Below are 115,343 nucleotides of genomic sequence, written 5' to 3'. Positions count from 1 at the left end.
TTGCGTGAGGTACCTGAAGTTGAATCCGTATCTGCGGAAGTAACACCAGATGCGATCACAGCCGAAGAGATGATTGCTCAAGCTGACGAACTGATCAAAATCAATAACAACGACAAAAACATCACAATCAAGCTGCCAATGACACTTGCAGGACTGGAAGCTTGCCGTTACCTGACCAAAAAAGGTGTAAAAACTAACGTAACGTTGATCTTCACAGTGAACCAGGCGCTGCTTGCTGCTCGTGCCGGTGCAACATATGTATCCCCGTTCCTGGGACGTCTCGACGACATCTCCGAAGATGGCGTGCAATTGGTTGCCAAAGTTGCTGAGCTGTTCCGTACACATAACCTGGATGCACAGATTATTGCGGCTTCTGTAAGACATCCGGACCACGTTACACGTGTAGCAATGGCTGGAGCACATATTGCTACTGTGCCATTCTCCGTCATTGAACAAATTTCCAAACACCCGCTGACAGATCAAGGTATGGATAAGTTTGCAGCTGACTGGAAAAAAACGGTTCAGTAATAAGGATTGTTGATCTCGAATTTTAACCTACTATATATAAAGAGTATTGGGAGGACATAATGAGTAAACAACAGATCGGTGTCATCGGACTTGCAGTAATGGGTAAGAACCTTGCTCTCAATATTGAAAGCAAAGGATTCTCGGTAGCGGTTTTTAACCGTTCCCCTGAGAAAACGAACGATCTCTTAAAAGAAGCTGAGGGCAAAAACCTGACAGGTGCGTTCACCATTGAAGAGTTCGTAGCTTCTCTGGAATCCCCACGCAAAATCTTGATTATGGTTCAAGCGGGTAAAGCAACGGACGCTACGATTGAACAACTGCTGCCACACTTGGACGAGGGAGACATCATCATTGATGGAGGGAACGCATACTTCCCTGACACCCAACGTCGCAGCAAAGATCTGGAAGCCAAAGGTTTCCGCTTCATCGGTGCGGGTGTATCCGGTGGGGAAGAAGGCGCATTGAAAGGCCCAGCAATCATGCCGGGCGGACAACAGAGTGCATATGAGCTTGTTGAACCAATCCTGACAGCCATTTCGGCTAAAGTGGGCGACGATGCTTGCAGCACATATATCGGACCAGATGGTGCTGGACACTATGTTAAAATGGTGCACAACGGTATTGAATACGGGGATATGCAGTTGATCGGTGAAGCGTATCACTTGCTCAAAGACGTGCTGAATGTTTCTGTTGAAGAACTGCATGAGATCTTCTCCGAATGGAATCAGGGTGAGCTGGACAGCTACCTGATCGAAATCACCGCAGACATCTTCTCCAAATACGATCCGGAAACGGGTAAACCAATGGTTGATGTCATTCTGGATGCAGCCGGACAAAAAGGAACAGGAAAATGGACTAGTCAAAGCGCGCTGGATCTGGGCGTACCTTTGTCCATGATTACGGAATCCGTATTCTCCCGCTTCCTGTCTGCGATGAAAGACGAGCGTGTGGCAGCGAGCAAAATCCTGAATGGACCTGCAACTGAAGCATTCTCCGGTGACAAAAAAGCATTCATTGAGAATGTGCGCAAAGCGCTGTTTGCAAGTAAAATCGTATCCTACGCACAAGGCTTTGCCCAAATGCGCGCTGCTTCGGACGAGTACGGCTGGGATTTGAAATATGGCAACATCGCGATGATCTTCCGTGGTGGCTGCATCATCCGTTCGCAGTTCCTGCAAAACATCAAGGAAGCATATGACAAAGACGCAGAACTGAAAAACCTGCTTCTGGATCCATACTTCCAAAACATTGTTGAATCCTACCAAGGCGCATGGCGTGAAGTCGTTGCTGCTGCGGTAACTCAAGGAATTCCGGTTCCTGGATTCTCCAGCGCGTTGTCCTACTATGACAGCTACCGTACAGAGCGTTTGCCTGCGAACTTGTTGCAAGCACAACGTGACTACTTCGGGGCTCACACCTTCAAACGTGTGGACAAAGAAGGTTCATTCCACTTCCAGTGGATGGATACCAACGAATAATTCGTAATGTATGAACAGCCGACCCTGTGTCCGTTCATGAGTTCAACTCATGTTTGGATACAGGGTCGGCTTTTTTGTGCTGCATGTGATTAATGTATTCCTATTAATGTCCGTTTATGAATGCTTGGAATTTAAGTATCAACAAATTGTAATAAAATGTACGTATCTATGATTCTAAACAGATGTTTTGACCCCCTTAACTACGTTATACTTGTTCAAACGGATAGGAAGCTTTCTAACTGAATTCAGCAATCAACTTATTGACGTGGAGGTTAACCGGGGCATGTTTGTACTTACAGGCATATTGTTTTTGATTGTATATGGTTTATTAGTGTTTTACATAGGGCGGAGCGGCTGGAGCTGGATGAAGCCTGTCGTCTCAGCGAGATTCCGTTGGTTTTACATCGTTGTGCTTGTCTTCTTTGCAGTATCCTTCATCCTGGCACGGTTGTTTGGAAGTTTCTCCTTCCTGAGCATAATCGGCTCATACTGGCTGGCTATCTTCTCATTGCTGTTAATGATCTTGCCGGTTGTTCATTTGACGTTATGGATTCTTAGACTGACAAGAATTCCAAGACATCATGCCCACAAATGGGCGGGTGTGGTTACACTTGTATTGTTGCTGTCTACACTGGGTTACGGTATCTATAACGCCTATAGTCCAGTTGTCAGGCAATATAATATTCAGATTGATAAAAAAGTGGAAGGTGTCGACAGCCTCAACATAGTTATGGCTGCAGATATGCACTTCGGACTGCTGTCTGGTCCTGCACACGCCAAACGTATGGTGGAGGAAATTAACGCACTGAAGCCAGATCTAGTGCTATATCCTGGTGATATTATCGATGACAACTTGGATATGTACCTCAAGAGTGGGATTGCGGATATTATCAGTGGCATTCAGGCTCCTTATGGAGTATATGCCTCACTGGGTAATCACGATAAATTCAATGGTCCGATCGAGGATTTAATTGCCGCACTGGAGAAGAGTAATATGCAGGTCCTGTATGATGAAAAGATTACCCTGGACGATAAGATTACTCTGATTGGGCGTAAAGACCGGACCGAGAAGGATCGGGCAGAAGTAGCAGCGTTGATGCAGGATACAGACCTGAGCAAGCCTGTGCTAATGATGGATCACCAGCCTTATGATTTGGATATTGCGGAGCAGAATCATGTGGATTTGGTTGTGTCCGGTCATACCCATCGAGGTCAGATCGCACCCGCTCAGTTTATTACTAAGGCCATATACGAGAATGATTGGGGTTATCTGCAAAAAGGGTCTATGCACTCTATCGTGACCTCTGGATATGGCTTCTGGGGTCCTCCGATTCGCACGAGCAGTCGATCCGAGATTGTACAGATTAACGTAACCTTCCAACAGAAATAAGGTTGTTGGCCTGAGCGAGTGGTGTAAATAGGCTACAATTTTTCTGCTTAAATCGCTGTATCTGACTCACTTCGCGCATTGCTAGAGGGAAGTGAGTTAGCGAAGCAGCCCGAAAATCTTATCCACATGTGGACAGGTTTCTGGGCTGCTTTGTTGTTGATCTCCCCAACAACGGTAGCAGCAGCTTTTTTTTGTAAAAGATGGCTTCATAACATCGATGATGATATACTGTGATCCTATTGGAGGGGATAAAGATGAAGAAACCTATTATTGCTGTAGATATGGATGATACGATATGTCATCTGGTCAAGCGAGCCATATACCACAATAACATCAACTTTCCAACTCATCCGCTGCGATACGAGGATATGGTGCACTGGGATACATCCCATATTCGCCATCCGGAATGTACACATGATGTATTTTACGGTCGGCCAGGACTGTTTGAGGAACTGGAGATTTATGACGAATATGTGGTGGAAGAGGTGGAAAAGCTCCATCTAGCCTATGATCTGCTTATACTAACGGCGGCTGAACCCAAGACAGTTGTTGAGAAGTGGAATTGGCTCCAGAAGCATATGACATACATATCTCCAGAACAGTTTATAACCTGTAAACGGAAGAATCTGATTAATTTCGATTTGTTAATTGATGATGGAGCGCATAACCTGATACCTGCGATGAATGACGGAAAAAAAGTCATTTGCATCCCTCATCCATGGAATGTAAACGAGCGGGAGCAACATCAGTTTCCGTTAATGACCTCATGGAAAGGTGCAAAGGCATATGTGGATCGTCTGCTTGAAACAGAACATGAGCAGAGCAAGCTAGAATCGGTAAAGAGATGAACCCAGGGAATGGAGCAGAAGGCAGGAACACTTAATTCGATGGTTTAGCTCTGAAGTTCCTGCGATAACCCTGCGGGGTTTCTCCCGTAATGCGTTTGAAGACGGCGTAAAATGAATCTACATCCCGGTAGCCTACAAGTTCAGCAATTAAACTGACTTTATGTTGTGAATTCTTCAGCAATTCACAGCTTTTTTGTATGCGCAAATGTTGCAGATAGGCACCAAACGTCCGCCCGGTGTGGGTCACGAACATACGTCCAATATGTCTTTGACTCCAACCGGAGATATTCACGAGTTCGCTTAGACGGATTCGTTCGTTAACATGTTGGTCCAGGTAATGAAGGATGTGTTCCATATCAGTTGTATTTTCCTTCTCATTGCAGGTGATTTGATGAATGTGTCTGTAGGTCGTTACGACGAGTTGACTAACGAGCGTATAAAGGATCGTGGATGAGCCGATTCCCGGAACGGCAGATTCGCGGTACAGCTTTACCATTAATTCTTCCATCCGTTGACTGTAATCAGTGATAGATACATAAGGAACCCGATTCTTTTCCAGATCTGTCAGATGGTTTCGAATCTCTGCCTCCTGAATAATGATGGACAGGGTGTGGATCAGTTCAGAATTGAACAGACAGTTATAGATAATCAGTGGATGCTCTGATACATTCGCTGTAGCCGGACGGAATACATGAGGAACGCCAACCGGAATGACAAACAGCATACCTTTGTGTACCGGAATAATATCTTCACCGATGTGATGAAAGCCCTTTCCTTCTGCCACGTAACTGTATTCAACAAATTCATGTGCGTGAAAGGGAACCACAAAATCCTCGGAACACCGGTTCACGAACAGCTTCAGATTATTCTGGAAAAAGGATTCGCTCTTGAACAGCTGGACGGTAGAATTCATAAGATAGCCTCCTCCGTTGAGAATGACCAGATAACCGGGTTAAACAGTCCTCTTCGCCAGGTATTTCCGAATACAGAATCGATATAATTATATCGTAACCTTGAATTGGAAACCACGATGGAAAGGGATGTTTCTCTGATGTTGATTGTAAATCATCTGCGTTGTGAGTATAAAATAAATCCGATTGGACTAGATATCACGTCTCCCAGAATAAGCTGGCATTTGCAATCCGATCGCAGAAATTGTGTACAGTCAGCTTATCAAATTCAGTTGTCACGAACAGAAGATTTGGACCAGATTGAATGGGATTCCGGCAAAATGAGCTCTGACCAGTCCATTCATGTTGAACTGGATCATTGGGTACCCGAAGCACGAACCCGCTACTATTATCGCATTCGTGCCTGGGATCATGCAGGAGATGAATCGAACTGGTCGGAGACAGCGTATTTCGAGACGGGATTCATGGGTAGTAAAGATGCCTGGCAGGCGGATTGGATTACAGTAGATCCATCCTCTCAGCAGGAGGAGTCTTGCCCACGACTGCGTACCTTGTTTGAACTGAAAAAACCTGTTGCAGCGGCAAGAATATATGTAACTGCACTTGGATTGTATGAACTTCATCTGAATAATCAGAGAGTTGGCGAAGCATACTTCACCCCGGGCTGGACCAGTTATGGGAAGCGGTTGCAATATCAGGTTTATGATGTAACTGATCAGCTTCAGAATGGACAGAACCTACTCGGTGCTTATCTGGGTGATGGTTGGTATAAAGGACATTTGGGATGGGATAAGAGGCAGAAGATCTACGGAGCAGACCATGCTTTACTGCTGGAACTTCATGTTCATTATGGGGATGGTTCGGAGGAACGCATTGTATCGGATCAAGACTGGGAGAGCGCGCCCAGTGCCATCCGCATGTCGGATATCTATATGGGTGAAACGTACGATGCTCGCCTGGAGTCCGAGTGGACAGATTCATCCTCAACGCCATGGTCACCCGTACGTGTGCTGGATTATACGAAAGAGATCATTGTTGCTCAGGAGAATGTGGCGGTAATGCAAGTACAGGAGTTGAAGCCGATCGCTTTGCTGACAACACCTCAAGGAGAGCGTGTGCTGGACATGGGACAGAACATGGTCGGCTGGATGAGATTCAGCATTCAGGGTGAGTCGGGTCATACGGTTGAATTACGACATGCCGAGATTTTGGATCATGCAGGTAATTTCTATACAGAAAATCTCCGTAGTGCCACTCAGTGCATCCGCTATACGCTAAAAGGAAACGGTGTGGAGACGTATGAGCCGCATTTTACGTTTCAGGGATTCCGTTATGTGAAGCTCATCGGGTTCCCGGATCACGTTAACCTGGAGGATTTCACAGGAGTTGTGCTGCATTCCAATATGGAGTGTACAGGTCACTTCAAGAGCTCTAGTCCTTTGGTGAATCAGCTTCATCACAATATATTGTGGGGGCAAAAAGGAAACTTTCTCGACGTTCCGACAGACTGTCCACAGCGGGATGAGCGACTAGGCTGGACAGGAGATGCACAGATGTTTATACGCACGGCCTCCTATCTGATGAACACAGCACCTTTCTTTACCAAATGGCTGCGGGACCTGGAAGCCGATCAGGGAGAAGATGGAGGTATTCCCTTCTTTGTTCCTGATCTGAGGAGTCCGATGTCTGAGGGATGGGGAGACACCAATCATTCTTCTGCCGCCTGGGGAGATGCTGCTGTCATCTGTCCATGGACGATCTACGAGATGTATGGGGATGTTAGGCTGTTGGCTGAGCAATATGACAGCATGAAACGCTGGATTAATTACATTCATGCTCAAGGGGAGAATCCTTACTTGTGGAATACAGGTTTCCACTTTGGCGATTGGCTCGGGCTGGATTCCAAGCCGGATAGCTATATCGGGGCCACAGACAAGGATTTCATAGCGACAGCATTTTATGCCTACTCTGTTTCTCTTACACGGAAAGCGGCAGAGGTGTTGGGGAAGAAGGAAGATGCAGTGTATTATGATAATCTTCATGACAACATTGTTGCTGCATTTCAGGATGAATTCGTGACACCTGCGGGCAAACTTGCCGTCCCCACACAGACAGCGGATGTACTTGCTTTGCATTTTGACCTCTTGGATGCTACAGCTCGGAAACGTACCATTGATCAATTGGGGAAACTGGTTGCGGACGCAGGGAACCATCTGACCACCGGTTTTGTGGGAACACCTTATCTGAATCCGGTACTGAGTGATACGGGACATCATGATCTGGCCTATACGCTACTCTTTCAGGAGGATTATCCATCTTGGTTATACCAAGTGACACAAGGTGCGACTACAGTGTGGGAGCATTGGGACGGAATCCGGGAGGACGGAAGTCTGTGGAGTGCTGATATGAACTCATTCAACCATTATGCATATGGAGCCATAGGAGAGTGGTTATATCGTTACGTTGCAGGGATTAATACGGATGAACATCAGCCTGGATTCCGGATTGTGCACATCAAGCCCAAACCAGGACCTGGACTGGAGTGGGTGGAAGCAAGTTTCGAGACGATGTACGGTTGTGTGACATCAAACTGGTATCGTCTTGAACATAACGAGATGGAAGTTCATGTGACGTTTCCTGCCAATACAACGGGTACAATCCTTCTTCCTGGAGCAGATGTACAGACCGTTCGGGAGAAAGGGAAAGCTTTGGACCAAGTAGCGGGTATTCATGATTTTCAAGCGCAGGGAACCGATGTACGAATTGCGCTGGGATCAGGAAGCTATCAATTCACTTACAAGATGCTTGGAGCGGATCAGGAAGTCTATGCACAACAGACGGAATCAGTATAACGGGTATGATTAGAGGAATCCGCCAACAGGATCGTGAACTAATATAGTAGCGAAAGCTGGACCTGAGTAGAGGATCTGCATACGCAGGTTCTCTTTTTATACTTGGATAAAGATACTGTTCTTCAGAAGAAACCGTTCTTCAGATCGATAAGAGGATCATAAGTTATTAATGCAATGAAGGGAGATTAATCAATTTGACGAGTGGAAAAATACTGGGCATTGCATACAATGTCATTCCTGTGACAAATGTAGAGCAGTCAGCAGCATGGTTTGTGAACCATTTTGGATTCAATATCAGGCAGCCTAGAGAAGGCTATATTAGCCTATTTAGAGACAATAGACCGATTCTCGATTTGATTGAAAGTGATCATGATTCCAGAGCCGTATTTCAAGTGAGGCAGAAAAAGAGATGGGTAATCACTTTTTTTACTGACGATATCATCAAACTCCATACTGAACTCACTGCTGGTCATGTCCGTGTTGGCAAAGTTAGTGATGAGGGTGTATACGGGAAGTTTTTTACTTTCGAGGATTTGGACGGTAATCTGTTCGACGTCTGGGAGCATCATGACTGTGAATTAGTATATTAGGTTGAAATAGCTGGGCAATCAATATGAGTGAGGAGGACGTGCGTAAAATGAGCAAAGAAAAAGTTAGACTAATCAAACCTTCAGCAGAATATAAAGAAACGTATATGGCATTTTATGAAGACTGGGTTGCAAGCGGAGAATCGATGGTACCGTGGGTCATTTCGAAAGAGCCCTACCCTTTTGAAGGGATGTTAGCTTTTTTGGAACGTAGTGAACAAGGCATTAATATACCGGAAGGCTGGGTTAGGGACAGTACATATTGGCTCGTGACGGAAAGTGATCGAGTGGTTGGAGCCGTGAATATACGACATGAGCTGAATGAGAAGCTGTTTCATAGCGGAGGACATATTGGTTACGGGATTCGTCCAGGCGAGCGGCAAAATGGATACGGTGCCGAAATCCTCAAGCTGTCCTTGGAAATCACGAAAGATCTCGGGATCACGAAAGTGCTGGTTGTATGTGACGCGCACAATGAGGCATCCAGAAGAGTTATTCTTCGTAACGGAGGGATTCAGGATCAAGACTATGTTGAGCCTGATGGGAATATCGTAGAGCGGTTCTGGATAGGTGATGTCGAATAATGTTGAGAAATGTTGTGATTTAACGAAAATAATATGGATTATGATTGTAATACCCACGTCTGCTGATTTAAAATAAAGGGTAGAATCTGGATTGCGGCCGGAAACTACCATTCTATCAGGCATAAGTGAGGTTTTATTATGAATCATCCGGTTAATCGGCCCCGGCGTATTGAGTATCTGGATCTCTATCGTGCTTTTGCAATCATGGCTGTGGTTGCTATTCATGCGACTTCAACGGCAGTTGCCCATTATCCCAAGCACACGCTGGATCATGACTTTTATTATTTTTGGAACAGCTTTCTGCAATTCGCCGTACCCGCATTTCTGTTCCTCTCCTCGCTGGTGTTGTTCTACAATTACAGCTCCAAGATGAAGGAAAAGGGCTGGATGCCCACTTTTTATAAAAAGCGATTATTTTATGTTTTTGTGCCTTATCTGGCTTGGTCACTCATTTATTTTATCGTCAAGCAGTGGCTAGCAAACAAAGAGCCTTTGGCACATGTGAAGCAGTTCTCGGAGCAATTGTTAACCGGTACTGCACACACGCATCTATATTTTTTTCTAATTATTTTGCAATTTTATGTGGTATTTCCACTGCTTCTTTCGTTAACACGTTATCGTTTATTTAATCAATATTTACCGTTGTTCTTTATTGCGGCACAGGCAGTTTTTTACGCCCTGCATCTGCAGTTTCATTTCTCACGGATGGGGAGTTTGCTGCCAAGTTACTTGATTGTTATTGGATTCGGTGCCTGGATTGGGTTGAACTTCGATGCAGCAATGAAGAAACTGTTCTCCTACCGTTATGTGTTGATCGCTGCATTGTTGAGCGGAGGGGCCGTCTTTATTTATGGCAACACATATGTAAAAACGACTTTCGCCGCATCTCCGGCGCTAACCTATACGCTGCTATTTCTTTTCCGTAATCTGTTTACTCTTTCGGCCTGCTTGCTCTTGTTAATGACATGTGAACGAATGGGCGCTTGGAAACAGAGCAGATCTAATCGGGCAACTCGCATTTTGAACTCTTTGGGCACGGTGGCGTTTGGTGTATTCTTAATACACCCATTAGTACTGTTGTTCTGGAGAAGAGAACTCACCGTGGAGCTCGCTCCACATTTTAGCCTTGGCATTATGCTTTCTTATGTTGTAGCAATACTGCTCTCATGGATTATTGCCATGGGACTCCGACGTATGAAGTGGGGATGGGTTCTGATTGGACGTTAATGTGGGCACACTGTGAAACGATGAATATAAAGTAAAACCGAAAAGAGAGATTTCAAGCCCTGAACTTTCAGTGGATGGCTTGAAATCTCTTTTTTATTTGTCCACGAGGCGTTATTATGGATTAATGTCCATAAAATTCAAGTAATGGAATACATGTAACTGAAGTCAGGAGTGGTGGAATGAAGTTTATCATTATTTTTGGTCCACAGGCTGTAGGGAAAATGACGGTTGGTCAGGAATTGGAGAAGATCACTGATCTGAAATTGTTTCACAATCATATGACGATTGAACTGGTGTCGCCCTATTTCAGTTATGGTACGCCTCAAGGAAAGAGGCTTGTTAACCTGTTCCGTCAGGAGATTTTTGAAGAAGTGGCGAGGAGCGAGCTGCCCGGTTTGATTTTTACATTTGTATGGGCTTTCGATATGAAAGAGGATTGGGATTACATTCGAAAAATCAGTGCGTTGTTCGAGTCCGGAGGTGCTGAGGTATGCTATGTTGAACTGGAAGCTGATTCGACGGAACGTCTGGTTCGTAATAAAAGCCCACATCGGCTGCTGCACAAAGCAACGAAGCGGAATGTCGAATGGTCCGAGCAGGATCTGATTTCGAGCATGGAGAAATATCGATTGAATTCAGAGCCCGGAGAAATTACGCACGAGCATTATTTTCGAATCAATAACACGCATAAGAGTGCGACAGAGGTTGCTCAACTCATCCAAGAACGATTCAAACTGTAATTGAAAGAGGAGGCGAAAAAGGCATGTACTTTATTTTGGCTTTAGTAGTAGGAGTTGTTCTCTGTCTTCTGTTCCCATATGGTACGATTCTGGCAGGTGCTATTATATTTGCACTTGTTGCAGACAATTATCGTCAGACCATGAGTATGCGCGAGGATATTCGATCCATCAAGCATCATCTGGGACTGATGAACAAGGGTGAAGCGGAAGAATACAAGATAGATGAACAGTTGACTAATGTCGAACACTTGGATTCGGATCAGTTGAAAGTAATTAATCGCAGGATTGAAGCAGAGTTGGAGAAGGAAAGCCGCAACAATAAATCATGATGAAACGATTACACGAAAAGGGGGACATGAATGACTATTCATATAGATAATACTGAAGAATACGATAACCCTGCGTTATACGATCAGGAGAATAATGCATACCTTGAAGATGTGAAATTCCTTTCCCAATGGGCTGCATATACGGAGGGCGTGATTATTGATATCGCATGTGGTACAGGAAGAGCGACTATTCCATTAGCAATGGAAGGTCACCGTCTGGTTGGTATAGATATCCATCAAGGTATGTTAGAGGAAGCCAGAAACAAGACAGCTGATCTCCAGGTAGCTATTGAGTGGGTGGAACAGGATTGTACCAAACTGCAATTAAATGTGGTAAGCAGGCTGATCTACTCCATTGGCAATTCGTTTCAACATTTCCTGACCAATGAAGCCCAGGATGGATTGTTATCCTCAGTGAACAAGCATTTGGAGATGGGAGGTCTCTTTATTTTTGGTACACGCTTCCCGAGCACAGAGGAATTGTTGCAACCTCCGATTGAAGAATACTGGAGAAGCTATGTCGATAGTGAAACCTATAATGCTGTCGATGTATATACCGTCAGCCGATATGATTCAGTCCAGCAGATCCAGCACTATACTACAACAAGGAAGACGAAGGATGGAAATGGAAATATCATTAGTGAAAAAGGGACCAATATCCGTTTAAGATATACATATCCCCAAGAGATGGAGCGTCTATTACGTACAAATGGATTCAAAATACTACATCTCTACAAGGATTGGCATGGTACACCGCTAACTGAAGAATGTTATGAAATGATATATGTCTGTCAAAAATGTGAGCAAAGCGTGACGAAATAAAAATAATTAATTTTTTGTATGAAATTTTTCATTATTCGGACACATGAAGCCCTCTAAAATAAAGGGCTTTTTTTGTATATTTTTGATCCGAATTCAACTTGATTTTAAGAAGCATATAAATAAAAAAAAGGTAAATAAGTGCAAGCGTTTTCTGTCTGAAATGAAGCGGAATTATTTATGAACGTATCTATCAATTTTGGCTTCTATGCACAAAGTCAAGGGCCAGTAAAAAGGTGTCTAATACAGACAGGTATTGAAATTAAGGAATTGGCGTTCCGGGTGTCAAGTATAATTCTCTGGATAAGGCGTCATGCTAAGGGAGTGGTCTTGATGGAAAGGCAGGAAAATACAGCTTGATTATACGCAAACAGAAAAAAATACAAAGCAGCTGAACAGATTCATTTAGACGTTCAACATGTGGTTTGTTAGCGATAAGGCATCATCGATTTTTTTGTTGCACATTGTAGAAAAATGTAATACCATGAACGCACATTAGTTAATATTGAAGTGAAAAGGCAAGGCCAGTGACCTCGTTGAAGGTACGGTTTGCCTTTTTCTGTATATTGGAGTGGATAAAGTGAAGATCGAGAAGGTGTTAAACAATAATGCTGTAGTTGCGATTAAAGACGAACGTGAGGTTATTGTCATTGGACGGGGCATTGCTTTTCAGAAGCGAGCTGGCGATGATGTGTCCGAGCAGCATATTGATAAGATATTTACTTTACAGAATGAAGATATCCAGGAAAATTTCAAGGCATTAATCGCGAGCATACCACTGGAATACATGAAAGTGTCTGAGGAGATTATTGCCTATGCCAAGCTGAAGCTGGGGAAAAAGCTCAACGAGAGCATCTATCTGCATCTGACAGATCATATTCATTTTGCCATTGAACGTTATCGTAACCATCTGCCTATCCGTAATGGATTGCTTTGGGAGACCAAGCAGCTTTACAAGGATGAATATGAGGTAGGGCTGGAAGCGCTGAATATGATTTGTGATCAGTTTGGTGTGCTTTTGCCGGAAGATGAGGCGGGTTTCATGGCACTTCATTTTGTAAATGCGGCACTAAACGAAGAGATGCCTAACATCCGAAGCATGACTCAAGTGATGCAGGAGATTTTGACGATTATTAAATATCATTTCAAAATGGACTTTGACGAGAACTCACTGAATTATTATCGATTTGTGACCCATCTGAAGTTTTTCGCCCAACGGCTGGTGAAAGGCAAGCATTACAAGAGCAACAACGACGATGAGTTATTTGAGATGATTCAGAAGAAGTATCCTGAAGCGCACAAGTGCTCGGAGAAAATTCGAAAATTCATTGAAAATAACTACACGTATCAACTGACTAACGAAGAAATGATGTACTTAACCATTCATATCGAACGCGTGGTACATGCCACATCAGAGTAACGATATTACAAAATAAAGATTCTTAAAAAAACGCTTGCAAAAGTTCAGAAGTTATTATATTATGAATTCATAAAGTAAGCGCATACATCAATCGGATTGTAACTGTTCAATCAGGCAATTCCGATACTTCCGACCACTCTGGGTCCGTAAAGATGGGTTGCAACTTACTTTAAGATGAAGTTGTTAGTGTAACAACTGAATATCGCTGTGTACAGCCTTACAGGGTTGCAACCGTTAAGGGCAAAACCTGAATTGCTGAATAACATGACTTATTTCCGAATTATCGGGAACGTTATGTATGTTCAGTAGTTCAGGTTTTCTTTGTTTCACAAGCATCGGGAGTCTACTTAGAGAGGGAGAATTACTATGAACTACGATCAACTGGCCAAAGACATCTTGTCTGGTGTAGGGGGAGCCAAAAACGTAAACAGTGTATTCCATTGCGTAACCAGATTGCGTTTCAAACTCAAAGATGAAAGCGTTGCTAAAACGGAGGAACTTAAAAATCTGCCAGGTGTTATTACCGTTATGCAGAGTGGTGGACAGTATCAGGTCGTTATCGGCAATGAAGTGCCGGATGTATATAAAGCAGTTGTTAAGGCAGGTAATCTGCCTGCTGAAGGACAGGTTGCAGAGGAACAGGAAGATTCGGGTAACAAGGGGAGTTTGTTCAGTCGTTTTATCGACATGATCTCTGGTGTATTCACACCTCTGCTCGGACTACTCGCTGCGACAGGGATGATCAAAGGTTTTACAGCGATGTTTATATCCTTTGGATGGATAACGAATACATCAGGAACGTACCATCTGTTGAATGCAACGGGTGACTGTCTGTTCTACTTCTTCCCGGTATTCCTTGGTTATACTGCGATTAAGAAATTTGGCGGATCACCGTTCCTGGGTATGGCGATTGGAGCTACGCTGGTTTATCCAACGCTATCCGGGTTATCTACGGGAGATCCACTGTACACCCTGTTCGCAGGTACATTGTTTGAATCACCCATTCACATTACGTTCCTGGGCATTCCTGTTATTCTGATGAACTATTCATCATCGGTTATTCCGATTATTATCGCTACATTCTTTGCTGTAAAAATAGAGAGATTCTTCAAAAACGTCATTCCTAAAGTGGTTAGTACGTTCCTGGTTCCATTCTTTACATTACTTGTTATTGTTCCAGCAACATTCCTTGTAATTGGTCCAATCTCTACTTGGGCAGGTCAATTGATCGGTGCAGGAGCAACAGGCATCTATGAATTAAGCCCGCTCGTTACAGGTTTGGTCATCGGTGGTTTGTGGCAAGTGTTTGTACTGTTCGGTCTCCACTGGGGATTGGTGCCGGTTATGCTTCTAAACCTGAGCACGTCTGGATCCGATCCGGTGGTAGCGATGTCGTTTGCCGCTTCCTTTGCTCAAATTGGTGCAGTATTGGCTGTCATGTTAAAAACGAAAAATGCCAAATTGAAATCGTTAAGTATTCCAGCCTTCATTTCAGGTATTTTCGGAGTCACCGAGCCAGCCATTTACGGCGTGACGCTTCCGCTGAAAAAACCGTTTATCATGAGCTGTATTGCAGGTGGTATTGGTGGAGCCATCTTAGGGTTCTTCGGGTCTAAAATGTACATGTTTGGTGGACTTGGCGTATTCGGGTATCCAACCTTTATCAACTCAGCCACTGGCGTTGATTCCGGATTCTACATGGCACTTGTGGCAACAGCGGTTGCGTTCATACTTGGTTTTGTTCTTACCTACATCGTTGGATTCAAGGACAAAGTAGAAGCAACGCCAGTGTCTGCTCCAGCACCTGTGCTTGATCCAAATCCGAACAACAGATTCGAAATTTTCAGCCCAATGGCTGGTGAAGTGGTTGAACTGAAAGAAATCAACGACGTTACATTTGCTGGCGAGCATATGGGTAAAGGGATCGCCATCCGCCCAACCAGCGGCAGAGTGGTATCCCCGATTAATGGAGTTGTGCAAACCGTGTATCGTACGAAACATGCCATTGGATTGGTCACGGATGATGGTGTTGAGATGCTGATTCATATCGGACAGGATACGGTACAACTGAAAGGCCAACATTTCAATGCTCATGTGAAAGACGGCGACCGTGTAAATGTAGGGGATCTGATTATGGAATTCGATCTGCAAGCCATCAAGGATGCCGGATATGAGACGGTTACACCCATTATTATTACGAATACGTCGAATTATCTGGATGTCGTGGGAACCAAAGATGCCGTTGTGAATGAAAAAGACAAATTGCTTACAGTGCTCAGTTAATTGAATGTTTTCAATACGAATAGGAGGAATAGCCGATGTTTGAAAAATTAACAGCCTTCCCGGAGAATTTTCTCTGGGGAGGAGCAACGGCAGCGAATCAGCTTGAGGGAGCATATCTTGAGGGTGGCAAAGGATTGACTACCGTTGACCTGATTCCAACAGGTGCCAATCGATTCCCTATTGCGATGGGAAAGCTGGATTCTTATGACCCGAAAGCGGGGGAGTTCTACCCTTCCCATGAAGCAATTGATTTTTACCATCGGTATAAAGAAGACATTGCCTTATTCGCGGAAATGGGATTTAAGTGTTTCAGAATGTCCATTGCCTGGGCACGGATATTCCCAAATGGTGATGATGTTGAGCCGAATGAGGCAGGATTGCAATTTTACGATGATGTCTTCGACGAATTATTAAAATACAATATTGAACCCGTGGTCACCATCTGTCATTTTGATGTTCCAGTGCATCTGGTCGAGACTTACGGCGGATGGAAAAACCGCAAGATGATTGGATTTTTCGAGACTTATGCAAAGACGCTGTTCAATCGTTACAAGGACAAAGTGAAGTATTGGATGACGTTTAATGAGATCAACATGCTGCTGCATCTACCATATATCGGCGCGGGTATTGTACTTCAGGAAGGCGAGAACAAAGACCAGGTTCTCTATCAGGCAGCCCATCATGAACTTGTGGCAAGTGCCCTTGTCGTTAAGGCTTGTCATGAAATAATCCCCGGTGCTCAGATCGGTTGTATGCTTGCTGCTGGGATGGTCTACCCTTACACATCCAACCCAGATGACGTATGGAAAGCGATGGAGCAGGATCGGGAGTCCTTCTTCTTCATCGATGTTCAGTCCAAGGGAGCTTATCCAGGTTATACCAAGCGTTTCTTCAGAGAACATGAGATCCTGATTGATATGCAGCCAGAAGATGAACATATTCTCTTGCAAAATACGGTCGACTACATCGGTTTCAGTTATTATGCCAGTCGCTGCACAAGCGCGGATCCAGAGATTTTAAAGGATTCGACGGAAGGCAATGTATTTGGCTCGGTGAAGAACCCTTATCTTCAAGCATCGGAGTGGGGATGGACGATTGATCCCAAAGGACTTCGGATTACATGTAACCAGCTGTATGATCGCTACGGTAAACCGTTGTTTATTGTGGAAAACGGACTTGGTGCTACGGATGTATTGCTGGACAATGACACCGTTGAAGATGACTACCGCATTGAATATCTGAATCGTCATTTTGCCGAGATGGCTGAAGCCATTCAGGATGGAGTTGAGCTTCTGGGCTACACCAGTTGGGGACCCATTGATCTGGTCAGCGCAGGTACCGGGGAGATGAAGAAACGGTACGGCTACATTTATGTAGACCGAAACAATGATGGGACGGGCACACTTCGCAGAGTGAAAAAGAAAAGTTTCCATTGGTACAAAGAGGTTATCGCCAATAATGGCGCGCAATATTTCTGATTTGAGGTGTTGCTGCTTTTGAATAGACAAAGAGCAGTCTCGTTGACACGGGATTGCTCTTTGCTTTTCAGGATGAATTTGACCCATGATGTGTGTGGTTTTTTAATTTTTTTGTTCGTGAACATAGAAGAGGCTTTGCTTAATCCAAACATCAACGGATGTAGATGCATTAGGGGACTTGCAGACTTTGATAGGCATTCAGTCGCCCATATGTCCAGTAGATCCCGGAGCCTGATACAGGTTCCGAAGCGAAGCATAATGCATCCCGAATCTGAGCATTCGTTTTGCCCTGTGCAGCCAGCAGAGCCGCTACTCCCGCTACATGGGGAGCAGCCATGGACGTTCCACTAAGATAAGCATAAGAGCCACCCAGGTATGTGGACAAGATGGAATCCCCTGGCGCAGCCATATCTACCCAGGATCCATAATTGGAGAAATTGGATTTGAGGTCGGAAGGATTGGTTGAAGCTACTGCAATGACGTTGGGATAAGACGCGGGCACGATCGGATACGAAGTATTATCATTACCTGCTGCTGCGATGATGACAGCGCCTCGATCCCATGCATACTGCACAGCAGCCTGAAGAAAGGCTTCTCCCGTAGGCCCGCCGAGACTCAGGTTAACGACTTGAATACCATTGTTGGCGGCGTAAACAAGTCCGTTTCCGACGTTGCCCGTTGTACCTTGTCCATTGTTATCGAGTACACGGAGCGGAACAATGGAAGCAAGCGGTGCAGCACCTGCAATGCCCACTCCATTGTTGGTAATGGAAGCGGCGATTCCGGCAACATGCGTGCCGTGCCCGTTACCATCTTCAGGGATATTGTCGTAATCAACATAATCATAACCAGGCAGGATCTTGCCAGCGAGCTCGGGGTGATTCAGTTGTACGCCTGTATCAATAATCGCGATTTTGACCGAACGGTTACTCTGGGAAATATCCCAGGCAGCGGGAGCATTGATTTTTTGCAGGTTATATTGGTATGGGAAAAAGGGGTCATTTGGCGAAAACGATGACTGAAGATAATAGTTGGGTTCAGCGTGTTCGATCAGCACATGATTCTTGTAATGCTTTAACATACGGTGCATTTTCTTTCTTGATTCGATGCGATACCATCCCAGACCTTCATACGTTTCGGCTACGCTGCATTTTGCTTTTTTATGCAAGGTGTTTATCTCGTCGGCTGTCGTACCTTCCTTGAACTTAATTAACAACTGCTTTGGCGCATGGGGATGAAACTTCTTGGTTGCGCGTTTATCTTCCACATAGCGATAGACAAACCCCAACGCAAGCAGGACTGCAGCAGAGATCCCTAGCGATAACCACATATGTTCTTCCCCCTCGAATTTGATTGATGACACGCCTTATAGTATGCGAACCCTATCAGATCGCGCGGGCTTTCTTCTATTTTGGTTAGTAGCTTAGATAGATTGATAGGGAAGGTTAAATTCGGTAAGATGAGAAGCAGAGGGCGAACATGCGTCTAAATGGGTTCGTAGATGGAGTTGTCATCAGACTCGAATATAACGAATAAGGAATGTGGTTTTTTTGGCACAGTTTCAGATAAAACCGAGAGTTATCGCTATTCAGGAGCACCTGATGAATGATGCAATTGATTTTGCCATGCGTGTACGCAGAGAAGTGTTTCCAATGATAGATCATGAGAGAATACCTACTGACTTGGAGCAATTCAGAGAACATTATCTGGATTCAGCCGATACGATCTTTCTTGTTGCCGTCATGGAAGACAATCGGATTGTGGGTTCCATTGGTATCCTGCCGTATGATGGGCGCATCGAAGCAATGGCAGGACGATACCCTTCGCAGTCTACGGCGGAAATTGTGAAATGCTATGTGGATTCAGAGTATCGCAGATATGGCATCGGTTCACTTCTCGTGAGAGAACTGGAGAAGGTGGTGGCAGAACTGCACTATACAACGTTGTATTTACATACGCATCGCTTCTTGCCTGGGGCCGTCGATTTCTGGAAACGTCAAGGGTATACGGTTATTGCTGAGCAGGACGATGACTGGCAAACCGTACACATGGACAAGTCAGTAGGCCAGTTATTTCAACTAATATAAGCCTCAGCAAGAGACTGCAAGATGGAATGACTTGAAGTGTATGCGGATTCCTTTGTGGGCTGACACAGAAACAATGCCTGTCGGCACTCGCGGAAATTATAATGAAGTAGAATAGCTGGATTTTAAATGGTTTGATATAACATAGACAAGCTACATGATGGGGGCAAACGCAGATGAGCACAACGAATCGAAAGATTGTTTTTATAGATATTGATGGCACACTGGTAGATGATGACGGCAACATTCCGGTGTCTGCACAACAGGCGTGCAAACAGGCGCGTGAAAATGGACATCTGCTCTATTTATGTACAGGACGATCGAAGGCCGAAATCTATGATTCTATTTGGGACGTAGGATTTGACGGTCTGATCGGTGCCGGTGGAGGATATGTTGAGTTTGGTCAGGATGTGTTATATCACAAAAGGGTAACAGCTGAAGACGTTCGGCATATGGTCGATTTTTTCAATGAACATCAGATCGACTTCTACCTGGAATCCAATTCGGCCTTGTACGCCAGCGCCAATCTTCAATCTCATCTGGAACGTCGCATCTATGGTGATGTGCATAATGATCCCCATGCCAGAGAGAAAAAAGAACAAAAGCCACATCCGTTTATTGCCGGGTTGACGTATGGCGAAGCGGATTTATACAAGGATGACGTAAACAAGGTTTGTTTTCTGGAAAGCTCTACGATTCCATTCGACCGGATCAAGCAGGAATTCGAAGGCAAATTCGAAGTCATTCAGTGCACCGTGCCCATCTTCGGTGAAGGCAGTGGCGAACTGATGATCCCGGGCATTCATAAAGCCATTGCTATTGCGGATTTGTTGGAGCATCTGGGTATGTCCCGTAAAGATACCCTCGCCATCGGGGATGGCATGAATGATGCCGAGATGCTGGAGTTTTGCAACGTAGGGATTGCGATGGGAAATGCCAAGCCAGGTCTCAAAGCCATTGCAGATGATATAACCGGAACAATTGAAGAGGATGGTTTGTACCACAGTTTTGTGAAATATGGATTGATTGAGTTCTGATTAACCTTAAACAGAGTGGAAGAGGTGGCATAGATGTCGGAAGGAATAAAAGTTGAGCTGGAAGTTAGTGCATTCGGTCAGGAAACCGTTCCATCGTACGACGATTCGTTTCGTAAGCATGAGATTGCAAGAACTCGTATTTTACCTAGAGAAACAACATTGGCACAGCTTGAAGAAATGGTAAAGGAAATGATGGCGGAGATTAAAGTGGACTTTCAACAACCAGAACAGTTGTTAGCCAAAGTAACCCTGAGAGCCAATGAAACAGACGGGATACTGAAATATTTGGGTTAAGGCAGCATCTGTTTCATGAACAATGTTTTAGGCTCAGGATCGTTCATAAACAACCCTTCTCCATGAGTTAAACATATGAGCATTTTGCATAAATCCAAAGAGCGTCTTTTAATCAACAATACCTAAATCGAATGATGCAAAATGCTGGAATAAGAACGTAACAGGCATCTCCACGACAGGAGATGTCTGTTTTCGTTAACCCTCCAATTTTTTTATCATTGCATAACTTAAAATGAAAGTTTATTATATTTTTGAAAACAAGGGATTATATGGCTGGAAAAGAAACTTGAATAAACGAAATATAAAGTTGAACAAATGGGGGATGCTGGATGAGTAATTTAGCTTTACTGTTTCCTGGACAAGGTTCTCAGATTGTTGGGATGGGTAAGAGTTTTTGGAACCATTTTGATGTAGCTAAGAATCGATTTGAAGAAGCCAGCGACGCTATTTCTTTCGATTTAAGAAAGTTGTGTTTTGAAGGCAGCATGAATGATTTGACACTGACTACGAATGCTCAACCTGCCCTCTTAACTGTTAGTGTTATTGCTTTTCAAGTTTATATGCAAGAAATAGGCGTGGAACCCACTTTGTTGGCAGGTCATAGTTTAGGAGAATACTCGGCTCTTGTATGTGCTGGTGTTCTTTCTTTTCATGACGCCATTAAGCTTGTGAGACAAAGAGGCATCATTATGAACAATGCAGATCCGCATCAGCAGGGTACTATGGTAGCTATTTCTCAGATTAAATTAGAATCACTTCAAAAAATATGTGAAGAAGTTTCAACACAAGAACACCCTGCATGTGTGGCTTGTATGAACTCTGACCAGCAATTTGTCATTTCAGGACATCGTCAATCCATACAACAAATAATAAAAATGACGGAATCCATGGGCACTAAACATTCTTATTTGAACGTAAGTGGTCCTTATCATTCTCCTATGATGCAAATTGCAGGGGATCAATTTAAAGCAGAATTAGATCAAAAACAATATAAACAAGCTAAATATCCTGTTATTTCCAATGTTACAGCAGCACCGTATCAGCCTGATCTACCCGTCGTTGATTACTTAAATAGGCAAATGACTATGCCTGTAAGATGGTTAGAGTCTATGCTGTATTTGCTTGAACATGGGATTACAGAAGTGATCGAATTGGGGTCTAAAAATGTATTAGCAAGTCTGATGAATAAAATAACTAACAGGATAGTTCCATATTCATTAAATCAACCTTCTGATCTAATCATGCTTACGAATACAAATGAAAGAAAAAATAAGTTGTTAAATATACGTAAACATATATTATCTGAATTGATGGTGACCTCACTCATTTCACGGAACTATAACAAAGATTCCATAGCTTATACCCAAACGGTAGAACCCTTATTTCTAAAATTACAAAGGGTAAAAGAACAAGTAGACAACCATGAATATGAACTTAGTGAAGAAGAAATAAATCATTCCATGCAGATCTGTCATTCAATTCTCTCTGCGAAACAAATTACAAAGAATAAAACTTCATTGATTAATGCAATCTAATGTAAATAATACCAATGCTGTTATTTTGAAAAGTTTGTAAAACGTTCCAGGCTACCTCTTAAAAAGGTAGCCTTTTTGTCGTTTAGACAGATTAGTTTATAGTTTGAATTTGATGGGTATCCTCATTTTTTGTCATAAATATGTAAAAAATGTATTATTTAATTGCTAAATATTTTGTATTTTTTACATTACTATACTTGTTATTACATATATTACTATGGTAAAATTTCCTTGGAAATATGTGTAATTAAAATAGGTAAGCGTGAATGAGATGATAGATTTGGAGGAGACATATGTATACAAATCAATTTCTAACGTTAGTAGATGTCATACAGGACAGAAGTAAGATTACGGACCACGGTATACTTTTTATTGATGCGGATAAAATCGAAACCTTTATATCGTACAGTCAATTATTTAATGAAGCACTAGGATATTTGGGTTATTTACAAGAAATAGGGATTAAACCAAAGCAAGAGATTATTTTTCAGATCCAAGAGAATAAACGATTTTTAGTGGCATTCTGGGCTTGTATTCTTGGTGGAATGATACCTGTACCTGTAAGTATTGGTGAAGATGAAGAACAAAACTTGAAAGTGTGCCGTATTTGGGATTTGCTAAACAACCCCGTCATGATTGCATCTGAGAAGGTGTTGGATAAAATGAAAAAGTTTGCTTTAGAACATGAATTACTGGATTTTCATCATCAATTAGAAGCTAAAACGGAAATTATACAAGATACAGTCTATGATTATACAGATGTAACCTGTTATGAGCCTAAACCAGAAGAGCTGGCATTTATTCAATTTTCCTCTGGATCAACAGGTGACCCGAAAGGGGTTATGCTCACGCATCGAAATTTAATTCACAACGCTAGTGCTGCTATAAATGGTACAAAAATCAGTTTAAGCGATAGCTTTCTCTCCTGGATGCCCCTTACCCACGATATGGGGTTAATTGGATTTCACCTCGTCCCCCTCGTGGCAGGTATTCATCAGTACCTGATTCCAACTGAATTATTTATTCGAAAACCGATTCTATGGATGAAAAAAGTAAATGAACACCAAGCAACCATACTCTCCTCTCCTAATTTTGGATATAAGTATTTTTTGAATTTCTTTCGCGAAGAAAAAGCTGAGGGGTGGAACCTGTCATGTGTAAGAGTCATCTATAATGGGGCCGAGCCTATATTACCCGAAGTGTGTCATGAGTTTTTAAATGTATTGTCAAAATACCAATTGAAGAACACGGCCATGTTTACTGTATATGGATTGGCTGAGGCCTCTGTTGCTGTTGCTTTTCCCCCTGAAGAAGAAGAATTTACTGCGGTGTACCTGCACCGGGATCATCTGAATTTCGGAGAGCATGTGATTGAATTAGACAAAAAAGATGAACACGTGGCGTCATTTGTCGCAGTTGGCAAGGCTGTGGATTATTGCCAGCTTAGAATCTGCGATGAGGAAAGGAACCTTCTTCCCGATTTTGTTATCGGCAAGATTCAAATCAAGGGGGATAACGTCACCCAAGGTTATTATAATAATCCACAAGAAACGAAGAAGTTATTGACGCATGATGGATGGGTGAACACAGGGGATCTCGGTTTTATCATGCAGGGCAATCTCGTTGTAACAGGGCGGGAAAAAGACATTATTTTCATCAATGGTAAAAATGTATACCCCCATGACATTGAACGTGTAGCGATTCAGCTGGATGACATCGAACTCGGAAGAGTTGCTGCTTGTGGTGTCTATGATCCGAATAGTGAAAGTGAAGAAATTGTTGTATTTGTAGTTTATAAAAAAAAGATTGAACACTTTCTGCCTCTCATTAAAGAAATAAAAAAACACTTATATGTACACGGAGGATGGAGTATCAAACAGGTACTGCCCATCAAAAAATTACCCAAAACAACAAGTGGCAAAATACAGCGATATCAGCTAGCCAAGCAATATGAAGCAGGTAAATTCTTAACAGAGTCCACATTTATTCATGAACGGATCATGAATGATAAAGCCAAAGAAACGGCTCCTGTCTCTGTTCGAGTTTTAGAAACAGAATTAATTTCATTATTTTCTGAAGTGCTGCTGGGGAAGAAGGTTGAACTTGAAGATAGTTACTTTGATATGGGGGCAACTTCATTAGAACTGGCTCAAATCGCTGAACGTATAGAACAAAAATATGGAGAAGAGCTTGCTGTTACTGACCTCTTTACATATCCCTCTATAACTGAATTAGCAAGATATTTGGCTAGAAGCCACGGCGAAACCATGCGCGAAAACCATATTATGAAAGAGGAGACATCAACAAAAGATGTTGCTGTTATCGGCATATCTTTGAACGTTCCGGGAGCATCGAATACGAATGAGTTTTGGAGCATTTTAGAAAAGGGCACGTATAACATTCATGATTATCCCGAAAGTCGGGTGAAAGACGCAGCTGATTATTTACAATCCATCCGAAGTAAGATGGATGAAACTCAATTTATCAAGGGTGGTTATTTTGATCAAATTGATCAATTCGATTATTCATTCTTTGGTCTAACACCGAAAACAGCACAATTTATGGACCCGAATCAAAGGCTATTCTTGCAAACCGCTTGGCATACGATTGAAGATGCAGGATATGCAGGCGAGGGCATCAATGGACGAAATGTAGGCGTATATGTGGGTTATTCGAAAGTTGGATATGACTATGAACGGCTTGTAACGGCTAATTACCCCGAAGAGCTCAAAAATTATATCATTGGAAATTTACCCTCTGTACTGTCGAGCAGAATCGCTTATTTTCTAAACCTGAAAGGTCCAGCGCTTACGATCGATACGGCTTGTTCTTCTTCACTCGTTGCTGTTCATATGGCATGTAAAGGGTTGCTCGCTGGAGATTGTGAAATGGCACTAGCCGGAGGCATCCGAACGGCATTATTACCGATAAGTATTGGATTGGATATGGAATCTCCTGACGGGCTAACAAAAACGTTTAGTGGAAATTCCGACGGTACCGGGTTTGGTGAAGGTGTTGGAGCTGTCCTGTTGAAACCATTGCAGCAAGCCATTAACGATGGCGATCATATCTATGGTGTGATTAAAGGGAGTGCGATTAATCAAGATGGCAGGACTGTGGGAATCACTGCACCTAATCCTGAGTCACAGACCAATGTGATTGAACAGGCATGGAAAGACGCAGGGATTTCTCCTGAAACGCTGCATTTTATTGAAGCACATGGCACAGGGACGAAATTAGGTGATCCCGTTGAGTTCAATGCGCTCCGTAAAGCTTTTGAGAAATATACAGATCGGAAGCAATTTTGTGCAATCGGTTCTGCCAAAACAAACATTGGGCATTGTTTCGAAGCAGCGGGAATAGCTGGATTAATCAAATCGCTCCTCATGTTTCAACATAAGAAAATCCCACCATTGGTGCACTTTGACAAACCTAATCCGTTGGTTAAATTTGAAGCTTCACCTTTTTATGTCAATCAAGAAGCAATGGCTTTTGGTGAAGAAGACAAGCCTTTACGCTGCGGGGTTAGTTCTTTCGGTTTCAGCGGGACGAATGCGCATGTGGTGCTCGAAGAATTTGTCCCTTTGCAGATCGAACATCCAAAAACTGCTCAAGAGCCTAATCTATTTGTCCTATCTGCTGTCAATGAACGAGCACTTGATGACCTGATTAAAAGTTATCATCAATATATAGACGATCACCGTGATGTTTCCATTCAACAAATTTGTTATACAGCGAGTACAGGAAGAGCTAATTTGGATTATCGGTTGGCCATCATTATAACCAGTACACAAGAACTAAGCCAAAAATTAAAACAAATCGCACGTGGAGAGGGTAAGCTGACCGATGTTTATTTTGGCTATGGAAAAAAAGACAAAACGCTTATCTCCGATCGTCTATATGATCAGGTAAAGGTAGAATCATTAAATCAATTCGGTGAGTTGTTTACCCAAGGGGCAGTGATTGATTGGGAGAAATTTTATGGACATGAGTTTATACCAAAAATTCCATTGCCGTTATACCCGTTTGAACAGAAGAGGTGTTGGATTGAAGTCAAGCATCCGATACCAACTGGGTACATTTCAGAGAGGAATGAGGTTCATATGGAGAGGTATACAAATGATATTGAATTAAAAATTAAAACAAGCATAAGTCGTGCTTCTGGATTGAAATTGGATGAGTTAGATATGCATGCTCATTTTCTCCAAATGGGGTTGGATTCCATCATTCTTGTGCAAATTCAGAAAGAAATTTTGGACATGTTCAGTTTGAATATCCCTATGGAGATGTTTTTTGATAACCTTACGAATATTAATCATCTGGTCCAATACGTGTCTGAGAATACGAAGGACAGCGTCGTGATTGAAAATATAATTGATAAACCTGATCAGGAACACAATGGAAATCATGCATTTGCAAGCAATACGGGCACGTTACAATCTTCCGCCAATATTTCAGAGCAAATCAAGATTTCGGCCATTCAGCTGATGGAATCACAATTAAAGAGCCTTAATTTACTGTTAGGTGAATCAATTGATACCGTTCCACCATCTCAAATCGAAGGTAAACATGATGAACTCAAAGAGTTCAAAGTAGTCAAAGAACTTAAAGCAATCAAACCAGTGACGGAATCAAAGGATGCCAAACCATTCATACCGTATCAATCATTGAAAATTCATGAAGAGAGTGGATTTACACATCTTCAGAACCAGTATTTGGAACAATTTATTGCAAAGTACACAGCAAGAACCAAAGGCTCGAAGTTAAAAACAGATCAAACTCGTTTGGTTCATGCGAATAATCGTAATGTATCCGGATTCCGTTCTTATTGGAAAGAACTTGTGTATCCCATTATTTCGGTACGTGCGGATGGCACCAAGTTATGGGATATGGATGGGAACGAGTATATGGATCTGACTATGGGATTTGGTGTAAATCTATTCGGTCATCATCCACCGTTTATCCAAAATGTAATGGCAGACAGCATTCAGGAACAGCTACCTCCACTAGGTCCGATGTCAGATCTGGCAGGCGACGTCGCAGAAAAAATCTGTGAGCTGACAGGAGTAGAGCGTGTCGCATTTTATAATTCAGGAACAGAGGCAGTCATGGTCGCGCTGCGCTTGGCGAGAGCGGTTACGGGCCGTTCCAAAGTCGTATTGTTTTCAGGATCATACCACGGAACGCATGACGGTGTGCTGGGTGTAGCGAACCCTGAGAATGCCTTATCGTCTGCTCTTCCCATGGCTCCAGGTATTGTAAATAGCTATATGGATGATTTGATTATTCTTAATTATAACCATCCACAAACACTCGATATCATTCAAAGTCTCGGTGATGAGTTGGCGGCTGTGCTCGTAGAACCAGTGCAAAGTCGAAGACCGGATATGCAGCCAAGACAATTTTTACAGGAGCTACGAGAGATTACGAAACGATTTGGAACTGCTCTTATTTTCGATGAGGTCATCACTGGATTCAGAATTGGTTTGGGTGGGGCGCAAGAATGGTTTGGCGTTCAAGCAGATCTGGTTACGTATGGGAAAGTGATCGGCGGCGGGATGCCGCTTGGCATCGTCGCAGGCCAAGCGGAATTCATGAATGCAGTGGATGGGGGAATCTGGAATTATGGCGATCAGTCCTATCCGGAGGCTGCGGATAAGAAAACATTTGTCGGCGGAACATTTTGTACACACCCGCTTACGATGAGGGTAACGTTAACGGTTCTGGATTATCTTCAATCCCAGGGAGAAGGCTTATATAAGGAATTAAACGAAAAAACAGATTATCTGGTAAACGAGTTAAATGAGTTTTTCAAAACCTCCAATGTGCCAATACAAATGGTAAACTACGGATCGTTGTTTAGATTTATTTCTTTTGGCGATTTGGAGTTGTTTTTCTACCATTTAATTCATAAAGGTTTATATATTTGGGAAGGTCGAAACTGTTTTATATCGACCGTTCATACCCTGGATGACATGAATACCATTGTTAGAATCGCGAAGGAAACGGTGCATGAACTTCGCGAATTTGGATTTATTCCGGGTGACTTGCCTGTTCGGGAATATCAACTTTCGTTGGATCAAAAGCATCTGTTATTAACTTCACTGCATGGTGAAGTTGCGAATGCTGCATTAAATCAAAGCGTTATTTTAAACATGACAGGCTACGTAGAACCCTCAGTACTGAATGAGGCCGTGAATCAGATCGCTCAGAGACATGATGCTTTGAGAACGGTTATTCATGTAGATCGTGAAACACAACAAATTAGACCTGCAATCGAATTTCAATGCACATGTGTTGATCTCTCAGAGCATATTCACGAGAATCAAGAACTGGAAGTCTCCAATTGGTTATCTAATGATGCGAGTGAAGCATTCGATCTAAAATCTGGGGAGCCTTTATTTAGAATCACTTTGCTTAAAAAGGCAACGAATCAATATCTTATGGTGCTTACATTCCATCATATTATTGCAGACGGTTGGTCGATTGCTGTATTCATTCAAGAGTTGGAACAAACCTATTCCGCTCTTGTTCGAGGAGGACAAGTTTCATTACCTGAGGCTACTCCATTTCATGAATATTTAACATGGCAAGAGCTTGAATATCAAAAAGGTTCATTTACCCAAGGAATTCAGTTTTGGAAAGAGCAATTTTCCTTATCATTTCCCACAATAATGTTACCAACGGCGCAGTCCGGGGACACTCAGAAAGGATATTCAGGTGCAAGATATTCCATGAAGCTGGACCGTTCATTAGCAGAATCACTGCGAACGCTGAGTATGAATAATAAGAGTAGCTTGTTTGTAACCATGTTTGCAGCATTTCATGTATATCTGCATCAACTCACGGGTCAGTCTCAACTTGTGATCGGCGTCCCTACGGCGGGCCAGTCCCATATGAATAAACATGCACTGATTGGAAATTGCGTTAATATTGTACCTGTTTACAATACCTTGCACATGGAGCAATCCATTATAGACAATATGCTTCATATCAAAGAAACGTTAGCTCGGGTAATGAAATACCAGCATGTTCCCTTGTCAATTGTATCAGAGCACCTTTCCAACATGACAGCGCCGGATACCCGCATTTTATTTAATATGGATAGAACGATCCATCATCTTCAATTTGAACATATCGAGACTGAATTTATGTCGTATCCCATTAAACATATTCCTTATGATTTATTCCTTAATATTACCGATGTTAGCCGTGAATTGTACCTGGATTTTGATTATAATACTGACCTCATTGGACATGAGATGATGAAATTATGGTCAGAAGGGTTTATGGGTCTGCTGCAACATATGACTAGTCATCCAGAGACTGAAATTGCGTCTTTGACATTATTTTCATCGGAACAACAAGATCAATTACATGGAATGTACAGTCGTCTGGCCTATGAGCGCGTTCTTGGCGGTAAACATTCAGCCGTGTTCGAAGATCCGGCCAATGATACGGAGAGACAGCTGGCGTTGATCTGGAAGGAAGTATTATCCGTGGATCAGGTGGGGAGAAATGATCATTTCTTTGATCTCGGGGGGAACTCGCTAAAGGCGACGTTGATGCTTTCAAAGGTGCATGAGCAGTTCCAACATAGAATTTCGATTGTTCAATTTTTTGAGAATCAACATCTGAAGGAGCTTTCCAGTCTGATTTCAGGCGAGCAAGAGGATACGTTCATGCCGATTCCAGCTTTGGAAATTAAAGAATTCTATGAAACATCCGCTGCACAACAGCGAATCTATTTTCTGGATCAATTTGAGCCGAATAGCGTTTTTCAAAACATGTGCGGCCACATCACGGTCACGGGAAATATAGATGAAACTCAAATGATGTCATCATTGGAAAAAATGGTGCAACGTCATGAAGCATTTCGCACCAGTTTTCATCTCATTGAAGGAGAATTGTACCAAAAGATTGCCCCTTCGGTTGATTTTGAAGTGAAAAAGTCTCAAAAAAGTTCGGCTCAATTTGAACAAGATGTGAAGACGTTTGCCAAACCCTTTGACTTATCCATGGCACCATTAATCCGGGCTGAATTCATTCAAGTCGATCATGATCATGCAGAAATACTCATCGAGATGCATCATATTGTATCCGATGGTTACTCTGTCGGTATCCTTGCCAATCAACTTCTGGATGATTATGACGGAAAAAATACGCCGACGATTGAAGTTGAATACAAAGACTTTGCAGCTTGGCAGAAAGAATGGATGGCGGGAGAAGCCTATAAACAGCAAGAAAAGTATTGGCTGGAGCAATTCCAAGGGGAGCTACCAAACCTTAATCTGCCTACTGATTTTGTTCGAACCCCTCATTTAACTTCGGCAGGGTCAAGAGTGTCATTCGTTCTGGATCAACATTTGAAGCATTCGCTGGAACAGTTGGCTAAACAAACTGAAACCACTTTGTTTATGTTACTATTGGCCGCTTATAATGTGCTGCTTCATCATTATTCGGGTCAAGAAGATCTGATTGTAGGTACGCCAACTTCAGGAAGAAACCATCCTGATGTCGAAAACATGATAGGTGTCTTTATTCAGACGGTAGCCATTAGATCACAGCCGGCAGGCAATAAATCGTTTCGATCCTATCTCGAAGAAATTAAAAAACTATCCCTGGATGCATTGGATCATCAGGACTATCTTTTTGACAATCTCGTAGAGAAGTTAAACATGCATCGGCATACAACAGGGACAGCGCTATTCAATACGATGTTTATCTTTTTGAATACAGAATTGAATGCAAGACAAAAAACGGATTACACGTTTAAAGTGAGAGAATTAAATGTGGGCATATCGTTGTACGATCTTATGTTTATTGTTGAAGATGACAGCGAATGCCTGGAAATGCACTTTAATTATAAAACGGAACTATTCGAATGGGACACCATCGACAGGATGAAAACGCATTTGCTCCACATTCTCAGAGACATTGTGAACGAACCGGATGTTCACTTGTCAGACATTCAGATGATGTCTGAACGTGAGCAGAATCTTGTTTTACATGAATTTAACGACACAACGATAGATTATTCACGCGATAAGACCATCCATGAATTATTTGAAGCGCAGGCGGAACGAATACCAGATCAATTAGCTGTTGGGTATGGGGATCAGCGATGGACGTATCGTCAACTGAATGAACGGGCGAATCAGCTGGCGCGTAAATTAAGAGCTGAAGGGGTACAAGCGGAGCAAGCAGTAGGTATCGTGACCGATCGTTCCATTGATATGATCGTTGGCATCTTTGGAATTTTAAAAGCGGGAGGGGCATATGTACCCATTGATCCGGATTCTCCGGAAGAGCGTATCCGGTATATCCTGCATGATTCAGGAGCAACGGTGGTAGTCACCCAAAGGCATCTTCAGCATGTTGTATCTTTCCATGGCACAACGATTAATTTGAATGATGAATCAACCTACGCAGCGAATCTGTCGAATCTGGAGTCAGCAGGAGATTCCAAGCAGTTAGCTTATGTGATCTATACTTCGGGTACAACTGGAAAGCCAAAAGGCGTGATGATCGAGCACCGTCAGGTGCATCACTTAGTCAAAGCATTGTATAGCCAGGTTATTGAGAATCAGCATCAACATTTGCATATGGCTTTACTTGCGCCTTACTATTTCGATGCATCGGTCAAGCAAATTTTTGGCGCACTACTATCCGGGCATTCCTTATTTATAGTGAACAAGGAAACGATACTGGATGGACAAAATTTGATGAATTACTATCAACAACACCAAATTGATGTAACAGACGGTACGCCCGCACATTTGAAGTTACTATTAAAAGCCAAACATGTTCACGGGATATCATTAAAATACATGCTGATTGGTGGAGAGGCACTCTCTCAGCAAAGTGTGGTTGATTTAACATCCTTATTTTCGTTCTACCACATTACGCCACCAACTATTATCAATGTATACGGTCCAACAGAATGCTGTGTGGATGCTGCTACTTACCGTGTAACTCCAGAGCAGCTTGTTATCGGAAATAACCGGGCTTACGTACCGATTGGTCGAACATTAGGAAATAATCGGCTGTATGTGTTAGACCAACAGGAAAAAGTACAGCCTGTTGGCATCGTAGGAGAATTATGTATTGCCGGCGATGGGGTAGGCAGAGGCTACTTGAATTTACCTGAGCTGACCGCAGAAAAATTTGTGAGAGATCCGTTTGTCTATGGAGAAAAAATGTACAAGACGGGCGATCTGGTAAAGTGGCTTCCGGATGGCAATATCGAGTATTTAGGACGAATGGATCACCAAATCAAAATTCGCGGATATCGGATCGAAGTAGGGGAAGTCGAAGCAGCACTGTTAACTATAGAGAGTGTGGAAGAGGTCATCGTCATTGCACAAGAAGACAATCATGGGGACCCATCTTTGTGTGCTTACTTCACAGCGGTTAATACGCTTACGGTTAGAGATTTGAAAGAAAGTCTTTCTGCTATTTTACCGAGTTACATGGTCCCAGCCTACTTTATACAGTTAGATCAGATGCCACTGACATCAAACGGGAAAATGAATCGCAGGTTGCTTCCGCTTCCGGAAGAAAATATACAAACGGGAAGCGAATATGTAGAACCCCGAACATCGATGGAGAAACAGTTGTTGCCTATTTGGCAAGACGTGCTTGCCGTGAAAAAAATCAGTATAAAAGATAATTTCTTTGATGTAGGAGGTAACTCTTTACGAGCGACAAAACTGGTGTCCGCAATCAATCATAAACTTAATGTCAGTATGTCGGTAAGAAACGTCTTTGAATGGCAAACGATTGAACAGATGGCTCCGTTCATTGGAAATATGGAGCGAAGTGTATTGATTACCATTCCCAAAGCGGAGGAGAAAGAATATTATCCCCTTTCTTCGGCGCAAATGAGAATGTACATTATGAGCATCAAAGGCGGTAAGGAACTCACTTACAATATGTCAGGCATCTTTATGATAGAAGGATCGCTTGATCGTATGAGGTTAACAGAAGCCTTTCAACACTTGATTCGTCGTCATGAATCTCTTCGGACGGCATTTAAAATGATACACGGAGAGCCTAAACAAATGATATATCCTGAAGTGAATTTTGGAATGGAATGGTTCGTATCCTCGGACGAAGATATCGAAGACCAAATTCTACAGTTTGTTCGCCCATTCGATCTGGGTCAAGCCCCTCTGATGAGAGTGGGTCTTATTGAACTCCAGCAGGAGCGTCATGTATTGCTTGTAGATCTGCACCATATTATTGCAGACGGGTTATCCATCAACATTCTAATGACCGAGCTTAGCCAATTGTACAAGGGAGATGAGTTTTCCCCCCTTCGAATCCAGTACAAGGATTACGCGGAATGGCAGCAAACTCAACTTCAAAGTGACGAGATGAAAAAGCAGGAGAAGTACTGGCTTGATGTCTTTAGTGGAGAGATCCCCCTTCTGGATCTGCCTACAGATTATGAGAGACCTGAAATCCTGAGCAATGAGGGAGATTTATTCGAAATTGCAATGGAAGAAGAACTCTTTACAGATTTTAGAAAGATGGAAGTTCTGACAGGAACGACGCTTTACATGATTATACTTGCAGCCTATACCATTTTATTATCCAAATACAGCGGCCAAGAAGATATCATCGTTGGGACGCCGATCGCAGGAAGGACCCATGCGGAATTGGAGCCGGTTATGGGGATGTTTGTGAACACACTTGCGATTAGAAACTATCCTGAGGGAGAAAAAACATTTACAGAGTACCTGCTTGAAGTGAAAGAACATATGTTAAGCGCTTATGAGAATCAGGATTACCCGTTTGAGGAATTGATCGAGAGAGTTCATATAACCAAAGATGTCCGCCGAAATCCGTTGTTTGACACCATGTTTGTATTGCAAAATACCGAGGCATCAGAGATTCAAATGGAGGGCGCAACCTGTAAACCTTATGCTCAAAATAATAAAGTATCCAAATTCGATTTAACCTTATATGCCACCATTTTGGAAAATGGACTGGAAGCCGCTTTTGAATACAGCACAACATTATTTGAGAAAACAACGATTGAAGCGATGTCCAAAAATTTATTATTAATATTAACAGCCATTTGCCAAAATCCTCATATTGAAATCAGCAAAATAAAATTGGTTGAAGAATTAATGAATCGGGATACGTTAGCAGATTTGATTGAAGTGGATTTTTTCTAATATATACCTACAAATTATAAATGTGATCGGGGTGCCGTATGTCTATTTTTAAGAAACAAGAAATGTATTGGGCAAATCGCTTTGAAGATGATGATTATCTGGTTCATTTGCCTTATTGTAAAACGACTTCAACGCACATAGACGATACACAGCATCAGAAGTATATATATAAGCCTTTGTCAACCCACGTGTCACATCAAATCAAGTCCATCTCGAAAAACGCTCCAATGGCGATTTATACGATATTACTAACTGGAGTTACGTGTCTGTTATATAAATACACCAATGAATCCAAAATGATTGTTGGCATGCCAACGCTGGAAGAAAAGAATAATGAACTTTCACTGTCCAATAAATATTTAATATTAAAAAATAATATCGATCGTACGATGTCATTTAAATACGTATTTAATCAAGTGAAGGTAAGTTTAAGTGAAGCCATCCAGCATCAACGATTACCCTTCAGAAAGATGGTCGAACATTTAAACGTTCAATATGATTCGAACCAGTTACCTATGATCCATTCGATGGTTTCTTTGAAAGAAATTCATCCAAACTTGGATGAGAATAACGTAAAAGCAGCGACAATGTTTCATTTTGATCTGGAGAACGATGGTGTTCAATTGAAACTCGCTTATGATGAAGAGCGTTATGATCGAGATTATATAGTCCAAGTTATAGAACATCTGGACCAATTGTTTTCTGTCATGTTGAGCCAGCCTGATTTGGAATTAAGTGAAGTGGAGATGCTTTCAGAGTTTCATAGAAACCAATTGTTAGTTGATTTTAACGATTCGGCCGCGGAGTATCCAAAGAACAAGATGATACACCAATTAGTTGAAGAGCAGGTAGAACGAACACCGGAGCATGCAGCTGTGGTATTTGAGAACAAACAGCTCACGTACAGCGAGCTAAATCAACGAGCAAACCAATTGGCCCGGACACTTCAATCCAAGGGTGTGCAGGCGGGTCAGTTGGTTGGGATTATGGCAGAACGCTCACTTGAGATGATCGTAGGTTTACTCGGGATTTTAAAAGCCGGAGGAGCCTATGTTCCTATTGACCCGGAATATCCGGAGGAGCGTGTTCATTTTGTACTAGATGATTCCAAAGTGAACCTCTTGCTACTGCAAAGTCATATACAGAAGCCGGCACATTTTGCGGGGACATGCATCATTCTTGATGATAAACAGAGCTACCACACCAATGCTTTGAACGTGGAGACTGAAACGAGTTCAACTAACTTGGCATATGTGATCTATACATCAGGCACAACAGGAAAACCGAAGGGCGTTATGATTGAACATAACAGCATTGCAAATTCTCTTCAGTGGAAATCGGAATTCTATAAATTCACTACAAAAGATCGGGTATTAATGCTGAATCCATTCGTTTTTGATTCATTTATTACCCATTTCTTTGGTCCGATTATATCTGGATCCACGGTGTATTTGTTAGATCAGCAACAATGTAAAGATGCTGTAGCAATCAATGCATTAATTAAAAGTCAGGAAATCACGCACATCCAAAGCCCACCCAGTTTTTTGATGACTCTATTGGATCAAGTAAACGCAGAAGACTGGGCTTCCATGAAAAATGTGGTTGCTGCGGGAGAGAAGATTGTTCCTGCCTTGATACACAGATTGCAGCACATCAAACCGCACATTGAAGTTTGCAATGAATATGGTCCAACCGAAAATAGTGTCGTATCAACGGTTCTTTCTATCACCTCCGTTGATCAAGATATTTCTATTGGCAAGCCTATTGCCAATAATAAAGTCTATATTTTAGGGGAACAAAATGCATTACAGCCTATTGGAGTACAGGGAGAATTATGTGTAGCGGGAGCAGGGCTCTCCAGAGGTTACTTGAACCGTCCAGATCTGACGGCGGAGAAATTCGTAGATGATCCATTTGTTATGGGAGCGAAAATGTACAGAACGGGTGACTTCGCAAGATGGTTGCCCGATGGGAACATTGAATATATAGGAAGGGTGGACCATCAAGAGAAAATTCGTGGATACCGGATTGAACTTGGCGAAGTGGAGACTGCCCTTTTAAACATAACCCACATACAAGAGGCCATCGTCATGGCCAAAGAAGATGAAACAGGAACAAAGCAATTATGTGCATACCTGGTCGGGAAGGAAGCAATAACGCTAGGAAAACTTCGGGAAGAGCTGTCCCAGCAGCTGCCAAACTATATGATCCCGTCCTATTTTATACAACTGGATCAGATGCCACTCACCTCAAATGGGAAAATCGACCGTCAAGCGCTGCTAGTTCCAAAAGAAAATATGTTGAAGGGAACGGATTACGAAGCACCACGAACGATTGCTGAACAACAACTCGCATCCATCTGGGAAGACGTACTTGGTGTTGAGAAGGTTGGGGTTATGGATAATTTCTTTGAGCTCGGAGGGGATTCGATTAAATCCATTCAAGTTTCTTCGAGATTATATCAAGCGGGCTATCAGGTTCAGATGGATCATTTGTTTAAATATCCAACCATAGCAAGTTTAATTCCCTATGTCCAACCGATTAGTGCGATGTCCGAGCAGGGAAGCATTACTGGTAAAGTGATGCTGACTCCAATTCAGCATTGGTTTTTTGAGCAATATAAAGTAGATGCCCATCACTATAATCAATCGGTTATGTTATATCGGAAGGAAGGTTTTCACGATGCAACACTTCGTCGTGCATTAAATAAGCTTAGTAAGCATCATGATGCCCTTCGTATGGTGTACCGCCAAACGGAACAGGGATATGAAGGATGGAATGAAGGGGAGGAAAAAGAACCTTTATACACGCTTGAAGTAATGGACTTTAAGACATTAGCAGAACCATCTCAACAGATAGAGAATAAAGCCAATGAAATTCAGAGCGGGTTCAAATTGGATAGTGATCCCTTGATGAGGTTAGGCTTGTTCCAATGTGCAGATGGAGATCATCTATTAATCGTTATTCATCATTTGGTCATCGACGGAGTTTCATGGCGAATTTTGATCGAAGACCTCTCTAGAGCATATGAACAATTAAGTCAAGAAGAACCAATTCAGCTTCCGCAAAAAACAGGTTCATTCCAATTATGGGCAGAAAAAATCCATTTGTATGCGGACAGTGAAGCGATAAAACAAGAGCTTGAATATTGGAATGAAATAGAACAGGCAGTATATAAGCCGTTGCCTAAAGATGACAGACAGGATTATGCACTGGAAAAAGACAGTGAAGAAATAACTGTGGAATGGACAGCAGCAGAAACGGAGCAGTTATTGAAACAGGCGAATCGTGCCTATAAAACGGAAATTAACGATTTGCTGCTTAATGCATTAGGCATGTCTATTCATCAATGGACAGGCGTGGATAAAGTTCTGATCAATCTGGAAGGGCATGGAAGAGAGCAGATTATACCAGATCTAGATATTACACGTACGATCGGATGGTTTACGAGTCAATATCCTGTTGTACTGAATATGGAAGCCAGTTCAAAAATGTCTCGTCTCATCAAGACAACCAAAGAAAGTCTTCGAAAGATCCCCAAAAAAGGCATTGGTTATGGTGCTCTAAGGTATCTAAGTGGAAATCAGAAAGAGGCTCCATTCACCTTGAATCCTGAGATCAGTTTTAACTATTTGGGACAATTTGATCAGGATCTTCGGAATAGTGCGATGCAGATATCACCTTACTCGGGCGGAGCGACAGCAAGCGAGAACCACAGAAGAAATCATCTTATTGATATTAACGCCTTAATTGTGGAAGGGAAATTGTCGGTGTCACTTCGGTATAGCCGCACACAATTTCGAAAAGAAACGATGGAGCAATTGACGAAATATTTCAGAGATTCTCTGCAAGAAATAATAATGCATTGCGTGACAAAAGGGGAACCTGAGCTCACACCAAGTGATGTTTCGTTAAAAGGAATCACGATTGAAGAATTGGAAGGATTTATCCATCAATCTGAACACATCGGAGAAATCGAAGATATATATGCTTTGTCGCCCATGCAAAATGGCATGTTTTTTCATCATCTTCTCCATTCAAATTCTGAGGCTTATTTTCTTCAAACGACACTTGATCTTCATGGGGCATTAGACGTAGAAGCATTCTCGAAGAGTGTGGATCATATGATGCAGCGGAATTCCATATTCAGAACGAACTTCCACAGCAAATGGAAGAATGAACCACTGCAAGTCGTATACCGTCATAAAAAGAATGGACTTATATACGAAGATTTGCGTGAAATGAATGAAGACGATCGTGAAGCATACGTGGCATCCTATACAAGAGAAGATAAAATAAAAGGTTTCGACTTGTCTCAAGATGTATTAATGCGTATCTCGATCTTGCATACCCATGATGAAACATATCGTTTTATTTGGAATTATCATCATATTTTGATGGATGGATGGTGTCTATCTCTTGTAATACAGGAGTTGTTTGACGGATATTTTGCTATACAAGAACAACGAAAACTTGAGGACAGGGTACCGATCCCATACAAACAATATATAGAATGGCTGGAAAAACAAGATCATGAGCAATCTTTGAAATACTGGAGTGACTATTTACAAGACTATGATGAGCAAACTACGTTGCCGAAAGACAATACAATAACGAATCGTGATGAATATCGTTCAGAGAATATTATTTTTACACTAGGTACAGAATTAACCGGGCAATTGGCACAAGTGGCCAGTCAGAACCAGGTTACGCTGAATACGTTAATGCAAACAGCATGGGGAATGTTACTTCAGAAATATAATGACAGTGAAGATGTTGTATTCGGAAGTGTGGTATCCGGCAGACCTGCCGCAATCGTCGGTGTTGAGAGCATCATTGGCTTATTCATCAATACAATTCCCGTACGTATTCAGGCCCAAGGAAACGAGACCTTCATAGAGATGATGAAGCGTAATCAGGAACAAGCTGTCGCTTCGCATCATTACGAAACGTATCCATTATATGAGATTCAAACGGTAACTCAGCAGAAACAAAATTTGATAGATCATATCTTGGTGTTTGAAAATTATCCCGTACAAGGCATTACGGAGCAGTTTGGGGATCAGAAGAAGACGGCTCTTCAGATTACCAATGTAGAAGCGGATGAACAAACGAATTATGATTTTAACCTGATTATCAAACCAGGAGAAGAAATGAAATGGATGTTCTATTACAATGCTAACGTCTATGATCGGGCAGGTGTAGAACGCATTCGAGGTCATTTGATTCAAATAATGGAGCAAGTGATCAACAATCCACATATCCGTATCGATGAACTGGAAGTCATTACAACCCAGGAGAAATCACAAATATTAGAAATTTTTAATGATTCCTTGGCTGACTATCCATTGGACAAGACGATTCATGGGCTGTTTGAAGATCAGGCGTTACGAAGACCTGAACAAGTGGCGGTTGTATTTGAGGATCAACAGTTGACCTATAAAGAACTGAACGAAAAAGCGAATCAATTGGCAAGAACGCTGAAAGTCAAAGGAATTCAGACGGATCAGCTCATTGGAATCATCGCTGAACGATCACTCGACATGGTCATTGGAATTCTCGCGATTTTGAAGGCTGGTGGAGCATATGTGCCTATTGACCCCGAATATCCAGAGGATCGTATTCGCTATATGCTTGAGGATTCCGGAGTAGATGTATTATTGCTGCAGAGTCATTTACAAGAACGCATATCTTTTGCAGGAGAGGTTGTCTGCCTGGATCGACCTGAGTTTTATCATGAAGATCATTCAAACTTGGGAACGATTGGTACAGCAACGGGCTTGGCATACGTTATTTATACTTCGGGAACGACAGGTAAACCGAAAGGTACGTGTATTGAACATAAAAATGTTGTTCGTTTATTGTTCAATAGTAAAAATTTGTTTGACTTTAATGCATCAGACACATGGACGTTATTTCATTCCTTTTGTTTTGATTTCTCGGTATGGGAAATGTATGGAGCGGTGCTCTATGGCGGTAAATTAGTCATCGTACCACAAATGACGGCCAAAAGTCCGGAACAATTTTTACAATTGTTAAAAGATGAACAAGTGACGATATTGAATCAAACGCCAACATACTTCTATCATCTTCTTCAAGAGGAACGGAAAGATCATGGAGAAGAATTAAAGTTGAGAACAGTGATTTTTGGAGGAGAGGCCCTCAATCCAGCGTTATTAAAGGACTGGAGGACTAAATATCCATTCATCCAGTTGATTAATATGTATGGGATAACCGAAACGACGGTTCATGTAACCTATAAAGAAATAACCGAAATTGAAATATTTGAAGGAAAGAGTAATATTGGAAAACCAATCCCTACGTTGCAAACGTATATTTTGGATAAACAACAACGGATTCAACCGATTGGCGTTCGGGGAGAGTTATATGTAGCAGGTGAGGGGCTTGCCAGAGGTTATCTGAACCGACCTGATTTAACAGCAGAGAAATTCGTAGATAATCCTTTTGTTACAGAAGGGAAAATGTACAGAACAGGAGATGCCGCGCGATGGCTGCCGGATGGAAATATTGAATATCTGGGACGGATCGATCATCAAGTGAAAATTCGCGGTTACAGAATTGAGCTTGGTGAAATCGAAACAGTGCTATTGAGAATAGACTCCATTCAAGAAGCGGTCGTTATTGCTCGTGAAAATGATGATGGATCAAAGCAATTGTGTGCGTATTGGAAAGGTGATAGCTCGTTAACAGCAAAGAAAATCAGAATGGCATTATCCCAGGAAATCCCTGATTATATGATTCCGTCCTATTTTGTTCAATTAGAACATGTACCGTTAACATCTAATGGGAAAATTGACCGAAAAGCCTTGCCATCTCCAGAGAAAAGCATGCAAATAGGAACAGAATATATGGCGCCGCAAAACGCTATAGAACAAACGATAGTCTCTGCATGGGAAGCTGTGCTTGGCATTCAAAAGATCAGCATATCCGATAATTTCTTTGAACTCGGGGGCGACTCCATTAAATGTATTCAAGTTTCCTCTCGTCTGCTTCAAGCTGGATATAAAGTGGATATGAAGCATTTCTTCACCTATCCGACCGTTGCGGAGTTAAGTGTACACGTTACATCAGTAAGCACGGCTTCTGACCAAGGGGAAGTTACGGGACAAGTCATACTGACGCCAATTCAGCGCTGGTTCTTTGATCAGAATATGGTGGACGCACATCATTACAACCAGGAAATGATGTTCTATCGAGAAAAAGGCTTTGATGTACAGTTCATTCACAACGTGATGAATAAGATTCTGAAGCAACATGATGCTCTTCGCATCGTATATCGTCAGGTGGCTGAAGGCGGATATGAAGCGTGGAATCGAGGGGGAGAGGAAGGAGAATTATTCAGTCTTGAAATCGTTGACCTTAAGAGAGAAGTAAATCCTGCACCAATCATCGAAAATAAAGCGAAAGAAATTCAGAGCAGTATAGATCTGTGTCAGGGGCCGTTAATCAAACTGGGCTTGTTCCAATGTGCTGAAGGAGATCATTTACTTATTGCCATTCATCATTTGTTGGTAGACGGGGTTTCATGGCGTATTTTATATGAAGATATTCAGGCAGGACATGACCAATTCTTAAGAGGTCAAGAAATCCAGATTCCACGGAAAACGACTTCGTTTAAACAATGGGCAGAACAATTGTCTATGTTTGCAGACAGCGCCTCGATGGAGCAAGAGAATAACTATTGGCGTCGTGTGGAGAAAGGGGAAATAAGTCCGCTGCCTAAAGATTTTGATTGTGATGAGACAATCGGAAAAGAAAGTGAAACGATAACCATTCAGTGGACAGCTGCGGAAACCGAGCAATTATTAAAGCAGACACATCGTACGTATAATACGGAAATTAATGATATATTGCTAACGGCATTGGGAATGGCTATTCATGATTGGACAGGCATGGAAGAAATCGCAGTAAATCTGGAAGGGCACGGTAGAGAAGCTATCATTCCGGACTTGGATATCACACGCACAGTGGGATGGTTTACGAGTATGTACCCAGTCATTCTTAAGATGGAAGCTGGGATTGATGTATCAAGGAGGATTAAGACCGTCAAGGAAGGACTGCGTCAGATCCCAAATAAGGGCATTGGTTACGGGATTTTAAGGTATTTGTCACACGGAGATGAAGGATTCATTTGGGAGAAAAATCCCGAGATCAGTTTCAATTATATGGGACAGGTGAATCAAGATTCGGACAAGGATGGAATTAAATTCTCATCTTATTCTAGCGGACCATCCGTAAGTGAGAACAACAAGAGACCGTTTGTACTTAATATCAATGGTATTGTTATTGAGGGAAGGTTATCACTGACCATTAACTATAGTCGAAGACAATATCGACGGGAAACGATGGAGCAACTGGCTTGTTTCTATAAGGATACTCTTAATAAAGTAATTGAACATTGTGTAATGAAGGAACAAGTCGAACTTACACCAAGTGATATTTCCTGCAAGTCATTAACCATGGATCAACTGGATCAAATCGTGGAACAAACTCGGCATATCGGTCAAATCGAAAATGTATATCCACTAACACCATTACAGAAAGAAATGCTGTACGAAAGTGAACGAAATCCAATATCGGGAGCCTACTTTGTGCAAATCATGTTTGATATGCGTGGGGATTTCGATGTTGCCTCTTTTGCACAGAGCCTGGATCAATTAATGCAAAGGCATGCAATATTGAGAACTAATTTTTATAGTCATTTCACGGATATTCCTTTACAAATTGTTTATCAAGAGAAGAGATTTGAATTTAACTATGAAGATGTAATCGATATAAATGAGGTGCAACGTAAAGCATATGTTGAAGATTATATAGAGCAGGATCAGGCAAGAGGCTTTGATTTACAACAAGATTCTCTAATTCGTATGTCTGTTTTACGAACCAAGCATGAGGAATACCGCGTCATATGGAGCTTCCACCATATTTTGATGGATGGCTGGTGCATGTCTCTTGTAAGTAAAGAGATTTTTGAGAATTACTTTGCGATACGGGAGAACAGAAAACCTGAAATGACTCTATTAACGCCGTATAGTCACTTTATTGAGTGGTTGGAACAGCAAGATAATGAAGGAGCAATAACCTATTGGAGTCATTACTTGGAAGGTTATGAAGGGCAAACGAAATTGCCCGGAGAAAGAATCAAAGCGAAGCATGCGAGACAAGATTCCAGAACACTAAACTGTTATTTAGATGATGGTTTAATCCAGCAAATGAAACAGGCTGCGGAGCAGCATCAGGTTACCATGAGTACGTTAGTGCAGACCGCCTGGGGTGTATTGCTGCAGCAATATAATGAAAGCAACGATATTGTATTTGGCAGTGTTGTATCGGGCAGACCGCCTGTCATTCCTGGCGTCGAAAGCATGATTGGATTATTTATTAATGCAATCCCTGTTCGTATCCACTCTAAGGGTGAAGAATCGTTTATATCCCTAATGAAAAGAAACCAAGCACAAGCTGTTGATTCACATGCGTATGATACGTATTCGTTATATGATATTCAAAATCTAACCGAGCAAAAGCAACCTCTGATTAACCATGTGCTTGTCTATCAGAATTTTCCTGAGAAAGATCGGATGGAGAATTTGGGTGAAAAAGGCGAAAGACCGCTTGAAATTATGAATGTCCAGGGTAAAGAGCACAATAGTTTTGATTTTACGTTGATCATAAAACCTCATGAGAACATGAAGATCATATTGATGTACAATGCTAATGTGTATGGCTTATCCACTATGCAACAGATTCAACAAGATTTTATTTCCATGATGAAACAAGTGGTCACGAACCCGGAAGTTAAAATAAACGAACTTGGATGGATTACGATGGGGCGTATGTAGACCACCTAAAAGTAAATGAATGATTCAATAGTCCTGAATGATTATTGAATCATTCTCTCTTATGTAATTCAGCGCTCACGATTTTGGGGTGGAAAATCACCTTAAAAGGCCTGAGCGTTTGTATCCTTCTTTCAACATTTGCACCTAGTTGTCCGATATATAATAAGTACGCCCAAATGACTGGAAAACGAAAGGAGTGCAGAATATGGATATTGCAGCATTATCAATGGCCATGAGTCAAGTCTCAGTGGCGCAGTCGGCGAGTTTGCAAGTTATGTCCATGTCGAAAGACATGGCAGAGCAGCAAGGTCAGCAACTAACAGAAATGTTAAAGTCGGTTCCGGCTCCTCATCCCAATCTGGGTGGCAGTCTGGATATTTCGGTTTAAAATGATCATCTGAGTAACCGTTCTTCGTTAAACTTGCAGCAAGCAAAGCCCAAACAGCTCCAATTCAATGAATTGAAGCCGTTTGGGTTATTTATTTTGTCTCAGTTCTTCGTCAAAATTGGTGATCTGCCTTCAAACGGCAGCGTATCCTTAAGGGTCCATAACTCATCATAACTGGAGATCTGAAGATCGGCTTTGGACAAGTCCTGATTGCCTGATCCCGGATTGTGATATCCGATACAGTGCATGCCTGCACTCTTGGCAGCCTGGACGCCATTACGCGAGTCCTCGATCACAAGACAATTCGATGGGGATACCCCAATCATTTCAGCTGTGGTCAGAAAAATATCTGGTGCTGGCTTTCCGTGAGCGACTTCTTCACCTGTCATTCGTACCTCAAAGTATTTTCCAAGTCCGGTCTTGTCCATGATCAGATCAATCAGTGCACGTGGAGATGAAGAAGCAACGGCTATCGGAATGTGCTGCTCATGCAGCCAGCTTAACCAGCGTTCCACGAAAGGCATGGCCGTCAGCTTCGGATGGGCCAGCATCGTCTGCATCACATTATGTTGATGGTAGGCGAGGGCTTCTTCTACGGTAGCCGTCAACTGGTGCTTGTCCAATACTTGCCGCCACATTGATTCCAGTGTAACTCCAACATAGGTGTGATGTTCTGCCTCTGTCATCATTGCGCCAAAATGGGCAAAGGAGTTGCGCTCAATCTCGAAATAAATCGGTTCGCTGTCAATCAGTACGCCATCCATGTCAAAAATGACCGCTTGAATGATGCCATCATTCGCCTCTGCCAATCCGCCAAACTCCTTATTTGCTACCATGTTGTATTCCTCCTCCAGGATTCTAAGCAATTATCTCTAATTTATCTCAATCATGGCGAACATTCCACTTTAGTAACTGGAATCGCTCGACTGCAGCACCACTTTGATGGCATGGGAAGAGGCTTGAAGTGTGCGTCCCTGAATATCGCAGCCGAGTGTGCGGAACGCCTCTTCGTAATCCTCCAACGGGAAGGAATGGGTGATGATTTTTTTCGCCGGAATGATCTGCTGCTCAATCATGTAATGTGCTGTTGCGAATGTGCCTAGGGAGTCGATGGAGCCAATGATTTTCAGGCTGCGGTCTACAACTTCCTTGGGATTGAAGGACGTGTTTCCATCTCTCAGACCGACCAGCATGAGATAACCGCCGCTGGCGAGCTGCGAAAGCACCTGTGTGCCTACGACGCCTGTCGTATCCACAATCATATCAACCTGATTGGTTGTAGGTGCCAGCGATTCTATTGCATTTTCAAAGGATGAATGAACCTCCCAGCGTTCCGGTGCAATCGACCCTGCAATAGCCAGGCGTTCTTCGGAGATGTCGACGAGACAGCCAGTTACGCCTTTGGAAGCGAGAGCGTAGCTGTATAGAATGCCAATCGGCCCCGCACCGAGAATAATCGTTCTGAAATTCGGCAGCAGATGGATCTGATTAATGCCCGTAAGCATGCAGCTCAGCGGTTCAGTCAGGGTCGCTTCCTCAAAGCTCACATGGTCCTTCAATTTGTACAAAAAGCGATCCTCAGTTACATAATAATCTGTAAATGTACCGTCAGCACTCACACCTGTCTCCGTAACCGACTTATGTGTGCAATGGTTTTGTCTGCCTGTTCTGCACATATCACATTGTCCGCAATAATAGGTAGGGTCAATGACAACCCGGTCGCCCGGCTGCAGTGTCGTTACAGCAGAGCCCACCGCAATGACTTCCCCGGCAGACTCATGACCAAGAATGACGGAAGGAACCGCATGATATTTACCGCTGACAATACCGAGGTCGGTACCGCATACTCCAGTCGCCCGAATTCGAACCAATACCTGATTGTCTCTTGTGATTTCAGGAACAGGTCGTTCCTCAAGCGCTACATCCCATGCCGATTTGTATACCAATGCTAACATGTTAAAACCTCCTTATAATAATATGAATTACGTACTAATGAACGCTGGCAAGCACCGAGTCCAGTCGCTCTACAATTTCAACCAATTCGTCTTCGGTAGTGGTAAGTGATGGTCTGACCTTAACGACGTTCCCGAAGCCGTAACGTGATCCTCTTAAAATCAGGCGTTCATCCGTGAAGGCACGGTCGATAATGGCGTTGGTTTTATCCGTATCCGGTTCGTTATTGTCACCGACCATTTCCAGGCCCCACATCAGCCCGACCCCGCGAGCTTCACCAATGCTTGGGTACTTCATCGCCAAATCCTGCAGCAATCCGCCCAAAATTTCACCTTTGCGTTTTACGTCATCCAGAAATCCGGGTTCGGATACAACCTCCAGGGTAGACTTGGCAGCGGTAACGGAGATCAGATTGCTTCCTGAGGTGAAGGAATGTTCATGCTTTTCAAGCACATTCAATCGGGACTGCATCAATACCGCAGCAACAGGTACACCGATTCCGCCAAGACCTTTGGCGAGGGTAATCATATCAGGCTGAATATCGAACAGTTCACTGGCGAACATGTACCCGGTACGTCCGATCCCGGTCTGCACTTCGTCAGCAATAAGAATGATGTTGTACTCATCACACAGTTTACGCAGGCGTTTGAAGTATCCCGCAGGAGGGATAATATTGCCGCCATTGCCGAGGATCGGTTCAATGATCATGCAGGCGACTGAGCCGGAGCTCGCATATTCTATGGCATCGGAGATAGCTTCAACACATTGATATCCGCAGTCTCCGCTTGAAGATTTGAATGGGCAGCGATAGCAGTATGGTGCAGGTACATGAACAGAGTTGGGAACAGCCGAATTTGGAAACCGTTTCCGCCGGAAGGCATTTCCCGAAATCCCGGTTGCAAATTGGGTCTGCCCATGATGGGACAGATACAGGCTGATAATGTCTGTGGATTGCGTGTATTTTTGTGCAATTTTGGTGGCACATTCATTGGCTGTTGAGCCCGTAATATCCCGCATCCATCCGGCATTAATGTCGTTTGGAGCATATTCAATCAGATGATCTAGCACTTCATCCACATACGGTTCTGTGAAGGAGGAAGACATATGCGTCAGATTGCCGACTTGTTCCTGAATTTTGCTCACGACATGCGGGTGATTGTAGCCCAGTGAAAGATTGAATGTACCGGATACACCATCCAGATACTCAACGCCTGCATCGTCAATCAACTTAATCCCTTGTCCGGTTCTGAAACGGTTTTTGGTTAAAGTTTGCATACGATTCCCTCCATAAATGTAATGTTCTAGCCTGACGAAGATCAAAAATTCCGGATTACGCAGGCATCACCCCTCTCAAGAAGCAGCGTTTAGATCTCTTTGCTTGGATGTGCGAGAGTCCTGCTTACGGTGCTATTCCTGACGTTCCAGAGCTGAGAGAGAATAAGGGTGAAGAGTAGTATCAGACAAAATCCGGCTAGAATCCAGATCGTATTCACTACAGGCCATGCGCTCATGCTCCAACCCGTTACATATTGCAAGATGGCACCACCAATACCGCCCGATGCAATCAGGATGCTGGTTGTTCTCTCGGTCATGCCGGGAATTAAAAGGTTGGCATAGACTAGGGCGATACAGAACAGCCCTGACATGAATAATCCAGTTCCGAAGATCAGTACATACGTTGCCCATTGGCCTGTCACGAACACCATGGCGACCGCGAACAGAAGTGTACCCACCGTACTCCAGATCAGAAAAGGCATATAGTTAACGGCTTCTGCAATTTTTCCAGAGAATAGACGGCCGATAATCATCGCAATCCATAGAATGGACACACTCAATGAAGCGACAGACTCCTGCAGCTGCAATCGTTCCACAAGGATAGAAGGCAGGAAGTTCATCAGCCCTAGCTCCAGCCCCATATAGATGAAGAAAAAGATGACGAATATCGTTAGCAACCCCAGATGTTTTCTGGAATACCTGGCTCTGCCTGCTGTATGTGAAGCTGTATTTTCACCGGCTTGTTTCAGATAAGAAGCGGCTGAGGTGGGCATGGTCACCCATAATAGCATGAGAACAAGGGATAACGCGGAAACGGTATAAAACGTGAGATGCCACAGGTCAAGCCAGATGTATAAGGCAGCAACTGCCGGAATGAGGAGTGCGCCCAGAGCGAAAAACACATCAAGCTTGGACATTGCGACCGCTTTTTGATTTTCAGTAAATTCTATCGTGAATGCACCAACGGAGGGCTCAATGATGCCTGAGCCAAAGCCAACGAGAATGGTCAGAAGAAGAACCACACTCCAGGATGGTAAAAATCCGAGAACAGCATAAGCCGCCACAATACAGATCAGTGCAATGGTCAACATGGATTTTCGACCGATGCGGACAGTCATGGAAGGAGCGACGAGCACCCCGACAAGAAAACCGAGGAATTGCAAAAATAACAAAAATCCGCCATCACTGTAACCACGCTCATAATGTGTCAATAAAACGGGTAGAAGTGCACCGAGCACAACGCTGGTTATACCGATTAACAGATAGAAACCGCAGCTTAAAGCGAAAATTCTTCTCATGAGTTATCCTCCTAAGATGGATATAAATTTTATATTTTGTAATAAATGTTTCTTTGATATATAACTTATACCATAATTATGCAATTGTACATGCTTTTTATTGTAAAATAATGTTAAATTTTGACGAATGTATGAGCTTACTCACACAATGTTCACCCTAAAACGATTTCGTGTCGAATGGGGTGAAGGAGAACAAATGATGTATTCCACGATAGTTGTATTGGAGTACAAAGTTTACTGGAGGAAAGTCTTCATAAGCATGGGTTCCAACCGGAAAGATGAAGAGTGATAGAAGTGAGAAGTGAGAAGTGAGAAAGAACGTAGTCGCTGGGCTGATTTGCGATCCTCTGGAGTCGGTATATTTCAAAATTCAATTTGGATTTCCGATGTACTCTCGTATAACAATTCATTGCTTCGTTTCAATATAAGTGAGATGATGTGGGATGAAAATCAGTACAAGGTACTGACCTATTGTACGAAGTAAATTACATGAGGATATGAATTCGCTAATGAAACAGCGGTAATATTACAGATGAGAAGTGGTGAAACATGCGCATTAACAAATACATAAGTGAAACGGGATACTGTTCCCGCAGGGAAACAAACCGATTAATTGCAGCCGGGCGTATTACAATCAATGGCGAAGTATGCGAAAAAGGAGCGGATGTTGAGTCAGAGGATATCGTGCTCATTGATGGCAAGGAAATTCCTCATGACGATAGTGAGCCTGTCTACCTTATGCTTAATAAACCGATGGGTATTGTCTGCACAGCAGCGAAACAGGTGGAGGGAAACATTATTGAGTATGTGAATTATCCATCGCGCATTTTTGCCATCGGCAGATTGGACAAAGCTTCAGAGGGTTTGATTTTGCTTACGAACGACGGAGGTATTGTGAACAAGATGATGCGTTCGGAGCATAACCACGAGAAGGAATATGTGGTGACAGTAGATAAACCCGTGACAGAACAATTCGTTCGGGCGATGTCGCAAGGAGTAGAGATTCTGGATGTGGTGACAAAGCCGTGTGAGGTGTATAAGCAGAGCGAGAACGTATTTCGTATCATATTGACTCAGGGGCTTAATTTGCAAATCCGCAGAATGTGCAAAGCCCTGGGTTACAGAGTGCTCAAGCTGGAGCGCATCCGCATTATGAATGTTACACTGGATGGAATGGAACGTGGACAATGGAGACATCTGGAGGAGCAGGAATTGGAACACCTTTTGTCCATGTTGGACTAAGAATTGAATTCAAATCATGTCTCTGGCACAATGAAGAGAGGCACTAATCCATCGTGGATTCAATGCCTCTTTTTGTTGAAAAGTTCAATGGGCTAGTCTAACAGGTTAAGTGTTTTTTTGCTTCGTACTTTCTTCTCTGAAACAAACGATCCGAGTAACGTTAGCAGCGTTCCAAGCAGTGTTATCCAGGTAATTCGTTCGTGCAGTATCAGAGCGGAAGCGATCAGGGTAATGACAGGTACCAAATAAATGTAGACACTTGTTTTGACGGCTCCCAGCAGATTCACTGCCCGGTTCCAGGTAACAAAACATAAGGCCGAGGCACCCAGCCCGAGAAAAAGAAGGTTTGAGAGGTTGGCCATGTTCGCGAAGCGTCCGAGATCGAAGTGAAATTCAAATAGGAACAAGGCTGGCAGCATGAATAATAGTCCATAAAAGAATACTTTGCGTGTAGCACCGATGGTGTGATACGGAAGTTTACCAATTTTTCGCATGAGTACAGAGTATATCGCCCATACAGCCGGTGCCACGAAAGCGAGCAGGTCTCCCAGCGGATTCAGTTGCAGGATGACACTGCCGTTGAGTCCAATCAGGATGATGCCGGTCAAGGCAATGCCGAAGCCCACAATAAACCGCCTGTGCAATCTCTCTCCATCCAGGAAGAAATGTGCGAGGACCGCAGTGAAGAAAGGGGCAATGGAGACAATAATGCCTACATTGGAAGCAAGTGTGTACACCAGTGCAATATTTTCAATGAGAAAATATAACGTGACCCCGCATAATCCAGCCCCGATAAACAGCCCTTCTTCTCTGAAAGACGTCATTCGCATTGAACGCGGATAGATCAGGAGCAGTACCACATAGCCAATCAGGAAACGAAAAAACAGAATTTCAACAGGCGTAAAGTCAAACAGTAGAACCTTGGTGGAGATGAACGTTGTTCCCCAGATCAGGATTGTAAGCAAGGCCAGCAGATGTCCGGTGGAGACTTTGTTCGGATCTGTCATGACATCTCATCGGTGGAGCGTTTTGATTCCACATCATGGTTGAAAATGCGTCTGTATTGCTTGGGTGTCAAGCCGATCAGCTTTTTGAAAAAATTCGTAAAATGACTCTGATCGCTAAATCCTGTTTGCGATGCGACCTCAATCGGGAGCTGTCCTTGTTCCAGTAACCGTTTAGCCTGATTTATGCGAATCGTTTCCAGGTAGCGGTAGGGAGATATTCCTTTTTGGCGAGTGAATAAACGCAACAGATGGTATTTGCTTAATCCTGTTAACTCCACCAATTGGTTCAGCGTAATACTCTCCATGTAATGAGACTCTATGTACTCGCATATGCGTCTGATCTCGATGGTGACGTCCTGGGCGGAAACGGGCGGTTCAGCATCCGCATATTCTCTTAGCAGCTGTTCCAGCAGAAAGAGTAACAACTCTTCTTTGTAGAAGTCGGATTGCTCTTCCAAAATCATCTGATGAAGCTCATGTAAGGAAGCAACATGTTCACTCTGGTAGAGGACAGGGGAAGTAAATCGGGGCAAGTAATCTTGTCTGGTAATTTCCTGTACATATTGGCGCATGATTTCAGGCTGAATGTTGATGCAGCGATAATCCAGGGTTCTGCCGTCCACCTGTTCGCAGGCATGGGGATCATGCGGATTAAAAATAATCATGTCTCCTGTGTTCAGTAGATATTCTTCGTTATTACATACGAGATGTCGTTTACCTTGCTCAATAAAACCAATGACGTAATAGTCATGAAAGTGATTGGGGAATTTCTGCATAATGCCTTCAAATTGATAGGCTTCAAGCTGCAGATCGGGATCAAACACAACGGTTCGCACTTCTGGAGTCACCTGCTGCACCTTCCTTCTGGTAAGTTAATGCCATTATAATATGAAAAGAAGGAACTTTCTTGGACGATATTGCTCGCTCCGTCATAGGTGGAAACGCATATAAAACCAACGTACCCGCTGCCTTCAAGGCATTGGAGCACATTGGTTTCAATGAAGTCCGACCAACAAGCTCTTAATGCAATGTGGCAAGCGCTTCTGGTGTAAAAGCTTATTTGGCAACTATGCTAAGCTGGTCCATCTATGGGGTGACGTATCGCTGGAATTTGGAAGAAAGACAGCAATCCCCGACTGAATTGGCCGAGGAGGTAGTTCCTTTTCTGTTGAACGGGGCCGGAATACTGAATAAATAACGCCATAGAAAAAGAGCAGATGATCTGCTCTTTTTCTTGTTATCTATAAGAAAATTCTACAGGATTGCATTACTTATATAGTTTAAGCGGCAAATGATTTAAGGATTGTCCGACGGCAGCTGGAACAAGGTTGTCCTCCAGAATAAATCCCTCCACGTTCTCAATGCGTGAGAAGGTCTGAATGAAGGTAGAGAGTGCGATTTTGGCCTCTAACCGGGCAAGTGGTGCGCCAAGACAGAAGTGTGTGCCATACCCAAAAGAAATCTGTTTGTTATTGTTGGAGCGATGAATATTGAATGTGAATGGATCTTCAAATACGCGTTCATCCACATTGGCTGCACTCATCCATGCAACAATGGCATCTCCTTTTTTGAGATCAATCCCCAGCAGGTTGTTGTCCTTTTTGACCATACGATCCATCTTACTGATGTTGAAACGATATCTTAGCATCTCTTCCACCGCGTTCGGAATCAGCTCGGGATTTTTTCTTAACTCAGCATAGACTCCTGGTTGGTCATACAACATGGCATAGAACGAATTGGCGAGCAGGATACTCGTCGTTTCTACACCAGCACCCAATATAAACATCGTTGTCCGTACGATCTCTTCATCTGAAAAGTGGTCGCCATCTACCTCTGCCCGGATGAGATCAGATATGATATCTTCTCCCGGATTTAATCTTTTGGCGACAACGACAGGATACAGGTATTTGAAATATTCTTCTCCGGCCGTTTTTTTCATTTCGTTAATTTCAGCAAAGGTGGCATGGGTGGAGGGCAGAAAGAGCTGGTTAACCCATTCCTTGAACAAATGATGATCCTTCGAGGGAACGCCCAGCAGATCTGACATGATCATGACGGGGAATACGCTCGTATATGCCTCGACGATATCCACGACAGGTTGATGAGCAAACTTGGCTACCAGTTGTTCGGCAAGTGCCTGAATCCGTGGTTCCCATAACCGCAAGCTTCTTGGCGTAAATGCGTTGGCAAGTAATGATCTCCGTTTACGATGTTCCGGTGGGTCCACATTATGAATATCCAATCGATCCGGGATATGATGTTCCCCTTCGTTGTTGTTATCATCCTCGCTGATATACCCTACATTAACAATGGTTCTTTGGCGTTCACTGGAGAAATGCTCATGGTCATTAAGGACCGTTTTCACAAGATCATACCCAAATACATGCCATGAATCGGACGCTTCATTATAAACGACAGGGTCTTGCTTCAGCATGTGGCGATACCAATGGTGAGGACTGAATTCGTCTTCCTTGGACTCAAAGTCGGTCATTTCGGATAAAGAAATAATCGGGTTGCTCATTCCTTACGCCTCCTTGGTTCGAAGATTGGGTGAATCTGATCAAGAGGTCCTGCTTGATCGGATAGCAGATAGGGAGCGGGCCATAATATCTGTCTTCCTAAACTATCCTTGTTGACAAATATAACAAACCAGAATACTTTAATTCAAGTATAATAAATAGAAATTTGATTAATGAATCGAATCCAACAACCGTTACAAGCATGATGAAAACTGTCTCCACTGAAATCACAGCCGGACTTCAAGCGCAAGTTCAATCCCAGAGCTTAGAGAGTGTGCTAAACAGTATGCAGGTTCCTGCGGACCAATCCAAACAGATTGTGGAGGCCACGATGGGGAAAGTTTCCTCCAATCTGGTTATGACCAATCCGCAGCCAGCAGGAATGCAATCAGATGGCCCCAATGTTTATCACCATGGCACTCTATGTAGGAGCGATGATCTATTCCATGCAAAGTGTGGGCGGATTAAGATCATTGCAACAACAGATGGGAAAATGGAAGGCTTTTTTCTCCCTTCGTCTGGTTAATCTGCTCATCTCACTGATCGCTCCACTGATTGCCATAGGCATATATTTTATGGTTCAAGGGTATGGGATGGAGACATTTATGAAACTATGGTTACTACACAGCGTTCAGCTGTTCGTTTGCATTGAATTTACAAGTATCTTTATCATGCTGCTGGGTCAGGGAGGCATGCTGATTAACTTGCCGATTCTGCTCAGTCAGACGATTGCTAATGGCACAACCATGCCTCCCGAGATGATGCCAGGATATTTCAAATTCATGAGCCATATCACACCGATGTTCTATTCGACTCATCTGGACTACAATATACTCTTTGGTGGGGGGAAAACCTCGGATTACGGAATGGGTTTGGCGTTGGTTGGTCTTGCAGCATTGGCAATCAACATCGTAATTCATCAGTTCAAAAGTGCCCGCCAAACCGATGCTATGAAGGAGACTGTACAACAGTCTGTTATGGTTTAAAATAGAGAGAGAGGGCTGGTTCGTTGTGCTTCACTGTACTCGCCCTCTGGATTAGCAGAAATGGGGGCAGTCACATGTCGATTCAAATTTTTATACTTGGTACGTTAAGCGAGGAACAGTGCCATCCCTATGATATTAAGAAGAGAATTCTTAAACATCTGGATCAAACCGATGCCAAAGTAACGGAAGGCACGATTTATTATAATTTTGAAGTATTGCTGAAGAAGGGTCTGATCGAGAAAATCGAAATTATACAAACCGATAATCGACCAGATAAAACAACTTATGGTATCACTGAAAAAGGACGAGATGCCTTACAAGAGGGGATCTACGCGGCTTTTCAAAAATTCACGAACGTGCAATCCCTCTATGCAGCGCTGGTCAATCTGGATAAGGTGGACTTACACAAGATTGCATATCTGATTGAGGATATTCTTCGTAAACTGGAAAAAAGAATTGCTTATATTGAACGTGAAAGACCAGAGATTGAAGAGTTCGAGGTGGATTTGAAAGAAACATTGTTATTAATGAAAGATCATGCCTACCACTCCATTCAGAACGATATCACCTGGCTGCAGAAGCTGCTGCATCATGTTCAGAGCAGAGCTTTGAAGAAATAGGCAAAACACTTAAGAAATGTAGACAGGAGGAATGAAGAAATGTTCGAACATTTGGTTGTATTTAAATTCAACGATAAAATTACACCTGAGAAGCAGCAAAAATTGGTGAATCAATTATTGTCCCTGAGGGAAGAGATTCCGGGAATCACAGCATTGACTGCGGGAATTAACGTGACTGAGGAGACCGATAATATTCAAGGTTATACACTTGGACTAAGAGTTACTTTTACAGATCAGGAAGCTTTGCGTTCCTACGGTCCCCATCCTGCCCATCAGGCATTCGTAGCTTCGCTCGAAGGTTGGGTGGAAAATGTGATCGTAGTCGACTACCCAATCTAAAAGTTGGTTTCTGGGTGCCGAAAGCTGGAAGACATAAATAGCGTCACAATCGAAGTCGCCAATAGGCGACTTTTATTATTTTGGGGAAGGACCAAATGGTGGCTCAGATGTGTACACACATATCCATTTGAATATACAATATTTCTATGATTTCTGGGCTGTAATGACGTTATTACGATTCAATCTTTTCATGAAAAAATGAAGGATGGCTCCACCGAAACATACAGTCAATACGGTTCCGATCCCAATGGGCCCTTGAAACAAAAAGGCGAGAATCAAAAAAACAATATAGATCAACGTTCTGGAGTACATCACACTTTTTTTCGTTAAGAGCTGAATGATGACCATTAGATGATCGACGGGTATACGAGCAAAGCGAGCACGTAGATACATAGCTGTACCCCATCCGGAAACAAGCATGCCGACAGTAAAATAAATGAAGTTGACAAAGTGTCCTACCTGAAGCCAGTGTCCAATAACCCAGAGCCAGGTATCGATACACAAACCTGTTGCAAAAGCAGTAAGCAATCCCTTGAATTCAGGTTTCTGTCTAATGAGGACAGCATTGAGAAAAATCATGATCAGGGCAAGCAAAATCTCCCAACTTCCTACAGTAAGCCCCACATGCACGGATAACCCCACCAACAAGGCATCAAAAGGAGAGACGCCAAGCCCGGCCGTTATGGTTAATGAGATGCCCAGGGACAGAAGGATAATTCCGGTCCAAAAGTCAACAATTCTAGGTGATCTAAGTATAATACGATTCATGCCAGAGCGTGACATCCTTTCCAATAAGCACTTTTCTATATAATAAATCAGTTTTTATATGTTGTAAATGCAACATTTCACACCTCTTTAGGACAAAGGTTTACTCATGAATATCAGATAAGTTGATCTAACTACCTAAAAATAGATAAGAGAGATGGTGTTGACATGGAACCAGTTACATGAAATACACTGATGTTGTAGCAGATCGGCTCCCTGGGATTGACAAAGCGTGCCTCTCACTACATTATTTTATAGACACTTTATAAATAAACATTATAAAGTATGTATATATTCTTCTTACTTCTGAACTTATTTGAGAGGGCGGGTATGGGGTGGAATAAATGACACTACATTCTGGCAGCCACTAATTGGAGGAACCGGAAAACAATGTGAGCGTGTGGAGAAATTGTTCGGGGAGCACGGAAAGGGAATCTGGATTCTTGGAGACAGTGCTGCCCGAATCAAGAAGGACAGAAAGGTTGTGAAGGAATTCAGCATCGAGCGGGATATCGCTCTGAGCGCTATAGAAGAGATTCAGCGATTCGCTGATAACATGACCATAATTGTATGCGCGAGCGATGCTGCATATGTGCATTCTTCCATTCCTGAAGACATGTACCAGGTTATTAAAGGCTCCTATGAACATGTCATTAAAATCGGTTCCTTCTCAGAAATCGATAGCCCGCTCATTAAAATTACGGTGTATGATCCTGAAGAGAGGAGTAGTGCACTGAGAAAGCATGTTGAATTAACGCTGGATGGACAAATCTACATCGTGGATTCAGAAGCAAGATGGCTTGATATTACGGCACTGCACACACATAAAGGCGAGACGGTAAAAAAACTACAAGAAATGTTGGGCGTAACAGCTGAAGAAACAATGTCATTTGGGGATGGAGAGAATGATGTGGAACTGATGGCAATTGCTAAATATAGCTATGCTGTTAGTAATGCCTGTGAAAATACTAAAAAAGCGGCAAGTTTCATTACCAAATCTAATCAAGAGAATGGAGTTCTTATTACGATTCAAAAAATGATGGACCTGTTCTAGATTTATGCCGTTACGAAATAATATTTATGTGATCGGAATCATACTGAATTTCAAAAAAAAGAATAACAGGAGCTGAAAAAATGACTGAAGAAGAACGGATATTGAAGGGGATTTTATTTAGTCCAAGTGATTCGGAATTGAAAGCGCTGAAACGGCGTTCGCATAACCTAAGCAATCAATATAGCCGTACATTTGAGGATCAAGTCGAGGAACGAGAATTGTTATTGAAGGAGCTGCTTGGTCGAAAAGGACAGGGCTGCTTCATGCAAGGACCGATTTTCTTTCATTATGGAGTGCATACCGAAATCGGTGATTATTTCTTTGGCAACTACAATCTCACCGTTCAGGATGATGCGAAAGTCACCATTGGTAATCATACGAGTTTTGGGCCCAATGTGACCATTGTTACGCCAATTCATCCATTCATCGCTTCGGAGCGCCGGCAGATGCTGGATCAACACGGTACACCCAAATCTCTTTGTTACGCCAAGCCTGTCACTATTGGAAACGATGTATGGTTATCTGCTAACGTAACTGTATGCGGTGGGGTAACGATTGGAGACGGATGCGTAATTGGGGCAGGCAGCGTCGTGACGCAAGATATCCCGGAGAACTCTTTTGCGGCAGGTGTACCGTGCAGAGTCATTCGTAAAATCACTGAATCAGACAGTATGCGATACAAACCGGAAATATTAGCGGATTGTCGTGTGATAGAATAAATGTTTTGAGGTAGGAATGTTGGCCCCTGTCATGGAGCGAACCATTTCTGCCTCTTTTTAATCCTGCTGGAACACTGTGTCACCCTTTACGTGTAATTTAACATGACATGAAATGAGCGTGAGCTACTTTCACTTTGTATAACATGCCCAAAAACATCGATTCTCTTTATATCCTCCAACAATCTTATGTTATGAATCATGGAACTTCCCCCAATTGTTTATATAATGTGAATCAACATAACATGATTTGCAGCGGTAACTGGATTCTAAATTACAGGGGGCAGGTTGGGATGAGAGAAACCAAGAGAATGAGGATTTTTTCACTGGGAATTCAGCACGTATTGGCGATGTATGCCGGGGCCATTTTGGTTCCGCTTCTTGTGGGAAGGGCGCTAAATCTGACTGCTGAACAGCTCGCGTATCTGGTATCTATTGACTTGTTAACCTGTGGGGTTGCAACCTGGCTTCAGGCACGCAAAGGAAAGTATCTGGGGATTGGATTGCCGGCGGTGCTGGGAAGCTCATTTGTTGCCGTGACACCCATGATTGCGATTGGCTCACAATACGGGATCCCGGCCATTTACGGTTCCATTATCGCAGCAGGGATATTCATCGTCATATGTGCTGTCTTCTTCAGTAAAATTGTCAAACTGTTTCCTCCTGTCGTAATCGGCACGGTGGTAACCATTATCGGTCTGGCGTTGATTCCAACTGGTATCAAGAACATGGCGGGTGGAGCAAACAGCGAGAATTTCGGAAGTCTGGATAACTTGGCGCTTTCATTCGGTGTGTTACTTTTTATTCTCATACTAAATCGCTATGCTCGCGGTTTTGTTAGATCCCTCGCAGTTCTCCTCGGCATTATTGTGGGCACCCTTGTTGCTGCTATAATGGGGAAAGTGAATTTCGCTTCCGTGCAGGAAGCCTCCTGGTTTCACTTGCCGCAGCCGTTTTATTTTGGATGGCCTACCTTCGAATTGGGCCCTATTATTACAATGATTATCGTAGGTACGGTTGTTATTATTGAGTCGACAGGTGTATTTATGGCTCTAAGCAAAATCTGTGATCAACCGATTAACGAGAAGGATCTGGCGCGAGGGTATCGTGCGGAAGGTTTAGCGTTTGTCCTTGGCGGTATTTTCAATGCCTTTCCGTATAACACATTTGCCCAGAATGTCGGTTTGGTTCAGCTCTCCAAGGTGAAAACGACCAATGTGGTTGTTGCGGCCGGAGGCATCCTGATTTTTCTCGGGCTCATCCCCAAAGTTGCGGCATTTGCAACGATTATTCCCAGCGCGGTGCTTGGAGGGGCAACGGTGGTTCTGTTCGGCATGGTGGTCTCATCCGGGATTAAAATGCTGCAACATGTCGATTTCGGCAAGCAATCCAATCTATTGATCGTTGCTTGTTCGGTTTCCCTTGGTCTTGGTGTAACTGCTGTTCCTGATCTATTTGCCCAGCTGCCTCAAAGTATTCGCATTATTGTCGGTGATGGCATTATCACAGGTAGTCTGTGTGCTATCCTGCTCAATGTCTTCTTTAACCTCGGATTCAAAAAGGAGAGTCTGCCGGTACAGCCCGTTCAGGCCCAAGAATCACATACTTGATTTAGTTTTGTTTACAGGCTTGTGACTCACAAGAATGGACCCAAGGCGGTTTCAACTGCGGTGGAATGACGGATTCTGACTCATTCACCAAAGAAACCTCTTGGGTTTTTAGTATGATTGGGATTGGGAAACAATATCGGGTGGGGCCATTCAACAGTCATCGTATAAATCACGAAAGTTACTGTAGGATGAATGCAAAAGGGATATAAATATGCTAAAGTTTCATCATGAACATGTTACATGTTCTTTCTGTTGAATTTCCATGCGACTACATAAATGAGCATTGGTTCACAAGGCTAAAATAAAATCAGGGATGTACCCTGGTTACAGAAAAGGAGTTGTGATCACCATGCAACAAGAAACGCAGAAAAAAGGATGGCATTTTGACAATAGTTATGCGCATTTGCCACAGGTTTTTTTTACAAAGCAGGGAGCGGTACCTGTTCAATCACCAAAGATGATCATCTTCAATACATCACTTGCTACCAGCTTGGGATTAAATGCTGAGGCGCTCAATAGTACTGAAGGAGCGGAGGTCTTCGCAGGTAACCTGATTCCGGAAGGAGCCGAGCCTCTGGCTCAGGCATATGCGGGCCACCAGTTTGGCAATTTTAACATGCTTGGTGATGGACGGGCTTTGCTGCTGGGAGAGCAGCTTACGCCGCAAGGCGAGCGAGTGGATATCCAGCTCAAAGGTTCGGGAAGAACCCCTTACTCTCGCGGAGGTGATGGACGTGCTGCCGTTGGGCCAATGCTGCGGGAGTATATTATTAGTGAAGCGATGCATTCACTGGGAATTCCAACCACGCGAAGTTTGGCAGTCGTTTCGACTGGAGAAAACATTATACGTGAAACAGAACGACCTGGTGCAATCCTGACGCGAGTGGCTTCAAGCCATTTGCGTGTAGCAACCTTCCAATACGCTGCCAGATGGGGATCAATCGATGATCTCAAAGCATTGGCTGACTACACACTGCAACGGCATTTTTCGGATATCGCCGAAGCCGACAATCGTTACCTCCTGCTGCTTCAGGAAGTGATTAAGCGACAGGCATCACTTATTGCCAAGTGCCAGCACGTTGGTTTCATCCATGGCGTAATGAACACGGATAATATGGCGATTAGTGGTGAAACAATCGATTATGGTCCTTGTGCTTTTATGGATGCTTATAATCCAGCGACGGTATTTAGCTCCATTGACACACAAGGCCGTTATGCCTATGGCAATCAACCGTATATTGGTGGCTGGAATCTGGCTCGGTTTGCCGAGACGCTTCTGCCATTGCTGCATGAGGATGAAGAACAGGCCGTACAAATCGCGCAGGATGCTATTGCTCAATTCTCTGAATTGTATCACCACCACTGGCTTTTGGGCATGCGGAGCAAGTTGGGCTTGTTTAATGAAGAGGCTGAGGATGAAGCGCTAATCAGGGATCTTCTTGAATTGATGGAGAAGCATAGTGCCGATTACACGAATACGTTCGTGGCGCTGACCTTTGACACACCGCTCAAGGGCTCACTATTGTTGGAAACTCCAGAGTTTGAGCAGTGGAATGAGCGCTATACGGCAAGATTGGGAAGACAGCAGCAAGGAAAAGAAGCATCACAACAATTGATGAGGAACAGCAACCCGGCGGTCATTCCCCGTAATCATCGGGTGGAAGAAGCGTTGGAACAAGCGGAGAATCACGGGGATCTCAGTGTGATGGAGAAGCTTCTTGCAGTGCTTTCAAACCCGTTTGCACACTCTCCTGAACAGGCTGAATACGCAGAATTGCCTGCTCAGTGCAATACCTCCTATCAGACGTTCTGCGGGACCTGATTGAAGAAATGCTGGGAAGAGGCTGCCATTTGGCAGCTTTTTCATTATCATGCCAACGCATACAGCGAATAAACGATGTGAAACTTTTCGAGGTGGTGAGTATATGTCCGACATACAAAGCAAACCAGAGATTGCAAAAACGTTATTACAGTTGCTTGAGCGTACATCCTTCCACAGGGAACAGTTGGAAAACTATGTTAACCGCTTGTTTGAGGCCTTTAAATGGGAAGGCGTTCCTTATGTAGAAATCGAAAATGATGTGTATGTTGTTCGAATATACGAGCGGGGTATTGTCATGCTGGAGAAACGGCTGAACCAGACGGATGAAGTCATCTACTGGCTGCTGGAGGATATCATTTTTACGGCGGCGCATGTAGAATTGCTGGAACAGCATGGTGTGGATAATAAACAGATATACTTGAACTATACGGGCGAAGTGATGCAAGAACTGGAACGAAGTGTTGAGAAGGCTTTCCAACAGATTGGTAATCCATACTTACATTGGCATAAGACGGGTAAACGACAGGAGCTGGAGAGGCTGAAACCAGGAGGTGAGCGTCTTTAATAATGGTTTTAGGCATATGAATATGATCACGGGAAGTTGACATGATGACTTTATAAGTCTGGAGCAGGCACTGATCTGATGTTCTATCTTAAGTTTGCTTACTTGCTCTTGCAATGATATTAACGTTCGGCTATACTGGCTATAAATTGAATACATGAATTACGTTGATAGAGCGCAGTAGCGGCTTTGTCCCTGTTACAGAAAGTCAGGGGTTGATGGAACCTGATACATACAAGGGCTGCGAATTACACTCTGGAGTACTTGGGTAATGCCAAGCGGAATGGCAAACGATATTTTGCCGAAAGCGGTATGGACAGCGTGTAAGCTGTTGTCTGTGCAAGTTGGGTGGTACCACGGTTATGATAATCGTCCCTATGTCTATTGAAGACAAGGCGGCGATTTTTTTGTGTCCAAAAAAGCCTCGCCCGGCTTAGCTGCTTGTGAATTAACGTAGATCATGGCCTAATACCAATGCATAGAGAAGGGGTTGTTTGTTTTGAATATTATTGATGAACTGGAATGGCGCGACGCCATTAACCAACAAACGGATGCGGAGGGTCTTCGTGAGCTAACCGAGACGACATCGGTATCGCTGTACTGTGGAGTTGACCCAACAGGAGACAGTATGCACATTGGACATTTGATTCCGTTCATGATGCTAAAACGTTTCCAACTCGCCGGCCACCGCCCGGTCATTCTGATTGGTGGGGCAACAGGAACTATTGGTGATCCAAGTGGTCGTCAATCGGAACGTTCCCTGCAAACGATGGAAGAGGTACAAGCGAACGTAGACGCGCTGACTGCCCAAATGAAAAAGCTCTTCGTAACCGATGGCGACAATCAGGTACGCATGGTCAACAACTACGACTGGACGCATAAAATCAATGTAATTGAATTTTTACGTGACTACGGTAAAAACTTTAATCTGAACACGATGCTGGCCAAGGACGTGGTTGCGAGCAGACTGGAAGACGGCATTTCGTTTACCGAGTTTTCCTACCAGATTCTCCAATCGCTCGATTACCTGCACCTGTTCCAACATGAGAATGTACAGCTGCAAATCGGCGGTTCCGACCAATGGGGCAATATTACAAGTGGCCTAGACCTCATCCGTAAAAAGGAAGGGTCCGAAGCGAAAGCCTTCGGTCTGACGATTCCGCTGATGCTCAAATCCGATGGAACGAAATTCGGTAAAACCGCAGGTGGAGCCATCTGGCTTGATCCAAATAAAACGACTCCATTCGAATTCTACCAGTTCTGGGCAAATACGGATGATCGTGACGTGATCAAATACTTGAAGTACTTCACGTTCCTGAGCAAAGAAGAAATTGAAGCCTTGGCTGAAAAGGTAGAAACGGAGCCGCATAAGCGTGAAGCACAAAAGGCTCTCGCTGAAGAAATGACGAAGTTTGTTCACGGTGACGATATGCTGGAGCAGGCGAAACGCATTACCGCCGCACTGTTCAGCGGCGACATTCGTTCCCTTACAGCAGACGAAATCGAGCAGGGCTTCAAGGAAATGCCGACCTTCGAGACCGATGGAGAAGCGAAAAATATTGTAGACTGGCTCGTGGACCTTGGGCTTGAGCCATCCAAACGTCAGGCGCGTGAGGATGTCACCAAAGGGGCTATCTCTATGAATGGTGAGAAAGTTACGGAGCTGGAATTCACGGTCTCTGCGGAGCACGCAATCGGCGGTAAATTCATCATCATCCGCAAAGGCAAGAAAAACTACAGCCTGGTGAAATTGAAGTAGCAAGAGGATTACAGAGTATGATTCGGGGGAAGGTAGAGGCGAAAGTTAAATCTTCTTCCCCAGCAACACAAAAGGACCGTCCCCATTCATGTCAGTGACATGATGGAGACGGTCCTTTATGCATGCCATCCGCAAATGGCTTATTAGTTATTAATTTATTGATTCACAATCGCTGCTGTGATTTCTTCATCCAGATCAAGTCTTACATTCTCACGGTAAGCCCGAATGTCGTATTCACTGTGCAGGTAGCGCAGGATGGCTTCAATCATGTTGGATTCGACCAAGTATTGACTGCGGCCTTGAATCCAGACTTCAGCGGAATATCCCGTATCTTCTTCCCAGCTCAGTTCCACATTGACATCGGTTGGGCGTACACCCTTGCGTTCCGCCATGTGAATACAAATCGCGTTTACAATTTCATCCATGCTTAGAACCATAGAGATTAGTACCGTCCGTTTCTGTTGCGATCATCATCATCACGATCATTTTTGCGGTCATAGCGACCATCGGCTGCCGGTTTACGGCGATTCGTAATGGCTCTGAACAGGGCCATCGCGAGCATCACGATCAGCATAATTGCAGCGACGTTTACGAGTAATCCGAGAATGTTACCCAGTGCTCCCATACCGCCGAACAATCCACCAAACATCATACCAGCCAGACCGCCCAGCATCATGCCTTTCATAAATCCACCGCCACCGCCGAAGAATCCGCCACGGTTGGTTGTAGCTGCTCCAGTGCTGGAGTTGTTATTCGTATTTGATTTGCTCACATTACTGTTGGAATCGGACTTCTTAGGTGTGTTAGTAAAGCTTTTTGTTCCCGATTTGAAACCGCCACCACGTCTAGCATCGGCAGAATCCGGATTTGCGACTCCGACTGTTGCGAACAATAATGTAAAGGCCATGAAAACCATCATAAGATGTTTGATTCCGAATTTTTTCTTCATTGTAAAGATCGTAACCCCCCGATTAATTTGTTTGAATCACCCAAAATTGGGCCTTACTCAAGTAATACGGTCAACTTGCAGGAACGTTTCAAAATTTGTTTAATTTTCTGAATGAGTTGGACAAGGGTCCTGAATAGCGGCCTGACCATCGAGTAGTTGAGTAACCCAGTTACACCATTCGATGCCCGTTTGTGCGTTCATCAACCCTTTTTGTACCAGAATGTAGCTTCCGAATTCCCGACTGCCTACTCGCAAATTATCCTGAGGGATACGGGACTTCAAATCCTCGAAATAACGGATGCGTTCCAAAAACCAGTTTTTGCGTTCGTTCAGAATGCGTCTCATGCTTCCATCTTCCGCAATGCCTACACATAAAATACGCAGATTGAATTCGTCACGCGTAACCGGAGCGGTTACGGGAGTGATCATCCAATCCAGCAGTTTTTCAATACCTTTTTCCGTGACTGCATACATTTTTTTGTCCGGTTTGTCAGACTGTTGCACCCAGCGGGAGGCTAAAAGCTCATCGTTTTCCATTTTGGAGAGGAGGGGATAGATCTGACTGTGTTTAGCCTGCCAATGTGGCTGGATTTTCAGCATTAGATCATAGCCTGATGACTCCTCGCGGGTAAGAAGCCCGAGCAATCCGTAGGAAAGTATGTTCATGCACATGTCTCCTTAATATTAGGGCTGGGCCAGCAAAAACAATAAAAATTGCTTTCTTTGACCGCTTTCATAAAAGTGTACACTGAAACTGTATGGTTTGACAACCTGACAGAACAACTGCCTCAATTTAGACAAAAAAGAGTGCGGACCCGGAGGTCCGCACCCAAACCATTTAAGAGAGATGTCTATTGCCCATAGCCCTCTGCGACAAGATCAAGTTCACCTGTATAGGAATCGATGACCATGCCGTGTACGGGTACATTGGGCGGAAGCAATGGATGTTTCTTGATCACTTCCACAGTATGTTTTACCCCTTCTTCAACGCTGTCAAACCCGCGCAGCCACTTTTGCAAACGAATACCCGAGTTCTCCAGCGTGCTCATGACTTCCTCAGACACACCCCGTTCGACCATATGTCCAATCATGGTCTCAGCGTGTAGGGAAGCCATACCGCATTCCGTATGACCAACAACCAGTACTTCATCAGCACCAAGCTCATAGATGGCGACAAGAACACTACGCATAACAGACCCGAAAGGCTGAGAGATAATTGCGCCAGCGTTTTTGATAATTTTCACATCGCCATTCTTCAGGTTCATGGCCTTGGGCAGCAATTCCACCAGACGGGTATCCATACAGGTGATAATAGCCATCTTTTTGGTTGGAAACTTGCCAGCCGTATACTTTTCGTATTCTTTAGTCTCGACAAATGTTTTGTTGTAAGCCAGAATCTCTTGAATGTTGTTCATGTCCATTGCCTCCTGTTATCCAATACGATGAGCACAGCCACTTGCATCCAATGCAGCTTGTCCTACGTCCTTTGGTTTTATTTAGTTATATCACGGTCAGCAAATTGCATTATTCCGCGATTTAGAGGAATAATGCAATTTGCATCTGTTAAAAGTTGATTATACGCATTGCAAAAAGTATCATCAATAGGGAATCCAACATTTTTTTGAAGAGGTGAACGTTAACAATGGAACAACAAGCACAGCAACAGCTGGAATCCTTCCGTAATTTGGCTCGCAAAATCAAGAGTTACCATGAAGCCATTGGTTTGCTTCACTGGGATCTGCGCACAGGTGCGCCCAAAAAAGGTGTACCAACACGTTCGGAAACACTTGGAATGCTGTCTACCGAAGCATTTAAGCTGCAAACCTCGGCTGACATGAAATCTTACCTGGATACATTAACAAGTCCAGAGGTGCTGGAACAGCTGGAAGATATCGACCGCCGTCAGGTGGAAGATTGTCAGAAAGAATATGATCGCAGTCAGTCCGTCCCGCCGGAAAAAGTACAAGCGTATACCGTACTTACCGCCAAATCGGAAACGGCTTGGGAAGATGCCAAGCATAATAGCGATTTTGCAGGGTTCTCTCCTTACCTCACCGATATTGTGAAGCTCAAGCAAGAGTTCATAGACTACTGGGGTGTGAAAGATACTCGTTATGATACCCTTCTTGATATGTATGAGCCGGAACTGACCGTTGAAAAGGTAGATGCGGTATTTGCCCGTCTCAAAGCACGTTTGGTTCCCCTGCAAGAGAAGATCAATGCGTCGGGCAATAAGCCGAACACGGAGTTCCTGAACCAGCTGTTTGACAAGGAACAACAGGAAAAATTCAGTCTGTTTATTCTGGGACAAATGGGTTATGATTTCGAAGCTGGAAGACTCGATGAGAGTGTTCACCCGTTCGCAACGGGCCTGAATCCGGGTGATGTGCGAATCACGACGAACTATTTGCAGGATGATGTGACGAGTGCGGTCTTCAGTTCACTGCACGAAGGCGGACACGCCCTGTATGAACAAAATATTGACGACAATCTGGCCGGTACTCTTCTTGCCGAAGGGACGTCCATGGGTATCCACGAATCCCAGTCGCGCCTTTGGGAAAATATGATTGGCCGCAGTCTTCCATTCTGGACGCGCTATTATAAAGATTTGCAACAGCACTTCCCTCAATTAAGCGAGGTGAAACTGGAAGACTTCTACCGGGCAATTAACCGGGTGGAAAGCTCTCTGATCCGGATTGAAGCCGATGAGCTGACGTACAATCTGCACATCATCATTCGTTATGAAATTGAGAAAATGCTGTTTAACGAAGGCCTGGAAGTCAAGGACCTGCCAGAGACCTGGAATGCCAAATACAAGGAGTATCTTGGTGTGGTGCCGCCGAATGATGGTATGGGTGTGCTTCAGGATGTTCACTGGTCGGGCGGTGACTTTGGTTACTTTGCTTCTTACTCGCTCGGCAATATGTATGCTGCACAGATTCTACATACACTGCGCAAAGAAATGCCGGAGTTCGATGCCCATATTGCCGAAGGTAACCTGATTCCCATCAAGGAATGGTTAACTGACAAAATTTATCGTTATGGCAAAAGTCGTACACCTTCCGAATTGATTGTGGCCGTAACGGGTGAAGAGTTGAACCCGGACTATTTGGCAGACTATCTGGAAGCAAAATATACCGAGATTTACAAGCTGTAGGACAGCTATAACATCAACATATAATTTTGAAGAGCGGGGCAGAATTGCCCGGCTCTTCTTTTGCATGCAAGTTCTTAACCTTTTGTTAGGCATCAGCATATCCATAGTAGAGAGAACAGCTGAAACCAGTGAAGGAGGGAAATATCATGAAATACACGCCATGGTTCATCCGGGCCATCGTCATTTTGCTCATTATCATTGTGGCTCTCACCAGCTGCAATAAAGATAAGGATGTAAACAAAATTACGATTGGTGAAGTCACACGTTCTGTATTTTACGCACCGGAGTATGTGGCTGTGGCCCAAGGTTTTTTTGAGGAGCAGGGGCTTGAAGTGGACATTCAGACGACGGCTGGCGGAGACAAAACGATGGCAGCATTACTTGCTGGCTCAGTAGACATCGCATTGGTTGGAGCAGAGACGTCTATTTATGTCTACCAACAAGGCGCAGAAGATCCGGTTATTAACTTTGCTCAGCTTACACAGACGGACGGAACGTTTCTGTTTGCCCGTAATCCCGATGGCGAATTTAATTGGGATCAACTGAAACAGAGTACATTCCTTGGACAAAGAAAGGGTGGCATGCCTCAAATGGCAGGCGAATTCACGCTGAAAAAACATGGCATCGATCCGCAGAATGATCTGGAATTGATTCAAAATGTGGATTTTGCCAACATTGCTTCTGCATTCGCTTCAGGGACGGGGGATTACGTACAGCTGTTTGAACCTCAGGCGTCCATCTTTGAGAAAGAGGGTCGCGGCAAGGTTGTAGCCTCATTTGGAACGGAAAGTGGCCATCTGCCTTACACGGTCTTCATGACCAAACAAAGTTATATCCATGATAACAAGGACATCGTTCAGAAGTTCACAAATGGCTTGCAAAAAGCACAAACTTGGGTAGATTCCCATACGGCTGAAGAAATCGCTGAAGTGATCAAGCCCTACTTCAAAGATATTGATCCGGCCATTTTGGTAAGCAGTGTGAACCGTTACAAGGAACAGGGCACATATGCAACCGATCCAGTCATTGATGAGGATGAATGGAATAACTTGCTGGACGTTATGAGTGCTGCGGGAGAACTGAAACAGCGGGTGGATTCTCAAACGATTGTCGATAACTCCTATGCTAAACATGCAGCATCAACGAAGTAACCAGGTATTCAGGAAAGGACGTGAGCATGTATGCCTGAATCCGAAACGGTGATCAGACTGGAAGGGATTTCGCAAGTCTATGTCAGCGAGCGCGAAGCATCATTGGTTATCGAGAATTTGAATCTTCAGGTCGAACAGGGAGAGTTTGTTAGTCTTGTCGGCCCAAGCGGATGTGGTAAAACTACATTGCTGTCGATCATCGCCGGGCTGCTCACACCGACCGCTGGCGAGGTCAAGGTTAAAGGGAAACGCATCGAAGGTCCATCTGCCCAGATCGGCTATATGCTGCAACAGGACTATCTGTTTCCGTGGCGTACCATTTTGGATAATGCCCTGATTGGGCTTGAACTGACAGGTACCCTTAATGAACAGAGTCGTGAGCGTACGCGTGAGCTGTTGGCAGGTATGGGGCTTGCTGGCACCGAAAGCCAGTATCCTTCCGAGTTATCCGGGGGCATGAGGCAACGGGTGGCTTTGGTACGTACACTGGCTACGGACCCCGGAATACTGTTGCTGGATGAACCCTTCTCCGCACTCGATTATCAAACCAAGCTGCAGCTGGAGGATCTGGTTTCGGACACATTGAAGAAATCCGGCAAAACTTCGGTGCTTGTCACCCATGATCTGTCGGAAGCTATTGCCGTCAGTGATCGCGTCATTGTGCTGGATCGCAATCCGGGTCGCATTCGGCGAGAGTTCATCATTCCAGAAGATTTGCGGAATGCACAGCCTTTTTACGCAAGGGAGCAGCCAGGGTTCAATGAGCTGTTTCAGGCGTTATGGAGTGAACTGGATCAGTCCGGAGGAGGTGAGAAGAACGGGTGAATCAGACGAATCAGAAGCAGGAAATGCGTGATGATTGGATGAGACAGCTGCACCAAAGTCATATTCAGCATGTTGCCAGATGGCGACATAAAGTGCTGGCGGTGCAGCTGTCCATGCTGGTGTTTATGTTTTTGCTGTGGGAACTGGCGGGAAGGCTGCGCTGGATTGATGTGCTTTTGTTCAGTTATCCCAGCAAAATTTTTAATCAGATCTGGAAGGACATCGTCAGTGGAGAACTATGGGCGCATGTCGGGGTAACCGTAGGGGAAACGGCAGTCGGCTTTTTGCTGGGGACACTCGTCGGAACACTGCTTGCGGTTCTGATCTGGTGGTCTCCTTTTTTGTCCAAAGTGCTTGATCCCTATATGGTTGTGTTCAACAGCATGCCAAAGGTCGCGCTGGGTCCCATTTTTATCGTCATGTTTGGTGCAGGATTTACGGCCATTGTCATGACGACTTTGTCAATTACAGTCATTATTACTACACTTGTTGTGTATAACAGTTTTAATGAAGTAGATCAGAACTATATTAAGGTTATCCGTACGTTTGGTGGCGATCGCTCCGAAGTTTTCACCAAAGTAGTATTGCCCGCTTCCTTCCCAGCCATTGTCTCTACCTTAAAAGTAAACGTGGGGATGGCCTGGGTCGGTGTAATTGTGGGTGAATTTCTGGTCGCCAAGCAGGGGTTGGGCTATCTGATCATCTATGGATTTCAAGTATTCAACTTTACCCTTGTTTTATCGAGCCTGCTCATTATTGCCGCTGTCGCCACAGCGATGTACCAGCTCGTTGTATATGTAGAACGCAAGCTGCTGGCAGGACGCAGATAATGTTGTGAAGCATGCGCGTGTATAAAAAACCATTCACAATATGTATACAATTTCACAAGAGGTGTCACGTTGCCCGAACCCGTAAAATCAAGTACCATACAATTACGAATATTCCGCGCAGTCCGGAATGAATGCGACGATTGGAGAAGAGGGCCTAGAGGCTTTTCGTCGCATCAATCAAATTGCCAGCGTCCCTCATCCGGGGGCGCGTTATTGTGACCGACATGCATGCGCATGTCGGTTGATGCCGTTTATGAGTTTAATAGGTCATTGAGATATGCTGTTCTTGCAGATACAATTCTTTTGATTAGAGAAGAAATGGTTTTTGGCAGGATGTGTAATACTATGGATATGATATAGAACAGTAGACGCTATTAGGCAGTGGACAGGCGTTCACATGGATAGGTATGGCTCGCTTGCTTTGACATTTTTGCAGCTTAGAGGAGAGGGAATGTTAGATGGGTTTTAGGGTAATTAAAACCGCAATCGCCGCGCTGATGGCCGTGCTGATTGCGGACTGGTGCGGCTTGCCTGGACCAACATCAGCTGGCTTGCTAGCCATTCTTGGCGTTGATGTAACACGAAAAAGAAGTATTCGCACCATATCTGCCAGATTCTTCGCTTCCGTAGTGGGGCTTTTATTTGCAAGTGTACTTTTTCACTTTCTTGGTTTCCATTACTGGGTATTGGCAGTCTACATACTAATTGCGTTTCCCGTTATCGTTCGAGCCGGATTCAAGGAAGGCATTGTGACGGGATCTGTCGTAGTGTTCCGGGTATTTGGCGGCGGTGAGATGGATGTTCATGTGGTTTTGGTACAAATTGGACTGCTGCTGATTGGTCTCGGTTCCGCGATGGTTGTCAATCTGGCCTATATGCCGGCTGCGGACCCGCAGATGCTGCGTATTCGCAAAAGAATTGATGAATTATTCTCGGTCATCTTCAAGGAGTTTGCAGCTACACTGCGCAATCCGAATGAAGTGTGGGCAGGAAAAGAGCTGATTGAAGCCGATAAGGCTGTGCTAGGCGGCATTGAAGCAGCCAAACGCTCGTTGGAAAATCAGGTCATCCACCCGAACGAGGGATGGAGTGTTTACTTTTATATGCGCAAAACGCAACTGGATTCCATCCAGCATATGATGCATCTCGTATCCCAGATCTATCAGAAGATGCCGCATGCGGAAATGGTATCGGAGCTGTTCGACCAGCTCAGTCAGGATGTACTCACTGAATCTTACACCGGACGTACAGAAAAACTTCTCGCAGATGTGCAAGAAGAATTCAAACGAATGGAGTTGCCGGATACAAGGGAAGAATTCGAGATTCGTTCCGCGATTCTCCAGCTGTGCCGGGAACTCGCGCTGTATCTGAAAATAGCCAAGAAGGACAAAGCACCGTCTCCGATATCGGACCGGTCCCAATCTACAAATGAATAATAGAAAATAGTTGTCACCCTAGACGGATGCCCTGCATACACTTGTAAAGAATGATTGTATGGAGGAGGTTTAAAGATGTCATTGAGTCATAAACATCAATGTAGAGAGATCATCACGAAGGCGATCTGCGGCAAAGGTCGTAAGTTCTCTACCGTAACACATACCGTGACTCCGCCACATGGTCCGACCAGTATTTTGGGGGCTTGGATTATCAACCACCAATATGAAGCCGTATCAGCGGGGGACGGAATTGAAGTTATTGGTACTTACGATATCAACATTTGGTATTCCTATGACAAAAACTCACAGACGGATGTAGCCAAAGAAACGGTGTCGTATGTAGAACATGTGCCTTTGTCCTATCTGGACCCGAAACACCGGGCCACCACGGTAGAGGTATCTGCGGATGCAACGCAGGAACCAAGCTGTGTGGAAGCCACGGTGTCGGCAGGTGGAGGCAGCGTAATTATCCGGGTAGAACGGGAATTCGCTGTTGAACTGGTCGCCGAAACCAAAGTTTGTGTGAAAGTGTGCACGGATGGCTGTGGAGATTATGAAGACAAGGATTATGACTTCGGCAGTGGAGATGGAGATTATGACGATCTCGATCCCGACTTGCTTGACGATGAGCTGTAAGCTTAGCGTTCTTGATTCATTAACTTAAGGTATCATATGCGCCGCGAGCGGCAGTGAAGAGGGCGTAAGCCCTCTTTTTTTCATTTTGGGCGAGAAACGGGAGGATGGACAGGATGAATGTGATGGAAGAGGCCGAGGAGGCGGTGCGCCGATATGAACGCATGCTCCCTCGCGAACGGACAGATCGCCTGAAACGATCCGGGATTGAAGTGCATGCTTCGCGAGGCAGGCGTGATCGAGAGTTGGGATTGCGTGTTCGTTACGATGTAGAGATATGCTGTCTGCAAGCGATCCGTATCAAACGTAGGGACACCAGCGGTATGGGTGGAGCGCAAGAAAGTGTGCTGGATCGTGAAGCCGCATCAACGTTGTTCAGACGTATTGAACGGCTTGCAACCAAAACCTTGTATACGGTTGGACTGGATCACGGCGCAGTAAGACTGGAAGCCTCGGGAAAGAGCGGTTGTGCAGTCATTTCGATTGATCCAAGGCCATGGAAGGGCATGACTGATCTCTCTGCCATGTATCGTGCAGGCTGGAAGCAGCTTCAGACTGAGCTGGATGAAGAACTGCATCATAATGCAGCCCCGATACTTGGAATGGACCCCGAGTTCCTGCTTGTGCAGATGCCAGAGTCCAAAATCGTGCCCGCCTCCAGATTTCTCGAACGAACAGGCGTAGCTGGCTGCGATTCCGTGACGATTGGTGGACGACGAATATATCCTGTAGCCGAACTGCGACCTGCCCCAAGCTCTGAACCGCGTGAACTGCTCGCTCATCTGATGAGAGCCTTTGCGGCCGCATCCCGAAGTATTAGTGATCATTCGCTGATCTGGCAGGCAGGGGGAATGCCCCAGCGCGGATTGCCACTCGGTGGACATGTTCATTTCAGTGGCGTTACGTTAAACGGAGAGCTGCTGCGTGCACTTGACAATTATCTGGCATTGCCACTCGCCGTTCTTCAGGACCCCCGAGGTTCTGGCAGACGTCCACGCTATGGGGCATTGGGGGATTTTAGGCTGAAATCCTACGGTGGATTCGAATACCGCACTTTACCTAGTTTTCTGGTATCTCCTCTGGTTGCCAAAGGTGTTGTTGCTCTGGCTGGTCTTATCGCAAAAGACTATCAGCAACTGCGTCAACGTCCATTGGCGAAGGCGGCTATTCATACTGCTTTTTATGAAGGGAACCGTGAGGTGATGCAAGCGTATATTCCGGCATTGCTGGATGACCTGACGAAAATGGATGGTTTTGAACGTTATGAACAATACGCGGCTCCTTTAATTAGCCAGCTAAGACAGGGTAGGACATGGGACGAGAGTCGGGATATACGTAAACTCTGGAATATTCGAGCAGGTTCATGAAGAGTGGGCACTTTTTTGGTATAATGAGAAATAAGTCGATTTTGATCATCGTTACGGAAGAAATGGAACAGCAACCTGTGAGGGACGCGGCGGATGGCCGAAACATGAGGCGGTGGCACGAATCAGTTGCCTGACCGCCTTATTGCTCCTTCCGGTACAGCGTCTCTTCCTGACAACATTGGAACGGATGGAGGATACTCATGGCTCAGTATACGCCAATGATTCAACAATATTTGCAAGTGAAGGCCGAAGCGCAGGACGCTTTTCTTTTTTTTAGATTAGGTGATTTCTATGAATTGTTCTTTGAGGATGCGGTCAATGCTTCCCGTGAGCTTGAAATCACATTAACAGCTCGCGCTGGAGGTGGAGAAGATAAGATCCCGATGTGCGGCGTGCCTTATCATTCGGCTGACAATTACATACAGCGCTTGATTGAAAAAGGATACAAAGTGGCCATCTGTGAACAGATGGAAGATCCAACGGTAACCAAAGGCATGGTACGGCGTGAAATTGTACGAGTCATTACACCGGGAACGGTGATGGAAGGCAAGACATTGGGGGATAAGTCCAATAACTATATGGTTTGCCTGACAGGAAACCAGAACACACTTGCACTGGCTGCCTGTGACTTGTCTACTGGGGAACTCTACGTGACCTCAGTTCCATACTCCCAAGAATGGCTCAAGGATGAAATCGGGATCTACGAACCTTCGGAACTGGTGGGGGATGCTGCGCTGCTGGATACGGTGGCTACCCAGGCATCTCCAATTGGTCGACCTGTGGTGTACACGCCGTGGACGAAGAGTAAAGAAGATTTGGTGCGTCAGCAATTCGGCGAAGCGGTATGGGCACGTCTGGAGCCTGAACGCCAAGCGTGTATAGCGCGTCTTTTCTCCTATTTAAGTGAGACACAGAAGCGTTCACTCGGACAATTGACACAGGTTTCAACGTATGAGCCTGACCACTTTATGATACTGGACCCGTTTACTCGGCGTAACCTGGAACTGGTGGAAACCGTACGTGAGCGTTCCAAAAAAGGTTCGCTGTTATGGCTGCTGGACCGCACAGAGACGTCCATGGGTGCACGAATGCTGCGTCGTTGGGTTGATAAACCCTTGCTGCAAAAAGGAAAAATCAATGAGCGTTTGGAAGCGGTAGATACACTGTATAACCAGTTTATATTGCGGGAAGATCTGCGTGCTGAACTCAAAGACATCTATGATCTGGAACGTCTGGTGGGTCGAATTGCCTTTGGTAACGCTAACGGACGGGATCTGAATGCACTCAAGCTGTCATTGGACAAAATTCCGGGGCTGCGTCAGTATTGTGCAGATTCGCCTTCCACAACGCTGCAGCACATTGCTAGTGTTATGGATGATTGCAATGATTTGCGAGATGCAATCGGTCAGGCAATCGTTGATGAGCCGCCTGTGTCGGTACGAGATGGTGGCTTAATTCGCGAGGGGTATCATGAGAGGCTGGACGAGCTCCGGGAAGCATCGGTGAATGGCAAGCAGTGGATTGCAGAGCTGGAAGCCAGAGAGCGCGAAGCGACCGGCATTCGTTCTCTGAAAATCGGTTACAACAAAGTATTTGGATACTATATTGAAATTACCAAGTCGAATCTGGCTTCTTTGCCGGAAGGCCGTTATGAGCGGAAGCAGACTCTTGCCAATGCCGAGCGTTATATTACGCCCGAACTGAAAGAGAAGGAAACACTGATTCTCGAAGCGCAGGACAAGATGGTCGATATTGAGTACGGCTTGTTCGCGGAATTGCGTGAACGGCTCAATCAGGAAATCGCCAGGCTGCAGAAGTTGGCTGAGCTGGTCGCTGAGATTGATGTGTATCAATCCTTTGCGGTCATCAGTGCAGAGCGCAATTTCGTAAAGCCTACATTGACTGATGGGTATGATCTGGTCGTGGAACAGGGACGTCATCCGGTGGTTGAAGCGGTGATGCGAGATGGAGCTTTCATCGCCAACAATACTGCAATGCAGAAGGACGAGGCGCACATTCTGCTGATTACCGGTCCGAATATGGCGGGGAAAAGTACGTATATGCGGCAGGTGGCACTGATTTCGATTCTGGCTCAGATTGGCTGTTTTGTGCCGGCAGGACAAGCTGAAGTGCCGATCATGGATCGCATTTTCACACGAATTGGTGCAGCAGACGACCTCATTGGCGGGCAAAGTACGTTTATGGTGGAGATGGCTGACATTCAGGTGATGACGGATAAAGCAACACCACGCAGTCTGATTATTATCGACGAATTGGGACGTGGAACATCCACTAGTGAAGGTATGGCCATTGCTCAGTCCGTTATTGAATATGTGCATGATATCATTGGCTGCAAAGCGCTTGTATCCACTCATTTCCATGAGCTTGCTCATCTGGAAGAGAGTCTGGACAAGTTGGCGAATTACTCCATGGCCGTTCAGGAGAGTGGGGACAAGGTTAATTTCCTGCGCAAATTGATTGCCGGGGCTGCCAGCAGCAGCTATGGGATCTATTGTGCACGGCTTGCAGGTCTGCCAGACAGCATCATTGAGCGGGCGAATGGCTTGCTGCACGGTTTCGAACATGCGGCAGCCCAAGTTGCAGTCGGCAGCGAATATGCAGGGAATAGCAAACAGCAGATTGGCGTTGATGTGCGAGGCGGTGCGGAGTTCCAAGCTGCAGATCATTCGTCATTGATCCGGGAGAGCGAGTCTGCGGTACCTGCCGAGTTCACAGTTTCGAGTGAAGATTCAGCAGGTAAACAAAACGACAAGAAACAAAATGGCAAGCAGCAGTCGGGCTCCAAACATGCGGACGTGGTTCAACTGTCCATATTTGGTGATGACGAGCCAAGTGTAACTCCGAAACCGGATGTGGTTGCGGTTGACAAGCCCGCCCGGGAGTTTATCCGTCATATGAAAGATATTGATGTCATGAACATGACGCCGCTTCAAGCGATGCAGATATTGAATGATCTTAAGTTGAAGGCACAGCAACTATCCTGAGTATAGGGGAGGGGAAAACCTGTGGCGAAAATACATGTACTTGATGAACATATTGCCAACCAGATTGCGGCAGGTGAGGTCGTTGAACGGCCTGCTTCAGTTGTCAAGGAGTTGTTGGAAAACTCGGTAGATGCAGGTGCCACCAAAATTGAAGTAACAGTGGAAGAGGGCGGCCTGCTCAGCATTCGTGTCAAAGACAACGGTTCCGGTATCGAGGCTGAGGATATGGAAACAGCCTTTTATCGTCATGCAACCAGCAAAATAGCCCAGGGCCGCGATTTGTTCCAAATCACAAGTCTTGGATTCCGTGGAGAAGCCCTGGCGAGTATTGCCGCTGTATCTAAGGTAGAAGTGTTATCGGCCAGTGGAAATGACGGGCGAGGGCGCCGTATCGTAATTGAGGGCGGCAAACTTTGCTCCCATGAGGATGCAACCTCACCTCAAGGCACAGAGTTTGCAGTGAAAGAACTATTTTTCAATACGCCTGCCAGACTTAAATATATGAAAACGATCCAGACCGAGCTGGGTCATATCTCGGATGTACTTTACCGAATGGCGATGTCTCATCCAAACATTTCGTTTAGGCTGCGTCATAATGAGAATGTGCTGCTTCAGACGCTGGGGAACGGGGATCTGCTGCAAGTGGTGGCAGCGATCTATGGTACAAGTGCTGCCAAAGCGATGCTCCCGATCCAGGGTGAAAATCTGGATTATCGTGTGAGCGGGCTCATCAGTTTGCCGGAATGGACTCGTGCCAATCGTGGCGGCATGTCAACCATTGTGAATGGACGATATATTCGGAATTACGGTCTCAATCAGGCTATTCTAAAGGCGTATCATACCTTGCTGCCTATTAATCGGTATCCGCTTGTCGTGGTGCAATTGGAAATGCATCCGTCCCTGGTCGATGTGAACGTACATCCGGCGAAGCTGGAAGTTCGTTTCAGCAAGGAAGCAGAGCTGTACGAGTTTGTTGAAACTACACTGCGAGGTATATTGCGGCAGGAAGTGCTTATTCCACAGGTAACCAAGCAGCAAATCAGACGTGGAGACAACAGTTCCTTTATTCAGGAGCAATTCCTCTTTCCAAGAGGTCCTTTGAAGGATGAAACCGAATCGGCAGGTTATGGGCAACAAGGTCCGTTGGGGAAACAGCCTGAGCTTGGTAAATTGACTCCTGAGGATGATGATCTGGATGCTCCGGCCGATGTGCAATCAGGTCCTGATGGAAATGGTATGGGTCAGATGTTACCGTTGCCTGAAGCTCCACCTGAGATACCGCCCTCCTATGATCCATTTGGGATGATAAGCGGGGAATCAGGATCTAATGTACTGAAGCATAATTATAGTGATAACGAAAATTCCCATAGCGGTCCAGCTTCTGCTGTGAGTGGAAATAACGGTGCTGCTGAAGATCGTGCTTCGCAAGATGCCGCACCTTCCGTAGAGGATAATGGGCCATCTGCTCCTGCTACACAGGGTGCTGTTTCTGCCTATCGTTCCCATTCGGTGAATTCTCCGGTTAGAGAAGGTCGTTCATCTTATAATCCGTCTGCGCTGGGTGCAAAAGGAGAGCGGAGCTGGAAGGCTGCAAGTTTACCGGACCCGGCAAGACTGGCATCTGCTGTTAAATCAGATGTTTCGATGCCTGCATTTCCTGAATTAAGCCTGATTGGACAGCACCATGGGACGTATTTGATTGCCCAAAATCAAGACGGTCTATATCTGATCGATCAGCACGCGGCTCATGAACGAGTGAATTATGAGTATTACTACGAGCAGTTTGGCAATCCGGCTCAAGCTTCGCAGGAGCTGCTGCTGCCCATTACACTGGAGTTCACACCATCCGAGACCGAAAAGCTCAAAACAAGACTGGCTTGGTTCGAGCAGGCAGGTGTGTATTTGGAACATTTCGGCGGACAGACCTTCCGGGTGCGTTCCCATCCGTTCTGGTTCCCCAAAGGGGATGAGAAGGACATTATTGAAGAGATGTCAGAATGGGTTCTGAGTGAACGTAGTATTGATGTTGCCAAGATGAGAGAAGCGGCGTCCATTATGTGCTCCTGCAAGGCTTCTATCAAAGCCAATCAGAAATTGACGGATCAGGAGGCGGAAGTATTGATTCAGCGTCTTGGTTCCTGCCGTCAACCATATACTTGTCCACACGGGCGACCGATTGTGGTGTCATTTTCAACCTATGATCTGGAGAAATTGTTCAAACGGGTCATGTAGCTATTTAGGAGGAAGTTATGTATATTACAACCGGTGAAAAGGAAGCAGGCCACCTTGTGGAACGTGCACGAAACCTTGCGGAAACAACGGGAGGGACCTATATATCGCGCCAAAAAATGTCTTTGCCTGCACTGGTCGCACATTATGGGATAGATGAGGTTCTGGTTGTACTTCAGGGTAAAGTACGTTTGTTTCGTCCGGATTCACCGCTGCTTGAGTTCCACCCCAGTATGGGATTTGTACGCGCCAAACGTGTGTTAAATGGAGAGGCTGACCCGATGCTGGAGGCGGGGGCTGTACTTGAAGGGGATACCGTTATCGACTGTACAGCAGGATTGGGCACGGATGCACTGGTATTCTCGGTTGCAGTAGGCAAAAGTGGCCGAGTGATTGCATGCGAAAGTTCCCTTCCGCTTTATACGCTGCTAGTAGAGGGAATGTCCCAATATGAGAGTATTAAGCCTGCGGTAAATGAAGCTTTCCGGCGCATTGAGCTGCGTCATGCAAATCATCTCGATTTACTGCGCTCCTTGCCGGATCGAAGCTGTGACACGGTCTATTTTGACCCCATGTTCCGTGAACCGATGATGGATTCAAGTGGCATCAAGCCTTTGCGGGATTATGCAAATCACAATGCATTGGATGAACAGAGCATTATTGAAGCGAAAAGGGTTGCCCGCAAGCGGGTGGTCATGAAAGAGAAGCGCGGCAGCGCGGAGTTTACGAGACTCGGTTTTGAAGTACACGACCGGGGCAATGCAAAAACACTGTACGGAGTGATTAATGTTGAAAGCGGAAGTTAAACCGAAGCTGCTTGTGCTGGTCGGACCAACAGCTGTAGGCAAAACGAGAATGAGTATTGAGCTTGCACAGGCGTTCAATTGTGAGATTATTTCAGGGGACTCCATGCAGGTATATCGCGAAATGGATATCGGGACGGCCAAAATTACTCGCGATGAAATGAAGGGTGTACCCCACCACCTCATTGACATCCATGAACCGGAATACCCCTATTCGGTGGCGGAATTTCAGGAGAGCTGCACACGTCTGATTGGGGAAATTCATGAGCGCGGCAAGTTGCCTTTTATTGTTGGGGGTACCGGTCTGTATGTGGAATCGGTAAGTTATGGCTTTCAATTCTCGGACAGCGGCTCGGATGAAGCGTTTCGGGATGAACAGTTCCGTTATGCCGAGCAGTATGGCCCGCAGGCGTTACATGATAAGCTAAGGGTCATTGATCCAGTTAGCGCAGAACGACTGCATCCGAATGACCAGCGACGAATTGTTCGTGCACTTGAGATTTATCACCTCACAGGTGAGAAGTTATCCGAGCAGCTGGCTACCCAGAAAAAAGAGTCTCCATATGACCTGCTCATTGTGGGTTTGACGATGGATCGTCAGAAACTGTATGCCCGAGTGGAAGAGCGAATTGATCTTATGATCGAGCAGGGGTTGGTAGACGAGGTCAAGTCATTACTGGAGCGCGGCGTAGCGAGAGGGCATATCTCCATGCAGGGACTCGGCTATAAGGAAATTGCGGCTTATCTTCAGGGTGAAGTAAGCTGGGAGGCTGCTGTAGAGTGGCTGAAAAGGGATACGCGCCGGTTTGCCAAGCGGCAATTGTCCTGGTTCCGTCATATGAAGGACATTGAATGGGTAGATATGACGGATACCGAAGATTTTGCAGGCAATTATGCCCACGTATGTGAGCTGATCAAACGCAAATTTGACTGAATATAGAAGGTGGGTATTGCCACCTGTTTAGGACTATAGAACCTCTATCTTTTAGAAATGAAAGGTAGAGGTTTTTTATATGAAATCGTGATTACAATAAGGCAGTTATAGGAAGCCTGTGAGGATTCTATTGAAGAAAATTGTTGTAAAAAAATAACATAAATATTAAAATAATTAAAAAAATAAAATATTATAAAATGCGCTTGTTAGTTTGGGTGAAAGGCTTTACATCGGAAGGGGGGAGATTGTATGAGTGCGGAACCGAGCGGAGTGGCAAGTTTATATTTCTTTTTCTCAGGATTATTTGGAATTGGGTTTGCCATTGCGGGTCTAGTTGCCTTGATTTGGTTAATTATCGTTCTAATCCATACCAATACATACCTGAAACTCTTAATCGAAGATAGAAGAAATCGGCAAAATATGACGTTAGCCAGCGAAGAAGGGAAACCGTTTACAGGTCAGGAGAAGTGAAGAGGAATGCAGGCGAAAAGGGAGAATTTGTCCCTCTTTTGCAATTCCGGCAAGCGGTGTATAATGGATAAGTCTTCTAGTTGCAGGCGAAGCGTTGGCAAAGGTGCAAAATAGCAGACAAGGGGTTTTTGTGGATTATATGAATCCGTTCATGATATAATAGCACGAAAGCTACTCAGCGATATTGAATATTACTTAAACACGAATTCAAATGAACCAATGGGGGTACGGCTAATGAACAAGTCCATCAACATCCAAGATACGTTCTTGAACCAACTGCGGAAAGAAAACATTCCAGCTACGGTCTATCTGACCAATGGCTTTCAAATCCGCGGAACGATCAAGGCATTTGACAATTTTACGATCGTCATTGACAGCGACGGACGCCAGCAAATGGTCTACAAGCACGCCATCTCCACGTTCACGCCGCAACGCAGCGTATCGCTGATGCAGCAAGATAATAGCGGCGAAGCTTAAAAAATTACGAAACCTTTTTATCAACCATTTCGTCTACACGTATAGGAATTGAAACAGAGCAACCTTAATAAGGGTTGTTCTTTTCATTCCGGGGTAAATAAGCTTTATAGAAGCTTGAGCCAGCAGACGAATAGAAATTATGCAACCGAAAGGGAGTCAGGAGGTAACATGCCAAACGATCCGTTGTCGAGGTCTAACAATCGCAACAGTAATAACAAGTCATCCAAAAAAGCGAAGCCAAAGACCTCTAAAAAGAAAAAAATTACGGGTAAACGCGTTGGATGGACACTGTTTTTTACCATGGCAATCGCCATATTCTGTGCACTTGGCGGATATTTATTTATTATGGTGAGTGGGGAAAAGCTGCTCAAAGCCAATATGGACAAAACAACAATCAATGAAACTTCGAAAGTATATGATCGCAACGGACAGTTAATGGGCGAGTTGTCCATTCAAAAGCTGGAGCCAGTCAAAGAAGAGGATATTCCGGAATTAGTAAAGGAAGCCTTTGTTGCGACCGAGGATAAACGATTCTACGAGCATCAGGGCGTGGATATCTGGTCCATCGGACGGGCGGCGGTAAAAGACGTCATGGCCCGCTCCATGGTGGAGGGCGGCAGTACGTTGACCCAGCAGCTTGCGAAAAATATGTTCTTGTCCCGTGACAAGACCTTCTTCCGTAAAGCAACGGAAGTATCCATTGCGATGGCATTGGAGCGCAAGTACACAAAAGACGAAATTCTGACGATGTATTTGAACCGGATTTTCTTCGGGCATCAGCGTTATGGGATTAAGGCAGCGTCTGAATTTTATTTTGGGGTATCTGACCTTAACAAATTAAAAATTTGGCAAATTGCTACGCTGGCAGCGATGCCTAAAGGGCCTTCTGCCTATAACCCGTTGAGCAATCCCAACGATTCCAAGGCACGCCGCGCCGTGGTATTGCAGCTGATGTATGAGCAAGGTTATATCACCAAGGCGGAGATGGATGAAGCCAAAGAAGTAGATTATGACTATACTCCACCTGAGAAAGAGCAGAAGTATCAAGCCTTTATTGACTATGTTCTGCGTGAAGCGGAAAAAGTGACTGGTAAAACGGAGGATGATCTGAATATCGGCGGGTACAAAATTTACACGACGATGGATGCTCAGGCTCAAACAGCCATGGAGAGTGCGTTCTCGGATGATAGCTTGTTTGAGTCAAGTAAAGATGATCAACCCGTTCAAGGCTCCATGGTAATTATGAACCATGAAAATGGTAGTCTCGTCGCTTTGCTGGGCGGACGGGATTATCAAACAAAGGGCTACAGCCGGGTAACACAGAGTCGCAGACAGCCTGGATCGGCATTTAAACCGATTGTGACTTATGCACCTGCACTTGAGTCAGGTGATTACAATGCAAACTCACCTCTCAGTAATGAAAAGCAGTGCTTCGGGAATTACTGTCCGGGTAACTTGCATGGTTATTCTTCAACCATTAGCATGACGGATGCCATTACAAAATCGGAGAACATCCCGGCAGTATGGCTCTTAAATAAAATTGGTGTGAATACAGGTGTTCAGTTTGCAAAAAGCGTAGGTATTCAGCTTACGGATGAAGACAAAAACCTGGCGATTGCGCTGGGTGGTCTTAGCAAAGGTACGAATACGCTGGAAATGGCGCAAGCCTATAGTGCATTTGCCAATCTGGGTGAGTACCAGCAGGCGTATTCCATTAAGGAAATTAAGGATAGTTCCGGGAAAACGACCTTTAAACATGATAAATCGGATACAACACGTGTCATGAGTGAGCAAAATGCATATTCCCTGACGCAGATGCTGCAAAACGTGGTGAATGACGGTACAGGTCGTTCCGCACGTCTGGATCGACCGGTTGCTGGTAAGACAGGAACCGTTCAAAGTGGTATTTCCGGCAACAGTGCCAACCGTGATGTTTGGTTTGTCGGATACACGCCAGAATGGACTGCTGCAGTATGGATGGGTTATGACAATCCTGATGCAAACCATATGCTCAAGAATAGCAGTAAGCTGTCAGCGGCGTTCTTTGCCAAGGTTATGGGGGATGCGTTAAAAGGAGTGCCTGTGAAGGACTTCAAAACTCCAGCAGGAGCCCAGACACCACCTCCGCCGGAAAAAGAACCAGAGCAACCATCGCTTTCTGTTAGCGGGTTGAATGGTTCTTACGATCCATCTACACAAACGGTGTCACTGAACTGGACTGCAACAGGCGATTCGTCAACACAGTATCGGATTTATCGGAAAGAATCTTCCGAAGGACAGTTCACCCATCTCATTGATGCTGTAGGTTCGACCAGTGCACAAGATTTAAGTGCGCTCCCTGGGCTTACTTATGAGTATTATGTAACAGCCTATGATCTTGCCTCTGGACTGGAGACGGATCCGTCCAATACCATATCGCTGATGATTGAAGCGGAGGAATTGGTACCGGAACAGCCAGATACGGGCACGGAGCCAGGAACGGAACCGGGGACCGGACAGCCGGGAACAGAAAATCCGGACAACGGTTCTCCGGGGAATGGAAGTTCTGAGGGGAACAATGGCAACGGCAACGGCAACGGAAATGAAAATGGCAACAATGGTAACGGGAATAATGGAAACAACGGCGGGACAGGTCAAGGTAACGGACAGACCGGAGAAGGAAACACGCCGCCTGGACAGGGAACAACAGAACCTGGAGGTACGGGTGAGGGTTCCAATGATGGGTCTGTAACGACACCGGGTGAGGTAGTCACACCACCAGATAGTGGAAACAGCGGTAACACGGGTGAGACGAATGCACCGCCAGATTCCCAAGCTGGAACCGGTGGTTAATGAGAATAAACCGCATTAAATAATTACAACCAAAAGCCTGCTCCCTGACGTTGGGGATGCAGGCTTTTGGGTTTGTGTAATGTTTGGAGTGGAACAAGAGCCCTGCAACAGATGGGACAAAGCTTGATTTTGAGTGTATAACTTAAATATGGTAAGCTGTAACTATTCGTAATACGTTGTGCAAAGTCGATTCAGGGACTTGTGGAATCGGTAATGCGGACGGTATTCGCTGTTCACCAATATTCAGCAGGTCACGGACCTGTAGTCGGCAAAGAGGGGTTCGTATGAAACGGAAATTCGGGGACCGCGCGAACTGGCGCCGGATTACGAACCGACAATTTACATGCCGGTTCGTTCAATCCAAAATTTTCACAGGTTACATTACGCTGTATACGATACAAGATTTGAAAGAGCCTTTGTGGAAAACCTATGGAGGAAGTACCTTCTGCATTGCGGATAAAGGTTATTCCTGGCTGCAGTATTATCCCAAAGGCGAGCATTTTGTTGTAACGGCTATGTTTGACGATCAGGAGCGGATTGTTGAATGGTATATTGATACTTGCCGCAGTCAGGGCATAACTGATCAGGGTGTTCCGTGGTTTGATGATCTGTATCTGGATGTCGTCGTCCTGAAGGATGGAGAAATATTTTTGCTGGACGAGGATGAACTTGAAGATGCTCTTTCACGTAAGCACATTACGACGGGGGATTACGATCTGGCTAACCGGACAGCAAAGGACTTGTTGCATGCCATTGATGCACATGTGTTTCCTTATTTCCAACTGTCTCTGAAGCATAGACAAACCCTGTTTGAGAATGGGGAGTTCAGAAAAAATATTCAGATTTGAGTCATGGAAAAGTCGTAGAATTCTTCATCATCCTTCTAATATTAGAGCACCTGATAGAATACATTAATAATCAGGAGAGTTCAGCCCGATAAAATAGAGGTGATGGCGAATGAACGGACGGGTCATGGCTGCAGGAGGGCAACCGGGAGGCAGACCATCCAGACAAATTAATGTTGTTTTGCGTAACCAGGAGCCTCAGATGCTGGTCAAAGAAGAAGAGACGGCAATACAGGCAGCAAAAGGCTTAGCCAAGCATGCGCACTTTCAGGAAATTCAAGGTGAATTGGAGCAACTGGTTGGACTGGAAAATATCAAGGATTTGGTATTTGAAATCTATGCTTTCTTACAGATTGCCCAGATGCGTACCGAAGCAGGACTGATAAGTGGGGCGCACGTGTATCATATGATTTTTAAAGGCAATCCGGGAACTGGAAAAACAACGGTAGCACGGATCGTTGCGAAGCTGTTTCAGAAGATGGGAGTTCTGAGTAAGGGTCATCTCATTGAAGTGGAACGTGCAGATCTGGTCGGGGAATACATCGGGCATACTGCACAGAAAACGAGGGATTTGGTCAAGAAGGCTTTGGGAGGAATCTTGTTTATTGACGAGGCGTACAGTCTGGCTCGCGGGGGCGAGAAGGATTTTGGGAAGGAAGCTATCGACACACTTGTGAAATCAATGGAAGATAATAAGAATCAATTTATCCTCATCCTGGCTGGATACTCGGAAGAGATAGATTTTTTTCTGCAGACCAACCCCGGATTACCTTCCCGTTTTCCGATCCAGGTTGAATTTCCGGACTATAGCATTGATCAATTGATTCAAATCTCTGAAATTATGGCCAAGGAACGTGACTATATTCTCATGCCACAGACCATACTCAAATTAAAGCAGCATCTGCTTCAGGAAAAAAATGAGTCTCTTCATGCGTTCAGCAACGCCCGATATGTCCGAAATGCCATTGAACGATCGATTCGACATCAGGCCGTTCGATTATTGGAGCAGTATACCCAGGGGAATCCGGGAAAACTAGAGCTGATGACCATCCGCACAGAGGATTTGAAGTTTGAGCAAAAGTAAGCGATAATATAATTTTTAACGCAGCCGGCCGGGTTAACCGGTTCGGCTTAAAGCATGCCATGTAAGCATGGTGACACAGAATATATGCGGAGACGTAGTAGAAGGAGTGAATATACACGATGACAAATGGCACACATGATACAGATATGGTGAAGAAGGATCGCGCCGTGTTGGTGAGTCTGGTTACCGATGAGGTCAAACGTTCGGGTATTAACCCGGAGTACTCCCTTGAGGAGTTGGTAAAACTCGCCGAGACGGCAGGCGTGGAAGTGCTGAGTGTATTGTCACAGAACCTGAAAACCCGGGACACCAAATGGTTCATTGGTAAGGGGAAAGTGGAAGAACTTCGTGCAGTGGCTGAGGAAATGGGAGCAACAACAGCTATTTTTGACCAGGAGCTGTCCGGTGCTCAAGTTCGTAACCTGGAAGAAGCGTTGGATCTCAAAATTATTGACCGCACCCAGCTGATTTTGGATATCTTTGCGCAGCGCGCCAACACAAGAGAAGGTATTATCCAGGTTGAGTTGGCTCAGTTGAGCTATTTGTTACCACGTTTGTCGGGTCACGGGAAGAATTTGTCCAGACTTGGTGGCGGAATTGGAACGCGGGGTCCAGGTGAAAGTAAACTGGAGACGGATCGTCGACATATTCGTGGCCGTATAGATGACTTGAAGCGTCATTTGGAAGAAGTGACGCGTCATCGCAAGCTGCACCGGGAACGTCGTAAAAAGACGGGGATCGTTCAGGTAGCCCTTGTAGGTTATACGAATGCGGGTAAATCGACCTTGCTTAAACAATTAACGGCGGCAGATGTGTACATTCAAGATCAGCTGTTTGCCACACTGGATCCGACCTCACGGACGATGGAACTGCCAAGTGGTAAAGAAATCGTACTCACAGATACGGTAGGGTTTATACAAAACCTTCCTCATGATCTGATTGCCGCTTTCCGTGCAACGCTGGAGGAAGTGAATGAAGCGGACCTTATATTACATGTGGTCGATGCATCATCTGCAATGCGTGAAGACCAGATGAGAACGGTACACACGATTTTGCAGCAACTGGGTTCAGGGGACAAGCCTCAATTGGTATTGTATAACAAAAAGGATGCTTGTACACCGGAGCAGCTGGAAATGCTTCCTTTGGATAAAGAACATATCAAAGTGAGCGCTCTGGATGCAGATGACTTGCTGAAAATTCGTGAGCTTATCCAGGCTGAATTGACTGGCGCTACCAAACGGTTCCGTATTCCGGCTGACCGTGGTGATCTTACATCTGTACTTTACAAAATTGGTGATGTAGTTGAGACCACATTTGAAGATAATGATGTAATTTATGAAGTGGAACTGCAAAAAGGCGAATATGAAAAATTCGGTTATTTACTTGAAGATTTCATACAACTGTAACGTCGATGACATATTTGTATGATAAGTTGACACGATAATTGATATTTGACGTCAGATTCGTGCTATGAAGGGGAATGAAGCAAGATGGCAAGTTTTGATTCAGAGATTATTGAACTACAACAACAGGTTGAACGTCAAATTGAAGGGCAATTGCAACAGATTGACCGTATCACCGATCATAACCAATGGAAAGTAATTAATGCTTTTCAGCGTAGAAAAGTCAGCGATTTTCACTTTGCGGGTTCAACGGGGTACGCTTATAACGATCGCGGGCGTGAGGTACTTGATGAAGTGTATGCCGATGTGTTCGGTGCAGAGGCGGCACTGGTGCGTCCCCATTTTGCATCAGGTACACATACCATTGCTACGGCTTTGTTTGGCGTACTCCGTCCAGGCGACGAATTGTTGTACATTACGGGTAAGCCCTATGACACATTGCATAAGGTCATTGGCAAGCCTGGTGATGGAACAGGATCGTTACGGGATTTCGGCATTGGCTATCAAGAGACGGCTCTGTTAGAAGATGGCGGAGTAGATTGGGTGGCGGTAGAGAAAAGTATCAATGCAGCGACAAAAGTCATTGGTATTCAACGCTCCAGAGGATATGATTGGAGATCTTCCTTCTGTATTGAAGAAATCTCTGATATGGTTACACGTGTAAAGGCGATCAAGGAAGATGTCATCGTTTTTGTGGATAACTGTTATGGTGAATTCACGGAGGAACGTGAACCAACTGAAATTGGGGTGGACCTAATGGCAGGTTCACTGATTAAAAATCCCGGTGGAGGTCTGGCGGAAACCGGTGGATACATATGCGGGAAGGAAAAGTACGTACAATTGGCTGCCTATCGTTTGACTGCGCCCGGAATCGGCGGTGAGGTTGGCGCGATGTTGGGAACAACTCGTGGCATCTACCAAGGACTTTACATGGCTCCGACAATTGTAGGACAGGCCATTAAAGGGAGCACATTCGCTGCGGCGATGTTTGCTGCATCCGGATTTGTAACCAAACCGGCATGGAACGAGATGCGTACAGATCTGATTCAGGCTGTACAATTCAGTACGGCCGAGCATTTAATTGCCTTTGTGCAAGGAATACAGCGGGCTGCTGCAGTAGATAGCCATGTAGTTCCTGAACCGTGGGACATGCCGGGTTACGAGCACCCTGTCATCATGGCGGCAGGTACGTTTATACAGGGTGGAAGTCTGGAATTGTCAGCAGATGCACCTATCCGTGAGCCTTATATTGGCTATATGCAGGGTGGTTTAACATACTCTCATGTTAAATATGGCGTTTTGATGGCATTACAGACGATGAAAGAACGCAAATTATTGTGAGTTTATCTAACACATCATTGACACTTAGTAATAACTAACTGTACAATAGAGTGAAGAAAAGATGACTGGAAGGTTGATGAATGATGGGTGACGAAATTCGCAGAAATATGGCCTTATTCCCGATAGGTATTGTAATGAAACTTACGGATCTGTCCGCGCGTCAGATTCGTTATTATGAGCAGCACAGCTTGATTGTTCCTGCGAGAACGTCAGGTAATCAGCGTTTGTTCTCTTTCAATGACGTAGAACGATTGCTGGAAATCAAGGCTCTGATTGAAAAAGGAGTTAACATCGCGGGTATTAAACAAGTGATGAATCCTGTATCCAAGGAGTCAGAAGAAGCGACTGTTATTACACCCGATACGGAAGTGAAACGCAGAGAACTTTCGGACTCCCAACTGCACCGTCTGTTGAAACAACAACTGGTGTCAGGTAAGAGACCTGGACAAGTATCTCTCATTCAGGGAGAGCTTTCCCGTTTCTTTAATAAAAAATAAATTCGTATAACCTCGTAGGTCAGGGGAAATCCTGCTTTTAGGTAGGAGGACTCCTTGACCCATGCAATATTCTAATGTACAAATATAACAGGCAAGCCAATTACGGAGAGAAGAAAGGGAGAGGGTATCGTGAGTTTTACTAAAGAAGACATACTACGCATCTCAAAAGAAGAAAATGTACGATTCGTTCGTTTGCAATTTACCGATTTGCTTGGAGCAATCAAAAACGTTGAAATTCCTGTGAGCCAACTTACCAAGGCTCTGGACAATAAAATGATGTTTGATGGTTCTTCCATTGAAGGTTATGTTCGTATTGAAGAGTCCGACATGTACCTCTATCCGGATCTCGATTCTTGGCTGATTTTCCCTTGGGTAGCCGAGAACCGTGTTGCTCGACTGATTTGCGACGTATATCTTCCGGATGGTAATCCGTTTCCAGGAGATCCGCGTGGCATCTTGAAACGAAACCTGAAAGAAGCCGAAGAAATGGGATTCACTTCCTTCAACGTCGGTCCTGAACCAGAGTTCTTCTTGTTCAAAACAGACGAAAAAGGAAACCCGACTAACGAACTGAATGACCAAGGTGGATATTTCGACCTTGCGCCTACGGATCTTGGTGAAAACTGTCGTCGTGACATCGTTATCACACTTGAAGAAATGGGCTTTGAGATCGAAGCTTCCCACCATGAGGTAGCTCCAGGTCAGCATGAGATCGACTTTAAATATGCTGATGCTCTAAAAGCAGCAGACCAGATCCAAACGTTCAAACTCGTTGTTAAAACGATTGCACGTCAGCATGGTTTACATGCTACCTTTATGCCGAAACCGCTGTTTGGTATGAACGGTTCCGGTATGCACTGTAACCAATCCTTGTTCCAAGGCAAAGTGAACGCATTCGTAGACGAGTCGGACGAGCTGGGTCTGAGCAAAACTGCACGTCACTTCATGGCTGGAACTTTGAAGCATGCGCGTGCGTTTGCAGCAATTACGAACCCAACAGTGAACTCATACAAACGTCTTGTACCAGGTTATGAAGCCCCTTGTTATGTAGCATGGTCCGCCAGTAACCGTAGCCCAATGATCCGTATTCCAGCTTCCCGTGGTCTGAGTACACGTGTTGAGGTTCGTAATCCGGATCCGGCTGCTAACCCTTACTTGGCTTTGGCTGTTTTATTGAAAGCAGGTCTGGACGGAATCAAACGTGAGCTTTCCTTACCAGCTCCGATTGACCGTAACATCTACATCATGTCAGAAGAAGAGCGTGTGGAAGAAGGCATTCCAAGCTTGCCAGCTGACCTGAAAGAAGCATTGAACGAATTGATCCGCAGCGAAGTTATCTGTGATGCTCTCGGCGACCACGCCCTGGCTCACTTCTATGAGCTGAAAGAAATTGAGTGGGACATGTATAGAACACAAGTCCACCAATGGGAACGCGATCAATACATTACATTGTACTAATAGCTCAATCCCTTGGCGCTCTAGCGCTGAGGGTTTTTTCTTTTTGTGGGCAAGGGAATGAAATTGACGATAAAAAGTAATGTCCCCCAAAATGGCTCCCAAAAAATAATGGTGATCAAGCATATCATTCGTGAATGCTTAACTTCCTTCATCAGCTTATTCGTTAATTAAAAAAGCCGGATAGAATATTATTCTATCTGGCTTTATATCTATAGGTCTTAGTCCTTAATTTCTGATAAATAGTAATCATATAACCCATCAATAGAAGAGCTAGAAAGTAAGTGAGTGGCTGCTTCAATCCATTCTCTCTTCCAATCAAACCAGCGCATTTCAATTAACTTCGTGATTTCTTCTTCTGAGAAACGCTTCTTTACTTCTTTTGCAGGATTGCCACCAACGATCGTATAAGGGGCAACATCTTTTGTTACAACAGAACCTGCTGCAACAATTGCACCTTCACCAATGGTAACACCTGGCATAATCATGGCATTCATGCCGATCCATGCATCGCTTTCGATAACGGTATCTCCTTTGGGTGAGAAGGAATGGCTAATTTGATCAGCAAACGGATAAACAGTGATCCACTCCGCATGATGATTGTTATTTCCTCCCATAAGAATGACGACACCGGCTGCGATACATACATAATTACCAATAATTAATCGATCTAATTGCCATCCAAATTCCTCAATCGGATTGAACAAGCTCCTCGATTTTTCATCTCCCCATAAATATCTCACACATCCGTCTTCAAAAGAAGAATTGTTATCGTAATAACCAGAGTAATAGGAGTAATCGCCGACTTCAATTAATGGATTAGTTACAATATCCTTCAAATACTTAATATCAGACCAGTGACTAAATTGGTTTATATTCATTTTAATTTCCTCGCTTCTAAGTTATATCTGGGCAACTTAGAAGCTTGATACGGTAGCTACATTCTTTAGCTTTTTTAGACGACGAACCATCTAAATCATCCTTCCTTAAGATATGAGGGCGATTATAGCAATGACCTCTTTTTTTGTCAATCCTATTCTCATAAAGAGATGTGTGTAAGTATTCTCGCTCAAAATGTATATGATGAAGAGAAAAATGTAGAATTTTAATTAGACGGAAAAGCGCGTCTATGAAAAAAGAGAACGTTCTAATTTTTTTCTCTGTTTTTACAGTATCTATATGTTGATAGTTTCATATAATTACAGTATAATTTATTTATATTTTTAGAAATTAAATTTTGAACAATTAATTGGAGATGTTGATATGGAACAAGAGAAACAACTCGTTGCCGCACAGCGGACATTTTTTTATACAGGTCAGACCAAGCCGATTGAGTACCGTATTCGTGCTCTTCAGCAATTAAGACAGGGAATTGAGAAGTATCAGCAACGTATTCTTGATGCACTTCGTGCCGATCTCAATAAATCCGAAACAGAAGCTTATGGCTCAGAGATTCGCATCGTATTGGGTGAACTGGATTTTGCATTGGAACACTTGGAGGAATGGGCTACACCAAAACCTGTGCCTACAAATTCTGCTATACCTGATGGCACAAGCCTGATTTATCCTGAACCTTATGGCGTTGCTCTTATTATTGCACCGTGGAACTATCCGTTCCAATTGGCCTTTGGTCCTCTGATTGGAGCCATTGCTGCAGGTAACTGTGCCATTATTAAGCCGTCGGAATTAACTCCTGCGGTATCACGTCTGACTTATGATTTGATTCATGAGATATTTCCTATTGAGTACCTGGCAGTTGTGGAAGGGGAAGTTGAGACAAGTACAGCATTATTGAAGGAAAAGTTTGATTATATTTTCTTTACAGGCAGTACAGGTGTTGGCCGTATCGTTATGAAGGCTGCTGCCGAGCATTTGACTCCGGTTACGCTTGAACTAGGTGGCAAGAGTCCGGTCATTGTTCACCAGGATGCAGATTTGCAGCTGGCAGCTCAGCGCATTGTTCGCGGTAAATTTCTGAATGCTGGACAAACCTGTGTCGCTCCGGACTACCTGCTTGTACACGAGAATGTACATGACAAATTACTGGAATTGATCGATGCAGAGATTCAGGATAAATTCGGAGATGATGTGATGCAAAACGCAGATTTTCCGCATATTGTCAACGGGCGTAACTTCGACCGATTATCGGTGTTGCTCCAAGATGGCAAAGCACTGATTGGGGGACGTTCTGAGCGTGATCAGCTGCTTATAGAACCAACAGTATTGGGACATGTGGATTGGAATTCCCCTGTGATGCAAGAAGAGATCTTTGGTCCGATCCTTCCTGTATTTAAGTTTAAAGACCTCAATCCTATGCTAGATGAGATTATTCGCCGTCCAAAACCACTTGCATTATATCTCTTCACTAAGGATGAGGCTCTGCAGGATCAGGTTCTGAATCAAGTATCTTTTGGTGGTGGTTGCATAAATGACACATTGTCTCATATGACTTCACATTATCTTCCGTTTGGCGGAGTAGGAGAAAGTGGAATGGGTTCCTACCATGGTCAACAGAGCTTTGATGTGTTTTCTCATCATAAGAGCATTCTTAAACGCAGTGAATAACAAGCTTACGTAGAGCAATATAAGCAGTAGGCAGAAAAAGAGGTTGTCCCGTTCAACGGGACAACCTCTTTAAGTATCTTATTGTGAAACATCTAAGCTGCTTCAAAACATATTAATGAATATCACGGAAAAGCCCAATGACTTTGCCCAGAATGCTAACGTGTTTCAAACGCAAAGGTTCAAAAGTCGAATTTTCCGGTTGAAGACGAATATGATCTTTCTCTTTGTAGAACGTTTTTACCGTTGCTTCATCGTCTTCAGTCATGGCTACTACGATATCGCCGTTATCTGCAGTTTGCTGCTGACGTACGATAACATAATCTCCGTTAACAATGCCTGCTTCAACCATACTGTCTCCCACGACCGAAAGCATAAATACTTTCTGTTCGCCCACATAATGCGTAGGAAGAGGGAAATAATCTTCGATATTTTCTGTTGCTGTGATTGGAACCCCTGCAGTAACTTTACCCACGACAGGAATGCGAGCAACGCTGTGAGCAAACTGATGTGAATGCTCTGACTCTTCCTGGCTGAGAAGCTCAATGGCTCTTGGTTTGGTTGGGTCACGTCTAATTAGACCTTTCTTCTCCAAACGATCCAGATGTCCATGTACTGTAGAGCTGGAAGCCAATCCAACGGCTTCACCAATTTCGCGTACGGAAGGAGGATACCCCTTCAACCGGACTTCATTGCGTATAAACTCCAGAATAGCCTGTTGCCTGCTGGATATCTTCGACATACCGTATCAACCCCATTTTAGTAACGTTTGGGAAAATTATAACATAGAACCTCCGTTCGTACAAACATAAGTTCTAAATAAAATGCCATAAAATCAATGTTTTTTTGCGAATTTGTATGAAAATGAATTTTGCATCTAAGCAAATACTGCAAATGATAGTGCCATACTATAGAAGAAAGATAGTAAAAGAAAGATGAGTGATAGAACTCAATAAAAAAAAAGCGAACAATTGTTCTAAAAAGTTATTGTGCAAAACAAGTGTTCGTGTTATATTGATTTTAACGGATAGGAACAAACGTTTGGAGGTCGATATTTAATGAGATATTCTACTTATCAAAGCATTTACGAACCGGTGCATTCAGAAGTGGTTGAAACTAACATAAGAAATTTTAAAAAGGTTTTTGCAATAGGTAATATCCCAACCTGGGTGTTGAAATTAATAATCGTATCATTAATTATATTGGTTGGTTGCAGTACAGTGCTAACAGTGTTTGCAGGCAATGAGAACGATTTGTTGCCTGGAGGAAAGATGGCAGTTTCACAAGGAGATACGCTGTGGAGTATATCATTGGATCATAAACCGGAAACGATGGATACACGTGTATATATAGAAGCAATTAAGAAAGTGAATCAACTTCAGTCCACTTCAATAAAGGTGGGGCAAGTCTTAATACTGCCACAATTCACAAAATAAAACTGCATATCCACACGCGCTAATGCGTGTCAGCTTGACAAGCTGCCTTTAACATGTCAAAGTTAATAAGACTTTGTATTTTTGGAGGGGACAAGCTTGGATATAGATAGTCTGGTAGCACGTATTAATGAATTGGCCCGTAAGCAAAAATCCACTGGATTGTCAGAGGAAGAGCTCGCTGAACGTGCCAAGCTTAGAGAGATCTATTTGAATAACATTCGAAGCAATTTCAGACAGCAGCTGGATTCGATTGAAATTGTAGATGATGAGAATGATCAAGGCCACCAAGGCAAACTCAAACATTAAGGAAACCTAATGATATCATATATGATATTTAGGTTTCTTCCTGTTATCTAGAGGTTGCAAATTATAGGGGGAAATGTTGGTTTGCATTTATGTAAGCCGATACAAAGAACATCTAAGGGGGATTCTCATGTCGCGTTCGTTCGAGAGAACGGTTCGGAAAAATTCTAAGCAGTTGAATCAGCAACGTAAAAAAAGCGGTCAACCGGTTTCCGGTACACCAGGTGAGGACGTATTCAAAGGACGCAGCCTTCTGTTTCCTATTTTTCTGATCGGACTAGCATTCCTGTATCTCTTTATGAGTACGTTTCTTGTTAAAGCGCCGATGACCACCTGGGACTGGGTAACCATGTTGCTGTATGTATTTTTGGCAGTCATCTTCATGCTCCGTCGTCCATATGTCAAAATAGGAACTAACCGGATTTTGACGACAAAGGGCAATCGCGAGCGTTCAATTGGAGTTGACGATATCGTGAAATTCAGAATTGAGCCAGGCACAGTTGTGATTGAGCATAATGCACGAGGTAAGAGATGGGTATTTACCAAACTACTCAATCGTTATGATACCGATGCAATTACTGAGCGTCTTCTGAAATTCGCCAAAGCACATCAGATCACCGTGGAAACTTACGAGAAAAAGTAATTATTGCATAAAGGGGAAGATGACCGAAATGGCGTTAAAAGCGATTTTGTTCGACCTGGATGATACTTTGCTGTGGGATGAGCGCAGTGTTCGAGAGGCCTTTCATGAGACTTGCCTGATCGCAGCGCAAGAGACTGGAGTTAAACCGGAAGATCTTGAAGAAGCTGTTCGTAATGAGGCACGTAATCTATATGAGTCCTATGAAACTTTTTCGTTTACCAAAATGATTGGGATCAACCCGTTCGAAGGTCTTTGGGCTAACTTCACGGGTGGGGATCAGCCGGAGTTTCGCCAGCTGGAGCAGATTGCACCTGCATATCGTAAAGAGTCATGGCGTCGTGGCTTGTTAAAGCTTGGTGTTGATCGTGAAGATCTGGCGGAAAGACTTGCCTCACAATTTGGGGCAGAGCGGAGATCGAGACCCCATGTCTATGAAGAAACGCTGGAAACATTAAGTCATCTACAAGGGAAGTTCAAGCTTTTGCTTTTAACCAACGGCTGTCCTGCGTTGCAACAAGAGAAACTTGATGGTGTTCCGGAATTAGCTCCTTTTTTTGACGAAATTATTATTTCGGGTTCGTTCGGTAAAGGGAAACCTGACCCTTCGATTTTCGAGCACGCATTGAGTAAGCTGGGAGTACAGCCTGAGGAGAGCATGATGGTTGGAGATAAGCTTACGACTGATATTCGTGGAGCATTGTCTGCAGGCATTCAGTCTGTTTGGATTAACCGTGAGAATAAAGTTAATACCGAATCGTATGTGCCTGACCATGAAATCAAGCATTTATCCGAATTGGAACGCATTATTGCTGAATTTTCTATTAGTGCATCATAAATCGTATTTTTTTGTGTTCTGTCCAAACATTGTAAGATTTCATTAGATGTACTCCATCCATGAAACCTTACAATGTTTTTTGTTTTGGGGTAGCTAAAACTATACCGTATTAACGAATTTAAAATTTTTTACTAAAAGTTATTGAAATTATAGAACTGCTGATTTAGAATGTAACTAACATACTAGTATGACTAGTATGCGAATGAAAGCAGCGAATATCTGTTGACTTACTTGAATGAAGAGGGAGCGGGGGTTATTCGCTAATATTTTCATATTCGTTGTAAGCGCTTTACATAGTTGAGGGAAACCTATTAATTCTGGAAATATAACGGGCAACATGAAGTACCAAATGACAGTAAGCATCTTAAACAATGGATACCTCTAGGGATTCCCGAAATTGATATCGCTTACATTATCTCTTTAATTTATTCTGCTGTGGGGGTGAAGAAGTTCATCTGATTACTTGTCTTCTACGAAAAGAAGAGATGATGTGAAATGATCGAAAACGCTTTTAGTTTATCAAGCTAAGGATCGGAGTGAAATAACATATGGAGTCGGAAACCGCTAAAACCACACTAACGATGACTTCTTTACGTAAAGAAAGTAGGTTAAGAACGGCTGCAGCTCTGCTTCGTAAAGATTGGCAATTATACTCACTGTTAATTCTTCCAATTATCTATCTTATCATTTTCAAATACGGGCCAATGCTCGGAAATGTAATCGCCTTCAGACGATTTGTACCAGGAGGCAGTATTTTCGGAGAGACGTGGGTTGGATTCAGGTATTTTCAAATGTTTATCCAAGACCCAACGTTTTGGAAGGTATTTGGAAACACACTCATGCTCGGTGGACTCGCGCTACTGTTCACCTTCCCAGTTCCGATCATTTTTGCATTGCTGCTGAATGAGGTGAAAAGCAAACGTTTCAAAAAGTTTGTGCAGACCGCTTCTTATCTTCCGCACTTCCTGTCCATCGTTATCGTTGCCGGAATGATTCTGCAATTAACGGCAGTCAATGGCTCGATTAACGGAATGGTTTCTTTTTTCACCGGAGACAGTATTCCTTTCATGCAGCGAGCGGAATGGTTTAGAACGATTTATATCACCTCTGAGGTTTGGCAAGGTATGGGGTGGGGAGCGATTCTTTATTTGGCTGCATTGACGACAATTGATGATTCTTTGTATGAGGCAGCACGGATCGATGGTGCGAACCGATGGAAGCAAACCATCCACATAACCATACCGGGCATTTTGCCAACGATCGTTACATTGCTGATTTTGAACATGGGAAATTTCCTTGCGGTTGGATTTGAGAAAATTTTACTCCTTTACAATCCGCTGATCTACGAGACATCTGACGTGATTTCCACTTATCTGTACCGGGTAGGTTTGCAGTCCAGCAATTTCAGTTATGCTACCGCCATTGGTTTGTTCGAATCCATTATTGGACTGATCCTGGTATTCTCGGTTAATGCCATTTCACGCAGACTGACACAACGAAGCTTGTGGTAAAGGAGGAGCAATATGCTGGAATCAAAATCATACAAAGTATTTAAAGTATTCAACGCTATCTTTTTGCTGCTTGTGGTGTTCATCACGCTCTATCCGTTTTTGAATGTCGTGGCCCAATCCTTCAGTAGCGAGGCTTATATCAATTCAGGCAAGGTAAGTATTATCCCAAGAGGGTTTAATGTAGAAACCTACAAGACCATATCTCGAGACAGCATGTTCTGGACCAACTATAAAAATACAATTATATATACCGTTGTAGGTACGTTAATTTCCATGTTCATGACGACCATTTTCGCTTATGCCTTATCCAAAAAGAGATTAATGGGACGAAAGTTTTTGACCATGTTCGCGGTCTTTACGATGTTTTTCAGTGGCGGCCTGATTCCTAACTACGTCCTGATTAACTCCCTGGGCTTCAATAATACGATGTGGGCATTGGTTGTGCCTGGCGCAATCAGCATTTATAACATGTTAATTATGAAATCATTTTTTGAAAACATGCCTGAGGAACTTGAAGAAGCGGCAGCTATCGACGGTCTGAATACGTATGGCATTTTGTTACGGATTATTCTACCGCTGAGTAAAGCTGTCATGGCTACGATGGTTCTGTTTTACGCGGTAGGACACTGGAACTCCTGGTTTCCAGCCTTCCTGTATCTCGACAAAAAGGAACTGTTCCCGGTTACGATCTACTTGCGCAACATGATTGCAGGTGCAACCGGTGGTGCTTCGGCTGGTGCTTCAGCCGATAATCTGACTCAAATTTCTGCAAATATCAAATCGGTCACCATGGTACTCACCATTTTGCCTATTTTAACGATTTATCCTTTTGTTCAACGGTACTTTGTAACCGGTATCATGTTGGGATCTGTTAAGCAGTAATCCTGACACTAATATAGTTCAACATCTTGATTGCAAGGCCAATCTAAACCACATTCAGGGGGAGAATTGAATGAAACAGAGACCACGTAAGCTGGTAGGCAAGTTGGTATTGGCAACAATGATGAGTGTCGTTCTGGCAGCATGTAGCAGCGGAGCTGGTGGAGAAAAAGTCGAACCAGAATCCAAGGGGGCCATGGAATCCTATGGTGTAGGAGAAACCTTTAAAGCCACTGAACCATTTAATCTGTCTATTCTTTACAGTGACCAGCCAGCATACCCGTACAAGAAGGATTGGCTTCTCTTCCAAAAAATCACGGAAAAAACCGGGGTCACGCTGGAGCCTACCATCGTTCCAATGAGTGACTATTCCCAGAAAAGATCCCTTTTGATTAGCTCAGGAGATGCCCCGCTGGTTATTCCGAAAACCTATCCAGGTGAAGAATCTGCTTTTGTATCCTCGGGTGCGATTTTACCAGTGAGTGACTATGTTGATTTGATGCCCAATTTCAAGGACAAAGTAGAGAAATGGGGTCTTCAGGATGAGCTTGAGGGCCTTCGACAAGAAGATGGGAAATACTACGTCCTTCCAGGTCTGCATGAAGAGGTATGGCCTGATTACTCACTCGTCGTGAGAACGGATATTTTCGAGAAAAACAATATTGCCATTCCGAAGACATGGGATGAATTGTATGATGCAGCCAAGAAGCTGAAAGAAATCTATCCAGATTCCATCCCATTCTCGGATCGATTCAAGTTCAACAGTACATTGAATATTGCTGCTACGGGTTTTGGAACGAAAGCTGGATGGGGATTTGGCAATGGTTTAACGTATAAAGAAGATCAGGATGAATTTGTATACACATCGACCACCCCGGAATACAAGGAAATGTTAACTTACTTTAATAAGCTTGTATCAGAGGGGCTGCTTGATAAGGAAAGTTTCACTCAGGATGATGATCAGGCTACACAAAAATTCGTTTCTGGTAAATCGTTTATTATTAATGGTAACTCCCAAACGGTTGTTCTTCACCGTAATGACATGAACAAAACATTAGGTGAAGGGAATTTCTCCATCGCTAAAATTACCGTTCCTGGTGGTCCAAAAGGACAGTTAATGTCTGGCTCCAGACTTGAAAACGGTGTCATGATTTCCGGGAAAGTTAAGGATAACGAAAATTTTAAAGCAATCCTGCAATTTATCGACTGGCTCTACTACAGTGATGAAGGTCAGGAATTTGCCAAGTGGGGTGTAGAAGGAGAAACCTTCACGAAACAGGATGGCGTCCGTAAACTGGCCGAAGATGTGAACTTTAACGGACTGAACCCAAAAGGTACGAAGGATTTACGTATTGATTACGGTTTCTCCGGTGGTGTATTTGCCTATGGCGGAACGACTGATTTATTGCAATCCATGTTTAGCGAGGAAGAACTGAAATTCCAGCAGGATATGAAAGATACCAAAGAAGTTGTTCCTGCTGAGCCGCCCATTCCTTACTCGGATATCGATCGGGAACAAGTGACGCTGCTTAGCACACCACTTAAGGATTTCTCAGATCAAAATACGCTTAAATTTATTTTGGGTGAACGTAAACTTACCGAGTTTGATGCGTTCGTAAAGGAATTAGAAAGCCAAGGCTTGTCTCAGTACATGCAGATTTCGAATGACACGTACAAGAAGTACAAAGAAAACAAGCAACAATAGTTGTAAACTGAAGTCTTCCCCAATTGCCGTTTCACTGAGGGAATTTTAGTGGGGCGGCAAATTGTGCTAAGATGGATGAATACGGCTGAGAGGAAGAGGTTAAGGAATGTCACTTAATCAAAAGATTAGAGGTTCAACCCGGGCTTATTCATACAATCTGATAAAGGAACGAATTCTGCACCTTGAACTTGAGCCTGGTACCAAGATTTCCGAGAAAGAAATTGCAGATGAATTACAAGTAAGCAGAACGCCAGTACGTGAAGCATTCATGAAGCTTGCCGAAGAGGAATTACTGGATATCATTCCACAGAGCGGAACCATTGTCTCCCATATTAATCTGGAGCACGTTGAAGAAGGCCGATTTATGAGAGAGAAGATGGAGAAGGAAATTGTCACACTGGCGTGTACAGCTTTTCCTGAAGAATTCAGATTCAGACTTGAAACCAATATCGCCATGCAGGAAGTATGCATAGGGAAGAATAATTTCTATCGTCTTTTTGAACTGGATGAAGAGTTTCATCAGATATTGTTTCAGGGCACAGGAAAAATGAGAACATGGAAAATGCTGCAGCAGCTCAATATTCCTTTTAATCGCCTTCGTTTATTACGCTTGTCTGAAGATTCCGATGCAGAGGTTATTATTTCACAACACAAAGAAATATACCGGCTTATCACGGAACGTGAGACCGATCGAGCTGTTAAAGTTATGGAAGCTCATCTCAGACTTGTTGTTGTGGAACAAGAGAAGATGAAAGCAAAGTATCCGCATTATTTTATATAGAGCTCGGATGTTGTATACTATCTCCATATGCAGAAACCCCTGTTCGAAATGAACAGGGGTTTGTTGAGCAAAGGATAGAATTCGCTTTATTATGCTTGTTTGATAAACGTTGGATCCGGGTATGGATCTGCAATCCAGCCATCTTTTTCAATGAACAGACGCACGGCAATGATTTGTTTGTTCTCCATTAATGTGAAGAAGTGTGGTGTGTTCTCAGGAACCGAGATTACGTCTCCAGGAGACAATTCTACATTAAAGTAGCCTACATCATCTGTAGCTTTGATGACAAAAATTCCTTTGCCAGCTACAATTGCACGGATTTCATCTTCAGCATGAGTGTGAATTTCTTCGAACTTGGCAAGCTTTTCTTCAATATCTGGTGTTTGTTCAGACAACGTAATTACGTCCCAGATTTGGTACCCGCGACGTGCAGCCAAATCTCTGATTTCATAGTCATATGTTTCGAGTACTTCTTCTTTTTGTTCATCCGTGAGTCCAAAGTTGTTTTGCAGATCCGTATTTAATTTGGAAGCGTCCCAGTTTTCATATAATACATCATATTTGTTTAAGAAATTTCGAACATTTTCGTCTCCAGTGATACGTTCGTTCGTATTTCGGATTACAATCTCAGCCATGTTCTTTCCCTCTTTTCCACTTGGTTTAATTGCTATTATATCGGATTCCTCTGTTTTTGTCGATTTGCAAATTCGTCCCGCCTTCACTTAAACCCGCTATGGGACTGATCAATCCCGATCTTTCACATTAAGTTAGTTTCTGTTAAACTAGGATTTAACGTTTTGCGGGGGTGACGATATGGATAAGCTTAGCTTACATGATGCATTAAAACAACGAATATTAATCCTCGACGGTGCAATGGGGACCATGATTCAACAAGTTGATCTCACAGGCGCAGATTTTGGCGGAGAAGACCTGGACGGATGTAATGAAATGCTTGTACTTACACGTCCAGAGCTGATCCAGCGCATTCATGAGGAATATCTTGAAGCCGGTGCTGATTTAATTGAAACGAATACGTTTGGTGCAACGTCTGTTGTACTTGCTGAATACGACATTCAGGACCGTGCACGTGAAATCAACCTCGAAGCAGCAAGGATTGCAAGAGCTGCTGTGGATCGATTCTCGACACCGGAGTCTCCGCGTTATGTGGTAGGTGCCATGGGACCTACAACCAAAACACTGTCTGTAACAGGTGGGGTAACGTTTCAGGAGCTCATCGACAGTTATTTCGAGCAAGCGCTTGCTTTAATTGAGGGAGGCGTTGATGCGCTGCTGCTTGAAACCTCACAAGATACGCTTAATGTAAAAGCAGGCAGCATTGGGATTCAGCAAGCATTCGAGCAAAGTGGCATCAAGCTTCCTTTGATGATTTCAGGAACGATTGAACCGATGGGTACTACCCTCGCTGGTCAAAATATTGAGTCTTTTTATATATCCTTAGAACACCTTAACCCAATTTCAGTGGGACTAAACTGTGCTACAGGTCCGGAATTTATGCGTGACCATATTCGCTCGCTTTCCGGGATGGCTTCAGTTGCGGTAAGTTGTTATCCCAACGCAGGTCTTCCAGATGAGAACGGTAATTATCATGAATCTCCTGATTCGCTAGCACAGAAGATCGGTGCTTTTGCCGAGCAGGGCTGGTTGAACATTGCGGGTGGCTGTTGTGGAACAACACCTGCACATATTCGCGCCATGCGTGATACGCTTGCCAAGTACCCTCCAAGAGAAATGAACGGAACACATCCACCAGCATTGTCCGGTATCGATCCAGTCTATGTTGAACAGGATAACCGTCCCTACATGGTTGGTGAGCGAACGAATGTTCTTGGATCACGGAAATTCAAGCGCCTTATTGTTGAAGGTAAATATGAAGAAGCGTCGGAAATTGCCCGGGCTCAGGTGAAAAATGGGGCACATGTTGTCGACGTTTGTGTTCAGGATCCGGACCGTGAAGAAGCTGAAGACATGGAGAAGTTCCTTGAGCTTGTTGTCAAAAAAGTAAAGGTGCCGCTCATGATCGATACGACAGATGCAGCCGTCATTGACCTTGCACTTCAATACTCTCAAGGTAAAGCAATAATTAACTCCATTAACCTTGAGGATGGCGAGGAAAAGTTCGAGCTGGTCACTCCGTTGTTGCATAAATATGGCGGTGCTGTCGTTGTCGGAACGATTGATGAACGCGGTCAGGCCATTAGTCGTGAGGACAAGCTGGAGGTAGCGAAGCGATCTTACGATTTGCTGGTGAACAAATATGGATTAAAAGCCGAAGACCTGATTTTTGATACCCTGGTGTTTCCGGTAGGTACGGGTGATGAACAATATATCGGTTCGGCTAAAGAAACCATTGAAGGTATTCGTGTCATTAAAGAAGCGATGCCTGAATGTCATACGATATTGGGGATCAGTAACATTTCATTTGGATTGCCTGAAGCAGGACGTGAAGTGCTGAACTCTGTATTTTTGTATGAGTGTACCAAAGCAGGTCTCGATTATGCCATTGTTAACACAGAGAAGCTGGAGCGTTATGCATCCATTCCGGAGGAGGAGCGCAGACTTTCGGAAGAGCTGTTATATAATACGAATGACGAAACACTGGCTGCATTCGTAGCCGCGTTCCGTAACAAAAAGGTTGAGAAAAAAGAAAAAATTTCGAACCTGTCGTTGGAAGAACGCCTCGCATCGTATGTTGTTGAAGGTAGCAAAGAAGGCTTGCTGCCCGATCTGGAGCAGGCACTTACCAAATATACAGCCCTTGAAGTAATCAATGGCCCGCTGATGCGGGGAATGGAAGAAGTAGGGCGACTGTTTAACAACAATGAGCTGATCGTAGCAGAGGTGCTGCAGAGCGCGGAAGTCATGAAGGCTTCGGTAGCTTATTTGGAACAGTTCATGGAGAAGAACGAGACGTCAGTTAAAGGAAAGATTATTCTAGCCACGGTCAAGGGCGATGTACACGACATCGGCAAAAACCTGGTGGAGATCATCCTTTCCAATAACGGTTACCGGATCATTAATTTGGGTATAAAAGTACCACCAGAGCGAATTATCGAGGCGTACAGAGAAGAAAAAGTCGATGCGATCGGTCTATCCGGTCTGTTGGTAAAATCGGCGCAACAGATGATTCTTACAGCTCAGGACTTGCGCACAGCAGGTATTGACGTACCTATTATGGTAGGTGGAGCGGCACTGACACGCAAATTCACCAAAAATCGTATACGCCCGGAATATAACGGAATGGTTGTATATGCAAAAGATGCAATGGATGGCCTGGATCTGGCCAACAAGCTGATGAACCCTAGCACGCGTCAAGTGATGCAACTGGAGATGGACGCTGAAAAAGAGGCGGACGCCGCTGGTGCAGAAACCGTTACATCACTTCCCGAGCTTACCCGGGTAGAGCGTTCGGATATCGCAATAGACAACCCGGTTCTCGTTCCACCGGATCTGGAACGACATGTCATGCGGAACTATCCGCTATCCCACATATTACCGTATGTGAACATGCAGATGCTGCTCGGACACCATCTGGGTTTGCGTGGCTCAGTAGAGCAGCTGCTTGCTTCGGGTGATCAGAAAGCCACTGATCTGAAAGCAGTCGTGGATGATATTATGCAGGAGGCTGTGCGTGACGGGATTATTCAGGCGCACGCGATGTATCGTTTCTTCCCGGCTCAGTCCAGTGGTAACAGTGTCATCATCTATGACCCTGAGAATACCAATAATATCTTGCACACATTCACGTTCCCACGTCAAAAAGTCGAACCTTTCCTGTGCCTGTCCGACTTCTTGAAGCCGGTGGAATCCGGACAAATGGATTACGTGGGTTTCATGGTCGTAACTGCCGGGCATGGCGTACGAGAATTATCGACGGCCTGGAAGGAGAAGGGTGATTATCTCCGTTCACATGCTCTACAATCCGTAGCGCTTGAAGTAGCAGAGGGATTAGCGGAGCGGGTCCATCATATGATGAGAGATATCTGGGGATTCCCGGACCCAGCACAGATGACTATGAAGCAACGTCATGGAGCACGATATCAGGGAATAAGGGTATCATTTGGATATCCGGCATGTCCCGATTTGGAAGACCAAGGGCCACTGTTTAAACTATTACAGCCTGAGGATATTGGTGTGGAACTGACTGAAGGTTTCATGATGGAACCGGAAGCTTCCGTATCGGCGATGGTGTTCAGCCATCCGCAAGCGAAGTATTTTAACGTGGATAAGGCATAAAAGTAAAAGGTCAGGCAAAGCCCTCCGCATTGTCGGAGGCTTTTTGCTGGCAGCAGAAAGAGGTGCGATCCAGAGTGGAACTATATTTCCTGGGAACTAACGCTGGTGTACCTACGCTTCAGCGGAATGTAACTTCCATAGGGCTGCGCATGTTGGATGAGCGTAGAGCATTGTGGTTGTTTGACTGCGGGGAAGGAACCCAGCATCAGATTTTAAGTTCTCCGCTTAAATTGAGCAAACTGGAGAAAATATTTATAACCCATTTACATGGAGATCATGTATTCGGACTTCCAGGTCTGCTCTCCAGCAGAGCATATCAAGGCGGCACTACACCGTTAACGGTGTATGGTCCACCAGGAACAGAACGAATGATTATGACAACCATGGAGCTAAGCCAATCACGTCTCAACTATGATCTAAGCATTGTGGAACATACAGGCGGAGTGCTTTTTGAAGATGAGAGCTTTATTGTGGAATCGGCATTGCTGGAGCACCGTATTGACAGTTATGGGTATCGGATTACCGAAAAGGATCGTCCAGGCAGTCTGGATCCAGCGAAAATGGCTGAGTACGGTTTGAAGCCAGGGCCGCTATTTGGTCGCTTGAAGAGGGGAGAAACCATTACCCTCGACAACGGTGACTTGCTTCGGCCAGAAGATGTACTGGGAGCACCAAAGCGTGGGATGGTGATTACCATTTTGGGAGATACACGTCCATGTGAGAATGTACAGCCTCTAGCCCTCAATGCCGATGTGCTTGTACACGAAGCTACGTTTCTGCATGATTTGGCTGATACGGCTCATGAGTACTATCATAGTACTTCGAAGCAAGCGGCTGAGGCGGCGAGAGCGGCACATGCAGGACAGCTGATCATGACCCACTTTAGCTCTCGCTACAAAGATGAAGACCAGTTGCAGCCCCTGCTGGAGGAGGCACAGTCGATATTCCCGAATACGAAACTTGCGATTGAACATGAACTGATTCCAGTAGTTCACCGCAAGGATGAGTCTCATTAGTGGATGTGCCAAGCAAAACAGCAAAACACGACCGGAGAAGAAGCTCTTAATTGCACGGGACTGAGGGGAAGTTATTCCCGAGGTCCCTTTTGCAATCTGGCCGGAAAGCGTGTAGGATGGGCAATATAAACAGGGAAATGATTCATATTATTTTCCGGGAAAGCGCAGGAAATGACAAGCTTGTACAGAAGGCGCGCGAGGCCAGACGTCCGTATTCGATTTGGTTCGACGTGTTGCGTGCAGATGCGAGCATTCCATCTTTTTGCACTACTGTATACATAGGTTAGCATTGAAGTTCGAGACAAATGGTTAAGGGCAAGAAATGTTAATGGGATAAAGAAAGGAAGTGCTGTATATGATTAAGGCCTATCTGATTGACCTGGATGGTACGCTCTATCATGGCAGACATCGTATTGAAGGAGCCGATAAGCTTATTCGGACATTGAATGAACAAGGCATGCCTTATTTGTTTGTGACTAATAATTCTTCACGTACACCTCAAGGCGTGGCAGATCATCTCAACGGAATGGGAATCCCCGCCGAGGCGTCGCAGGTATGTACTTCTGCGGTGGCGGCTGCGGAATACGTGGCTAAAGAGACTCCAGGTGCGAAAGTGGCTTGTATCGGAGAAGAAGGGCTGCTGCAAGCGATTGAAGCTGCAGGGCTTAAACGAACAGATGATGAGCCTGAATACGTTATCCAAGGAATTGATCGTGAATTTTCCTATCAGAAATTGACCAATGCGCTTCGCTGGATCAACGGCGGCTCTAAATTTGTCATGACCAATCCGGATTTGCAGCTTCCTTCTGATGATGGACTTACACCGGGAGCAGGAACGATCGGGGCAGCGATAGAAGCTGCAACCGGAGTTCATCCTACTGTCATTGGCAAACCGTCAAGTATTATTATGAAGTCGGCCATTAGCCGATTGAACTTAAAGTCTGATGAAGTTGCTGTAATCGGAGACAATATGCGTACAGATATTGCGGCAGGAGCAGCAGCAGGATGCGAGACCCTACTGGTTCTTACCGGAATAACGACACGGGACAATATGGATAGCCACATCCAGGCGACCAAGGTTCGTCCTGATCATGTGTTTGAAGATTTGCATAAACTGATTGAGTGGCTGTCGCAGACGACAGGCCAAGCATCCAAGAAGGGGTAGATGTACGATGCCGGAATTACCGGAAATGGAAAACTACCGGACCTTGCTGTCCGAGAAAATACTTGATTTGCCCATTACAGGTGTGGTGGTTAACCGTGAAAAGTCGATTAATACTGATCCTGATGTGTTCACCCGTGAACTGACAGGGAATCGTATCATATTTGTAGAGCGCCGGGCCAAACATCTGATCTTTCATCTGGCTAATGGTAAGCGGCTTGTACTGCATCTGATGCTGGGCGGAATGATTTTCTGGGGCACGGAAGCTGAACGTCCTGATCGTTCCACTCAAGTGGAGATTCAGTTTGGAGAATATACGTTGTTCTTTATTGGGCTTCGTTTAGGCTATCTGCACCTGCTTACTTCCAAAGAGACGGAAGAGGCCATGTCTGACCTTGGACCTGAACCACTTGATCGGCGCATGAATGCAGAACGTTTTGCTGCCCTGTTGAAAGGACGCCGGGGTACACTCAAAACTACGCTGGTCAACCAGCACATTATTGCAGGCATCGGAAATTGTTATTCGGATGAGATTGCATTTGCGGCAGGTTTGAGACCAAGCTCCAAAACGCAAAATATTGCTGCTTCACCTGAGCTCACAGCACGTTTGTTCCATTCTGTACAATCCGTGTTGCGGGAAGCTGCATCGGAAGGCGGTTATATGGAAATGCCGTTGATGCAGGGAGATACCAAGACAGGAAGTTTTGATGAGCAGTGCCGGGTATATGATCGTGAAGGGGAAACTTGCCCTCGCTGTGGGGGAACGATAGCGCGTGTTGAAATTACGGGCAAGAAGGCTTTCTTCTGTCCGGATTGCCAGCATGAGGCCTAACAGCGGAATCGGGGCACATGTCAGCACCAAAGGCGGATTTCTTCAGGCAGCCAAGCGGGCATATGATATCGGGGCTACGGCATTTCAGTATTTTCCGAAGAACCCTCGAAGCCTTGGTCTGAAAGATCTGGATCTCAAGGATGCTGAACAGTGTCGGGATTGGTGTGAGAAGCAGGGGATGGCTTCCATTGCCCACTCACCCTATCCCACGAATCCGGCTTTGGGCAAAACCCGGGGAGAGGCGGGTTTTCATGCAACCATTGCATCAATACAAAATGATCTGAATATTGCGGATGCCTGCGGTTCAGTAGGAACTGTAGTTCACTTTGGACATATCAAGAGCAATGAACCACTTGAAGGATATCAGAATCTCATAACCTGTCTGGATACCGCATTAGCAGATTGGGATGGACAGGCTAAGGTTCTGCTTGAAAATCAGGCTGGAGATCATGGCCCGATGGGAACGACCATGGAAGAATTGATACAGATTCGCAAGTTAAGCCGGTTTCCCGAGCATATTGCTTTTTGCTTTGACACGTGTCATGCTTTTGCTTCAGGCATGTGGACGACTGGCAATGAGGCATCGATGCTGGAGAAAGGCAGACTGCTGGGATACTGGGATGCTCTTGCGGCTGTTCACTTTAATGATTCGAAATATCCTTCCAGTTCATGCAAGGACAGACATGCACGGATTGGACAGGGTTATATAGGAACAAAAGCGATGCAGGAACTGTTATGTGCGCCTGAATTTCAGCAAGCTGTAGTTGTGCTGGAGACCGAATCAGGCGAAGATGGAACACACCGTGGTGACATTGAGCTCATGCGTTCCTGGCTTTAATTGGGAGAGGAGCGATTGTAATGCATGTTTTTTTGGATGATTACCGGGCATGTCCGAAAGGGTTTGTTCTGGCTACCAATGCAGAAGAATGCCTGATGCTGCTTAGAGAAGGTGACGTGGATATTTTATCCCTGGATTATGAACTGGGTCCGGATTCGCCGAATGGCGGTGAAGTTGCTGCTTCAATCGTTCGGGAAGGTTTATTTCCGCGCCAGATCTATTTGCACACGTCCAGCATGTATGGCAAACGTCAAATGTACGAATTGTTGTACAGTAATAAACCAGACTCTGTCACCATTCATAATGGTCCGATGTCGGGTGAGGTTATGCTTCGTGTTGCTGAGGGAGAACAAAGCTGATGAAGCCGATTACGACCAAAATGTTAATGCGCGGCGTATGGGAAGGCATGCCTCAGGCTGTATTTATCTATACCCCGTTATGCGGAACTTGCGCGGCGGCACGTCGAATGCTTGAAATCGCCGAACATTTGCTGCCCGAAGGGATTTTGACCGAGATGAATATTCACGATATTCCGGAACTAGTGCAGCAATTTCAGATTTCGAGCGTCCCTGCGGTTATGCTGTTTAATGGAGAACATGATGTGCCAAAAATGGTCTATCGGATGAACTCTGTCGAGCATCTGTTAGGAGAAATCCGGAAGGCGGTGCTAAAATGAGTGTAATCTCGATGGAGCATGTCTCTCTTAGACGAGAAGACAATCAGATTCTGGATGACGTCCATTTGCATGTTAAAGAAGGCGAGCATTGGGTGATTCTCGGGCGCAATGGTTCAGGTAAAACCACGCTGCTGGAAATGATGAATGGGTATATGTTTCCGAGTCAGGGGCGCATTGAGGTACTGGGTAACCTGTATGGGCGATGTGATGTTCGGGAGGTTCGGAAAGAAATTGGTTATATCAGCCAAACATTGATTGAGAAACTTACACTTCGGGATCCGGTGTGGGAAGTTGTTGCAACAGGCGCTTATGCCTTTTTGCGTTTCTATCAAACGATTCCGGATGATGTGAAGGCCAAAGCGATGAACCTGCTTGATGAAATGGGCTTTGCCAAGCTGGCTAATCATCCACTCGGCACCCTTTCTCAAGGAGAGCGCAAAAAAGTAATGCTGGCTCGTTCACTGATGGCAGATCCCAAATTGCTAATTATGGACGAGCCTTGTGCCGGACTTGATTTATACGAACGCGAGAAAATGTTGGCCGAAATTGATCGACTGCGTAAGCGTAATATTACTGTCGTTTATGTGACGCATCACGTCGAGGAGATCGTACCATTATTCACACATGTGGCCTTGATCCGTGATGGACGTATTGCTGCGGCAGGTCTCAAGCATGAAGTTTTAACACAAGATACAATTAAGTATACGTACGATGTTCCGGTTGATATCCAGTGGCATGATGGACGTCCCTGGATCCGCGTACGTTCTGGAGGGTAACACATTTTGAGTACACAGTCATCTTGGGGTGAAGGAGACTTTTCCCGTTTTATTTGCACAGCTAACCATGGTTTTGCGCCATATGCTCAAGAGGAATTGCGGCGCACGTTTGGTGCAGTCAAGAGCACGGTACTCGTACCGGGTGAAATTCTGCTTGCCGGTCTTCCGATCGCGGAAGAAGAGGTAGCGATAAAGCTGTTGCAAGAGAACCCGACGTTTTTACGTCATATTCAACCTGTTCAATTTCAGGAAAATACCGAAGATTCAGCGCAAGCGATGGAAAAATTGATTTCATTTGTACTGAATCATACCGAGTTAACAGGTACTAAAGTAACATTACAAGTTCGTAAAACCGAAGGGTCCTTCTGGCAGGAGAACGCTGTTTCTTTGAAACAACTGCTGACCGAGAAGCTGGATGACCTTGGCTGTGAGTGGGTTGTCCGTGAGGCGGATCATGTTATATCTGTCTTCGTTGCAAATGACATGTTATATGCCGGCGTTTCCAGACCTGATCAAAATCTGTCGGACTGGAGTGGTGGAGCCGTTCGTTTTCAGAAGGAAGAGGGGCAAATCTCGCGGGCCAAATTCAAATTGCTTGAAGCGGAGCAGACGTTTGGTATCGACTTTACTTCTTTCCACAAAGCATTGGATATTGGTGCTGCACCTGGTGGTTGGACCTCTTTCCTGCTTGAGCGCGGGCTCGAAGTTACAGCTGTTGATCCGGCCAAGATGGATGCGACCCTGTTGGAATCACCCAAGCTGACCTTTTTGAAAAAAAATGCAGGTGATGTACGCTTCCGCGAAGGGGAATTTGATCTGCTCGTATGTGACATGAGCTGGAGTCCCAAACTGATGAGCCGTCTGATATCGGACCTGTTATACAGCCTCCAGTCGGGGGGAACAGCGGTTGTGACAGTGAAGTTACTGCATAAAAAGCCGCTTGCGCTGATTAAAGAAGTCATCGACACATTTGAGCGCTCACGGATGCAGATTCAACGCTCCAAACAGTTGTTTCACAACCGTGAAGAAATCACGTTATATATGATTAAGTATTAAGTCATTAATGGCATTAAATTTTATGCTTTACAATACCTAATTGCCTATACTATAATGATACCAATATTAACCATAACAAGTTGAGGGAAAGCATCCCGAAGTGAACGAGTCCGGATATCCGGTCTGTTCCGCTTCGGTGAAGCTTTCCCTTTTTTGTTATGCATAACAAGGAGGAGTCTATATGAGACATCCGGCCAGGCTCGAGCGTGGAAGCCTGCTGGGGGCAAGATACCGTATCGTGTCCATTCTCGGTTCGGGTGGAATGAGCCATGTATATGAAGCAGAGGATTTGAAGTTGCCAGGCAAAACCTGGGCGATCAAAGAAAGCGTGACGGCATTGCCATACGAGGGCAGTATGGAGTCGGAAGCTGCTCTCCTGACCTCTCTGCGTCATCCCAGATTGCCGCAAATTGTAGATTTTTTTGTCCCGGATGAGCACGGGTATACGTATCTTGTGATGGAATACATTGAGGGATTGACTCTCAGTGACTATTTCAAGCAATGTCGCGGGAAGATTCCGCTTGAACATATGACGGGGTTTGTGCTTCAGCTGCTGGATGTACTAAGTTATTTGCACAGTCTGGACCCACCCGTCATCTATCGGGATTTAAAACCATCCAACATTATGATTACACCGGAACATGAGGTCAGACTGATTGATTTTGGGATAGCACGGAGTTATAAAGCACAAAGCGTCGATGATACGGTTAAATTGGGGACGGCCGGCTTCGCTGCACCGGAGCAATATGGTTCGGGACAGACGGATGCGCGTTCTGATCTGTATGGGCTTGGAGCATTGCTGCTCTACCTCATGACATGTGGAGCTTATACGGAATGGATTCAGGGAGTAGAAAGTTCCATTCGCAGTGATGTTCCACGTACCTATATTCCTGTTGCGAGAAGGTTGCTGCGACTGAATCCGAATGAGCGCTTTCAATCTGCTGATGAAGTTCGTAAAGAACTGCTGCGCAGACCGGGAATAGCGGCTGGTGGTTCAGAAACAACGGTGACGATAAGCGGAGGGACAAGAGTAATTGCTTTGACGGGCGCATCATCCGGAGTTGGGGTTACGCATACGGCCATAGCCATCAGTCACTATCTGGAGCGGCAGAACTTCAAAGTGGCCATAATCGAGATGTCGCCACGTTCTCAATCGTTTGCACGAATTCAACAAGTGGCGCATGCCGGTAAACCCGTGGCAGCAGGCAGACAGTTTGTAGTGGATGGTGTGCACTACTGGAAACAATCAGGACGCGCAGACATCCTGTCTTTGCTAGGTGGTAGCTATCAGTTCATTATAATGGATCTGGGTAGTGGTCAGGACCAGAACCGTCTCGAAGAGTTTCTCAGAGCCGATCTGCCCATTGTTATAGGTTCCGGTGCCGAATGGAGACAGGCTGAGATTGGATCTTTTGTCCGTTCTCACAACCGGTACCCGAGAGACAAATGGATCTACTGTCTGCCGCTTGCATCTGCTGATGCCGTTCAGCGCATGCGCAAAACGTTGGACACTTCCAGTGTCTACGGTCTGCCCTTACATATTGATCCCTTTGATCGCGAACCTCAGATGGATAAGGTTTTTGCTCATATTCTGACTCATATGATGGGGCAGCTTCCCAAGAAACGTTCATTTTTTGCAAGAAAAAGAGTACATGATTAGAAGAGATTGCGAAAGGAGAGCCTCTTTTGTCTAAATTAAGAAAACAAAGCCGTCAACTGATCTATGCTGGACTGACGGGAGCGGGAGCGATTGGTCTATTGTTTGGGGCATATGTCATTTACAATGTCAAAACCATGAGTGATACGAGGTCAGAAGTGGAAGCCCGTTACTCGTCAGCTTATGAACAAAAAGAAGCTGAATTGATGCAACAGTGGAACTCAGGGGCACAGGGATGGGTGACCGTACGGGATGTTGAAGCAGGGGAGCCGATACTGCCTGAGGATATCAAACTCATTGCAGTTCCGGATGC

88 protein-coding genes, 1 pseudogene and 1 other annotated feature (2 of these 90 running past the window's edge) are annotated in these 115,343 nt (G+C 44.4%); of the genes and pseudogenes, 72 read left to right on the top strand and 17 right to left on the bottom strand.

Translation table 11 applies throughout. The annotated features are described in order from the left end of the window. From fsa to Q0V21_RS02455, 4 genes are all read left to right on the top strand, one after another. Window positions 1-528, top strand: partial view of a fructose-6-phosphate aldolase gene (gene fsa, locus Q0V21_RS02470; RefSeq protein WP_024630525.1) — the 3' portion only. It extends 138 nt beyond the left edge of the window; 528 of the gene's 666 nt are visible here — the last part of the coding sequence; the start codon falls outside the window, past its left edge; the stop codon is at window positions 526-528. 59 nt (window positions 529-587) lie between these two features. Beyond that, on the top strand, window positions 588-2,006 hold the full coding sequence (gndA, locus tag Q0V21_RS02465; protein WP_024630524.1) for an NADP-dependent phosphogluconate dehydrogenase: 1,419 nt from the start codon (window positions 588-590) through the stop codon (window positions 2,004-2,006). Between the two features lie 283 nt (window positions 2,007-2,289). Continuing rightward, entirely contained in the window at window positions 2,290-3,396 is a 1,107-nt protein-coding gene (locus tag Q0V21_RS02460; protein WP_301877419.1) for a metallophosphoesterase, read from the top strand. 254 nt (window positions 3,397-3,650) lie between these two features. Next, entirely contained in the window at window positions 3,651-4,244 is a 594-nt protein-coding gene (locus tag Q0V21_RS02455) for a 5' nucleotidase, NT5C type (protein WP_301877417.1), read from the top strand. A gap of 31 nt (window positions 4,245-4,275) precedes the next feature. On the opposite strand, the gene Q0V21_RS02450 is transcribed toward Q0V21_RS02455, so the two are convergent. Next, window positions 4,276-5,157 carry an AraC family transcriptional regulator gene (locus Q0V21_RS02450; RefSeq protein WP_079349307.1) on the bottom strand — a complete coding sequence of 294 codons (882 nt, stop codon included), beginning with the start codon at window positions 5,155-5,157 and terminating at the stop codon, window positions 4,276-4,278. A 138-nt stretch (window positions 5,158-5,295) separates the two neighbouring features. Here Q0V21_RS02450 and Q0V21_RS02445 point away from each other — a divergent pair, with 138 nt between their 5' ends. The 10 genes from Q0V21_RS02445 (at window position 5,296) to Q0V21_RS02400 (ending at window position 17,474) form a co-directional block, all read left to right on the top strand. Then, entirely contained in the window at window positions 5,296-8,007 is a 2,712-nt protein-coding gene (locus Q0V21_RS02445; RefSeq protein WP_301877413.1) for an alpha-L-rhamnosidase, read from the top strand. Between the two features lie 194 nt (window positions 8,008-8,201). Beyond that, window positions 8,202-8,597 (top strand): VOC family protein, encoded by a 396-nt coding sequence (locus Q0V21_RS02440; protein WP_079349305.1) that lies wholly within the window; start codon window positions 8,202-8,204, stop codon window positions 8,595-8,597. A 47-nt stretch (window positions 8,598-8,644) separates the two neighbouring features. Next, entirely contained in the window at window positions 8,645-9,178 is a 534-nt protein-coding gene (locus Q0V21_RS02435; RefSeq protein WP_301877411.1) for a GNAT family N-acetyltransferase, read from the top strand. A 138-nt stretch (window positions 9,179-9,316) separates the two neighbouring features. Further along, the gene (locus tag Q0V21_RS02430; protein ID WP_079349303.1) at window positions 9,317-10,405 is read left to right on the top strand and encodes an acyltransferase; all 1,089 of its coding nucleotides are present in this window, start codon (window positions 9,317-9,319) and stop codon (window positions 10,403-10,405) included. A 179-nt stretch (window positions 10,406-10,584) separates the two neighbouring features. Continuing rightward, window positions 10,585-11,145: a DEAD/DEAH box helicase family protein gene (locus Q0V21_RS02425; RefSeq protein WP_079349302.1), complete on the top strand. Its 561-nt coding sequence runs from the start codon at window positions 10,585-10,587 to the stop codon at window positions 11,143-11,145. Window positions 11,146-11,168: 23 nt separating this feature from the next. Then, window positions 11,169-11,474 carry a hypothetical protein gene (locus tag Q0V21_RS02420; protein ID WP_079349301.1) on the top strand — a complete coding sequence of 102 codons (306 nt, stop codon included), beginning with the start codon at window positions 11,169-11,171 and terminating at the stop codon, window positions 11,472-11,474. 30 nt (window positions 11,475-11,504) lie between these two features. Further along, complete coding sequence (locus Q0V21_RS02415; protein WP_079349300.1) at window positions 11,505-12,296, top strand: class I SAM-dependent methyltransferase; 792 nt, start codon at window positions 11,505-11,507, stop codon at window positions 12,294-12,296. A 577-nt stretch (window positions 12,297-12,873) separates the two neighbouring features. Then, window positions 12,874-13,713, top strand: a complete 840-nt coding sequence (gene licT / locus Q0V21_RS02410) for a BglG family transcription antiterminator LicT (protein ID WP_024630513.1) — start codon at window positions 12,874-12,876, stop codon at window positions 13,711-13,713. A gap of 366 nt (window positions 13,714-14,079) precedes the next feature. Then, a complete protein-coding gene (locus tag Q0V21_RS02405; RefSeq protein WP_079349298.1) occupies window positions 14,080-15,996 on the top strand; it encodes a beta-glucoside-specific PTS transporter subunit IIABC in 1,917 nt (638 codons plus the stop codon). Between the two features lie 35 nt (window positions 15,997-16,031). Continuing rightward, window positions 16,032-17,474: a 6-phospho-beta-glucosidase gene (locus tag Q0V21_RS02400; RefSeq protein WP_079349297.1), complete on the top strand. Its 1,443-nt coding sequence runs from the start codon at window positions 16,032-16,034 to the stop codon at window positions 17,472-17,474. A gap of 169 nt (window positions 17,475-17,643) precedes the next feature. Here Q0V21_RS02400 and Q0V21_RS02395 read toward each other — a convergent pair whose 3' ends face one another. Further along, entirely contained in the window at window positions 17,644-18,804 is a 1,161-nt protein-coding gene (locus Q0V21_RS02395) for a S8 family peptidase (protein WP_301877407.1), read from the bottom strand. Window positions 18,805-19,075: 271 nt separating this feature from the next. Between Q0V21_RS02395 and Q0V21_RS02390 the strand changes: the two genes are divergently transcribed. The 7 genes from Q0V21_RS02390 (at window position 19,076) to Q0V21_RS02360 (ending at window position 44,857) form a co-directional block, all read left to right on the top strand. Next, on the top strand, window positions 19,076-19,561 hold the full coding sequence (locus Q0V21_RS02390; protein ID WP_301877404.1) for a GNAT family N-acetyltransferase: 486 nt from the start codon (window positions 19,076-19,078) through the stop codon (window positions 19,559-19,561). Between the two features lie 173 nt (window positions 19,562-19,734). Continuing rightward, a complete protein-coding gene (locus Q0V21_RS02385; protein WP_079349294.1) occupies window positions 19,735-20,595 on the top strand; it encodes a Cof-type HAD-IIB family hydrolase in 861 nt (286 codons plus the stop codon). Between the two features lie 33 nt (window positions 20,596-20,628). Then, window positions 20,629-20,889 (top strand): hypothetical protein, encoded by a 261-nt coding sequence (locus Q0V21_RS02380; protein WP_079349293.1) that lies wholly within the window; start codon window positions 20,629-20,631, stop codon window positions 20,887-20,889. Window positions 20,890-21,218: 329 nt separating this feature from the next. Further along, window positions 21,219-22,424 (top strand): ACP S-malonyltransferase, encoded by a 1,206-nt coding sequence (gene fabD / locus Q0V21_RS02375; protein ID WP_301877402.1) that lies wholly within the window; start codon window positions 21,219-21,221, stop codon window positions 22,422-22,424. Window positions 22,425-22,717: 293 nt separating this feature from the next. Beyond that, on the top strand, window positions 22,718-34,609 hold the full coding sequence (locus Q0V21_RS02370; protein WP_301877401.1) for a non-ribosomal peptide synthetase: 11,892 nt from the start codon (window positions 22,718-22,720) through the stop codon (window positions 34,607-34,609). Between the two features lie 38 nt (window positions 34,610-34,647). Beyond that, window positions 34,648-44,469 (top strand): non-ribosomal peptide synthetase, encoded by a 9,822-nt coding sequence (locus Q0V21_RS02365; RefSeq protein WP_301877400.1) that lies wholly within the window; start codon window positions 34,648-34,650, stop codon window positions 44,467-44,469. Window positions 44,470-44,674: 205 nt separating this feature from the next. Beyond that, window positions 44,675-44,857 carry a YjfB family protein gene (locus Q0V21_RS02360; protein ID WP_024630505.1) on the top strand — a complete coding sequence of 61 codons (183 nt, stop codon included), beginning with the start codon at window positions 44,675-44,677 and terminating at the stop codon, window positions 44,855-44,857. Window positions 44,858-44,958: 101 nt separating this feature from the next. On the opposite strand, the gene Q0V21_RS02355 is transcribed toward Q0V21_RS02360, so the two are convergent. From Q0V21_RS02355 to Q0V21_RS02340, 4 genes are all read right to left on the bottom strand, one after another. Next, window positions 44,959-45,693, bottom strand: a complete 735-nt coding sequence (locus tag Q0V21_RS02355) for an HAD family hydrolase (protein ID WP_301877398.1) — start codon at window positions 45,691-45,693, stop codon at window positions 44,959-44,961. A gap of 69 nt (window positions 45,694-45,762) precedes the next feature. Next, window positions 45,763-46,812 (bottom strand): zinc-dependent alcohol dehydrogenase, encoded by a 1,050-nt coding sequence (locus Q0V21_RS02350; RefSeq protein ID WP_301877397.1) that lies wholly within the window; start codon window positions 46,810-46,812, stop codon window positions 45,763-45,765. Between the two features lie 34 nt (window positions 46,813-46,846). Then, on the bottom strand, window positions 46,847-48,085 hold the full coding sequence (locus Q0V21_RS02345; protein ID WP_079349288.1) for an aspartate aminotransferase family protein: 1,239 nt from the start codon (window positions 48,083-48,085) through the stop codon (window positions 46,847-46,849). Window positions 48,086-48,174: 89 nt separating this feature from the next. Then, window positions 48,175-49,383: an MFS transporter gene (locus tag Q0V21_RS02340; RefSeq protein WP_301877396.1), complete on the bottom strand. Its 1,209-nt coding sequence runs from the start codon at window positions 49,381-49,383 to the stop codon at window positions 48,175-48,177. Window positions 49,384-49,932: 549 nt separating this feature from the next. On the opposite strand from Q0V21_RS02340, the gene Q0V21_RS02335 reads away from it, so the two are divergent. Further along, a complete protein-coding gene (locus Q0V21_RS02335; RefSeq protein ID WP_301877395.1) occupies window positions 49,933-50,625 on the top strand; it encodes a pseudouridine synthase in 693 nt (230 codons plus the stop codon). Window positions 50,626-50,717: 92 nt separating this feature from the next. Here Q0V21_RS02335 and Q0V21_RS02330 read toward each other — a convergent pair whose 3' ends face one another. Then, window positions 50,718-51,632: a DMT family transporter gene (locus Q0V21_RS02330; protein WP_301877393.1), complete on the bottom strand. Its 915-nt coding sequence runs from the start codon at window positions 51,630-51,632 to the stop codon at window positions 50,718-50,720. Further along, the gene (locus Q0V21_RS02325) at window positions 51,629-52,480 is read right to left on the bottom strand and encodes an AraC family transcriptional regulator (protein WP_301877391.1); all 852 of its coding nucleotides are present in this window, start codon (window positions 52,478-52,480) and stop codon (window positions 51,629-51,631) included. The genes Q0V21_RS02330 and Q0V21_RS02325 overlap by 4 nt, the downstream gene beginning before the upstream one ends. A gap of 212 nt (window positions 52,481-52,692) precedes the next feature. Here Q0V21_RS02325 and Q0V21_RS02320 point away from each other — a divergent pair, with 212 nt between their 5' ends. Beyond that, the gene (locus Q0V21_RS02320) at window positions 52,693-52,830 is read left to right on the top strand and encodes a hypothetical protein (RefSeq protein ID WP_301877390.1); all 138 of its coding nucleotides are present in this window, start codon (window positions 52,693-52,695) and stop codon (window positions 52,828-52,830) included. 69 nt (window positions 52,831-52,899) lie between these two features. Here Q0V21_RS02320 and Q0V21_RS02315 read toward each other — a convergent pair whose 3' ends face one another. Continuing rightward, entirely contained in the window at window positions 52,900-54,153 is a 1,254-nt protein-coding gene (locus Q0V21_RS02315; RefSeq protein ID WP_079349283.1) for a cytochrome P450, read from the bottom strand. A gap of 390 nt (window positions 54,154-54,543) precedes the next feature. Between Q0V21_RS02315 and Q0V21_RS02310 the strand changes: the two genes are divergently transcribed. From Q0V21_RS02310 to Q0V21_RS02300, 3 genes are all read left to right on the top strand, one after another. Then, window positions 54,544-55,137 (top strand): ABC-2 transporter permease, encoded by a 594-nt coding sequence (locus tag Q0V21_RS02310; protein ID WP_079349282.1) that lies wholly within the window; start codon window positions 54,544-54,546, stop codon window positions 55,135-55,137. A 74-nt stretch (window positions 55,138-55,211) separates the two neighbouring features. After that, window positions 55,212-55,757 carry a PadR family transcriptional regulator gene (locus Q0V21_RS02305; RefSeq protein ID WP_079349281.1) on the top strand — a complete coding sequence of 182 codons (546 nt, stop codon included), beginning with the start codon at window positions 55,212-55,214 and terminating at the stop codon, window positions 55,755-55,757. Between the two features lie 39 nt (window positions 55,758-55,796). Then, the gene (locus tag Q0V21_RS02300) at window positions 55,797-56,096 is read left to right on the top strand and encodes a Dabb family protein (protein WP_079349280.1); all 300 of its coding nucleotides are present in this window, start codon (window positions 55,797-55,799) and stop codon (window positions 56,094-56,096) included. A gap of 144 nt (window positions 56,097-56,240) precedes the next feature. On the opposite strand, the gene Q0V21_RS02295 is transcribed toward Q0V21_RS02300, so the two are convergent. Continuing rightward, window positions 56,241-56,864, bottom strand: coding sequence for a YczE/YyaS/YitT family protein (locus tag Q0V21_RS02295; protein ID WP_079349279.1), 624 nt, complete (start codon window positions 56,862-56,864; stop codon window positions 56,241-56,243). Window positions 56,865-57,240: 376 nt separating this feature from the next. Between Q0V21_RS02295 and Q0V21_RS02290 the strand changes: the two are divergent. The 6 genes and pseudogenes from Q0V21_RS02290 to tyrS form a co-directional block, all read left to right on the top strand. After that, window positions 57,241-57,915, top strand: a pseudogene (locus Q0V21_RS02290) (HAD hydrolase family protein); the annotation flags it as partial. An 80-nt stretch (window positions 57,916-57,995) separates the two neighbouring features. Further along, window positions 57,996-58,634, top strand: coding sequence for a sugar O-acetyltransferase (locus tag Q0V21_RS02285; RefSeq protein ID WP_301877383.1), 639 nt, complete (start codon window positions 57,996-57,998; stop codon window positions 58,632-58,634). Window positions 58,635-58,924: 290 nt separating this feature from the next. Further along, the gene (locus Q0V21_RS02280; RefSeq protein WP_301877382.1) at window positions 58,925-60,241 is read left to right on the top strand and encodes a nucleobase:cation symporter-2 family protein; all 1,317 of its coding nucleotides are present in this window, start codon (window positions 58,925-58,927) and stop codon (window positions 60,239-60,241) included. Window positions 60,242-60,590: 349 nt separating this feature from the next. Continuing rightward, window positions 60,591-62,063, top strand: a complete 1,473-nt coding sequence (locus Q0V21_RS02275) for a protein adenylyltransferase SelO (RefSeq protein WP_301877381.1) — start codon at window positions 60,591-60,593, stop codon at window positions 62,061-62,063. 103 nt (window positions 62,064-62,166) lie between these two features. Continuing rightward, on the top strand, window positions 62,167-62,628 hold the full coding sequence (locus Q0V21_RS02270; protein ID WP_301877379.1) for an Imm63 family immunity protein: 462 nt from the start codon (window positions 62,167-62,169) through the stop codon (window positions 62,626-62,628). 155 nt (window positions 62,629-62,783) lie between these two features. After that, window positions 62,784-63,005: a binding site (T-box leader), on the top strand. Window positions 63,006-63,124: 119 nt separating this feature from the next. Then, a complete protein-coding gene (gene tyrS, locus Q0V21_RS02265; protein ID WP_079349273.1) occupies window positions 63,125-64,384 on the top strand; it encodes a tyrosine--tRNA ligase in 1,260 nt (419 codons plus the stop codon). 155 nt (window positions 64,385-64,539) lie between these two features. On the opposite strand, the gene Q0V21_RS02260 is transcribed toward tyrS, so the two are convergent. The 4 genes from Q0V21_RS02260 to Q0V21_RS02245 form a co-directional block, all read right to left on the bottom strand. Beyond that, the gene (locus tag Q0V21_RS02260; protein ID WP_301877377.1) at window positions 64,540-64,821 is read right to left on the bottom strand and encodes a YxcD family protein; all 282 of its coding nucleotides are present in this window, start codon (window positions 64,819-64,821) and stop codon (window positions 64,540-64,542) included. A 5-nt stretch (window positions 64,822-64,826) separates the two neighbouring features. Next, window positions 64,827-65,333: a hypothetical protein gene (locus Q0V21_RS02255; protein WP_024630485.1), complete on the bottom strand. Its 507-nt coding sequence runs from the start codon at window positions 65,331-65,333 to the stop codon at window positions 64,827-64,829. 99 nt (window positions 65,334-65,432) lie between these two features. Continuing rightward, on the bottom strand, window positions 65,433-65,999 hold the full coding sequence (locus tag Q0V21_RS02250; protein WP_024630484.1) for a PadR family transcriptional regulator: 567 nt from the start codon (window positions 65,997-65,999) through the stop codon (window positions 65,433-65,435). Window positions 66,000-66,184: 185 nt separating this feature from the next. Beyond that, window positions 66,185-66,748 carry a beta-class carbonic anhydrase gene (locus Q0V21_RS02245; protein ID WP_079349272.1) on the bottom strand — a complete coding sequence of 188 codons (564 nt, stop codon included), beginning with the start codon at window positions 66,746-66,748 and terminating at the stop codon, window positions 66,185-66,187. Between the two features lie 227 nt (window positions 66,749-66,975). Between Q0V21_RS02245 and Q0V21_RS02240 the strand changes: the two genes are divergently transcribed. The 20 genes from Q0V21_RS02240 to glnA all read left to right on the top strand — a co-directional run bounded on the left by Q0V21_RS02240 (window position 66,976) and on the right by glnA (window position 92,111). Continuing rightward, window positions 66,976-68,490, top strand: coding sequence for a carboxypeptidase M32 (locus Q0V21_RS02240; protein ID WP_079349271.1), 1,515 nt, complete (start codon window positions 66,976-66,978; stop codon window positions 68,488-68,490). A 146-nt stretch (window positions 68,491-68,636) separates the two neighbouring features. Further along, window positions 68,637-69,641, top strand: coding sequence for an ABC transporter substrate-binding protein (locus Q0V21_RS02235; RefSeq protein ID WP_301877374.1), 1,005 nt, complete (start codon window positions 68,637-68,639; stop codon window positions 69,639-69,641). A 30-nt stretch (window positions 69,642-69,671) separates the two neighbouring features. Then, window positions 69,672-70,466, top strand: coding sequence for an ABC transporter ATP-binding protein (locus Q0V21_RS02230; RefSeq protein WP_029880957.1), 795 nt, complete (start codon window positions 69,672-69,674; stop codon window positions 70,464-70,466). 38 nt (window positions 70,467-70,504) lie between these two features. Next, window positions 70,505-71,296 carry an ABC transporter permease gene (locus Q0V21_RS02225; protein ID WP_443146385.1) on the top strand — a complete coding sequence of 264 codons (792 nt, stop codon included), beginning with the start codon at window positions 70,505-70,507 and terminating at the stop codon, window positions 71,294-71,296. Window positions 71,297-71,754: 458 nt separating this feature from the next. Next, window positions 71,755-72,732 (top strand): aromatic acid exporter family protein, encoded by a 978-nt coding sequence (locus tag Q0V21_RS02220; protein ID WP_079349269.1) that lies wholly within the window; start codon window positions 71,755-71,757, stop codon window positions 72,730-72,732. 75 nt (window positions 72,733-72,807) lie between these two features. Beyond that, window positions 72,808-73,368: an outer spore coat protein CotE gene (locus tag Q0V21_RS02215; RefSeq protein ID WP_079349268.1), complete on the top strand. Its 561-nt coding sequence runs from the start codon at window positions 72,808-72,810 to the stop codon at window positions 73,366-73,368. A 113-nt stretch (window positions 73,369-73,481) separates the two neighbouring features. Continuing rightward, window positions 73,482-74,732 carry a putative amidoligase domain-containing protein gene (locus tag Q0V21_RS02210; protein WP_301877373.1) on the top strand — a complete coding sequence of 417 codons (1,251 nt, stop codon included), beginning with the start codon at window positions 73,482-73,484 and terminating at the stop codon, window positions 74,730-74,732. 200 nt (window positions 74,733-74,932) lie between these two features. Then, the gene (gene mutS / locus Q0V21_RS02205) at window positions 74,933-77,737 is read left to right on the top strand and encodes a DNA mismatch repair protein MutS (RefSeq protein WP_079349267.1); all 2,805 of its coding nucleotides are present in this window, start codon (window positions 74,933-74,935) and stop codon (window positions 77,735-77,737) included. A gap of 21 nt (window positions 77,738-77,758) precedes the next feature. Then, a complete protein-coding gene (gene mutL, locus Q0V21_RS02200) occupies window positions 77,759-79,969 on the top strand; it encodes a DNA mismatch repair endonuclease MutL (protein ID WP_301877372.1) in 2,211 nt (736 codons plus the stop codon). A gap of 17 nt (window positions 79,970-79,986) precedes the next feature. Next, complete coding sequence (locus Q0V21_RS02195) at window positions 79,987-80,772, top strand: class I SAM-dependent methyltransferase (RefSeq protein ID WP_094937262.1); 786 nt, start codon at window positions 79,987-79,989, stop codon at window positions 80,770-80,772. Beyond that, complete coding sequence (miaA, locus tag Q0V21_RS02190) at window positions 80,756-81,703, top strand: tRNA (adenosine(37)-N6)-dimethylallyltransferase MiaA (RefSeq protein ID WP_483312362.1); 948 nt, start codon at window positions 80,756-80,758, stop codon at window positions 81,701-81,703. The genes Q0V21_RS02195 and miaA overlap by 17 nt, the downstream gene beginning before the upstream one ends. Window positions 81,704-81,952: 249 nt before the next feature. Continuing rightward, on the top strand, window positions 81,953-82,174 hold the full coding sequence (locus tag Q0V21_RS02185) for a hypothetical protein (protein ID WP_301877370.1): 222 nt from the start codon (window positions 81,953-81,955) through the stop codon (window positions 82,172-82,174). A 234-nt stretch (window positions 82,175-82,408) separates the two neighbouring features. Further along, window positions 82,409-82,651, top strand: coding sequence for an RNA chaperone Hfq (gene hfq / locus Q0V21_RS02180; protein WP_017687918.1), 243 nt, complete (start codon window positions 82,409-82,411; stop codon window positions 82,649-82,651). Window positions 82,652-82,819: 168 nt separating this feature from the next. After that, entirely contained in the window at window positions 82,820-85,483 is a 2,664-nt protein-coding gene (locus Q0V21_RS02175) for a PBP1A family penicillin-binding protein (RefSeq protein WP_301877355.1), read from the top strand. Window positions 85,484-85,767: 284 nt separating this feature from the next. Beyond that, window positions 85,768-86,331, top strand: coding sequence for a ribonuclease FAU-1 family protein (locus tag Q0V21_RS02170; protein WP_024630470.1), 564 nt, complete (start codon window positions 85,768-85,770; stop codon window positions 86,329-86,331). 109 nt (window positions 86,332-86,440) lie between these two features. After that, window positions 86,441-87,412, top strand: coding sequence for an AAA family ATPase (locus Q0V21_RS02165; RefSeq protein ID WP_024630469.1), 972 nt, complete (start codon window positions 86,441-86,443; stop codon window positions 87,410-87,412). 119 nt (window positions 87,413-87,531) lie between these two features. After that, window positions 87,532-88,818, top strand: a complete 1,287-nt coding sequence (gene hflX, locus Q0V21_RS02160; protein WP_301246683.1) for a GTPase HflX — start codon at window positions 87,532-87,534, stop codon at window positions 88,816-88,818. Window positions 88,819-88,902: 84 nt separating this feature from the next. Continuing rightward, window positions 88,903-90,156 (top strand): methionine gamma-lyase family protein, encoded by a 1,254-nt coding sequence (locus Q0V21_RS02155; RefSeq protein ID WP_285080109.1) that lies wholly within the window; start codon window positions 88,903-88,905, stop codon window positions 90,154-90,156. An 83-nt stretch (window positions 90,157-90,239) separates the two neighbouring features. After that, on the top strand, window positions 90,240-90,653 hold the full coding sequence (locus Q0V21_RS02150) for a MerR family transcriptional regulator (protein ID WP_024630466.1): 414 nt from the start codon (window positions 90,240-90,242) through the stop codon (window positions 90,651-90,653). 129 nt (window positions 90,654-90,782) lie between these two features. Then, window positions 90,783-92,111: a type I glutamate--ammonia ligase gene (glnA, locus tag Q0V21_RS02145; RefSeq protein WP_024630465.1), complete on the top strand. Its 1,329-nt coding sequence runs from the start codon at window positions 90,783-90,785 to the stop codon at window positions 92,109-92,111. Between the two features lie 218 nt (window positions 92,112-92,329). On the opposite strand, the gene Q0V21_RS02140 is transcribed toward glnA, so the two are convergent. After that, a complete protein-coding gene (locus Q0V21_RS02140; protein ID WP_301877352.1) occupies window positions 92,330-92,989 on the bottom strand; it encodes a CatB-related O-acetyltransferase in 660 nt (219 codons plus the stop codon). A 382-nt stretch (window positions 92,990-93,371) separates the two neighbouring features. On the opposite strand from Q0V21_RS02140, the gene Q0V21_RS02135 reads away from it, so the two are divergent. Then, window positions 93,372-94,673, top strand: coding sequence for an aldehyde dehydrogenase (locus Q0V21_RS02135; RefSeq protein WP_301877349.1), 1,302 nt, complete (start codon window positions 93,372-93,374; stop codon window positions 94,671-94,673). Between the two features lie 112 nt (window positions 94,674-94,785). Here the strand turns inward: Q0V21_RS02135 and lexA are convergent, their stop codons facing one another. After that, window positions 94,786-95,412 (bottom strand): transcriptional repressor LexA, encoded by a 627-nt coding sequence (gene lexA / locus Q0V21_RS02130; RefSeq protein ID WP_024630400.1) that lies wholly within the window; start codon window positions 95,410-95,412, stop codon window positions 94,786-94,788. A 316-nt stretch (window positions 95,413-95,728) separates the two neighbouring features. On the opposite strand from lexA, the gene Q0V21_RS02125 reads away from it, so the two are divergent. From Q0V21_RS02125 to Q0V21_RS02090, 8 genes are all read left to right on the top strand, one after another. Further along, the gene (locus tag Q0V21_RS02125; RefSeq protein ID WP_301877348.1) at window positions 95,729-96,106 is read left to right on the top strand and encodes a LysM peptidoglycan-binding domain-containing protein; all 378 of its coding nucleotides are present in this window, start codon (window positions 95,729-95,731) and stop codon (window positions 96,104-96,106) included. A gap of 96 nt (window positions 96,107-96,202) precedes the next feature. Further along, entirely contained in the window at window positions 96,203-96,412 is a 210-nt protein-coding gene (locus Q0V21_RS02120) for a DUF896 domain-containing protein (RefSeq protein ID WP_079349256.1), read from the top strand. Window positions 96,413-96,539: 127 nt separating this feature from the next. Continuing rightward, window positions 96,540-97,052, top strand: a complete 513-nt coding sequence (locus Q0V21_RS02115; protein WP_024630397.1) for a hypothetical protein — start codon at window positions 96,540-96,542, stop codon at window positions 97,050-97,052. A 28-nt stretch (window positions 97,053-97,080) separates the two neighbouring features. Beyond that, window positions 97,081-97,887 carry an HAD family hydrolase gene (locus Q0V21_RS02110; protein ID WP_301877346.1) on the top strand — a complete coding sequence of 269 codons (807 nt, stop codon included), beginning with the start codon at window positions 97,081-97,083 and terminating at the stop codon, window positions 97,885-97,887. A gap of 581 nt (window positions 97,888-98,468) precedes the next feature. Continuing rightward, window positions 98,469-99,398: an ABC transporter permease gene (locus Q0V21_RS02105; protein ID WP_373456214.1), complete on the top strand. Its 930-nt coding sequence runs from the start codon at window positions 98,469-98,471 to the stop codon at window positions 99,396-99,398. 12 nt (window positions 99,399-99,410) lie between these two features. After that, entirely contained in the window at window positions 99,411-100,280 is an 870-nt protein-coding gene (locus Q0V21_RS02100) for a carbohydrate ABC transporter permease (protein ID WP_024630394.1), read from the top strand. 70 nt (window positions 100,281-100,350) lie between these two features. Continuing rightward, window positions 100,351-101,982 (top strand): ABC transporter substrate-binding protein, encoded by a 1,632-nt coding sequence (locus tag Q0V21_RS02095; protein ID WP_285080103.1) that lies wholly within the window; start codon window positions 100,351-100,353, stop codon window positions 101,980-101,982. A 106-nt stretch (window positions 101,983-102,088) separates the two neighbouring features. Next, window positions 102,089-102,763: a GntR family transcriptional regulator gene (locus tag Q0V21_RS02090; RefSeq protein ID WP_079349253.1), complete on the top strand. Its 675-nt coding sequence runs from the start codon at window positions 102,089-102,091 to the stop codon at window positions 102,761-102,763. Between the two features lie 89 nt (window positions 102,764-102,852). Here the strand turns inward: Q0V21_RS02090 and Q0V21_RS02085 are convergent, their stop codons facing one another. After that, window positions 102,853-103,398 (bottom strand): cupin domain-containing protein, encoded by a 546-nt coding sequence (locus Q0V21_RS02085; RefSeq protein ID WP_301877345.1) that lies wholly within the window; start codon window positions 103,396-103,398, stop codon window positions 102,853-102,855. Window positions 103,399-103,576: 178 nt separating this feature from the next. On the opposite strand from Q0V21_RS02085, the gene metH reads away from it, so the two are divergent. The 11 genes from metH to Q0V21_RS02030 form a co-directional block, all read left to right on the top strand. After that, window positions 103,577-107,017: a methionine synthase gene (gene metH, locus Q0V21_RS02080; protein WP_301877344.1), complete on the top strand. Its 3,441-nt coding sequence runs from the start codon at window positions 103,577-103,579 to the stop codon at window positions 107,015-107,017. Window positions 107,018-107,091: 74 nt separating this feature from the next. Beyond that, complete coding sequence (gene rnz / locus Q0V21_RS02075) at window positions 107,092-108,033, top strand: ribonuclease Z (RefSeq protein ID WP_301877343.1); 942 nt, start codon at window positions 107,092-107,094, stop codon at window positions 108,031-108,033. Between the two features lie 355 nt (window positions 108,034-108,388). Then, a complete protein-coding gene (locus tag Q0V21_RS02070) occupies window positions 108,389-109,198 on the top strand; it encodes a TIGR01457 family HAD-type hydrolase (RefSeq protein WP_024630388.1) in 810 nt (269 codons plus the stop codon). Between the two features lie 7 nt (window positions 109,199-109,205). Beyond that, window positions 109,206-110,027 carry an Fpg/Nei family DNA glycosylase gene (locus Q0V21_RS02065; protein ID WP_079349248.1) on the top strand — a complete coding sequence of 274 codons (822 nt, stop codon included), beginning with the start codon at window positions 109,206-109,208 and terminating at the stop codon, window positions 110,025-110,027. Next, the gene (locus Q0V21_RS02060; RefSeq protein ID WP_301878393.1) at window positions 110,017-110,865 is read left to right on the top strand and encodes a deoxyribonuclease IV; all 849 of its coding nucleotides are present in this window, start codon (window positions 110,017-110,019) and stop codon (window positions 110,863-110,865) included. The genes Q0V21_RS02065 and Q0V21_RS02060 overlap by 11 nt, the downstream gene beginning before the upstream one ends. Window positions 110,866-110,885: 20 nt before the next feature. Further along, window positions 110,886-111,224: a cyclic-phosphate processing receiver domain-containing protein gene (locus Q0V21_RS02055; RefSeq protein WP_301247800.1), complete on the top strand. Its 339-nt coding sequence runs from the start codon at window positions 110,886-110,888 to the stop codon at window positions 111,222-111,224. Then, on the top strand, window positions 111,224-111,541 hold the full coding sequence (locus tag Q0V21_RS02050) for a thioredoxin family protein (RefSeq protein ID WP_024630384.1): 318 nt from the start codon (window positions 111,224-111,226) through the stop codon (window positions 111,539-111,541). Before Q0V21_RS02055 ends, Q0V21_RS02050 begins: the two co-directional genes overlap by 1 nt. Next, the gene (locus Q0V21_RS02045; RefSeq protein WP_301877342.1) at window positions 111,538-112,317 is read left to right on the top strand and encodes an ABC transporter ATP-binding protein; all 780 of its coding nucleotides are present in this window, start codon (window positions 111,538-111,540) and stop codon (window positions 112,315-112,317) included. Before Q0V21_RS02050 ends, Q0V21_RS02045 begins: the two co-directional genes overlap by 4 nt. 6 nt (window positions 112,318-112,323) lie before the next feature. Continuing rightward, window positions 112,324-113,373 carry an SAM-dependent methyltransferase gene (locus tag Q0V21_RS02040; protein ID WP_079349244.1) on the top strand — a complete coding sequence of 350 codons (1,050 nt, stop codon included), beginning with the start codon at window positions 112,324-112,326 and terminating at the stop codon, window positions 113,371-113,373. 181 nt (window positions 113,374-113,554) lie between these two features. Beyond that, complete coding sequence (locus Q0V21_RS02035; protein ID WP_301877340.1) at window positions 113,555-115,033, top strand: serine/threonine protein kinase; 1,479 nt, start codon at window positions 113,555-113,557, stop codon at window positions 115,031-115,033. 26 nt (window positions 115,034-115,059) lie between these two features. Beyond that, a protein-coding gene (locus Q0V21_RS02030; RefSeq protein WP_024630380.1) for an SAF domain-containing protein crosses the window boundary here: on the top strand, window positions 115,060-115,343 show its 5' end (the start). The gene runs 739 nt beyond the window's last position; the window shows 284 of its 1,023 coding nt (coding positions 1-284); its start codon is at window positions 115,060-115,062; its stop codon lies beyond the right edge, outside the window.

Origin of the sequence: Paenibacillus sp. 11B (assembly GCF_030487755.1) — a bacterium.
Taxonomy (GTDB): domain Bacteria; phylum Bacillota; class Bacilli; order Paenibacillales; family Paenibacillaceae; genus Paenibacillus; species Paenibacillus vandeheii.
The sequence above is the reverse complement of the archived record's forward strand: the minus strand, read 5'-3'. Positions and strand labels throughout refer to the sequence as shown.

Excerpts from the sequence above, each read along its gene's own strand:
- gndA (WP_024630524.1), top strand. The coding sequence starts at position 588 with ATGAGTAAACAACAGATCGGTGTCATCGGACTTGCAGTAATGGGTAAG.
- Q0V21_RS02460 (WP_301877419.1), top strand. The coding sequence starts at position 2,290 with ATGTTTGTACTTACAGGCATATTGTTTTTGATTGTATATGGTTTATTA.
- Q0V21_RS02455 (WP_301877417.1), top strand. The coding sequence starts at position 3,651 with ATGAAGAAACCTATTATTGCTGTAGATATGGATGATACGATATGTCAT.
- Q0V21_RS02450 (WP_079349307.1), bottom strand. The coding sequence starts at position 5,157 with ATGAATTCTACCGTCCAGCTGTTCAAGAGCGAATCCTTTTTCCAGAAT.
- Q0V21_RS02445 (WP_301877413.1), top strand. The coding sequence starts at position 5,296 with ATGTTGATTGTAAATCATCTGCGTTGTGAGTATAAAATAAATCCGATT.
- Q0V21_RS02435 (WP_301877411.1), top strand. The coding sequence starts at position 8,645 with ATGAGCAAAGAAAAAGTTAGACTAATCAAACCTTCAGCAGAATATAAA.
- Q0V21_RS02430 (WP_079349303.1), top strand. The coding sequence starts at position 9,317 with ATGAATCATCCGGTTAATCGGCCCCGGCGTATTGAGTATCTGGATCTC.
- Q0V21_RS02425 (WP_079349302.1), top strand. The coding sequence starts at position 10,585 with ATGAAGTTTATCATTATTTTTGGTCCACAGGCTGTAGGGAAAATGACG.
- Q0V21_RS02420 (WP_079349301.1), top strand. The coding sequence starts at position 11,169 with ATGTACTTTATTTTGGCTTTAGTAGTAGGAGTTGTTCTCTGTCTTCTG.
- Q0V21_RS02415 (WP_079349300.1), top strand. The coding sequence starts at position 11,505 with ATGACTATTCATATAGATAATACTGAAGAATACGATAACCCTGCGTTA.
- Q0V21_RS02405 (WP_079349298.1), top strand. The coding sequence starts at position 14,080 with ATGAACTACGATCAACTGGCCAAAGACATCTTGTCTGGTGTAGGGGGA.
- Q0V21_RS02400 (WP_079349297.1), top strand. The coding sequence starts at position 16,032 with ATGTTTGAAAAATTAACAGCCTTCCCGGAGAATTTTCTCTGGGGAGGA.
- Q0V21_RS02395 (WP_301877407.1), bottom strand. The coding sequence starts at position 18,804 with ATGTGGTTATCGCTAGGGATCTCTGCTGCAGTCCTGCTTGCGTTGGGG.
- Q0V21_RS02390 (WP_301877404.1), top strand. The coding sequence starts at position 19,076 with ATGAATGATGCAATTGATTTTGCCATGCGTGTACGCAGAGAAGTGTTT.
- Q0V21_RS02385 (WP_079349294.1), top strand. The coding sequence starts at position 19,735 with ATGAGCACAACGAATCGAAAGATTGTTTTTATAGATATTGATGGCACA.
- Q0V21_RS02380 (WP_079349293.1), top strand. The coding sequence starts at position 20,629 with ATGTCGGAAGGAATAAAAGTTGAGCTGGAAGTTAGTGCATTCGGTCAG.
- fabD (WP_301877402.1), top strand. The coding sequence starts at position 21,219 with ATGAGTAATTTAGCTTTACTGTTTCCTGGACAAGGTTCTCAGATTGTT.
- Q0V21_RS02370 (WP_301877401.1), top strand. The coding sequence starts at position 22,718 with ATGTATACAAATCAATTTCTAACGTTAGTAGATGTCATACAGGACAGA.
- Q0V21_RS02365 (WP_301877400.1), top strand. The coding sequence starts at position 34,648 with ATGTCTATTTTTAAGAAACAAGAAATGTATTGGGCAAATCGCTTTGAA.
- Q0V21_RS02360 (WP_024630505.1), top strand. The coding sequence starts at position 44,675 with ATGGATATTGCAGCATTATCAATGGCCATGAGTCAAGTCTCAGTGGCG.
- Q0V21_RS02355 (WP_301877398.1), bottom strand. The coding sequence starts at position 45,693 with ATGGTAGCAAATAAGGAGTTTGGCGGATTGGCAGAGGCGAATGATGGC.
- Q0V21_RS02350 (WP_301877397.1), bottom strand. The coding sequence starts at position 46,812 with ATGTTAGCATTGGTATACAAATCGGCATGGGATGTAGCGCTTGAGGAA.
- Q0V21_RS02345 (WP_079349288.1), bottom strand. The coding sequence starts at position 48,085 with ATGCAAACTTTAACCAAAAACCGTTTCAGAACCGGACAAGGGATTAAG.
- Q0V21_RS02340 (WP_301877396.1), bottom strand. The coding sequence starts at position 49,383 with ATGAGAAGAATTTTCGCTTTAAGCTGCGGTTTCTATCTGTTAATCGGT.
- Q0V21_RS02335 (WP_301877395.1), top strand. The coding sequence starts at position 49,933 with ATGCGCATTAACAAATACATAAGTGAAACGGGATACTGTTCCCGCAGG.
- Q0V21_RS02330 (WP_301877393.1), bottom strand. The coding sequence starts at position 51,632 with ATGACAGATCCGAACAAAGTCTCCACCGGACATCTGCTGGCCTTGCTT.
- Q0V21_RS02315 (WP_079349283.1), bottom strand. The coding sequence starts at position 54,153 with ATGAGCAACCCGATTATTTCTTTATCCGAAATGACCGACTTTGAGTCC.
- Q0V21_RS02310 (WP_079349282.1), top strand. The coding sequence starts at position 54,544 with ATGGCCCCAATGTTTATCACCATGGCACTCTATGTAGGAGCGATGATC.
- Q0V21_RS02305 (WP_079349281.1), top strand. The coding sequence starts at position 55,212 with ATGTCGATTCAAATTTTTATACTTGGTACGTTAAGCGAGGAACAGTGC.
- Q0V21_RS02300 (WP_079349280.1), top strand. The coding sequence starts at position 55,797 with ATGTTCGAACATTTGGTTGTATTTAAATTCAACGATAAAATTACACCT.
- Q0V21_RS02295 (WP_079349279.1), bottom strand. The coding sequence starts at position 56,864 with ATGAATCGTATTATACTTAGATCACCTAGAATTGTTGACTTTTGGACC.
- Q0V21_RS02285 (WP_301877383.1), top strand. The coding sequence starts at position 57,996 with ATGACTGAAGAAGAACGGATATTGAAGGGGATTTTATTTAGTCCAAGT.
- Q0V21_RS02280 (WP_301877382.1), top strand. The coding sequence starts at position 58,925 with ATGAGAGAAACCAAGAGAATGAGGATTTTTTCACTGGGAATTCAGCAC.
- Q0V21_RS02275 (WP_301877381.1), top strand. The coding sequence starts at position 60,591 with ATGCAACAAGAAACGCAGAAAAAAGGATGGCATTTTGACAATAGTTAT.
- Q0V21_RS02270 (WP_301877379.1), top strand. The coding sequence starts at position 62,167 with ATGTCCGACATACAAAGCAAACCAGAGATTGCAAAAACGTTATTACAG.
- Q0V21_RS02260 (WP_301877377.1), bottom strand. The coding sequence starts at position 64,821 with ATGGTTCTAAGCATGGATGAAATTGTAAACGCGATTTGTATTCACATG.
- Q0V21_RS02255 (WP_024630485.1), bottom strand. The coding sequence starts at position 65,333 with ATGAAGAAAAAATTCGGAATCAAACATCTTATGATGGTTTTCATGGCC.
- Q0V21_RS02250 (WP_024630484.1), bottom strand. The coding sequence starts at position 65,999 with ATGAACATACTTTCCTACGGATTGCTCGGGCTTCTTACCCGCGAGGAG.
- Q0V21_RS02245 (WP_079349272.1), bottom strand. The coding sequence starts at position 66,748 with ATGAACAACATTCAAGAGATTCTGGCTTACAACAAAACATTTGTCGAG.
- Q0V21_RS02240 (WP_079349271.1), top strand. The coding sequence starts at position 66,976 with ATGGAACAACAAGCACAGCAACAGCTGGAATCCTTCCGTAATTTGGCT.
- Q0V21_RS02235 (WP_301877374.1), top strand. The coding sequence starts at position 68,637 with ATGAAATACACGCCATGGTTCATCCGGGCCATCGTCATTTTGCTCATT.
- Q0V21_RS02230 (WP_029880957.1), top strand. The coding sequence starts at position 69,672 with ATGCCTGAATCCGAAACGGTGATCAGACTGGAAGGGATTTCGCAAGTC.
- Q0V21_RS02225 (WP_443146385.1), top strand. The coding sequence starts at position 70,505 with ATGAGACAGCTGCACCAAAGTCATATTCAGCATGTTGCCAGATGGCGA.
- Q0V21_RS02220 (WP_079349269.1), top strand. The coding sequence starts at position 71,755 with ATGGGTTTTAGGGTAATTAAAACCGCAATCGCCGCGCTGATGGCCGTG.
- Q0V21_RS02215 (WP_079349268.1), top strand. The coding sequence starts at position 72,808 with ATGTCATTGAGTCATAAACATCAATGTAGAGAGATCATCACGAAGGCG.
- Q0V21_RS02210 (WP_301877373.1), top strand. The coding sequence starts at position 73,482 with ATGAATGTGATGGAAGAGGCCGAGGAGGCGGTGCGCCGATATGAACGC.
- mutS (WP_079349267.1), top strand. The coding sequence starts at position 74,933 with ATGGCTCAGTATACGCCAATGATTCAACAATATTTGCAAGTGAAGGCC.
- Q0V21_RS02195 (WP_094937262.1), top strand. The coding sequence starts at position 79,987 with ATGTATATTACAACCGGTGAAAAGGAAGCAGGCCACCTTGTGGAACGT.
- Q0V21_RS02185 (WP_301877370.1), top strand. The coding sequence starts at position 81,953 with ATGAGTGCGGAACCGAGCGGAGTGGCAAGTTTATATTTCTTTTTCTCA.
- hfq (WP_017687918.1), top strand. The coding sequence starts at position 82,409 with ATGAACAAGTCCATCAACATCCAAGATACGTTCTTGAACCAACTGCGG.
- Q0V21_RS02175 (WP_301877355.1), top strand. The coding sequence starts at position 82,820 with ATGCCAAACGATCCGTTGTCGAGGTCTAACAATCGCAACAGTAATAAC.
- Q0V21_RS02170 (WP_024630470.1), top strand. The coding sequence starts at position 85,768 with ATGAAACGGAAATTCGGGGACCGCGCGAACTGGCGCCGGATTACGAAC.
- Q0V21_RS02165 (WP_024630469.1), top strand. The coding sequence starts at position 86,441 with ATGAACGGACGGGTCATGGCTGCAGGAGGGCAACCGGGAGGCAGACCA.
- hflX (WP_301246683.1), top strand. The coding sequence starts at position 87,532 with ATGACAAATGGCACACATGATACAGATATGGTGAAGAAGGATCGCGCC.
- Q0V21_RS02155 (WP_285080109.1), top strand. The coding sequence starts at position 88,903 with ATGGCAAGTTTTGATTCAGAGATTATTGAACTACAACAACAGGTTGAA.
- Q0V21_RS02150 (WP_024630466.1), top strand. The coding sequence starts at position 90,240 with ATGGGTGACGAAATTCGCAGAAATATGGCCTTATTCCCGATAGGTATT.
- Q0V21_RS02140 (WP_301877352.1), bottom strand. The coding sequence starts at position 92,989 with ATGAATATAAACCAATTTAGTCACTGGTCTGATATTAAGTATTTGAAG.
- Q0V21_RS02135 (WP_301877349.1), top strand. The coding sequence starts at position 93,372 with ATGGAACAAGAGAAACAACTCGTTGCCGCACAGCGGACATTTTTTTAT.
- lexA (WP_024630400.1), bottom strand. The coding sequence starts at position 95,412 with ATGTCGAAGATATCCAGCAGGCAACAGGCTATTCTGGAGTTTATACGC.
- Q0V21_RS02125 (WP_301877348.1), top strand. The coding sequence starts at position 95,729 with ATGAGATATTCTACTTATCAAAGCATTTACGAACCGGTGCATTCAGAA.
- Q0V21_RS02115 (WP_024630397.1), top strand. The coding sequence starts at position 96,540 with ATGTCGCGTTCGTTCGAGAGAACGGTTCGGAAAAATTCTAAGCAGTTG.
- Q0V21_RS02110 (WP_301877346.1), top strand. The coding sequence starts at position 97,081 with ATGGCGTTAAAAGCGATTTTGTTCGACCTGGATGATACTTTGCTGTGG.
- Q0V21_RS02105 (WP_373456214.1), top strand. The coding sequence starts at position 98,469 with ATGACTTCTTTACGTAAAGAAAGTAGGTTAAGAACGGCTGCAGCTCTG.
- Q0V21_RS02100 (WP_024630394.1), top strand. The coding sequence starts at position 99,411 with ATGCTGGAATCAAAATCATACAAAGTATTTAAAGTATTCAACGCTATC.
- Q0V21_RS02095 (WP_285080103.1), top strand. The coding sequence starts at position 100,351 with ATGAAACAGAGACCACGTAAGCTGGTAGGCAAGTTGGTATTGGCAACA.
- Q0V21_RS02090 (WP_079349253.1), top strand. The coding sequence starts at position 102,089 with ATGTCACTTAATCAAAAGATTAGAGGTTCAACCCGGGCTTATTCATAC.
- Q0V21_RS02085 (WP_301877345.1), bottom strand. The coding sequence starts at position 103,398 with ATGGCTGAGATTGTAATCCGAAATACGAACGAACGTATCACTGGAGAC.
- metH (WP_301877344.1), top strand. The coding sequence starts at position 103,577 with ATGGATAAGCTTAGCTTACATGATGCATTAAAACAACGAATATTAATC.
- Q0V21_RS02070 (WP_024630388.1), top strand. The coding sequence starts at position 108,389 with ATGATTAAGGCCTATCTGATTGACCTGGATGGTACGCTCTATCATGGC.
- Q0V21_RS02065 (WP_079349248.1), top strand. The coding sequence starts at position 109,206 with ATGCCGGAATTACCGGAAATGGAAAACTACCGGACCTTGCTGTCCGAG.
- Q0V21_RS02060 (WP_301878393.1), top strand. The coding sequence starts at position 110,017 with ATGAGGCCTAACAGCGGAATCGGGGCACATGTCAGCACCAAAGGCGGA.
- Q0V21_RS02055 (WP_301247800.1), top strand. The coding sequence starts at position 110,886 with ATGCATGTTTTTTTGGATGATTACCGGGCATGTCCGAAAGGGTTTGTT.
- Q0V21_RS02050 (WP_024630384.1), top strand. The coding sequence starts at position 111,224 with ATGAAGCCGATTACGACCAAAATGTTAATGCGCGGCGTATGGGAAGGC.
- Q0V21_RS02045 (WP_301877342.1), top strand. The coding sequence starts at position 111,538 with ATGAGTGTAATCTCGATGGAGCATGTCTCTCTTAGACGAGAAGACAAT.
- Q0V21_RS02035 (WP_301877340.1), top strand. The coding sequence starts at position 113,555 with ATGAGACATCCGGCCAGGCTCGAGCGTGGAAGCCTGCTGGGGGCAAGA.